The following is a 113,211-nucleotide window of genomic DNA, read 5'->3' as shown; positions in this document are numbered from 1 at the left end:
AGACATTGCAGATTACCTGGGTCTGAATACGGAAACGATCAGCCGCATCTTCTCGCGCCTGAAAAAGAACAGGCTGGTGCAATTTCCTTCACGAAGCGCGATCACCATTCCCGATCTCAAGGCGCTCGAACGGCGCCTGCCGGTCGACATTCCCGACTTTTCCTCAACGAGCCATGTCAGCAGTTTCCTGACAGCGGTCAGCGCGCCTTCTTTCTCGCGCGATGGAGCACACTCATGATCATTGAATTGGGACATTTCTGTCTTGTTCTGGCGCTGATCGTGGCCGTATTGCAGTCCATCGTGCCCATATGGGGGGTGAGAACCGACAACGCAGCAGCCATGCGTTTCGCCGATCACGCCGCCGAAGTCCAGTTCCTTGCAACGGCAACCGCGTTTGCGGTTCTGACTTACGCTTACGTCGTGTCCGACTTTTCGGTGCTCAACGTCGCATTGAACAGTCATTCGGCCAAACCGATGCTCTACAAGGTCACCGGAGTTTGGGCAAACCACGAAGGCTCAATGCTGCTTTGGGTGCTGATCCTCACGCTATTCAGCGTGCTGATCGCGTTCTATGGCAAGGGCATTCCGGTCAGCATGCGATCCATCGTCCTGGCGGTCCAGGCCATGATCGCCGTAGGTTTTCTTGCCTTCATCCTGCTGACGTCCAACCCGTTCGAGCGCATCTCGAACCCGCCGCTGGACGGTCAGGGCATGAACCCGCTTCTTCAGGACCCGGGCGTCGCCTTTCATCCTCCTTTGCTCTATCTCGGGTATGTCGGCTTTTCCACGGCGTTCTCCTTCGCGATTGCCGCGCTCGTGCGCGGTCAGGTCGATCCAAGCTGGGCGCGCTGGATGCGGCCCTGGGTCCTTCTCGCCTGGTCTGGCTTGACGGCCGGCATCGCTCTGGGAAGCTGGTGGGCCTATTACGAGCTCGGCTGGGGCGGTTTCTGGTTCTGGGATCCGGTCGAAAATGCATCGTTTATGCCCTGGCTGCTCGGCACCGCCCTGCTCCACTCCGCCATTGTCGTCGAAAAAAGGGCAGCGCTTTTGAACTGGACGATCCTGCTTGCGATCCTGACTTTTGCGCTCAGCCTGATCGGAACCTTCCTGGTGCGCTCAGGCATCCTGTCCTCGGTTCATGCCTTTGCCAATGACCCCGAACGCGGCGTGTTCATTCTCTTTCTTCTCGCTCTTGCGATCGGTGGCGCCTTGACGCTGTTCGCGCTTCGCGCTTCAGAAATCAGGGAGGGTGGGAGCTTTGCCACTGTTTCGCGCGAAACCGGGCTGCTTATGAACAACGTGCTCCTGAGCGCCTGCACGGTAACCGTCTTTGTCGGTACACTCTTCCCGCTGTTTCTCGATATCGCCACCGGCGACAAGATCACGGTGGGCGCGCCTTACTTCAACCGGACATTTCTGCCGATCTTCGCCGGCATCGTCCTGCTCGCGGCCATTGGGCCTTTCCTGTCATGGAAGCGGGCGAACATGCGAAAGCTGCGAAAGGACGTGCTGGTCACAAGCCTGATCGCGGCGTTTCTCGGCATCGTGCTGCTCATTCTGTTCGGAACGCCTGATCCGGTCAGCGTTTTCGGCATCGCGATCGCAATCTTTCTGGGCGTCGCCACGCTTCTGGACATTGCAAGGCGTGCCGGTGTTGGAACAGCAAGATGGGCGAGTGTTCCGCGCCGTCTCGCCGGTTTGCCGCTTTCGGCATGGGGCCTTTGCCTGGGGCATCTCGGCTTGGCCGTTGCCTCCGCCGGCGTGGAGGCAGCCTCCCTGTGGAGCATCGAGGAAATTCAGACCGTGACACCCGGCGTCCCGGTGCCCGTTGGGTCTTATGAATACACGCTGGTCGGTGTCGAGAACGGCATGGGGCCAAACTATCGGACTTCCGTGGCGACAGTGTCGGTCAGCAGAAACGGGGACGAAGTCACCACCCTGCACCCCGAGCGCCGGTGGTATCCGGTGGAGCAGAAACCGACCACTGAAGCCGGTATCGAAACACGCTGGCACGGCGATTTCTATGCCGTTCTCGGAGATCCGGCTGCCAATGGGCAGTTCGTGACGAGGTTCTACTACAACCCCGGTGTTCCGTGGATGTGGCTGGGGGCGTTCCTGATTTCCGTTTCCGGTCTCGTTTCGCTCGCCGACAGACGTTTGCGTGTCGGCGTTCCAACCCCGTCGCGTTTGGCCTCCCCTCTTCCCCAGCCTGCAGAATAGGAGATGATGATGCGCAGTTTGCTTGGTCATTATCTGATCGGACTGCTGACTGTTCTGGCCGTTGCGATCATTCTGTCCGGTGCCGCTCTGGCGGTGGATGGCGACGAGATGTTCGCCGATCCGGCCAGGGAAGCCCGCGCACGCGATGTCGGACGCCAACTCCGATGCCTCGTGTGTCAGAACCAGTCGATTTTCGATTCCAATTCGGGCCTTGCCAAGGATCTCCGCGTCCTTGTCAGGACGCGCATGAGTGAAGGCGATTCGGATACCGAAATCCTTGCCTACATTGCCGACAGGTACGGCGACTACGTGCTGTTACAGCCAAGATTTTCGATAAGAAACGCGGTTCTTTGGGCAGCGCCCCTCCTCGCACTTCTGCTCGGTCTGGCACTGATGGTGCTTTATCTGAAATCCCGCCGCTCGGGCCGCACTGATGTTGCGCTCACCGAAAGCGAGCGCGAGACCGCGCGCAAATTGCTGCAGGAAGGACGGTCATGACCTTGTTCTGGATACTCTCCACAGCCGCGCTTTGCCTATGCGCCCTCTGGCTGGCCTACCCGTTCCTTCGAAAGACGGAGATCGAACGCGACGAAACTGACGCCGCGCTTTCGATCTACAGGGATCAAGCCGATGAAATCCGGCGCGACCTGGCGACTGGTCTCATTTCAAGATCGGAATTCGATGCCGCCCAGCGCGAAATCGAGGTCCGGGCACTGAAGGCTGCACGCAACTCCGTTGGCGGTATGTCGGTCACGCGCCGCTCTCCACTGACCGCAACCGTTGTCGTCGCAGCGCTCGTTGCCGGGTCTGCCGCTGGATATGCCTGGCTCGGCACGGCAGGCGCAGAAGACCGTCCGCTGGCCGCCCGCAAAACAGAGGCGCTTGTACAGAAAGCGCAGGCAGGCGACATCGGCAGCAGGATTGAGCTCCTCGTCGAAACGGTGAAAGAACATCCGGACTCGTTCGAAGACTGGTGGCTGCTCGCCCGGAGCTATGCCGCGACAGGTGACAACGCGTCCGCTGCCGATGCTTATCGCCGGGCTGCGGAACTTTCCGAAAATGATCCGGGTGTCCTGTCCGCCTATGCGGAAGCCATGACCCTTGCCAACGGCAACAAGGTTCCGCAAGCGGCGAAAATTCTGTTCCAGCAGATCCGCGCAGAAACCGGTGATCCCCGCGCGCGCTACTACCTGGCCCTTGCAAAAGCACAGGCACAGGACTTTGACGGCGCGCTTCGGGACTGGGCGGCACTTGCCGCAGAATCCGACCCCAACGCCCCTTGGATGCCGCTCGTGCGGCGCGATATCGTGAACATGGCGCGCTTCACCGAAAGCGACGTCTCAAAGTACCTGCCTGACGCCAGCCGCGCAGAGCTCAACAAGGCAGCGGGAAAACAGGCCGATGCAGACCAGTTCGCGCTTCTTCGCCGGGCCGCTGCCCTGGACAAACAGCTGGAAGACGATCCTTCGGACTACAAGGGATGGCAGGAACTGGCCCAGATCCGGGCTGCACTTGGAGATGCGCGGAAAGCCCGGGCTGCGGTTGATGCGGCCAGAGACCGCTTTTCTGCAGCTCCTTTCATCCTCTCGAAGCTTGATGCCACAGCTGCCGACCTCGGGCTGGACCTTATTCCAGGCACTGAGGCAGTGAACGGACCGAGCCAGGAGGACATCACGGCGGTACAGAGCCTTTCGGCGGATGAACAAGCCGAGCTGATCGAGGGCATGGTGGCCGGGCTCGCGGCCAAGCTTGATGACAATCCGGACAATCCCGACGGCTGGGTTATGCTCGTGCGGTCCTACAGCCATCTTGGAGAGACCGGAAAGGCGGCAGATGCCCTTGCAAGGGCAAGTGCGCACTACTCTGACAATCCGGATGTGCTCGCCAAGATTAAGTCGAACGTGGCAGGTCTGGTCGAATAGCAATAACGCGCAGCTGGTCAAGGAAAGAAAAACTGGTCTCGGAAACGGGATCGGTTTGCCTATATATAGGTCCAACCGATGCGCGCCGCGCCTCCCACAATCCGGACTTTCGTGATGAACGCCAATCCGCCGCTCTTTCAATTCGACAATTCCTATGCCCGTGACCTTCAGGGCTTTTACGTCGCCTGGGAAGGCGCCAAGGTGCCCGAGCCGCAAGTCGTTCTGTTCAACGGGGAACTTGCCACCGAGCTCGGCCTTGATGCCGCAGCGCTTGAAACAACCTACGGAGCAAGGGTCTTTGCCGGTATCGAGAGCCCGGAAGGCGCGTCCCCTCTCGCGCAGGTTTATGCCGGTCACCAGTTTGGCGGGTTTTCTCCCCAACTCGGCGATGGTCGTGCCCTCTTGCTTGGTGAAGTCATCGACCGCAAAGGCAAACGGCGCGACATCCAGCTCAAGGGATCAGGTCCGACCCCGTTTTCGCGCGGCGGTGACGGCAAGGCGGTCGTCGGCCCCGTGCTGCGCGAATACATTATCGGCGAAGCAATGCACGCGCTCGGCATCCCGACGACCCGGGCACTTGCCGCGGTGACAACCGGAGAAACGATCTACCGGGAGGGCCCTAAACCGGGTGCGGTCCTGACGCGCGTTGCAAGCAGTCATCTTCGCGTCGGCACGTTTCAGTTCTTCGCGGCGCGCGGCGAGACCGACAAGGTCCGCCAGCTTGCGGACTATGCCATCACCCGGCACGATCCGGATCTGGCGGGAACGGACGACCGCTATCTGAAACTCTTTTCCAGCGTGATGCAGCGACAGGCCGACCTGATCGCACGTTGGGTCCTTGTCGGCTTCGTTCATGGCGTCATGAATACGGACAACACGACAATCTCCGGCGAGACAATCGACTACGGTCCCTGTGCCTTCATCGATGTCTACGATCCCGCCGCCGTGTTCAGTTCGATCGACCATGGCGGACGCTACGCTTTCGGCCGCCAGCCTGTGATTGCGCAATGGAATCTTGCGCGCCTCGCCGAGGCCCTGCTCGCCCTGATAGATCCGGACGATCTCGACAAGGCCGTTGAACGGGTCACCGAAGAACTCGGCCGTTTTCCGGACCTATACAAAACAGCCTGGTTGAACGGCATGCGCGCCAAGCTCGGCCTGCTCAACGAACACGAAGACGACCGGGATCTCGCAGACGCTCTGCTGGCGCAGATGCAGGAACACGAAGTCGACTACACCTTGCTTTTCAGGGCGCTTTCAGACGCGGCAGCGGGTGATACCGACAACGTCCAAAGCCTCTTCCCGGAACCGAACGGCATGGGGGCATGGCTGTCCCGCTGGACACAGAGACTGGAGACGGAAACAGGAAACGCTGCTGACACAAAACAGCGGATGAACAGCGTGAATCCGATCTACGTTCCCCGCAACCACAAGGTTGAAGAAGCGCTCACGGCAGCGGAAACCGGCGACTACACCCCGGTCCACAGCTTGCTGAATGTGCTTGCCGAGCCTTTTGCAGAGCGCGACGGTCTGGACAGCTATGCCGGCCCGGCGCCTGAAGAACTCGGTCCTTACCGCACGTTCTGCGGGACCTGAACAATAGACAGCCGTGGCGTGTGCTAGCGACCCGCCAGCCTTTCGACAAGAAACATCATCTCCCTGTCCAGCGCGTCTTCCGTAAGGCCCACAAAGCGATCTTCAAGACTGATCGCGACGAGACCGTGAAGGGCGGCGAAGCAGGTACGCGTGCGTGCGGCAAGTGCTTCGTCGTCAAGACCGCCCTCCAGTTGCTGCAGGGGCCTGGTGATGAAGGCCAGAAGATCAACGAGTTCCTGAACATGGATCTCAGGCGTTGGGGCGCCTTCCGCCATTTTGAGTGCAAACAGCGTTTGCCACAGGTTGCGATGCTCTTGCGCAAAAGCCAGGTAGGCGCACGCCAGCGCCTTCAGTTGATCCAACGGGTCTGATACCTCCTCCACCGCCGCTGCCATAGCCTCCTTGATCCGCGCCAGGGTGACGGTGTCGACCGCCGTGACGAGCGCATCCTGATCCTGGTAGTGCTTGTAGACTGAGCCGACCGAATACCCCGCATCGGCAGCAATTTTGCGGATCTGCAAGGCCTCCAGTCCACCTGTCTCGACGGCTTTCACCGCAGCCGCCAGAACCCGCCTCTGCGTTTCTTCGCTCTTTGCCTTTTGAATGCCCGCCATTCACCACGTCCTTTGAATAAAAGTGAACTGAGTTCATTTTTTTCTTGACCTAACCCGACTCGTATGGTTTTGTCAAATAGTGAACAATGTTCATTTTTGCCAAAACCTGCTTGAAACCGTCAAGCCGAAACTGAACTGACCCAGAAGTCCAGAGCGGGCGGCCGGATCGCCCGCCCTCACCACCGGAGAGAACGAGAAACATGCGCACGCCCCTGATCACGTCAAAACGGTTCGCCCCTCTTTTCTGGACCCAGTTCCTGTCCGCGTTCAACGACAATTTTCTGAAGAACACGATGGTGTTTCTGGTGCTGTTTCAGGTCGTCGCGACAGGCAGTGACACCGGCAACACCGGTGCCCTGATTGCATTGGCGGGAGCAGTTTTCATTGCCCCGTTCCTGTTCCTCTCCGCTCTTGGCGGCGAACTGGCCGACAAGTACGACAAGTCCATCCTGGCAAGACGAACGAAGGCCATTGAGATCGCCGGTGCGGGCATCGCGGTGATCGGCATGCTGACGGCTTCGTTGCCGATCCTTTTCACAGCCCTTTTTCTTTTCGGAGCCATGTCCGCCCTCTTCAGCCCGGTGAAATACGGATTGCTGCCGGAACACCTGGAGGCCGACGAACTGCCCCGGGCGAACGCCTGGATCGAAGCCGGAACTTTCCTGGCCATTCTGACCGGAACGATTTCCGCGGGTCTGGTGTTCGCAACTGCTGCTCCCTCGCTGATTTTTGCACCGGCCATGCTCGTCCTTGCATTTGCCTGCTATGGCATGAGCCGCAAGATCCCGCATTCGGTTGCCGCGTCTCCCGATCTGAAAGTGGATTGGAACCTGTTCACCTCCACAGGGCGCATTCTCAATGATCTGGCCAGCAACAGGCGGCTGTTCAAGGTGGCCCTGATGAATGCCTGGTTCTGGCTGGTCGGATCGATTGTGCTGGCCATGCTGCCGCTGATCGTTAAGGACGCCCTGGGTGGTGACCAAAGCGCCGTCACCTATTTCCTGACCGTTTTTGCCGTTTCCATCGGAATCGGCTCCGCGCTTGCTGCCTGGCTGTCCGCGGGACGCGTGGTGCTCCTGCCGGCCCCGGTCGGCACCTTGCTGATCGCCCTGTTCAGTGCCGACATTGCGTGGACCCTTTCGTCCCTGCCAAATGCGGCGCCTTCGACCGGCCTGCTTGAATTGCTGGGCCGTGACGGCACGCTGCGCCTGACGATCGACATGGCTGGCCTCGCAATTTCCGGCGCGCTTCTGGTGGTCCCGACATTCACTGCTCTTCAGACATGGGCCAAGCCTGAAACCCGGGCGCGCCGCATCGCTGGCTCCAACGCGCTGGGAGCAGCGTTCATGGCTCTGGGCGGCCTCGCGTTGGCCGCTGCCCAAAGAGCCGGTGTCTCCGTTTCGGCAATCATGGGAATGCTCAGCGGTTTGAATGCATTGGTCGCAGTGCTCATGCTGAAGTTTATGCCCACCAACCCGATGCGCGACGCGATTTCCATTCTCTATCGCGCCATCTTCCGCGTCGACATCAAGGGACTTGAGAACCTCGAAAAGGCGGGTGACGCGCCCATACTGGCCCTCAACCACGTCTCCTATCTGGACGCAGGTCTCGCCCTGACCCTGACGGATCGCAGCCCGACCTTTGCCATCGACTACAACATCGCTCAGCGCTGGTGGGTGCGCCCGTTCCTGACACTGGCGAATGCCCTGCCGGTCAACCCGGCCAAACCGCTCGCCACCCGGTCCCTGATCAAGGTGGTGAAGTCCGGAGAGCCCATGGTGATCTTTCCGGAAGGACGCCTGACCGTCACCGGATCGCTGATGAAGGTCTATGACGGGGCTGCCATGGTCGCAGACAAGACCGGCGCGATGATCGTGCCGATCCGCATCGACGGCCTTGAAAAGACGCCGTTTTCCTATCTCAACCCGAACCAGATCCGCAAACGCTTGTTTCCCAAAGTAAAGGTGACCATCATGGAACCCAAACGTCTGGAATTGCCGGAAGACCTGAAGGGGCGTAAACGCCGCGCCGCAGCAGGCAGCTCTCTCTATCAGATCATGTCGGAATTGATGTTTGAAACCAGCCTCGCCGAAGACAAGACCATTCTGGATCAGGTGATTGCCACCGCGAAAGAACGCGGGGCTTCGCAAACCGCCCTGGAGGATCCGCTTGCAGGTCCCCTGAGCTATGGCAAGCTGCTGACAGGTGCCTCGGTTCTCGGCCGCAAGATCATGGCACGCACGAAAGGCGAAGAGACGATCGGCATCATGCTGCCCAATGCCAACGGTTCGGCAGTCACCTTTCTGGCTGCCCTGTCGGCCGGCAAGGTGCCCGCCATGCTGAACTTCACTGCTGGCCCGGAAAACGTGCTGTCGGCGTGCCGGACGGCCGAGGTGAAGACCGTACTGACCTCGCGCACATTCGTGCGCCAGGCGAAACTCGAGGACCTCACCGACACACTGGCCCCGCACGTGAAGCTCATCTGGCTCGACGAACTGCGCAAGGAAATCGGCCTGTTCGATAAACTGCGCGGTGCGTTGACCCGCAACCGTGCCCTGGTTGAGCGTAGCAGCAGCGACACGGCGGTCATCCTGTTCACGTCCGGTTCTGAAGGAACGCCGAAGGGCGTGGTGCTGACGCACAGGAACATCTTGGCGAACGCAAATCAGGCGGCGTCACGGATCGACTTTTCCGCTTCCGACAAGGTGTTCAACGTGCTGCCGATGTTCCATTCCTTCGGCCTGACCGCGGGAACGATCCTGCCGCTCGTCTCCGGGGTGCCGACATTCCTCTATCCGTCTCCCCTGCACTACCGGATCATTCCGGAGCTGATCTACAGCTCCAACGCCACGATCCTGTTCGGAACGGACACATTCCTGAACGGCTATGCGCGCGTGGCCCATGCCTATGATTTCCGCTCCCTGCGTTATTGCTTTGCAGGCGCGGAACCGGTGAAGCAGTCCACCCGCCAGATCTACATGGACCGGTTCGGCGTCCGTGTTCTGGAAGGCTACGGCGTCACGGAAACTGCACCTGTCATTGCCCTGAATACGCCGATGTTCAGCAAGCCGGGCACCGTCGGCAAGCTCATGCCAGGCATGCAAGCGCGTCTGGAACCTGTGCCGGGTGTCGAAGACGGCGGACGCCTGCTTGTTTCCGGTCCGAATGTGATGGTCGGCTATCTGAAGGCGGACAAGCCCGGCGAAATCCAACCTCTGGCGGATGGCTGGCATGACACCGGCGACATCGTCGCCATTGACGAGGAAGGCTATCTCACCATCAAGGGCCGGGCCAAACGCTTTGCAAAAATCGGTGGCGAAATGGTCTCACTGGCAGCCGTTGAGGCAATCGCCGCCCAGGTCTGGCCGGACAACCTGTCGGCTGTTGCCGCCGTCAAGGATCAGCGCAAGGGCGAGAAGCTGGTTCTGATCACCGATTGCGCCGATGCAACAAGGGATGATTTCCTAAAGGCCGCGAAAGCGCGCGGTGCCCAGGACCTGATGATCCCGGCGGAATTCCGAACGGTCGACAGGATCCCCCTGCTCGGCACCGGCAAGATCGATTTCGCGGGTGTCACAAAACTGGTGACCGGCGAGGGTTCGGTACCGGACGCCGCCTGATGGGGGCCGGTGAGAAGCGGCATCTGCCAGGGACCCACTGAGCCCATTCGCGCAATCCGTGCGAATGGGCTGATTTGGATCATGGAGATCGAATGAAAACAATCCCAGATTGAGAAATTCCGAATTTTGATATAAATTACACGTATTGATATATTTTTTGAAAGGATTCCAGTCATGAGCAAAGTTGGTCTGCTCGCCATTCACGGCATGGGTTCACAAAAGAGAGATTTTGCCAAAGGTCTGTTCACGGAAATCAGCGACCGGCTCTCGAAACAACAAAACCGGCAATTGGTTACCGGCTCGATTTTCTATCAGGACATTTTGGAGCCCAACGAGAAGGCATACTACGACAAGACGAAGCGTAAACTGCAGTGGAGAAACCTGCGCCAATTCATCCTTTATGGCTTTTGTGACGCAGCAAGCCTGGAAAGCCAGAAAGCGGGACCCACCAGCCCCTATTTCCAAGCACAGAAAAAGATCTTCGACGCTCTCGCTCAAATGCAAAATTCACTTGAAAAGAACGCGCCGATTGTTGTTGTGGCCCAGTCCCTAGGATGCCAGGTTTTCTCAAACTATCTCTGGGACGCAACACTTTCCGTGTCCCCGTCACCAGCTCACGGTGTCTGGGCAGATCCGCCTCAAATGTCAAAAGAGCTTGAGAAAGTATGCCGCGGAAAAACCATCCAGCGACTTTATACCACCGGATGCAACATTCCCATTTTTGTCGCCGGGCGTCCCGCCGCGCAGATTAAGGCCATTCCCAAACCCAACAACAAATTCCGATGGGAAAACTACTATGACAAAGACGATGCGCTTGGTTGGCCTTTGAGCGAGTTGAGCAACAGCTACAAAAAATTGGTCAAAGACAAGCAGATAAACGCAGGACTATTCTCTGGATTTACTCCGCTCAGCCACGTAAACTATTGGAAAGATAGGGACTTCCTCAATCCGCTAGCGAAGGACCTGAAGCAACTGCTTTCTTAGGCGCTTACTGAATCATCGAAAGAGCAAGCCTGCTTCTGACCCTTGTACCGGAACCTGTTCACAGCATGAGTTCGGCAGACTTCCCGCTTTGCTTGGACCGCATATTTGAGAGCTCATCTCAATTGCACTGTCGTGACCCCTCCCAGTTAAAGGAACGCGCCGGGATTACGATTCTTTCTTGCCCCGCCAAGCAATGAAGGACTAATCTCGCGCCGCAAGTGTTCAACCGCAATTATTCGCCCTCATTCGGAACAGATGTTCATGACCATCCCCGCCTATGACGATCAGAACGTGTTTGCAAAGATCCTGCGGGGTGAGCTGCCTAGCCACAAGGTGTTCGAAGACGAGAAGACCCTCGTGATCATGGACATCATGCCGCGCGGCGACGGGCACATCCTGGTTGTTCCCAAGGCCCCTTCGCGCAACATTCTGGATATCGAGCCGGACGATCTGAATGCGGTTATGGCGACGGTCCAGAAAATGGCCCGGACGGTGATCGAAGCTTTCGGCGCGGATGGAACGACAATCCAGCAGTTTTCGGAACCTGCCGGCGGACAGGTCGTCTTCCATACCCACGTCCATGTCATCCCGCGCTTTGACGGTGTATCGCTCCGGCCCCATACCGGGGAAATGGCTGACAACGACAGTCTCGCTGCCAATGCCGAGAAGATCCGGGCAGCCCTCGCCTGAGCGTGACGCAATCGACCGGAACAGCCAGACTGTTCACCTTTCAGCGCACACCGGTTCTGGATCTTTTCAGCGCCGATGGATGCTACCGTCCCACCTGGAAAGGAACCGGCATCGCCGGCAGGCATCGCATCGCGTACGAATATGTCAGCAGATACATGTGCGAGATCGGGCTGTCGGACGGACTGACACCACCGGTCTGGACGTTTGAGGCAGAGCCGGACGAGTTGGAATTCCTCGCAGTCATGCTGCTGTCGGATCATGAACTGGCACAGTCGGACTACGTCACCCTCGAGTTGAACGTGCCCGAAAGCCTGATCCTGCGCTCGTCCTACAGCGCCCGGTGCGACATCTATTTTTCCTGCCTTGAGACGGGACGGATCGAAGACCACGGCTCGTGGCTCGACTGCAGTCTCAAGGACGAATATCCGTCACAGACCGCACAGGCCATCCTGCCTTACATACTGAAAAGATGGGTCAAAAAAGTCGTACCGCTGAGAATTGCCCGGATTGATTGATAAGTTAAATTTAAGTGGTTTATTAATGAATGTGCCGTAGCGTTAATTAGCGATCCTCAAAATCGCTCCGCAGCCTCGTGAACGTTTCTCCGTGTACCCTATCCTCGTTCACGAGGCTGCAATTCTTCTCGCAACTCGCCCATCGTAAACTGATCAACGCGCCCGGGCTGCGGCGGCGGTGTCGTGATACTCGTGAAGCTTCACAACCCGGTCATCCTTCACCGTGATGAACAGGGCCAATTCGATTTCGCGGGAGGCACCGGTATGACGGCTCGTCATCTTGACCCCGATCTGCGCTGCTGCACGGTCGCCAGAGACAATGATATCCGTCAGACGATAGTCATCAATTTTCCAGTCCGCCTGTATCCGCTCAATTGCTTTCCAGAAAGCGCCTTTACCGGCACAATCCGTGTGATATGGCCCGGTTTCCGCATCAGCATGAATGCAGGACCTGATGTCATCATGAAGGAGCGCCGAGACGGTATCGGCATCTCCCCGATTGTAGCACTCAATAGCTTTGCGGACGACGTCTTCAGTCGACATGAGAAAGCCCCCTCGGCTTCAGAAAAGGCACTATGCCATGTCCGGTTGAAAGAACGAAAGTGAAAGGAGCCAATCGGCAAGGCCCCTCAGGGCAAGCTTCCTAAGGGACGCCAGCCGCTTTGGCGGCCTCTTCCTGCTCCCTGGCGAGGTTCTGGTCTTCCTGCAGAACCTTGACCGCCGCCGGTCGCTCGAAGAAACGGGCGGTGTAATCCTTGAACTCGTCGAACTCAGGCACGATCCCGAACATCATGCCCCAGCGGAGCCCCATCGCCCACAGGACATCCAATGCGGTCAGCCTGTCACCCAGGACATAAGGTCCTTTCGACAGCTGTTCGCGCATGTTTTCCATCACCGTGTCGAAACTCCCGTAAGGCGACATCGACTGCGGCGGCTCCTCCCTCTTCAGGGCCCGATCCACAAGCGCCGGCTCGAAGCAGGAGGCCATATAGACGAACCAGCGCAGGTACGGGCCGCGAAGCGGATCGTCGACCGCGGGCGTCAGTCCTTTTTCCGGAAAAAGATCCGCAAGATAAAGGTAGATCGCAACCTGCTCGGTCACCACGGTATCACCGAACCGCACCGCCGGAACCTTTCCGGCCGGATTGATTGCCAGGAAGCCGGATTTCCTGTTTTCGCCCAGCTTGAAATTCAGGACATTGAGGATGTATGGCGCACCCAGTTCTTCAAGCAGCACACGCACACCCGTCGCACGGGTCTGCGGGGCATAAAACAGTTCCACCTGCTGTGACATTTCGCGCTCCTGATCGCTGCGCTCTTCTTGAATCCTAGCCTAGCTGATCCACGAGCCACCAACCACCTATCAGGAACGCCTCGGCGGCCAGAACGCCGACAATGACCTTCTGCCGGGACAAAAAGAAGGCGGCAAAGCCGGCGCTGGATGCTGCGATACGCAGCCACATCGGTGTTTCGCTCAAGACACCCTGGGGGAACAGGATAAGCTTTGAAATCAAACCAGCGACCAAAGCCGTGGCAACGCAACGCACCCAGATCAGCAACTCGCTGTCTTCCCGGAGCCGGCCGCTGGCGAAGACACCGATCCAGCGCCAGACATCCGTCGCCAGCCATCCGGCCACGAGGATCATCACATAAGGCCACCACCACGTGTCGTGGATCAGGGTTTCACTCATGAGAAGCCTTTCCGGAAGATCTTCATGCCGAAAAAGGTCGCAGTGCCCCCGACGAGCCCGGTCCACAACAGGTCGAGGCCCGGCAGGTAGAGATAAACAATCGGCCCTAGCACAAGCCCGACAACCATCGCGGCCTTGTCCACGTTGAGGCGCGCAGCCCCCCAGAGCGAGCAGAGGAAATAAACCGGTGTCAGCAGAACCAGGGCACCGGCGACAACATCCGGCAACCGTTCCACGGCCATGTAGGCAATGCCGGTCATGCAGAAAACGAAGGAAGTGACACCGGAGCCGAAACCGGAAAAATACGGCAGACGCGCCTCGCGCGGCAGGTCCGGCAACGTGCGCATGGCAAACACCCAGGCGGTGACGGCAACAAAATGCGAAGCGATCAAAAGGTGCCAGTTTTTGGTCTTGCCCGGAACCTTGACCATCGGCATCAGCGCCATCGTCATCGGCATCAGACGAACGGACGCCAGTGCAACGGCAATGGCCGCCGGAAGCAGCCCCATGCCTGACGAGAGTGCGCCGGTGAGAACCACGATGGACGGCAAGGCCCAGATGAGGCTGGTCATGGCCAGCGTTTCAGGAAGTGACAGGCCTGTCTCGCGTGCCAGTCCGGCAAATCCGACAAACGCTGCCGTCAGAATCAAGGCCGGTATCGAAATCGAGGCGCGCATACCCAGGAAAAACCATTCTCTTCCGGTTCGCGCCGGAAGATCAGGCGGGTTCGTCTGCACAGTTCCTTCAGGAACGGTCATTGGAGGTTCACTCGAGACTCAAAATAATAAGGAAGCCTTACATTTTAGGAGGCGCCTTGTCCAGTTAACCTGACCTAGGGTACGGACTCATAAATGAAGTCGATTTGGTTTGGACTGCTTTGACCAACTGCGAAAAGCGAAAGCGCAGGAAACATAATTCATTTGCAAGCCTTTCGCGACGTGGCAGATGGCCAAACGGCCTCATTCATGGGCCCGTACCCTAGACCGACCGTGTGAGACCGCCATCAATACGGATATTCTGACCCGTGATGTAAGCAGCTTCGTCGCTGGCGAGGTAGGAAATCAGACCGGAAACCTCGTCGGAACGGCCGTAGCGGCCCATCGGAATACGCTCGCGCCGGTCGTCCTTTTCCGGAAGACTGTAAATGAAGCCGGGAAGAATGTTGTTCATCCGCACATTCTGCCCGGCGAACCTGTCGGCAAAGAGCTTGGTGAAGCTGGCAAGTCCCGCCCGGAACACTCCGGACGTCGGAAACATCGGGTCGGGTTCGAACACCGCAAACGTCGAAATATTGAGGATCGTCCCACCACCCTGTTTCGCCATGATCGGGGCAACGAGCCGGCTCGGGCGGATGACGTTCATCAGGTAGTAGTCCATTCCCTTGTGCCACTCATCGTCGGAAATCTCCAGGATATCCCCCTTCGGACCGTGGCCTGCGGAGTTCACCAGTACATCAATCCGGCCATATTTTTCGACAGACTTTTCAACAAACGACTTCAAGTCCCCGGCTACAAGATTGGATCCCGTAAACCCGAAACCGCCGAGTTGCTCTGCAAGAGCTTCTCCCTTGCCGGACGAGGATAGAATCGCGACCTTCATTCCGTCGGCGGCAAAACGACGAGCGGCGTCAGCGCCCATTCCGGACCCGCCTGCAGTGATCAGGGCAACTTTTGGCTCAGACATGTTCAACTCCAATTCTGTGTTGCCTCAAACTTAGGAACGGAACGGCAAACAAATATGCAGAAGGCATTCAACGAAGATCTTGAATGGCTCGCGGAAAAATAAAAACCCCGGACGATGTCCGGGGTTCTTTTTCGCTCTGCGCAGCCTGTCAATCCGCCAGCGGCACCTTGGGCACGAGGCTCTTCTTGGAAGACCCTCCCTTGCCGCCGCCTGACGACTTGGACTGCTTCGCCGCCGTTGCTTTGGTGGCCGGCTTGCGGCGCCGTTTGGGCTTGGGCTTGGCTTCCGTCTTCGCTTTCGGTTTGGGCGGTGTCGCCCGCTCCTCGACGCTCTCGAGCAACAGGCCTTTGCTGTCCTCGGAGACGGAGACCTTGACCATGCCGCCCTTCTTGAGCTTGCCGAACAGAACCTCGTCGGCAAGCGGGCGCTTGATGTGCTCCTGGATAATCCGTCCGAGCGGCCTCGCGCCCATCTGGTTGTCGTAGCCTTTGGTCGCCAGCCATTTGACGGCATCGTCGGTCAGCTCGAAGGTCACGTTCCGGTCCGCGAGCTGCACCTCCAGCTGCATAACGAATTTCTCGACAACCTTGTAGACCACTTCCATCGGCAGGTTGCCGAACGGAATAATCGCATCGAGACGGTTGCGGAACTCCGGCGTGAACAGCTTGTTGATCGCCTCCGTGTCGTCGCCCTCGCGCTTTATCCGATTGAAGCCGACCGGCATCTTCGCCATGTCCGACGCACCGGCGTTGGTGGTCATGATCAGGATGACATTTCGGAAATCGACCTGCTTGCCGTTGTGATCGGTCAGCTTGCCGTGGTCCATGACCTGCAGCAGGATGTTGAAGAGATCCGGATGCGCCTTCTCGATCTCATCGAGCAGGAGCACGCAATGCGGATGCTGGTCAACCCCGTCTGTCAGCAGACCGCCCTGGTCGAAACCGACGTAGCCCGGAGGCGCACCGATCAGGCGGGAAACCGTATGCCGCTCCATGTACTCGGACATGTCGAAGCGGATCAGTTCCACGCCGAGCGAAGAAGCGAGCTGGCGTGCCACTTCCGTCTTGCCAACGCCCGTGGGACCGGAGAACAGGTAGCTGCCGATCGGCTTGTCGGGTTCGCGCAAACCCGCACGCGCCAGCTTGATCGCCGAGGCGAGCGTTTCGATGGCCGAATCCTGACCGTAAACGACGCGCTTGAGATCCTTGCCGAGATTCTCCAGCACTTCCGCGTCGTCCTTGGAAACGGATTTCGGCGGAATGCGCGCCATCGTGGCAATCGTGTTCTCGATCTCCTTGACGCCGATGGTCTTGCGGCGGCGCGCTTCGGGCACCAGCATCTGAGACGCACCCGTCTCGTCGAGCACATCGATCGCCTTGTCCGGCAATTTGCGGTCGGAGATGTATTTCGCCGACAATTCGACCGCCGTCTTGATCGCGTCATTCGTATAACGGACCTTGTGGAAGTCCTCGAAATAGGGCTTCAGGCCTTTCAGGATATCGATCGCATCCGGGATCGTCGGCTCGTTCACATCGATCTTCTGGAACCGGCGAACCAGCGCCCGGTCCTTTTCGAAGAATTGCCTGTATTCCTTGTAGGTGGTCGACCCGATGCATCGGATCGCGCCGGACGCAAGCGCCGGCTTCAGCAGGTTCGAGGCGTCCATTGCACCGCCGGACGTCGCCCCCGCTCCGATCACTGTGTGGATCTCGTCGATGAACATCACAGCGCCGGGGAAGTCCTCGATTTCCTTGACGACCTGTTTCAGGCGCTCCTCGAAATCGCCGCGGTAACGCGTGCCGGCCAGCAGTGCGCCCATGTCGAGCGAAAAGATGGTTGCGTCGAGGAGAACATCGGGAACGTCCTCATTGACAATCCGGTGCGCGAGGCCTTCGGCAATCGCGGTCTTGCCCACGCCGGGGTCGCCGACAAACAGGGGATTGTTTTTCGAACGGCGGCACAGGATCTGAATGGTGCGCTGGATCTCGCTGTCCCGCCCGATCAGCGGATCGATTTTGCCGCTCGTGGCCTTGTCGTTCAGGTTGACGCAGTAAGCTTCGAGCGCATCGGTCTTCTGGCTGGCTTTCTTCTCGCCTTCGGAGCCCGGCAGGATGTCCTCTTCCTCAGCCCCCTCAACCGGGCGCGCCTCCGACATGCCCGGTCGCTTCGCAATACCGTGGGAAATGTAGTTGACCGCATCGTAGCGGGTCATGTCCTGGTCCTGCAGGAAATAGGCCGCATGGCTTTCGCGTTCGGCAAAGATCGCGACAAGCACATTGGCACCCGTCACCTCTTCGCGTCCGGAAGACTGAACGTGGATGACAGCACGCTGGATAACTCTCTGGAACCCGGCCGTCGGCTTGGAATCCTCGTCACTGTCGGTAACAAGGTTGTCCAGTTCCGTCTCTATGTATTCGAGCAGGTTCCGGCGGATCGTGTCCAGGTCGACATTGCAGGCGCGCATGACGGCTGCCGCATCCTGGTCATCAAGCAATGCCAGAAGCAGGTGCTCCAGCGTCGCGTACTCCTGCTGCCGCTCATTGGCGAAGGCAAGAGCCTGATGAAGGGCTTTTTCAAGACTGCGTGAGAAAGAAGGCACGTAGATTAGTCCTCACTTTTTTTCCATGACGCATTGCAAGGGATGCTGATGCTTGCGCGCAAAATCCATCACCTGTGTGACTTTGGTCTCGGCGACTTCATACGAGAACACGCCGCACTCTCCGACACCGTGGTGATGAACATGCAGCATGATACGCGTGGCTTCCTCCCGGTTCTTCTGGAAGAAACTCTCCACGACATGAATGACAAACTCCATTGGAGTATAGTCGTCATTCAAAAGCAGCACGCGATAGAGATTGGGCCGCTTCGTAACAGTTTTCGTCCGGGTAACGACAACCGTACCGGTGTCGCCACCGTCGTTGTCATGATCGGAGCCCGCTGACATTGCCGTATCTATCGCCTCACTCATTCCGGCAGTTACCAGTATTCCTATCTCGTGACAGACGCCAAACGGCAACCTGTCCGGCTACGGGAACCCGCGGCATATCTCCGGGGCCTTTGGATCTTCACTGATAATCCTGCCGCGCAAGCGGCGCTTGCGCAATGGTCGATTTCATCAAGATTTAGGTAAACGCCTCTTTTGGGACAGGAGCGTCCCCGTCAATCAGCAATGTAGGTGCCTGAAAACCGAATAAAAGATGCCGATGGCACACAATTCGGTGTCAAAGGAATTTCAACCGGGAACAGAAATCGAAAAATGGGTAAATCTGTGTATATAAAACAAAAACCCGGCTGCCTTCAGCCGGGTTCTCACATTACTCCGTCAAAATACGGAATGTCGGTCTCTTACTTAGCCACCTTGCCGAGCACACCTTCGTAAGGCTTGTAGGCGTCTTTGGACATGTCGGTGACCATTTCACCGATCTTCGTCATTTCGCCAACAAAACCTTCGTAAGCGGTCTTGACGTAGTCAGCCTGGGCTTCGAAAGCCTTATCCAGAGACTTGGAAGCAACCAGCTTTTCGACAGCAGCCGTACCTTCTTCGAAGGATTTCTTCTGGTAGTCGGCAACTTCAGCCGCAATCGCCTGGAAACCTTTGCTCATGGAGCCGAAGGATTCCATTGCCATGTCCATGTTGTCTTTGCTCAACTTCTGCAAGTCATCAAAGTTGTTCATCATCTCACTGACCTCATCCAGCGGACCGGATCCAGAAGCCTTTTGACGTGGCTTGATAAGACGTCCGGTGCGCGTATCGCGTTACCTATAAGAAAGGGTTCGTAATGCACTGCACAAAACCTGTCAAGATTATTTTGCATTGCAGCAACAACCATTACGAGAATTTAATTCCACCTATCCCAAAAGCTGCACCACACAGTTCACGCTCAATTGCCGATTGCGGGTCGGCCCGAAAAACAGAATTCATGACCTGAAGTCTTTCGCACAATGAGTTTGAATAACGGGCGACGAAATGCTAATTGTCATCGCTGGATCATTCGGAGTTTAATAATTAATTTTCTAATTTTACGTTCCAGATGAAAGATAAAACAAATCGAATCGAGCATTAATTTGAAATTAACAAATAAAATTTGATTTAAGAAACAATTAACTCTAATAAAAAACTACCTTGTACCGTGGTTTTTCTGCAATTCATTTACACATTCGTAACCGTGATTCCATCAAATAAACCGGACATCGCGGAGCATCGCGCTGGATCGCAGGGAGGAAGATTCAGCCAGCAATTCTCCAGACTGAAATATGTGACCCGGATTGGGATTGTAACAGTGTTTGGTATGCGTTCTTTTCGCATTGTTCGGTCGATGGCTCGGATCGGCAAAATTCTCGCTCTCAGCACGTTGGTGCTCGCATTCCCGGCAACGGCAAATGCAAACCCCAAGTATGCGGGAATTGTCGTTGACGCCAAAACGGGTAAGACCCTTTACGCGTCGTCAGCGGACGCGTACCGCTACCCCGCCTCTCTCACCAAAATCATGACCCTCTACGTCGTTTTCGAAGAGCTCGAAGCAGGGCGGCTGTCCCTGAGCTCCAGGCTCAAGGTTTCGAAATACGCAGCAGGCCGCCCGCCCTCGAAGATTGGCCTGAAGCCCGGCAAGACCATCAAGGTGAAGGACGCCATCCTGGCACTCGTGACCAAGTCGGCCAACGATGTTGCAACCGTGGTTGCAGAGAACATCGGCGGCTCGGAGAAGAAATTCGCGGAACGCATGACGCGCACGGCGCGCGCGCTCGGAATGAAGAAGACCACATTCCGCAACCCGCATGGTCTTCCGAACTCCGGACAACGCACGACAGCGCGTGACATGGCAACCCTGGGACGCGCGATTCAGGAGCACTTCCCGCAGTATTACGGGTACTTCAAGACACGGTCCTACAAGTATGGCGGCCGCACATACGGCAACCACAACAAGCTGCTCGGCAGCGTCAAGGGCGTGGACGGGATCAAGACGGGCTACATCCGGGCCTCGGGTTTCAATCTTGTCACATCGGTCAACCGCAACGGACGCCAGATTGTCGCCGTTGTCATGGGTGGCCGCTCGGGCGCGTCCAGAAACGCTCAGATGACCAAGCTGATCAACCGCTATCTCTCCAAGGCAAGCCGCGGCAAGAAGACCGTCCCGGCGATCGCCAAAGGCGGCGCAGCTCCGATCTTTGTGGCATCTGCTCTCAAGTCGCCGCCGCTGCCAAAGGCCAAGCCGGGCAGCAAACAAGCACCTGCGACGGGTGCGCCGATGGTTCTGGCTTTCAATTCCGGCACGCAGAAACCCGCTGTTCCGGTTCCCTCCCCGTCTGGCGCTCCGGCAGTCACGACGGCAGTTGCGGACACGCCTCCCAAGACCATCCCGGGCTTTGGCGAGGCTGTCCCGGTCCCGCCGAAGCTGGTCAAGCAGCGCTTCGACGAAACCTTTGCAGTTGCGACCGCATTGCCACCCATTCCGCGCGAAAGCCCCGGCCTGGGCCTGACGACGAATTCGACCGGCAACAAGGCCCTCACGGATGCGGCGAGAGATGCAGCAGCAAAGACGGCTGGCAGCGCGCCGTCTCACAACAACAGCCCGGTCCCTGCCAAAACGATCACAGTTGAAACCGTAAAGATCGAAACCGTCCCGGCACCGGAGGCCGTCGAAGCGCCAGCGGCAATTGCCATCGCCTCAACGTCCGCGGCTCCCCGGGCCGAACCGGAAACGCGCGGTGACAGTGTCACGGTCGCCACAAGCGACAGGCCGGACATCAAGCCGGGTTGGCAGGTTCAGATCGCGGCGTCGGAAACCGAGAACCAGGCCGTCGCCCTTTTGAAGAGAGCCAAGGCCAGAACCGGATCGGCCCTTCGCGGGCGGTCTCCCTACACGGAACCCGTTGATGCCAACGGAACAACGCTCTACCGGGCGCGATTCGTCGGTTTCGAAAACAAGACCTCGGCACGAAGGGCTTGCAGAACCCTCAAAAAGGCAAAATTCGCCTGCTTCGCCATCTATCAGTAACAGCGTAACGGATGTCCTCAATGTCTTCTGAGAAGCGTGTCTTTAGCCTCGTTGATTTTCGCCGCGAGGAAACCGGATCCTCCCTTGTCGGGATGAACGCGCAACATAAGCCGGCGGTGCGCGGCTCGAATTTCCGCGTCCCCGGCATCGGGAGAAAGCCCCAGGATCTCGTAGGCCTCCTCATCTGTCATGGGGCCAGAGCTCGCCGGGCTTCCCTGCCCCTCTGTTCCATCCGACTGGAAGTGTTCACGCCATCCGGAAAACCGGCGGTCGAGATAAGCTTCGACTAGTTTCAGGCTTTGGTCATCCTGCTGACATTCCTGCCAAAACGCATGAAGCTGCTCTTCCGTTAAGTCGTCCAGCTTGCTGCCTTGGAATGTTCCCGTCAGGATCACGCCCGTCATCTCGCCGGTATCGTGATCCAGCTCCATCTCGATCATCGCTGTCCTGACGCGGGAACGCTGTCCCGAAGATTTGTCTGGCTTGTAGGTGCCCGTCAGCCCGCCAAGACCGGCAAGTCCAAGAAGCGACAATCCAAATCCGATCGTGGGAATGGCGAACATGAAACGCCCCGTCACGAGAAACACCGCCCCCAGCAGCAACAACGCGACACCGCCAAGGGTCCGTACCTTGCGCGCAAGGTCGGCCGGGTTCGCCTGCACAAAGCCTCGCGCACCGAAAACCACGGCTGCGAGCAAAATCAATCCAAAAAGAAAATAGATCATCAGCCAGGCTTGATTTGCTGTAACAGCAGACGGGCGCCCTGCCCGCCTTTCTTTTCAAGCGCTTGAAGAGCGCTGTGACCACCAGTCGCAAAAACCGCGACCGCTTTCAAGAGCTCGGCAAGTTGCTGCGCAGAACCGGCATCGAATGGGCAGTATGCACCTTTCGTCAGGCGCGCCATCTCGCGAAAGGCTTGTTTAGCCACGGCATCGCGTCCTTCCTGGAAGAGAAACATCGGCACGCCAAGCAGGCCCAACTGCCCGGCCTTGTCGCAAAGCATGTCGACATCTTCCTCCATGCAGTCTCCGACATAAACGACCGCTGCGATTTTCTCATCCGATGCGGATTGGAGTGCCGCCGACAGAACCTTTCCGATCTGTGTGCGCCCGCCCTGAACCGAGATCCGGCTCATCGCCTTGGCAAGCTCGTCACTCCGCTCGAACCATCTTGAGGCCCGGCATTCACCAAACCCGCGAAAATAGACGAGCTTTATTTTCAGTCCGCCGATCTTGCCCGCTTCCTGGAACATCTCTGCCTGAATGTGACAGGCCCGGTCCCAGGTCGGCTGGCGGCTCATCGTGGCATCCAGGGCAAATATCAGCCGCCCGGCGCTTCCGGACTGCGGCTTGATTGTCTTTGCTTTTTCCAGGAACGCGGACACATCGTCTACGGTCGACGGGCTTTTTGCGTCCTGCCTGAGTGGTGTTCCAACCATACCGTCTCTGGATTTTGCCATCCTGCCTGTTCCCTGCCGCGCTTACTTATCAAGAAAGTGGGCACGTGAGCTCTTTTTGGCAAGTTCGCTCCGGCTTTCTGGGGTCAGGACCCAATCATTCGGATGGGTTGGGTCCATCACCTAGTCACCTGAATCTGAAGTTCGACTCATTTTGCAGCGGTCTTCGAACGAACTTCAGATTCAAGAAGGTGACGAGCAAGTCTATGTTTCGAGTGCGGTTTACGAATTTGAAGTTCGCTTCGGAGTTTGCTGAAACAGTGATGCGAACTTCAAATTCACCGCACTAGAGCAGACAAAGCTCAACGAGGTCACGCCGCATGGCGTCCGGAATGGTATGCGCATCGCCTGAGGCCCGCATGTCTTCAGGAGCGTCTTCCGGTTTCAGGTACCGCCAGCCCTGGAAAGGCCTCTTTGGCTGATAGCGGGTCAGGATCAAGCGCGGTTCAAGCACAAGATCGCACCGCTTGATGCCGCCTTCGTCGGTGAACGGGCGAATGTCAATGAGGTGCTGACGCACCTGGATCTTGCCCTTGATGACCCAATAGAGCGATCCGCCGTCCAGCAGTTCGTCCTTGCGGGTCGGAACCATCCGTGTCGTGTGTGTGGTGACTTCCTCCCGCCCTGCCAGCCTGGCTTGTTCGACCCGGTAGTCAACCCACGCCTGCAGAGATTCCGCGCTGTCTGCGCCCACACATAATTTCAACAGATTTAACGTCATCCTTCTGAACTAGCAGGCCTGTACCCGACGTCAAGCTGACACGCCGAATCGCGGTGGATTGTGCACAGGCACGCACAGCAAATCCTTGCACCCCACGCCGAACAGGGGTCTCTTTATGACTATGGATGTGTTTGTAACCGGCGGCACCGGGACAATCGGCGCGGCTGTCGTGAAAAACCTGATCTCGAAAGGAAGCCGCGTCATCGCGCTCGCGCGGTCGGAAGCGTCCGCCGACAGGCTGCGCGCACTCGGTGCAAGCGCATTTCCGGGGGACCTGCAGACCCCGGAAAGCTGGGTCGAAAGGGCTGCCTCTTGTGATGCCGTCGTTCACGCTGGAGCAACATTCACCGATGACATGGGACGGGTCGACCGTCTGTCCATGCTTTCACTCAAACAAGCCGCTAAACACAAAAAACAGCCGCTAAAACTCGTCTATACCGGCGGTATCTGGCTGTTTCCTCAAACGGCCGGCCCAGACGCGATTACGGAAAAAACGCCCTTCGCTCCAATACCGGCCTTTCGCTTCATGGCGGAAACGATCCGAACGCTCTCTCATGGCACTGATCTGAACCTTGTGGTCATCCATCCGGCTTTGGTCTGCAGCCTGACCGACGGACCGATCGCCCGGATGACGAAAGCACTGAGGGACGGTGTCCCTTTCAGGACCAGCGCAAGCCCGGAAACCATGTGGCCTCTCGTCGAGGCAAACGACCTGGCGTCGCTCTATGGCCTCGCGCTGCAGCAGGCAAGGTTCCGGATGACGCTGCTTGCGAGCTCCGTTCCCGGCATCTCAGTCGGGCACCTGGCTTCGCACATTTCCGCGCGGCACGGGTTGCCGCTGGACATCGAGACGACAGACGTCCTGGCGTCTCCCGGGTCCCATACGGACTTCGGCGCGGGCTACGCGCTGTCGCAGCGGGTCGACATCGCACACACGCGGCGCACGGTGGGCTGGGAACCCGAATACGCGACAATCGAGGATCTTGTCGTCTCTCTCTCCCGTTAGCCGCGCAAGGCTGGCAGGCAGCGAGTAAGGAAAAGTCTTTTTCAACCTCTCGCTCCTATGATGCGGACCTTCGACCAACGGAACGTGACATGACAAGGCTTGCAACTGTTCTTCTGGCTCTGACGCTCAGCGTCGCGGCGTCTCTGGCCCGCGCTGATTTCGCTGAAGGCTCGTTTTCAATGGTCAATACGGCAGCGTTCTCTGAAGAGAACGGCCAAAGGACCCCTCTTCAGCTGGAGTTGGAATCTGCCGAGGTAACAATCGCCTTTCAGCCGGACGACAGGCTGAGCCTGACCGTAGGCGCAACCGAAATCACGCTTCACCCGGTTAGCTCGGGTCTGGACGGGCTGCGCTGGGACCCTCAGGGCATCGGCTTGCTGCACGAGAATGATGTCAAGGCACTCAACCAGCCACTCAAGTCGGCCAAGGTTCCCGCTTGGGGCTCTGATCTGGTCTGGCCCGGATTGGGCGTTGCCAGGCTGGTGCTCCTTCCCCTGGGGTCAGATGCTTATGCCGGATTTCTGATCAGTCACCCGGAGGACCGGACAGTCGTGCGCCAGATGGAATTCAGAAAGGTTCCCGGCCCCAGGGACAGACCAGGCTAAGGTTCGCCGTACCGTCAGACTAGAAACAAAAAAGGCGTGGCCATTGACCACACCTTTCGTTCCATCACGCGACCGGCGTCTTACTGTGCGACGGCTACGGCGTTATTCGCGCTTTCCACATCATTGAAGAGAAGGATCATCGTCAAAGCGAGACCTACCGCAGCGACAGTCCACAGAGTGACGCTCCAACAGGATTTCTGCACGTTTTCGTCCATTCAAGCCCTACACTTTTTTGCGGTGCCAAACCCCTGCGTTTTCAAATGTGGCACCATTTGGGCGACGAAGTAAACGAACATTTACCAATTCGCAAGCGCAAAAAAGGTGCAGCTGCCAATCGATTTTTGCAGAGCAGAATTCCTTTCATTTTTTCAGCCGCTTATGCTTACTAGGAAACGTTGCGCTCTACAGAAAGTTTTGCCATGCATGCTCTCTCGACCCTCGATATTGCCGCTGCCATCTGGTTTCTCGTCGCCTGGTTCGGCTTCAACCTGGTCGTCGATGTCACCTCATTGCGGCACAAGACGCTCTCGAGCGCGATGGATGACTACCGGCGTGAATGGATGCTGTCCATGTGCGAGCGAGAAGTGCGCATTATGGACACCGCCATCATGTCCGGTTTGCAGCAGGGAACGGCTTTCTTTGCATCGACCGCGCTGCTCGCGATCGGCGGCGGTTTCGCGCTGCTTGAGGCAACGGACCGTATCGTTCAAATCACCGGCGATCTTTCGATCCCGGTCGAAAGCAGCAGAGCCCTGTGGGAAATCAAGGTACTCGGCCTGATGCTCATATTCGCGTATGGATTTTTCAAGTTCGGCTGGGCCTACAGGCTGTTCAACTATGCCAGCATCGTCATGGGTGCGGTGCCGGAACATGACCGCGCCAACAAGGATGACATCCGGAAAATGGCGCGCAAGGCTGCTGATCTGAATGTCCTGGCCGGGCGGCATTTCAACCGCGGACAGAGAGCCTTGTTTTTTGCGATCGGCTTTCTTGGCTGGTTCGCGGGGCCCTTTGTCTTCGCGGCGTGCACACTGGCGGTGCTGCTGGTGCTGTTGCGTCGTCAGTTTGCCTCGCGCGCAAGAGCCGCCGTGCTCTCGGGGCAATATCCAAGCTTGCCTTCATCCGACAAGTCGGGGGAATAGACCGACACCGGATCATCGAAGCCCTTCACCCGGTATCGGCCGAAAAGCCCCGACCGGCAGCCCATGATCTCCGAAAGCGCGTCGGAAACGAGCACTTCGCGATGCAGATCCTTTGCAAGTTCGGCAATGCGCGCAGCAAGGTTGACGACCGGACCCACCACCGTGAAGTCGAGACGCGTCTCACTGCCGACATTGCCGTAAAAGACATCGCCTGCATGCAGCGCAATGCCGACGCTCAGGTCAGGCGTGACCGCGCAGGTATTGCTGGTGTTGATCGTCTCGATCCTCTTGAGTGTTTCACGTGCCGCGAGAAGCGCTCTTCTGGCGGCATCGCGCGCCTCCTCTTCGGTTTCATAAGGGAAGATTGCCATCACCTCGTCACCGATGAACTTGAGGACTTCCCCTCCATGCGCCTCCACGGCGGCCGTCATTGCGCCGAAATACTTGTTGAGGAACGACACGATCATGTCGGCTGGAAGCGTGTTCGAAAGCCGGGTAAACCCGCGGATATCGGCAAAGCTCACAACCGCCTTGATGGTCTCGCCCTGCCCGCGCCGTGTCGTGCCGTCCAGAACCTTCGAACCGGCACGACGGCCGACATAGGTATCAAGCACCGTTTCAGCGGTTCTGCGCAATGTCTTGAGTTCACACACAAGGCCCAAAGGCCTGACGATCGACTCAAAGACGCTGATATGTGTTCTGGTAAAGCCTGCCGGCGCCTTGGTGGCGAATGTCACGACCTTCACCGAGCCGTCTGAAAACGGCATCGGCAGAGCAATGTAGTCCGTGTAGCCTTCATCGCGCAGTTCAGCAGTAACCGGAAACTCTTCAGCGTGTGAAGGTGCCTCGCCAAGCTGCACGCGGACGGGTTTGACGGTATCGTGCACGCGTTTGATCGGACTGGATTGATAGTCTTCGTCGGAGCTGTTGTCCGCTGTGTAAAGCCGCAATTCCCGCGTGCCGTCGCTTGTCCAGACGGATGCTTCCGCCCGGACATTCGGGTGTACGACCCATATACCGGTGGTCGCCCTGTCCACCGGCACATGTCCGTCGCGAAGGCGCACGGCCATGTCACTGATAACTTCCAAAGTGTCGCCGAGATACGACGCGTCGCTATAAAGCCATTGCACAACGTCTGCCGCGACGAGCGGTGCTTCCAGGACCATCTGCCCAAGCCCTTTTGTTCCCTGAGATGTCCCTGATATGGTGCGTCGCAACGCAAAGTGAAAGAGGCAAAAACCGCACAGCGTTAATCTTGCTGCGTTTTCTGTATTTCCGGTCCCGGGAAGAGCACCGGAATGCGCCCGGTTATCCTGTAGACGATCAGTCCCAGCCATTCCCTGAACGCCAGATCAAATCGACGTAATCCCTTCGAGGCACCGGAGAATCCGAGTCCCCTGTCTTCGCTTCCGCGCGTTCTGTAGTCAACCGGATACGCGGTGACGCCGGTCCAGCCGGTTTCCGCGAACACGCCCATCGCCCTTGGCATGTGATAGGCGGACGTCACGAGCAGCCAGGTCTGACCCGGTTGCGGATCAACGAGCTCTTTGGTGAGCACGGCATTCTGCCAGGTGTTTCTCGATACGTCTTCGAGAATGACCCGCCCCGGCGATATCCCGAAATCCTCGAACAGTCGTGCAGCGCCCTCTGCTTCGGTCGCCTGCGACTGGACAATGACGCCTTTGCCGCCGGTGTGGATCACGAGTGCATCCGGGACCAGACCGGCAAGCCGTGCGGCGATCGTGATTCGCTCGCCGGACGTGGTGAGCGCGGTGTCTCCCCGCCCCCCGGTCACGACCGTGTCAACCGCGCCACCCAGAACGATGATGCCATCGACCGCTTCGATCTCGACGGGCCGCGGATATCTTTCTTCCAAGGGCAGGATAAGCCAGTTCGCCGCCGGTGAAAGACCACAAACGGCCAGTCCCGCAACGGCCAGCCAAACCAGAAGGATACCTGTCACCGGCCATTTACCGAGCATCTTCAGTGTCAAACCGAGCAGAGCAACCGCGATCAGGAAATTCGATGGCTGGATGAAAAAATACCCGATCTTGGAAATGTAAAAGAACACTCCGGCGTCCCATTCTCGGTTTTCTCGCGGCCAAAATTCATCCGCGAAGCGCATTCAAAAGACACTGATTCACAAAATTCGCAGATCGCGATGTGACTGTTTTCCATAACTAAATCAACAATGTGGCCGGTAATGCAACGAAGGCGTTTCAAGGTCGTTTCACAAATAGATCGAATAACGTCTTTTTGAGAAAAACAAAATAAGTCAAACACTTAAGTTCTCTACAGCAAAAACAGATCTGTAAATCAATTGTCACACTTTGCAGCGAAAGTGCGGTCGTTTTCCTGGTTTGGCTTGGGCTGGAACGAGGAAAACCGGCCGCTGTTTGTCTGTGGAGAATGATTGTCGTTTTTCACAAAGGCGATAACCGTGATCGAGGTCACAGGGGCGTGAGCTGAAGTGAGGCATGCTGTGTGTGTTGAACCAAGGCACAGTCGAGGGTAACCAAATGACACTCTATTTGAAACTCGGTGGACGCGAAGCGATGGTGAAGGCAATGCCGCGCTTGCGCGCCAGACTGGAACAGGATCCCTGTTTCGATATCTCACGGCTCCAGAAGGAATTCGAGCGTGCGGACGATTTCACGGAATTCCTGATTTTCCTGGTTGGCGGCGCTCCCTTCTATGACGGCAAGCCGATCTGCGAACTTCTGTCTCCGATCTGCACCTGCAACGAAGTCTACGAACGCTTCGTGGATCATCTGGTCATGGTGCTGTTCGCTGGAAAGAGAAGCGAGACCGATGAAACGGACCTGCGCCAGCTCATGACGACATTGCGTCCGCAGGTGCTCGATCCGCGGCCTGTTGACCCGATCATGGTCTATTCGGTCGAACAGGAACTGATCAGCGCCTGATCCCGAAAGCAAGCTTTTCAAACAAAAACGCCGGCGACACAGCACCGGCGTTTTGTTTTGCAAGTCCGAATGTTATCAGCCCAGTTCATCCACGCTGGTGACAACCTTACCCACAAGTCCGTATTCGATACCCTCTTCCGGGCTCATCCAGTAATCCCGGTCCGTGTCTTTCTCGATCCGGTCGATCGGCTGGCCGGTCGCATCCGCGAATATCTTGTTCAACCGGTCCCGCATCTTGATGATTTCCTTGGCCTGGATCTCGATGTCGGTCGCCATGCCACCCGCACCACCGGACGGTTGGTGCAGCAGGAAACGCGTGTTCGGCGTGCAGAAACGATTTTCCTTGGGCACTGACACGTAGATGAGCGCGCCTGCGCTCGCCACCCAGCCCATTCCGAGAATGCGGACTTCCGGTGCAATGAACTTGATCGTGTCGTGGATCATGTCGCCGGATTCAACATGGCCGCCGGGCGAAGACACAATCACCGTGATCGGGTCGTTGGAGACCTGTGCCAGGGCCAGCATCCGCGCGCACACGTCACGCGCCATATCCTGGGTGACTGGTCCGGTGATCAGCACCGTGCGGGCTTCGAACAGATGCTTGTCGACCTGGATCGAAGGCTGGCTCTTGGGCTTGTCGTCTTCATCGTCATCAAGACGCGCTGGCACTTTTGTCGAGTAGTTTTTCATGCGCAGGATTCAGCTCCCTTTGCTGTTGAGCCGGCTGGACCGACAGTATCTGGCAGATTCGCGGCAGTTCGTTCCGCGCCTGTTTTGACCATGTGTATGCGAACAAACGACGGCTCGCAAACCTTGAAAGCCTGAATAGACCGAAAAGAGTTATCAATCTGGGAACATCGCCGCCTTCGCGGCATCTATTTGCCACGGCGGGGGCTTTCTTCCGCTGCTGCGCTCCTGCGCCCGACAATGAAGTGCCACGCGAGCAGAAACGCGAAAGGAAGCGAGGGCCATACGAACCACAAGGTTGAAAGCCCGGACGTCAGGAGGTTCAGCACGAAGAAAAACCCGATCAGGACCACACAGGTTCGCACACGCCTCGGCTGCATCCGCAACCAGCGCCTGGCCTGCTCGAAACCATTGGCAACCGCCCGGGTGTCCTTGTCCCAGTCCGGGTGATCGGACACACGGGACTGGTCCTGCCCGGTCTCTTCAGCATCGTTCACCGGTTCTGCAGGCGCATTGCGTCCCCCGAGCCGCACCGAATAGGTCTCGACCGGTTCGCTCACATTCTTGACAACCTGCGGGCCGAGCGGCTCGAATCCGAGCGCAACCTTTGCTTTCACCTGATCGTAAACCGACTGCGACAGCATGATGCCACCGCGTGGGGCCAGTTCCTGCAGCCGCGCTGCCACGTTGACGCCGTCACCGTAAATGTCGTCTCCCTCAACCATGATGTCACCGAGATTGATACCGACGCGAAAATCCATCCGGTTCATTTCTGGAAGATCGGCATTTCTGAGCGACAGTTCGTTCTGGATTTCCACGGCACACTGAACCGCTTCGATCACCGAGGCGAACTCGATGATCACAGCGTCACCCCAGGTATTCACGATGCGCCCGTTGTGCCGCTCGGTTGTGGACGACATCACTTCGCGATAGGCACGCAGCCGGTCCAGCGTGCCGTCTTCGTCCCGCTCCATGAGCTTGGAATATTGTGCAACATCCGCGCACATGATCGCCGACAGACGCCGCTTGACCCGTTGCATGCTAGAAACCCCTGAGACCTACAGCTTAGGAATGGGAAGCCGGGGAGTAAATTGCAAGGGAAAACCGATCCGCGGCCCGATCCGCGTGCTGGCCCTACAGCCCCTTGTGCGCCAGGTTTCGCAAGGCATCCATTGCCTCCCCGGCTCTTTCCGCCGGAACAAAAACATGGTCGTGAAAATAGGCGGCGACGACATTGGCCGAAATCCCCTCCTTCGTCAGGGCTTCCGCAATGGCAGCCGTCAGTCCGACCGCCTCGAGGGAGGAATGCACGGTCAGCGTGATCCTGCGAAACCACTCGGCATCCGCGAGCCCCAGTTCTCTCGCTCTTTCGACCGGGAGGATCGCCGTGGTGCCCTCGGTTTCGGCGAAAAGACCAATGGCATCATAGTCAACCAGGTCCTGAAATGTCCGGTTCGCGAAGGTGCAGAACACATACGGCTCCGGATCGAGCATGGGACGCATCTGCGTAATCAGGGTGTTCAGGTCGGTTTCGCCGGTCATGTTTCTCATCCGTCCAACTCGGGCCATGGTCTGACCTGGAAGTTCGTATGTTAGCTGCCCCTCGCGCGAATGTCAGATCTCGACCGCCCCACACCGTTTCGATCTCAGGCCTTCGCCGCAAGGGCCATGTTGCACAGCATCTCGAACATGATCGAAACGCCGAGGAAGGCCGTGGCCCCGGCCTGATCGAACGGCGGTGAGACTTCCACGAGGTCGGCCCCCACGATGTTTACGCCCTCCAGAAGCCTGGCAACCTGCAACGACTGGAACGAATTCGGCCCGCCAACTTCGGGCGTCCCCGTACCCGGCGCGAATGCCGGATCGACAAAGTCAATGTCATAGGAGACATAGGTCTCCTGCGAGCCCGCAATCTGCCGGGCTTCGACCATGACATCTTCCGCCCCGCGCGCGTGAAACTCCTCGATCGGGACAACCCGGATTCCGACGCTATCGGCAAAATCCCTGTCTTCGCTGTCATAGGCTGTTCCACGGATGCCGATCTGAATGACCCGCTTCGGGTCCAGGAGTCCTTCTTCGACCGCGCGCCGGAAGGGCGTGCCGTGGGTATACTGCATGCCGCCGAAGTAACTTTTGAACAGATCCGTATGACTGTCGAAGTGGATCATTCCCAGGGGTTTTTCCTTCGCAAGTGCGCGCAGGATCGGCAGCGAACACAAGTGATCTCCCCCGGCAGTAAGCGGCCGTATGCCTTTTTCGCGAACGCGATCGTAAAACGCGGTCATGCGCGTGAGGCTGTCGTCGACGCTTGCCGGGTTCGGTCCGACATCCCCAAGGTCCGCACAGTTGGTGAGTTCGAATGGTCGAATTCCGGTCGCGCCGTTCTGGGCCCGGATCATCGTCGACATGTCCCGCAGCTGCCTGGGGCCATGGCGGGGCCCCGGCCGGTTGGTGGTACCGCCATCCCAGGGAGCTCCAATGAGGCCGATTTCGACCTCCGCTATCTTTTCATCATCAAGCCCCACATGCGGCAGCCGCATGAAGGTCGGGACACCGGCAAAACGTGGCAAGTCGAGCCCTGATACCGGGCGAAAATACGGATCGGTCATGTTGTCGGCCTGAGTTTGAAGATTGGAGTTCGTCGATTTCGTCGCGGGGTACCATTTCTGGCAGAATCTGACGGTTGTTCAACAAAAACCGGATTACCACGCAATCGGTTTACCGAGATGATCGAAAAAACAGCCTGTTTCCGCGGGCGAAAGGCCTTCTACAACGTTCAGCAGACGCCGCGCAGCAACATCGGGTTCCTGCACCTCAAGACCCGTCTTCGTGAATTTTTCGGTTAGCAACGTCCTCACGGTTCCCGGATGAAGTGCAACGGCGATCGCCTCGGGGTTGCGCCTGGAAAGTTCGACGGCTGCCGTTCGCAAAATCTGGTTCAGGCCCGCCTTGGCCGCCCGATAGGCATACCAGCCGCCAAGCCTGTTGTCGCCGATGGAACCAACCCGCGCCGATAACGTCGCAAACACGCATCTGCCCTCCCTCGGCAAAAGCGGCAGGAAGTGCTTCATGAGCAAGGCGGGTCCGATTGCATTGACCGCATAAGACCGGGCAAGGTGGTGCGGATCGATCTCCCGCCAGCTTTTCTCAGGCCTTGAGCCGTCCAGCGTCAGTGCGCCGCTGGCATCGAACACCAGCCGCACCTTTCCTTCGAGCAATTTCAGATGCTTCGCGCTTGCCTTGATCGTTTCCTCATCGAGGAGATCGAGCACCGGGTCAGACTGGCGGCCAAGGCCGAGAACCGTGTCATAGGTCCCGGAGGCAGTGATCGCCTCCGCGACCGCGGACCCGATCCCACCGGTGTGGCCGACAATGACTGCTATCCTGGAGGCCATGTACTATCCTGACTGTTTGTCCAGCAACACTACGCAGGAACGCAGGTCCGGGATTGCTTTCAAGCACTGAAAGGCTTGGACCTCAGACAGTCGCCGACCAGACACCCTCGACATATTCGGCTTCGTCATCACCGGGCCAGGGCGGCATGGAAATGCAGATGAATGTCAGTGGAAGGGTCTCATCGCTCCGATACTGGAATGCCGTTCCGGCAGGGATATCAATCGAAACACCCGGAACCAGATCCACCGTGTTTGCAGCGTTGCCGTCGGAGCGCCAGATCTGCCCCCTTCCCTCAAGGACAAACCAGAATTCGCTCACGCTCTTGTGCCGGGTCGCACGATTGATCTGACCGGCGGGAACGGTGGAATGGATCATGTTCCCGGTCGGGCCATCCATCAGGAAGCGGATGTCGGCACCCGCCGGCGATTTGGCATCAAAGCCATCTGACAGGATATTTTGCTTCACGGCAGTTTCGCCTTTTCATGGAGACGGCAGATGACATCACGGCCCCCATTCTTGCAATGCCGGAAAGGGCCTGTCGAGACGGCTTTTAAGCCGTCTTGCTGAAAATCTCCCGCCCGATCAGCATGCGCCTGATTTCCGATGTCCCGGCACCGATCTCGTAAAGCTTGGCGTCGCGCAAAAGGCGGCCGGTCGGATATTCATTGATGTACCCGTTTCCGCCCAGCAACTGGATCGCATCAAGGGCGATCTTCGTTGCGTTTTCAGCCGCATAGAGGATTGCGCCGGCCGCGTCTTCCCGTGTCGTTTCCCCGCGGTCACAGGCCTTTGCGACCGCGTACACATAGGACTTGGTTGCATTCATCGAGACATACATGTCAGCGACCTTGCCCTGAACCAGCTGGAAAGTTCCGATCGGCTGACCGAACTGTTCGCGCTCATGGACGTAGGGAATGACCACATCCATGGCCGCCTGCATGATACCGATGCATCCGGCAGCCAGAACGGCACGCTCATAGTCCAGCCCGGACATCAGCACATTGACGCCCTTGCCGACCTCTCCAAGCACGTTTTCTTCCGGCACTTCACAGTCCTGGAAAACGAGTTCACCTGTTTCCGAGCCACGCATGCCCAGCTTGTCCAGTTTCTGTGCGACGGAAAAACCGGGAAAGTCCTTTTCGACCAGAAATGCCGTGATGCCTTTTGGTCCTGCGTCAGGATCCGTCTTGGCGTAAATGATCATGGTGTCTGCGGACGGGCCGTTTGTGATCCACATCTTCGACCCGTTCAGAACGTAGCGATCGCCCTTTTTGTCCGCGCGCAGCTTCATGGAGACGACGTCGGATCCCGCACCCGGTTCAGACATCGCCAAGGCACCGAGATGCTCACCTGTGATCAGTTTTTCCAGATAACGATTCTTCTGATCGTCACGGCCCCAGCGACGCAACTGGTTGACGCACAGGTTCGAATGCGCGCCGTAACTCAGCCCGATGGACGCAGAAGCTCGGCTCACCTCTTCCATGGCAATACAGTGTTCGAGATAGCCGAGACCGGAACCACCCCATTCTTCCTCAACGGTAATCCCGTGGAGGCCGATTTCCCCCATTTCCGGCCAGATGTCTCGCGGAAACCAGTCTTCCCTGTCGATTTTTTCCGCAAGCGGGGCAATCCGGTCCTGACTGAAGGACCGAACCGTGTCGCGCAACATGTCGGCGGTTTCGCCCAGATCGAAATTGAACCCGGGAAAATCGTTTCGAATCATAGTCCTACCTCCCGGCGCCCCTGGCTCAGGTGCGCACGTAACGAATGGAATCGCTCAGCTCTCCGATCCGGTCGTAGAGCTGCTGAGCGCGTTTGTTGTCTCGGTCAGTGTGCCAGTACACCTTGCCGCTGGCACCCGGTTCGCGATCTGCTGCGGCGTAGACCGCCTCGATAAGTTTTCGTCCGGCTCCGGTTCCCCTGGCCTCTGGGCTCACGTAGAGATCTTCCAGGTAACACACCGCTTCCAGGGACCACGTGCTGTCGTGAAACAGGAAATGAACGAAGCCGACCATCTCGCCGTCACGTTCGGCGACAAAGGCAGAGTGTGACCCCGGCGCCAGCAGGCGTTTGAACATCCCGTCGGTGACTTCCGGCGCAAGGTCCTGCTCGTAAAATTCCAGATAGGCCACCCAGAGCTGCTCCCAAACGGGCCTGTCTCCCCGGGACAGATCGCGGATATGTATGTCAGACATGGTTCAATCCCTTACGCCCTGCACGCTGACAAGCGTGAACAGGCCGGTTGCCAAATGGACTTGCAGTCCGTCCTCGAGCCCGTAGACATCCGCCTTTGCGATGGTAAGCGTCCGGCCGGGTTTCACGACGCGCCCTCTCGCCAGGAGGACCTCCTGCCTTGCCGGATTGAGCAGGTTGATCTTGTATTCGCTCGTCAGCACACCGCAGTCTGCGGGAAAGAGGGAAAGGGCCGCATATCCTGCGGAACTGTCGGCAATGGACGACGTTGCACCGGCATGAAAAAAGCCATGCTGCTGAGTCAGGTCGTCTTGCATTTTCAGTTCGATATCCACGGCACCCGGGGCGACGTGTACCAGTTCGGCCCCGAGATGCTTCATGAAGTTCTGCAAGGCAAAACTTTTCCGGACTCGGCTGTCCCAGTCGGGATCTCTTGGACTCAGATCCATTGCTCACTCACCCGCGACACTCAATTTGCCAGCAAGTTCCGCCATGCGGGTCTTGGCGCCGGCTTCCACCTCGTCAAGTTCAAGCAGCGTCAAGTCGATATCGCGCTGCTTTTCGAGAAGTTCGTCCCGCCGCGCCGCGATTTTCTCAAGGAGAAGCTTCAACTGACCGGTCTCACCGGGCGAGGTTCCGTACATCTCGATCATTTCCCTGATTTCGTTCAGCGAAAATCCGAGCCGCTTTCCGCGCAGGATGAGCTTGATGCGTGTCCGGTCACCGGGCGTGTAGAGGCGTTGGCGGCCGCGCCTTTGTGGCGTGACCAGTCCCTGGGCCTCGTAAAAACGCAAGGTCCGCGTCGTGATGTCGAATTCCTGCGTCAGTTGGGTAATTGTGAAATAGCGTTGCATGCCCGCTCCTTGGTGCGGGCACAGTTCAGTCTTTTTACGTTAAAGTCAATACATCTATTTTTTTGTAATTTTTACAACTAGATAGCTGTCATGTTTGTAGATCGCTCATGACCGCTTTTGCGTTCAGTACATTCAGATCAACGTTGCCCGATATCCCTTTGATCGTGCCGCTGTCCTGGTACTGCCAAAGGACCCAGTCCTTCGTGTAGGACGGCGAATGCCAGATCGAACGCGTCCAAAGCCGTCTGTTGAGACCCTGTCCTTTCAGATACGCGCGATAAAACTCTTCCGGCGCATATAGGATGACCTGTTTTCCGGTTGTAAGCTCCACTTGGGCGACGAAGTTGGAAATCTCTTTCTGCACGTCCTCGACCGGTGGCCGTCTTGCGCAGTTGTTGCTGAATTCAAGATCAAGCACCGGTGCCAGCATGTTCGGATCTTTCGGCAGCACTTCGAGGAAATTCGCAGCCTGTTCTTTGCCCGGTTTGCAGAGACTGAAATAGTGGTAGGCACCCCTGGCCAGACCAACCGACCCGGCCCCCGCCCAGTTGCGGGCGAATGCGCTGTCCTTGAAGTCACCACCTTCCGTGGCTTTCATGTAAACGAAAGAGATGTCGTCATTGGAGACTTCGGTCCAGTCGATCTCGCCGAGATGATGCGAGACGTCCAGCCCACGGATCGGATACTCGTCCCTGTCGGGTTCCCAGTTCATGAAAAAAAACGCCGCTCCGCCGATCGAGATGACGCACCCGACCACCACATAGAACACTGTCCGGAATATTGCCTGCAAGAACTTCATATTGCCACCCAATTCCAAGGCGACACGAACTTGCCCCAAAATCCTTAAGATTCACGATAGAAAATTCGGCCACAGCGGTGGTGCTGCGAGTTCAAGTACGTTTCCATCGGGATCGTTGAAATAGAGACTGGTTCCCCCGGCCGGCCAAACGACCTCGCTGATGATCTCGACCGTGTTTGCCTTGAGATAATCCCGCCACGGCTGAAGCTGGTCGGTGCTGATGCGAAAGGCAAAGTGGCTGTGGCCGGATGTGTGATGTCCCGGAACCGTTCCGCCCGAAGTCTCGACATCTTCACCGGTATGACCACGGCGAAACACGAGGAGGGCCTGGCCGGGTCCGGCGTCATATGCAAACAGTCTGTCGCCTGCAACCATTCTCTTGAGACCGAGAATATGTGAGTAGAACGCATGGGCAGCGTCCATGTCGTCCACATAGACTGTGGTTTCTAGAACACCATTGATCTCAGGTCTGGACATTTCTTCGCTCTCTTGACTATGCGCCAACATATATTGCTCAAAAACAAACTGCAAAAACTGCATCAGCAAAAACAACTAAAAGATGCAGGAAATCTAAGATAATACCTAGAAAAAGTAACTAAGTTAAGCAAAACGATTTGCCAATTTAAGACATCGTGTGTGAAGATCGCTCTCCCATGAAGATTCGGGAAGCTTCATGGTGATTTGAAACGCGTACCGTCTGGGGCACAACGGAACATAATGCACAAAAAACTCGCTTCTGGCGTATACCTGCTGGCAAGCCTTTTGCTCCTCCTATCCTGGGGAAGCGCAGCAAAGGCCGAATTTATCGTTACCGTCATGGGCCCCGAGGCTCCAGCAGACAAGCGGTACGAATACGATCGGGCGGTGGTAGAGCTTGCCCTGACCAAGACCGGGGCAAAGTTCGGCAGCTTCACCGTTCGCGATACGCCCGTCGGACAGAACACGCGGCGTGCGATGATTGAGGCCTCGAACAACAGGCACACGAACTTCATTATCAAGGCGTCGATGAGCAACGACCTGCCCGAAAGCCTCGCGATCATTCCGTTCCCGGTCGATCTTGGGATCGTCGGTTACCGCGTCGCGTTCGTCTCGGAAAAAAACAAGGAAGCGCTCTCACGCGTGAAGTCGCTTGAGGATCTGAAGAAATTCGAGGTCATCCAGGGGCTTGGCTGGCTCGATACCCGTATTCTCAGGCATCACGGTTTCAATGTGCGGACGAATGCGGAATATCAGCCGATGTTTTCCATGGCTGCCCTTGGGCGTTCAGACCTGTTTTTCAGGGGCGCCAATGAACTCCTCGACGAATGGGAAGCGCAGCGAAGCATCCCTGGCCTGGCATTTGACGAGGCAATCTCGGTTTACTACCCGCTGCCAAGGTTCCTCGTGACGGCACGCGAAAACACGGAATTGATAGAGCGCGTGCATGAGGGACTGCTGCTCGCCTATGAAGATGGTTCGCTTCAGCAACTCTGGGAAGACAAGTACCGCGCGAGCATAGAGTTCGCCAATCTTGGTGCCAGAAAAGTGTTCCGCCTGGAAAACCCCTTTCTCGAAGGCCTCGACCCGTCCTGGCAGAAATATGTCTACCAGGTCGGGTCTGAGCTGACGCAATAGCCTCACGCTGCGAACGCGCGCAGCCGCCACTGCATTCAGGCGAGCGTCAATTTGACGTCAATGTTGTTGCGCGTGGCGTTGGAATAGGGGCAGACCTGATGCGCCTTTTCGACAAGGTCCTCAGCGGTGGAGCGCTCCAGCCCCGGCAAGGATATCTCCAAAGCGACCTTCAGACCAAATCCGCCTTCCGAGCGGGGTCCGATACCGACCGTCGATGTGATTGAGGTGTCGGCCGGCACAGCGATTTTTTCCTGACCACCGACGAATTTCAAGGCACCGATGAAACACGCGGCATATCCGGCCGCAAACAGTTCTTCCGGATTGTTGCCGGCTCCCCCTGCACCGCCCAGTTCCTTGGGTGTTGCAAGATCGACCTTGAACGACCCGCTCAGTGTTTCGGCAGAGCCGTCACGGCCTCCGGTTGCACGTGCCCGGGTCTCATAAAGAACTTCGACAGACATTTCTCTCTACTCCTATCCTCATGGAAAACAGACCTTTTCCAAAACGGCTTTCAAATTTATATCGTGCACGATATATTTTATGCACATAAAGCACGGCGCATCCGGCGTCAACCGGTTGCGACCATATCGCACGCGACTTATAAGGTGACGAATGACCGAAACGACAGATCAGATGTCTCTTCTGGACGCGATTGGAATGCCCGCCTCCGAAAAGACCGAAACCCGCAAGAAAAAAGCTCCGGACAGTGCAAGGACAGTGCGTACAAAGCAGGCTTCCAAGCCGGCGGAACGCAAGAAGAAGCCTGCGTCCTCTGCAAAAGCCAAAAAGGCGGCGCCGGCGGGCGATGTGCCCGGCGAGACGGACCGCACCGACGTAGAACCCGCACCTGAAGTCAAGGCAAGCGGCGCGGCAGGTTCAGACATGTCAACGCCCCTGCCGCTCGACAAATACATCTGCTTCGCTCTCTATTCGGCCAACCATGCCATGCACAGTGTCTACAAGGACCTGCTGAAAGACGTCGGACTGACCTATCCGCAATTCCTGGCTATGACCGTGTTGTGGGAAAAAAACAACGTGCCGGTCGGCACAATCACCTCAAAATTACAACTCGACACGAATACGCTCACACCACTGCTCAAGCGGCTTGAAACGATGGGATTGATCACGCGGACGCGAAACACCAAGGACGAGCGGCAGGTGATCCTCAAGCTGACCCGCAAGGGGCGCGCGCTTCAGAAAAAGACCGAGGAATTCAGCACGTGCATCCTGACCTCGACAGGCATAAGCATGGAGGAAATCATGGACTTGCAGGGCCGGATAATGAAGCTTCGCGACAATCTGCGGACGGCGGGAACGGATTAGGGTCCTGGCCCTCGTCCCCGGCTCGCGACGCCTAGAACGGCAGACCGAACCAGAGCGCAGCGATCCCGAGAAAGGCGAAAAATCCGACCACGTCGGTAACCGTCGTCACGAACACGCTCGATGCAATAGCCGGATCGACATTCATCCGGTCCAGCACGATCGGGATCAGCAGGCCTGACAGACCCGCAAACAGCATGTTGATGATGATTGCGCCCGCGATCACCACACCGAGTCCCGGACTTGCAAACCAGAGCCACGCCGTCACCCCGATCAGAACGGCGAGCGCAACACCATTCAGGGCACTCACCAGGATTTCGCGGTTCAGAACACGCAGCATGTTGCGGGCACCAAGTTCCTGTGTCGCGATACCCCGAACGGCAACAGTCATGGTCTGAGTGCCGGCATTGCCCCCCATCGAGGCAACGATCGGCATGAGCACGGCAAGGGCCACCATGGCTTCGATCGTATCCTCGAAGAGTGCGATTACCACGGATGCAAGGATTGCAGTTCCGAGATTGACAACAAGCCAGGTCAGCCGCGAGCGCGCAATCGTCACCACGCTGTCCGATATCTCTTCATCGCCGACCCCGGCGAGCGCACGCAGATCCTCTTCCGCCTCCTCCTGGATTACGTCGACGATATCGTCGACGGTCAGGACACCGACCAGACGCTCGTTTTCATCGACGACGGCGGAGGAAACGAGGTTGTAGCGCTCGAAACGCCGCGCGACCTCTTCCTGATCCTCGGTCGCGAGAACGGCCTGACGGGTTTCCTCCATGATGGAGGTGACTTTTTCCGCGCGCCTGGTCCGCAGGATCTTGTCAAGATGCACCGATCCGAGAAGCTTGAAGGCCGGGTCGACCACATAGATTTCGTAGAAGCTGTCCGGCAAGTCCCGCGCTTCGCGCATGTAGTCGATTGTCTGCCCGACGGTCCAGAAAGGCGCAACGGCGATGAATTCGCTCTGCATCCGCCGGCCGGCGCTTTCTTCGGGATAATCAAGCGCCTTCTTGAGTTGCGCCCGATCCGCGTAAGGCAGCTCTTCCAGGATCGCGGCTTGATCGTCTTCATCCAGATCTTCCAGGATGTAGACGGCATCATCCGAATCCAAATCGCCAAGCCCCTCGGCGATCACTTCATTCGGAAGGTCTTCCAGAACCTGAAGGCGAACCGCCTCATCGGTCTCTGTCAGGGCCGTGTAGTCGAACTCCTCACCCAGAAGGCGGATGAAGGAAGCGCGTTCATCCGCATTCAGCGTTTCCAGAAGATCGCCCGTGTCGGCCTCGTGGAGGTCGCCTGCGAGTGCCTTCAGCTCAAGACGGTCATCGGCCTCGATCGCCGCTTCGACTGCCGCAATGAATTCGGGGTTGAGACGGTCGTCCTCATCACGGACCTGAATGGGAAGTACGGAGGAGGTGTCGGTGTCAAGTTCAGCTGCGTCGCTCATCCCTCACCTCCCTCGTTGCGTCTGTTTCGAGACCGTTGCCCAGAACTAGCCCGTGCCACCGTAAAGTGCCACCGTAAAGTGCCGCCGCAAATGCATCGCCGGTCCACAGCTGCGCCCTGTTTTAGTCGAACGGAGTTCGGAGGTATTTTTCAACAGCGAGAGGATTTGTTCAAAATCCGGCACAGCCCTTGGATCGCGCCACGTTTCTGAGCTGATCCAGGTAAGCTCTTGTTTCCTTCGTGAGGACGCTTTCGCTGGACGAAATGCATCGCTGTGCGCGGCTGAAGGCCCGCTTGGCGCGCTCGCTCGTCAGACACACCCGGCCCTCCGCAAGTGTCTGTTGTTCGACGTACCAGAGCTGCTGGCAGGTCATGGCCCCGAAACGTGCCGGATCCGTCTTGAACACCTGCGCAGTCAGTCCCTGGGTCAATCCGGCGATCAGCACGCAAACCCAAAAAATGCGGAAGATGTTCATTGCCAGACCCTGCAAGGCTGATCTCCGTTCCTGGCCGGATCGGCCGCAATGAGCGGCTGTGTCCGGCTGCACCTGCTTCCTGAAGAAAACCGGACTAAAAACAGGCGCGAACTCAGAAGAATTCGCGCCCGTTATGATTCTTACATGGCATGCGATGAAATCGTCAAACCGGAAGTTCTGAGCGTTCAGCTCAGCCCAAATCGAAGCGTTCGGCAAATGCAAACTGGACCAGGTCCGAAAGATGACACAGATCGCCGTTTTCCCGGCTTTCGTCAGCAATGGCATCTGCTGCAATGTCCAGAAGGGCCTTGTTGGGCGTGCCTTCCACGGTGTGTTGAAGTTCGGACACGTCGATTTGCCTGTGTTCGTCTTTGCCGGACCAGAAATCGAACTCGAAGGCGGCATCAAGAAGGTCGATCAGGAAAGCCGGTACCTCCGGACACTCAGGGTCGACATATTCAATGCCCGCGTCGATGCCCTTCACCACCTCACCCCGGCCGAGGCTGATCACATCCGTCAAGCCGCGCTCAGGATCAATCACATCCGACCCGTTCGAATCCGAACTTGGCGAGACGAACGTCTTGCCGGGTGCATCGTCGGAGGCGAACTGCACCACATAGTCGCCCGCCCGCAGATCCGTGAACTCGTAGTTCCCGTCCGCGTCCGTCTTCGTCCGTGCAGCCACCTCGCCGTCGGCAAAGAGCAGCGTCACGACAGCGCCTGGAACGGCAGGATCACTCGTGTCGAGATCATCTGCATCGACATCGCAGAAGTAACGGCCCGCGATCACAGCTGTCGGCACATATTCAATGCCCGCGTCGATGCCCTTCACCACGTCACCCCGGCCGAGGCTGATCACATCCGTCAACCCGCGCTCCGGATCGATCACATCCGACCCGTTCGAATCTGAACTTGGCGGGACGAATGTCTTGCCGGGCGAATCGTCGGTGGCGAACTGCACGACGTAGTCGCCCGCCTGCAGATCCGTGAACTCGTAGTTCCCGTCCGCGTCCGTCTTCGTCCGTGCAGCAACCTCGCCGTCGGCGAATAGCAGCGTCACGACAGCACCTGCAACGGCAGGATCACTCGTGTCGAGATCATCTGCATCGACATCGCAGAAGTAGCGGCCCGCAATCACTGCGGTCGGCACATATTCAATGCCCGCGTCGATGCCCTTCACCACGTCACCCCGGCCGAGGCTGATCACATCCGTCAACCCGCGCTCCGGATCGATCACATCCGACCCGTTCGAATCTGAACTCGGCGAGACGAATGTCTTGCCGGGCGAATCGTCGGTGGCGAACTGCACGACGTAGTCGCCCGCCCGCAGATCCGTGAACTCATAGTTCCCGTCCGCGTCCGTCTTTGTACGTGCAGCCACACTGCCGTCGGCAGCAAGAAGCGTGACGACGACATCCTGAACGCCGGGATCGCCTGTATCAGCATCGTCTGCGTCAACGTCGCAGAAATAGCGGCCGGAAATCGCAGATGTCTGCGGGTCTGCGGTTTCACCGGCACCAAGCTTGTCGTATTTCAATCCAAAGAAAACGTTGGCGCACCACTTCACCTCCAGCGTGACACCTTCAGGCGGCACGGCACCCAGAAAGGTGAAGAAGTCATTGTCCGGCCCCCGGCCATGCCCGCCTTCGACCTCGATTTCGATCAGCTGATAGGTCTTGCCATCGTCTCCGCGCAACACGAGGCGCTTCTCCGCGTAGATCTGCCCCTCAAGCGGCACCCCGTCCACGCTTGCCTCCTGACCGAAGGGATCGCGCGCGTGTTCCGTGGTCTTTTTCTGCCAGCGGCCCGTTTCCTCAGACCTCGTCCAGTTCGTCGTGTGGACGTCGCCTGACAGCCACGGATCGTTGTCGCACACGGAGAATTCCGTCGTCGCGTTTGCAGGCATGATGAAACTGTCGCCCCGCCCGAGACTATTGTCCCCCGGGTTCAGAAGGTCGGCTTCGGTGAAGGCAGTGAATTCAAAAGTCCGGGAACGGAAGGCCATGATCAATCCCTTTGAAAAACAAGTGCAGAAAAAAATCGCGATGCCCCGCAATCAAAATGAGGCAAAGCTGGCAATATTACGTAAGGTAACTCAATTCGGCGTCAGGCGCCATGATGCACGTGGGAAGCGGAAAATTCGGTAAGTCAAAAACAAAAGGCGTCCCGAAAGGTGCCCGTTCAACCAGCGAGGTGTCTGGTTGCCATGGTACGACCGAGCAAACCCCGAAGAAGAATATTTCTATTATTTTACAATGACTTAAGCACTTATTCAGAAATGACTCCTTATGAGCCACAATCTGTTCGCGTCTCTTTGTATTTGTCCGCTGATGGGACAGGCTCACGACAAAGCTACTTCAGGATGAGCATGTAGATCACGTTTCCCTATAGCGGAGACGTAAACATGAGCAGCCCAACGACCATCTCATTCAAATGCTTAGCCTCTTGTCAGCTGCTTTCGGCAAGGCCCCGCTGAACATGCCGCCATCATCACAATCTCGTGAGAAAAGGCATCGTTTATGCCCTAGCGTCATTTTTATGTTTACCCAGGGTATATTGTGTGGTTGTATTTTGGCAATTGCAGTGAAAATTTCTTTTGATTCCCAGGGGCCTCCCGGGTTTTGGCCTCTGGGATTTTTATCGAGTTCGATGATCCGCCCATCACGAGTAGCATCTAATTTTGCATTGATGGTCGGGCCGTCTGCTGCACCAATCCCGATAAAATAGGCGCCAAGTAAGCATACCCGCTCTTATTTCACTTACCCTAGGTAATTTTTTTGTGTTATACTAATTGTATTGCTGCAAACATGATTTAATATCCTAGGGGGCACCCGGGGTTAAGCCCCCTGGGACTATTTTAAATTCGGTATTTCAGCTTTTTGTGAGCCACAATCAGTTTGGGAAGAGTCCACGGCACAGCTGTAGAAACGCTGTGATAAGCACGCATCGCAATCCATCTGTTTGATCGATATGCATGTGGCTGCGACTCTGGGTTTCTGCTTAACCTTTATCAAGGCAAATGCACAGTGGCCGGCGTCGCCGATGCGGCGCAAAACTCCAAGGTCTTGATCCCCGCTGCCATGGCCGGGAACCTCTTTCTCAACTATCAGTTTCTTTGATTTAACTGCTCAGGACCGGGCGTATTTTGAGCCACAAGTGCATTTGGGTTGCCGAACCGAGCTCACGCAAATTGCGCTCCTATATTGCTTCCTTCAGCAATCGAAAAGACACGTGTTTTGTCTCTTGAAAAAGGTACGAAAACTTTAAAGGCGCCCCGAAGGACGCCTTAAAGATCATTCACTTAGTAAGTGATCCTTGGTGCGGTCGAGAAGACTCGAACTTCCACGGGTTTTACCCCACAGCGACCTCAACGCTGCGCGTCTACCAATTCCGCCACGACCGCATATCAAGTTTTTCTCACGCCGTTTGGCGTCGAGGCGCTCCGTGTAGCAAAAGGACTTTGGGGGCGCAAGAGCAGAATTGGCAATAATTCACCGAGGCGGAAATTTTCTTGAGGATGCCGCTAGAGCGGCCCGTCTGTCCGCATCGGGCGGATCTCCGGCGGGCGCATGAGCACTTCGGTAATCGAGATCCCGATCCGCTCACCGAGCAGGACCACCTGCCCCCGGGCAACCAGCGTGTTGTTGGCGTAGATCTTGACGTCGTCGTCCTCGCTCACGTCAAGATCGATGACCGCGCCACGGCCCATGCGCAACAGCTGGTGAACCGGCATTTCACTCTCGCCAAGCACAACGGAAATGTCGACTTTGATTTCGTCAAAGGTGGTCATCGGACATCAAGATCCTTAAATAGGGCGAACCCGCAAGCGCTGCACCATACCACGCCACGGCCAGCCAGCTCAAAAAACAAAGAACTGTCATCCACATGTCACCTGCCGAAAGAGACACGCTTTCCCTCAGTTTTCTGCCGATCTCGGGGGCAAATCCGGTGGAATGGAAGATTTCGGATGAGCTTGTCGACTACGAGACCGCGCTTTTGGAAATGGACGAACGCGTCAAAAGAATCATTTCCGGCGAGGCTCGCGAGCTGGTCTGGCTGCTCGAACACCCCCCGCTTTACACCGCTGGAACAAGCGCCGACGACAACGATCTTGTCGCGCCCGACCGGTTCCCGGTCTACCGAACGGGACGCGGCGGACAGCACACCTATCACGGCCCCGGTCAACGGGTCGCTTATGTGATGCTGGATCTCAAGCAGCGGCAGCAGGACGTCAGGGCATTCGTCTCGGCCCTGGAAGCCTGGCTGATCAACACGCTCTGGCACTACCACATTCGCGGCGAACGCCGCGAGGACCGGGTCGGTGTCTGGGTTCGCCGCCCAGACCGTGGTCAGACAGTCGAAGACAAGATTGCTGCAATCGGCATCCGACTGCGCAAATGGGTGACCTTTCACGGCATAAGCTTCAACGTGGAACCGGATCTTGAGCACTTTTCCGGGATTGTCCCTTGCGGCGTTACCGAACATGGCGTGACCAGCCTGGTTGATCTGGGCATTCCGGTGAGCATGGCGGAAAACGACACCGTGCTGCGGGCCGAGTTTGAAAAGATTTTTGGCCCTGTCGCCTGATCAGGGCTCCCGGTCGGTTCACTCACCTCGGCAGCCCGCTTCGACGAATGCCTTCAGTTTGCCAAGCCCACCGGGCAGCCAGCCGACCTGACGAAGTTTGGACGCATCCATGACACCTGGCAACGTCGTGGCTCTTGCCGGCAATACACCCTTGATACCGCTACATTCTGAGACAAGTGTCAGAAGATCGCGCCGGTCAAGCAGGAGATCGGACACGTTGAAAACGTCAAACCCGCGCTCTGGCGTTTGAAGAACGAGCGAAACGGCAGCCGCCAGATCGTCACCATGAACCTCCGTTGCGCAGCGGGGCTCAATTTCCACGTCCGATCGGTAGTCGTCAAACAGGCTCGACCACTTGTGACGATCCATTCCGGGCGGCGTCCCGTAAACGCCGGTCACGCGCAGAGCAATGCCTGCAAACCGCGTATCACACAGCTCTTCGAGAGCTCTTTCGCCCTCAAGCTTCACCTGCCCGTAAAGGCTGTCCGGTTCCGGTGCATCTGTTTCATGCAGCGTTTCGCCGCGCCGAGCGTCGCCGTAGACCGCGCGGCTCGACAGGAAAACGGTCTTGCAGCAGCCCGCCATCTTCGCGGCTTGGAACAAGGCACGGGTACCCTCGACATTCAGTTTCCGGAACCGCTCCGGATCATCCCCTTGCCCGCCCCGGAACTTGCCGGGATCGTGATGCAGGGCGCAGTGGACAAGCGCATCTGCTTCCGGCAAACGCGGCGACATCTTGGACAAGTCGAACCGGGCAAATTCAAGGGCTGTGTCTACTGCCGGTCTTCGGCCCAACGCCGTCACATGGTTGCCCTCTCCCGCAAGGCGAGCGGCTAGAAACCGGCCGACTGTTCCGCTCGCACCCGTGATCAGTATCCGCATTCAGGACGCCTGTTGATTTGTCCACTCGTCCGGCCCGGCCAAACGCCTTGTGTCGGCGGGAACGCCATCACCAGTCGCGAAAGCCTGCCAGAGATCCATCAGCGGGCGAAGGCGCTCGCTCTTGTCATGACCGGTCTGCCAGGGCTTTTCGTACTGGAAGTGCAGAATATGGATCTGCTCCCAGTTCCACAGGCCCGGCAGGTTGAACCAGACATATTGCAGCATGTTGTAGAAGACCGGCAGCCCGTGCCAGTCCGGAAAGAAGCTCTCCAGGAACGTCTGGTCGGTCCGGCGCCAGAATACCTCCGGTCTGTCGAGTGCTTCCAGCATGCGCTGAAAGGTTGCCGTGTTCGGACGCGCCGTGAAGACACCGCTGTTCAGGCGATGAAAGTCGTCGAGGCTTTCGTAAACGTTCGGCGCCGCGCAGAATTCGGGATAGTCGAACAACCGGTCGCAATTCTGCAGAACGAGCGCGTCGGCATCAATGAAGACAACGCGGTCGTAGTCGGTGAGCTGCCACAAACGCAACTTGACGAAATTGTCGAGCGGCGTGTGAAAGGCAGGTTTCCCGCCTTTGTTGAACGGTGCAGCTTCGTGAAGCCGACCGCGTTCATGCCTCTCGTTGAAGCCGGCCGACGTCTCCAGGCGCCGACACCGCGCAAGTCGCGGGTTGAAGCCTTTCAGCATCTCCAGGTTTTCATCGTCGACGCCCGGAGTGCAAAGCACGACCAGGTCCGCTGCGGTGCCCGTTCGCCGCAAGGATCGCAGCAGCGCCGATGCCCCCAGAACATAGTCGCGGTTGCTCACCAACGTCACATAGGCAACGCTCGAACCTGCGGGTCGGTCGAAGATCGGCCATTCACTCATGACCGGCCTCAGGAAACCGATTTCAGCCGTGGGTGCTCCGGATCGTGTTCGATTTCGGAGGCGATGTCCCGTGTCCACGCGGAAACTGCCGGAACACGGCTCCGGTCGACGCGATAAGCAAATGCCTTGGCGACATCGACGACTTCTTCGAGCAGGCCGTCTTCAAGCCGGATCGGGTCGAGGCCCAGTTCCAGGAACTGCTTGTTCTCCACGACGAGGTCGTTCTCGGCCGCTTCCTTTCGTGGGTTCGGCAGATAGGCAACCTTCGCGCCGGTCAGTCTCGAGATCAGTTCGGCAAGATCGCGGACACGGTGCGTTTCCGTCATCTGGTTGAACACCTTGACCCTGTCTCCGTTCTGCGGCGCGTTTTGCAATGCCAGCTCGATACAGCGCACAGAATCCTGGATGTGGATGAAGGCACGGGTCTGGCCTCCTGTTCCGTGGACGGTTAGCGGATAGCCGATCGCTGCCTGAATGAGAAAACGGTTCAGGACGGTGCCATAGTCGCCGTCATAGTCGAAGCGGTTGATCAGCTGTTTGTGCCGCCGGGTCTGGTCCGTGTGTGTTCCCCAGACGATACCCTGGTGCAGATCCGTGATCCTCAACCCATCGTTCTTCGCGTAGAACTGGAACAGGAGCTGATCGAGACACTTGGTCATGTGATAGATCGAGCCGGGATTGGCCGGATAGAGAATCTGCTGATTTGCCGTTGTTCCGGCAAGGGTTTCGACGCCGACGTCGAGATATCCTTCCGGGATCGCGGCGCCGACGTTCGAGTACCCGTAAACGCCCATGGTTCCAAGGTGAACAAGATGCGCGTCGAGATCGAGCTCGACCATGGCGTTGAGCAGATGATGAGTCGCGTTGACGTTGTTGCTGACGGTATAATTCTTGTGCTGATCCGATTTCATCGAATAGGGCGCGGCCCGCTGCTCGGCAAAATGTATGATTGCGTCGGGGCGGTTGTCTGACAACCAGGCCTTGAAGACCTCGTAGTGCTCAGCAATGTCGATCAGGTGGAAATGGATCGTGTTGCCGGTTTCCTGCTTCCAGATACGCGTGCGCTCCTGAATAGAGCCCATTGGCGTGAGCGACTGGACACCGAGTTCCGCATCGATCCAGCGGCGGCTCAGATCGTCGATGATGTGAACGTCATGACCAAGATTGGACAGGTGCAGGGATGTGGGCCAGCCGACGAAACCGTCGCCGCCGAGTATCGCAATTTTCACAGGACGTCTCCCTTGCCTGACGACCGTGCGCCTCGCCGCCAGGTTCTGATTGTTTCATATGAGAGATCAGATCATTGCGATGATTCAGTGACATTTCAACGTTGAATTTTGCAATTGATACATAAGCACAGGTTTTCTGCGGACAGCTACGCAGTTTCCCTGATTTCGAATTCGCCCGAAAGCGGTTCGTCCGACGATGTCGGCGTCACAGCCCTCACACTGGCAAAGGTCGGGCCCCTCCAGAGGTGTTCAAGCATGTCGGAGACAGTATCGGAGGGACCGGAAAAAACGGCCTCGACCGCTCCGGTCCTGCGGTTTCTGACCCAGCCTGAAAGACCTCTCGCAACCGCCGCATTCGCACACCAGGCACGATAACCGACGCCTTGAACACGCCCCTCTACAATGACGTGAAAGGTTTCAGTGTCGGACATGCTTCGTCTCCACAGATCGAAAGCAGAATAGCGCAATGAACGAGGACGTCACATCCGGATTGTCGGCCTTTCAGGCCTGCGCGTTCAAAAACTCAGCGATATCCCGCGGCCTTTCCGCCATCATTACCGGGCGTTCAGCTTCCAGTTCTTCCCGGCTGCCGTAACCCCATAGAACACCGATCCCGGCAACGCCGTTGGCGTTCGCGCCGATAAGATCGTGCTTGCGGTCACCGATCATCAGAGTTTCTTCCGCCGAAACACCTTCCTCTTCCAGAATATGGGCGATCAGCTCGGCTTTTTGCGAACGCTCCCCACTGAGCTCGGAACCGTAGACCGTGCCGAAATGCGGCATCAGTTCAAAATGCTCGACGATCTTGCCGGCATATGCGTGCGGTTTCGATGTGCACACGTGAAGATCAAGCGAAGCAGTGCCGAGCGTCGCCAGCACATCGGGGATACCGCTGATCAGCGTATTCTCGTAAAGACCTGTCACGGTATAGCGCTCGCGGTATTGTGCCACCGCCAGGTCCAGGTCGGACCGGTCGGACGTGTTCAGGAGCACTTCGAAGCTGTCCCAGAGCGGTGGCCCGATGCACCAGTGGAGATCTTTTCCCTCAGGGACATGCGCGCCCATTTTCTGGAGTGCATGCTGGATCGAACGGGTGATTCCCTCAAACGGATCGGTCAAGGTCCCGTCGAGGTCGAACAGTACTGTCGTGAATGACATGAGGCCTCGGAGGTGTTCAATGAAAACAGCCCGGAACGGAGATGTTCCGGGCTGTCTGATTACGTTCGCAGGCGAGACCGAGTCAATCTGCGCGCTTAAGAAAACTCCATGATCACCGCGTCGACCGCAAGACTGTCGCCGGGCGCTGCCTTGATCGCGGAGACGACACAGTCGCGCTCGGCGCGCAACACGTTCTCCATCTTCATTGCCTCGACGACGGCAAGCTGCTCTCCGGCCTTGATCTCCTGGCCTTCGGAAACCGCAATGGACACCACGAGACCCGGCATCGGACACAGCAGCATCTTGGACGTGTCCGGCGGCAGTTTCTCCGGCATGAGCGCGTCCAGTTCCGCAACGCGGGGCGTCATGACCTTCGCGACAACCGAGTATCCTTGCCAGTCGAGCCGGTACCCGCCCGTAACCGGTCTTATCTGAACCGTGACGCTGTTCGAACCGACCTTGCCGGACCACAGGACATCCCCCGGGCTCCAGTCAGATTCGACATTCAGGATTGGACCGTCGCCAATGGCAACATCCAGTTCAACGGGGGTTCCGGGATATCCGGCCGCGATGCGGATCGGCACGTAGGTCTTGTCCAGCTTGACGACCCAGTCCTCCCGCATTTCTCCGGAATGCGCCCGCAGGCGTCCGGGCAGATGATCCAGACGCTCGCGCCTGAGTGCCCCCATTGAAAGTGCAACGGCGGCAAGCACCGCATAGGCTGCATCGTCCGGGACCGCCGGCGAAAAGCCATCCGGGTATTCATCCGCAATGAAACTTGTCGCCAGCTCACCGGAGCGCCAGCGCGGATGGTTCATCAAGGCCGTCAGGAACGGAACGTTGTGCTGAATGCCGTCGACATAAAACGCGTCCAGCGCCGTGCTCATCGCATCGATCGCCTGCTCCCGGCTCGGGGCATGCGTGACCAGTTTGGCGATCATCGGATCGTAGAACATGGAGATCTCGGATCCCTCGACCACGCCCGTATCGTTGCGGACCGTCACGCCGTCGCCTGCGATTTCCTCGGGCGGCTGGTAGCGCACGAGCCGCCCGATGGACGGCAGGAAATTGCGGTAAGGATCTTCCGCATAGATCCTGCTCTCGACGGACCAGCCGTTCAGCTTGACGTCGTCCTGGGCGATAGAAAGTTCTTCCCCGGCTGCAACCCGGATCATCTGCTCCACCAGATCGACGCCGGTGATGAGTTCGGTGACCGGGTGCTCGACCTGCAGGCGGGTGTTCATCTCGAGAAAGAAGAAGCTCTTGTCCTGACCGGCCACGAATTCGACAGTTCCGGCACTGTCGTAGTCGACCGCCTTTGCCAGCGCGACCGCCTGTTCACCCATCTTCCGCCGCGTTTCCTCGTCCAGCAGCGGTGAAGGTGCTTCCTCGATGACCTTCTGGTTCCGGCGCTGGATCGAGCATTCGCGCTCGCCGAGATAGATGGCATTGCCGTGCTTGTCACCGAGCACCTGGATTTCGATATGGCGCGGGTTCTCGATGAACTTCTCGACAAACACGCGGTCATCGCCGAAGGATGAGGCTGCCTCGGACTTGGACCGGTCATAGCCGTCACGCACCTCATCCGCATTCCAGGCAATGCGCATGCCTTTGCCGCCGCCGCCGGCCGACGCCTTGATCATGACGGGGTAGCCGATGTCCTGCGCGATCTCGACGGCCTGTTCCGCTGTTTCAATGACGCCGAGATACCCCGGAACGGTGCTGACCTTGGCATTATTCGCGAATTTCTTGGATTCGATCTTGTCGCCCATTGCCTCGATGGCGCGCGGATTGGGGCCGATCCAGACAATACCTTCCTTTTTCAGGGCCTCAGGAAAACTTGCGCGTTCCGAAAGGAAGCCATAGCCGGGATGGACCGCTTCCGCACCGGTCTGTTTGCAGGCAGCAATGATCTTGTCGGCGATCAGGTAGGACTCGGCTGCCGGCGCTGGACCGATATGGACGGCCTCGTCCGCCATCTCGACATGCAACGCGTCCCGGTCCGCATCCGAGTAGACCGCAACGGTCTTGATGCCCATGCGGCGGGCGGTCTTCATGACCCTGCAGGCAATTTCACCCCTGTTGGCGACGAGAATTTTCGAGAACATGCATTTCCACCCGACTGGACTGTTTCCTTGGTTTTAGGCCTGGCGCAGCGGCTGCGCAACTTAGCCAAAGGGCGAGCGGTCGGCCCCCGATGGCAACAGCTTAAAGAAAAGTTTAGGCCGCCTGCGCACGTGCCCCTGTCAACCTCACGTAAAGTTAAAGGTTTTCCTTGATAATTTGGCCAATAGTGGGGTGCAGACATGAAACGTCTCGTTGCATTTTTCTTCCTGGCCTTGTGTGTACCGATCGGTGCGCAGGCTGAAACAATCGGCAAATGGCATCGCGGCGATGTCAACGGATTCACGCGCTATTGGACCACCAACGACGTCGGGTCGAACTTCGTGGTCTGGTGCCATCCGCAAAGACAGGTCAACGGCACGCTGCTGCATGTTGAAATAGAGGGCAGGATGCCGCCCCCCAACAGCCGCGTGCGCGTGATTCTCGATTCCAGCGTTCTGGAGCTGCCCGTCAATGAACATGGCTACATCGGCACCGGGTGTCCGACCTGTTCAGACAGTTTCGGCTATGTCTGGCACAAGATCCGGTCCTCCCGCACCCTGGCCATCAAATTCCCGGACAACACCTATGCCGGCTTTTCCCTCAAGGGCGCGCCGAATGTACTCCCGGGAGATGTCTGCCCGACGGACTGGCAAAAGCGAAGAGCGAAGTCCTAGCAACATATCGCCCGATCTGCCGACCAAACCTGACGCTGGTGTGTCAAGGCGTTAAATGGCATTTTATGTGCCGACGGTCACACTGGTCTCGAGCCGCCTGACGCAAGATGCAGGTTGAACTGACCACGAGACGCCAGTCACCAACGGAGGCAGATATGAACAATCGTCGTCTTGCAATCGCGGCCGTGTTGCTGGGAAGCATTTTCTGGACGTCAGCCGCACAGGCAAGACCGGACCTGCGCCAGATGAGCTGCCGGCAGGCACAGAATATGGTCAAGCAGCATGGCTCGGTCGTCTTCACGACAGGCCGGCACACCTACTCCATGTTCGTCTCGAACCGCAGCTTCTGCGACTACAATCAGGAACTGTTCGTGCAGTACGGCCCGACCAAGGACAATCGCAAGTGTCCGGTCGCCTATGAGTGCAGGGAGCCCCTCTTCCCGCGTGGCGGGTTCAACCGCTGGGACTGAACGATGGGGTCCGTACCCTAGCGGGCCGGTCGGACCGGCCTGTTTTGTCATGATCCTGTCAAGGCGACCCCGGAAACTCGTCAGAGCGGAATGTTGTCGTGCTTCTTCCAGGGCGTCTCTTCCCGTTTCGATCTGAGGAGAGCCAGCGCCTTGGCAACGCGGCGACGTGTCGAATGGGGCCTGATAACGTCGTCGATGTAACCGCGTTCGGCAGCGACAAACGGATTTGCAAAGCGGTCTTCGTAGTCTTTTGTGCGCTTTGCGATTTTGTCCTGATCGCCCAACTCGTTCCGGTAGAGAATCTCAACCGCGCCTTTCGCCCCCATCACCGCAATCTCCGCGCTTGGCCAGGCGTAATTGATATCGCCGCCAATATGCTTCGAACTCATGACGTCGTAAGCGCCGCCATAAGCCTTGCGGGTGATCACCGTAACTTTCGGGACGGTTGCCTCCGTGTAGGCAAAAAGCAGTTTCGCGCCGTGTTTTATCAGCCCGCCGTATTCCTGCGCCGTGCCCGGCAGGAAGCCCGGCACGTCTACAAAGGTGACGATCGGGATGTTGAAGCAGTCGCAGAACCGGACAAAACGAGCAGCCTTGCGGCTTGCGTCTGAATCCAGAACCCCGGCAAGCACCATCGGCTGGTTGGCAACGATGCCGACGGACCGGCCTTCGATCCGCCCGAAGCCCGTCAGGATGTTGCCCGCGAAGCCTTTCTGGATCTCAAAGAAATCGCCCTCATCGACCGTCTTCAGGACAAGTTCACGCATGTCGTAAGGCTTGTTCGGATTGTCAGGCACAAGCGTGTCGAGGCTGGTGTCGATCCGGTCGGGATCGTCGTAGTTCGTCAGTTCCGGGAGGTTGGCCTGATTGTTCATCGGCAGAAAATCAATGAGCCGCCGCATCTCCGAGAGCGCTTCGACATCGTTGTCGAACGCCCCATCGGCAATTGATGACTTGGTCGTGTGGATCGAGGCCCCGCCCAGTTCTTCGGCCGTCACTGTCTCGTTGGTCACCGTTTTGACGACGTCGGGGCCGGTGACGAACATGTAGGACGTGTCACGCACCATGAAGATGAAATCGGTCATTGCCGGCGAATAGACATCGCCGCCGGCGCAAGGCCCCATGATCAGGGAAATCTGCGGGATCACACCCGACGCAAGCACGTTGCGCCGGAACACTTCACCATATCCGCCCAGGGCCGCCACGCCTTCCTGGATGCGCGCTCCTCCCGCATCGAAGAGACCGATGATCGGTGCCCGGTTCTGCAGGGCCATGTCCTGTAGCTTGGTGATCTTTTCCGCATGCGCTTCGGAGAGCGAACCGCCGAAAACGGTGAAATCCTTGGAGAACACGTAAATGGTCCTGCCGTTGACCGTTCCCCAACCGGTCACAACGCCATCGCCCGGGATGTGTTGCTCCTCCATGCCGAATTCGGTGCAGCGATGCTGCTTGAACATGTCGAATTCTTCAAAAGAGCCCTCGTCCAGAAGAGCCTCGATACGCTCGCGAGCGGTGAGTTTGCCCTTCGAGTGCTGAGAGTCGATCCGGCGTTGACCGCCCCCGAGGCGGGCCGTCTCGCGGCGTTGTTCCAGTTCGGCCAGCACTTCTTTCATCAGGTCCTCCCGCTACGCGATTTTTAAAAGGCCGTACCATGTTCCATGCACAAGGCAAAGTCAGCATATGGGCTTAAGGAAGGCGGCGAAGCGGGAATTTCACGCTGCCCAATCTTAGGTGATGGACCCATAAATGAGACTGAAATGGCATGCGAAATGGCGAAATCCCGTTAGGAAGGGTGTGCGGAGCGGGCTTTTTGCCCGGTCAAGCACGCTGACGCCACGGGGTGACGCCATATCCATGTCCTTCGGATTTGACCGGCTTGCTCCTCCTCGGCGTTGCGAAAGGCTTGAAAATGAGGGACATTTCCTGCGCTTCCGCGCCTTGACGAGAAGCAAGCCGCCTCAAACCAGTACTGCCTCATTTATGGGTCCATCACCTAGGGCCATTGCAGGATCGCCTTTCTAAGCATGACCGTTCAGAACGGAGAACCGCTAACCCACAGACCTCTGGCGGATATAGGTTTTCAGTGTTGCGGATCTGTTGGACGGTTCTTCGACAACGTCTTCAACACGGGGACGAAATTGCACAAACACTGGGCAACAAAGCTGAGATATTGTCCTTTGACACACTTCAGAATTTTGTCATGATTGCAAAACAAGCAAAACAGGCAAAGGGGAGGCAATGGCGGACGATCGGACTTTCTTCAATGAAATGCTCGACGATGCCGGTGGACCGCGGTCACCTTATTCCAGGCTCGCGACTTGGCTCGAAGACAAACCCGCTAATTTCCTTACAAAGAAGAGCCGGGATGCGGAGACGATTTTCCGCAGGCTCGGGATCACCTTCGCTGTCTACGGGGCAGAAGAAGCAACGGAACGACTGATCCCCTTCGATCCCATCCCCCGTATCATTTCCGCTTCCGAGTGGCGAAAACTGTCAGCAGGCATCGATCAGCGCGTACGCGCCCTCAACGCCTTCATGCACGACATCTACCATCGCCAGGAAATCCTGCGCGCCGGCATCATTCCCGCCGACCTTATCTTGCAGAACGAAGCGTTCCTGCCTGAAATGGCGGGGTTCACACCTGCGCGCAAGGTCTATGCACACATTATTGGTACGGATCTTGTCCGGGTTTCGGAGAACGAGTTCTACGTCCTGGAAGACAACACCCGCACCCCGAGCGGCGTTTCCTACATGATGGAAAACCGCGAAACGATGATGCGGCTGTTCCCGGAACTCTTCCAGACTCACGCCGTTGCACCTGTCGAGCAATATCCCGAACTCCTGCGCCGGACGCTGGAAAGCGTCGCACCTGATCCGTCCAAGTCGGCGCAGACCATCGTCGTCCTGACACCCGGCATCTATAACTCGGCCTATTTCGAACACGCCTTTCTGGCTGATTCCATGGGTGTTGAACTGGTGGAAGGCCGGGATCTTTTTGTCGATGCCGGCAAGGTTTTTATGCGCACGACGCGCGAACCGGAACAGGTCGACGTGATCTACAGGCGCATCGACGATGCGTTCCTGGATCCCCTCACCTTCAATGCGGACAGCATGCTGGGTGTGCCGGGACTGTTCGATGCCTATCGCGCGGGCAATGTCACGATCTGCAACGCTCCCGGCACCGGGATTGCCGACGACAAGGCCATCTACGCCTATGTTCCCGATATCATCGAGTTCTACACGGGCCAGAAGCCCATCCTCAACAACGTCCCGACGTGGAACTGCTCACGCCCCGACGATCTGGCCTACGTTCTCGACAATCTCGAGGACATTGTCGTCAAGGAAGTCCATGGCTCCGGCGGTTATGGCATGCTGATCGGCCCGACCGCGTCCAAGCGAGAGATTGCCGAGTTCCGAAAGGTTCTCGAGGCAACACCGTCCAACTACATCGCCCAGCCGACCCTTGCGCTCTCGGCCTGTCCGACCCATGTCGCCTCCGGCGTCGCGCCCAGGCACGTGGATTTGCGCCCCTTCGTGCTGATCGGCGATCAGGTCCGGATCACACCTGGCGGCCTGACCCGCGTTGCACTCAAAAAAGGATCGCTTGTCGTCAATTCCAGTCAGGGCGGCGGCACCAAGGATACCTGGGTACTTGAGGACTGACATCTGATGCTCGGAAGAACCGCCTCCTCGCTTTTCTGGATGTCGCGCTACCAAGAGCGGGCCCAGAATGTGGCCCGCCTCCTGGAAGTCGCCTATCGTGGAGCGATCATATCCCACCGCGGACAGGAACACGGCACACATTGGACATTCGCGTTGACCTGTTCGGGATGCGAAGCCGAATTCTCGGAAAAATACGATGAACTCGGGATCCGCAATCTCGCGTTTTTCCTTCTTTTTTCAAAGGAGAATTCCGTCAGCGTGCGCAACAGTCTCGAACTGGCCCGCAACAACGCACGCGCGGTTCGAACCGGGATCACCGCCGAACTCTGGGAAGCAATCAACACCACCTGGATCGAGTTCACCGAGGTCAACCCGCAGACCATCACCCAGGAAAGGCTACCGGACTTTCTTGCATGGGTGAACCAGCGGGCGCACCTGTTCCGTGGCGCTCTTTTGAACACGGTGCTCAGAAACGACGGCTATTTCTTCTCCCAAATGGGCAATTTCGTGGAACGCGCGGACAACACGGCGCGGATCCTCAACACGCAATACTGGTCGCTCTTGCCGGACAGCGACATTCTCGATGACGGCTCCATGGAAAAGTACCAGTGGTCGGCCATCCTCAGAGCGCTGTCGGGCCGAAGAAGCTACCGCTTTGCCTATCCCAACGCCCGGCTGAAAGCCTTTAATATCGCGGAGTTCCTTATTCTCAGGAAGGAGATGCCGCGATCACTCGCGCATTGCTACAACTGGATCGCAGACACTGCAGAAGATCTTTCGCAATTCTACAGTTCACAGGAGCCGAGCCTCGCAATGGCGAAGGAAATCGCGCAGAGCCTGTCTGAAAAGCAGATGCGTGAAATCTACCAGGACGGGCTTCACGAGTTTCTGGCCGACTTTGTCGGCAGAAACAACCAGTTCGCGTTCGAGCTGTCCAAGGACTACAACTTCTCCTGACCGAACCAAACTTCAACCGGGTGCCGCATGCAACTGACCGTCCGACATTCAACTCGTTACCGTTACGACGCGCCGCTTGCGAACGCCATGCAGCAGATCCGCCTGACGCCGGAGAACGGGCCGGCGCAACAGGTGATCGAATGGTCGATCGACGCCCCCGGCATTTCCCGTGCGACAACCTACAAGGACGCCTTCGGCAATCGGGTTCACATGGTTTCGCGCAGCGAACCCGTGGAAGATGTGGAAATTACCGCGACGGGGATAGTGGAGACAAAAGACACCAACGGGATCCTTGGCCAGGAACCAGATGCCACGGTTCCGCCGCGGATCTACACGCGCATAACTCCCCTGACACAGCCGAACCAGGCGATCAGGAGGCTGGCTGCGAACGCGGAGGACGATGACCGGATTTCCGGTTTCCATGCGCTCATGCATGCGATCAGAGACAAGGTTGATTACAAGGTCGGTGTCACGGAGACGCACGCACCGGCGGCAGCGGCTTTGGCGGCCGGCGAAGGCGTCTGTCAGGACCACGCACACATCTTCATCGCGGCTGCCCGCTCCCTCGGTGTCCCGGCGCGCTATGTTTCCGGATACCTTCTGCTTGAAGACGAACAGGCCTCCGAAGCGCACCATGCCTGGGCTGAAGTGCTGATTGAAGGTCTCGGCTGGACGGGTTTCGACGTTTCGAACGCGCAATGTCCTACCGATCGCTACATCCGGCTGACCGTCGGTCTCGATTCGCGGTCTGCCGCGCCGATCCGGGGCATCCGCTTTGGCGGATTGGAGGAAAACCTTCAGGTCCAGGTCGACGTGACACAGGCGGTTTTTCAACAACAGCAGTAATTGTGACTTTTCGGACGCCCAATCGCAGTTCAGTGTGGTAACAGATCGGTGGGCAATGTCTGAGGGGCTTTATTGAATGACATATTGTGTCGGCTTGAAACTGGACCGCGGGCTTGTGTTTGCCGCAGACACGCGCACCAATGCCGGTGTCGATAACATTGCCACCTACAAGAAGCTTCACATTTGGGAAGAGCCCGGCGAGCGGGTAATCACGTTGCTGTCGGCGGGTAATCTCGCGGTGACCCAGGCGGTCGTCTCACTCCTGAGCGAACACATCACCTCTGCGGAAAACGACCGTGCCACGCTGATGACCGCCAAGACCATGTTCCAGGTTGCGCGGCTCGTAGGCAGCGCGGTGCGGGAGGTCAAGTCGATCGACGGCGAAGCCCTTGCGACCAGCGCAGAGAATTTCTTCGTGACATTCATCATCGGTGGCCAGATCGAGGGCGAAGAGCCGCGCATGTTCCAGATATACGCGGCGGGAAATTTCATCGAAGTCGGTGAAGACACCCCGTTCCTCCAGATCGGTGAGCACAAATACGGCAAGCCGATCCTCGACCGTGTCACCAGAGCGGACATGCGCCTCGGCGAGGCCGCAAAACTGGTTCTGCTCTCCTTTGATTCCACCATCAGGTCGAACCTGTCCGTCGGCATGCCCATCGACATGCTGCTCTACAACAAGGACACCTTTTCGACCGACCGGCAGGTGCGGATCGAGCAGGACGACCCCTATTTCCAGAAACTCTCGCAAGGTTGGTCGGAAAAACTGCGCGCAGCCTTTGGCGACATTGACGAATTCGACGTTTGAACGGCGCCCCTCGCTGTCAGAAAGGCGTCACAAACCGGCTTTAGAAGCGGACCGACCGACCCGGAGTAAGTCTTCATGAGCAGCGGCACCGCAAGCGAACTCGACCCCGTCACCTGGACACGGGAAACGTCGCAGGAGCCGCTGGAGGCAAACGACAACGCCCTGAAAGCCGTCAGGGACATGATCAAGGCTGGCAAGCGCAACCAGATTGTCGAGCTTCTCAAGCGCTGGGATCCGATCGACGTCATGCAGCTGCTGACCCGGCTGCGGCTGAAGCAGGCGCGCAAGCTCTTCCAGTGGCTGCCGGCCAATCCCTCTATCAAGGTTGTTGCGGAACTCAGGCCCGAATTCCGGTCGATCCTGATGGAAGAATCAACGCTCGAACAGTTCAGGGACATTCTTGCCGGCCTGGACCCTGAAGATGCGATCGAAATTCTCAACGAGTTTCCCGATGATGTCGCCGACGAACTGATCGCCCGCCTCCCCGACGTCGAGGATATTGCCACCAGAGGCACCTATGCCGACGATACCGCCGGCAGGGTCATGGCGCGCAAATTCGTCGCCCTGCGTGAAGACTGCACGGCCGGCGAAGCCGTCGAACTGATGCGCGATGAAGCCGACCGGATACGCAGGGTCTTTACCGTCTATGTCACCGATGCGGCCGGGAAACTCACCGGGACCGTGGAAGTGGGAAAGCTGTTGCTCGCGCAGGACGATGTTCAGCTCAAAGAGATCATGAACCGGGATGTGATCGCCGTTTCCACAGATACGGACCAGGAAGAAGTTCTTCGTCTTGCCCGGAAGCGTGACATGCGCACGGTCCCGGTTGTCAGCGGCGAAGGCCACCTGATCGGGCGGATCACGCCGAAACAACTGACCCGGATCGCAGCAGACGAAGCCAACGAGGACATGCTGCTGATGAGTGGTGTCTCCGGCGAGGCGCGCTCGGACGACACGGTTTTCCGGATTGTTCGCGGGCGACTTCCTTGGCTGCTGGCGGGTCTCGTAGGGGCAAGCGTGGCAGCAACCGTGGTCGGGTCTTACGAAGACCAACTCGCCGAAGCGGCGATCCTTGCCGCCTTCATCCCCGTGACCATGTCGATGGCCGGGAATGCCGGTCTCCAGGCTTCCGCGGTTGCCGTTCAGGGGATCGCCACCGGCGCGCTCTGGTCAGGTGATATCGCCTTCCGGCTGCTGAAGGAGTCCTTCGCAGCCCTCATCAATGGCGCCGTTGCCGGGACGTTGCTCGGAATCCTGGTTCTTGCGGCGTCGCTGATCGTTCCGCTCGAAGCACCTGAACGTCTTGCCCTGGCGACGTCGCTGTCCTTGCTTTGCGTTACCACGCTTGCGGCCATGGTCGGGGCAACGGTGCCCATCGTCCTGGACAAGATCGGCATCGATCCGGCCATGGCCATCGGGGTCTTCATCACCTCGTCCAACGATGTCCTCGGTGTCCTGATCTTCTTCCTGATGGCGACCTCGTTCTACATGGCGTGAAGCTCATCCTGTCACAAGGCTGTCCGGAGGCTCAGAACGGGCCGATGACCGCTGCTACCATGGATCGGACGGCCGCGGGTCCTTCGGGACCCATCAGGAGCCTTCAGGTCGTTTGCAGGATCAGAACAGCCGCATCAAATTCGGTTCGCTTGTAGGCGCGCATCTGCGCGGCTTGCGCATCCTCTCCCCAGCGTTCGATATTGTGATCCTCTTCCACATGCGCTGCGGTCCAGGCCATATCCGCATCAACATGGCCCTCGCGCAGGCCGAGAGCGAGCAGTGCGGACCCGGTCAGGCTGGTGATCGTGTGAAGCGCGGCAAGACGCAGCGGCGTCTCGCCCGCAAGACGGTCCTTGTAGGAGGCCAGAAGCGCATCGGCTTGGGCAGCATGGATCACGCCTTCGATCAGAACGAACCGTCCCCCCAGAAGCTCGCCAGCCCAATCGACAACCGGATCCCAGAGCACGCGCTGCGTCTCGACAAGGCTTTGCGGATCATCGGCGCGATAACACAATGCGTCGTTGCCGGCGAAGCTGACGATGTCATCCAGGACTTCCTCAGCGCGCACGCTCACCGCGTCGAGCGCGGAATTGGTGATCCTGGTGAGCGGCATCGTCGCCGGGTTGATCTCCTTTTCCTGCGCCGCCCATTCTGCCGATACGGATGCCGCCAGCTTTTCGTTCGGCAGGGAAAGCGCCGCCTTTCCTGGCGTCTTCACCGGTCTTCCGTCGAGATGAATGACAAAACCGTCTTCCGTTTCGGCGTAAGCAGCCTCCTTGTAGAAACGCTTCGGAAGTTCGCGTCTGGAGAGTTCACGCGCGCGCTGCTCGGGATCTTTGGCCGCTTCTTCATGCAGCGTATCAAGAAAGTCGCGCATCAGACTGTTTCCTTGTCAAAATTCAGAATTTCGGCTAGCGCGTCATCCAGTTCATCGAAACCATGAATGATCGTGTCTGCGCCTTCGGCCGCGAGCCGTGAATGGTCATGGTATCCCCACGTAACGCCAATGGTTCTGATGCCTGCCGATTTGGCCATCGACATGTCGAACCCGGTATCGCCGATCATGACCGACCTTTCAGGACCCACACCTGTTTCAGACAGCGCCCGCTCGATCATGTCGGGATGCGGCTTGGATGGGGACGTATCGGCCGTCTGGATCGTTGCGAACTTGCCGTGAAGACCATGCGTGTCTTGCATGTGCTTTACCCCGCGCAGGGCCTTGCCGGTTGCAATGCCAAGCAGGAAGTCATCCCGTGCGTGCAGCCGCTCGATTGCCTCCCTTGCACCAGGGTACAGCGGATCAATTTCGAGACCTTCGGCCCGCCTCGCCCACTTGGCCTGCCGATATGCTTCGGCCATCGCAGGCACCTTCTCAAGATGCGCTTCTCCGACTAGATCCGAAAACGCCTCTTCGAGAGACCGGCCCACAATCGAAAGTGCCGTCTTGCGGTCAGGCATCGGCAATCCCACGGCTTCGAAACCGACCTGAAGCCCATGAAAAATGGTGTTCTGACTGTCGACCAGCGTCCCGTCGACATCGAAAATGATCAGATACATGAGGAAACCTGTGCCCGTTCAGCCAAGGCCCGCATGTGCAGTGTTTTCCGCTCCGGGTCAAGGGTCATTTGATTGCCGGGAAAGTGACAGCCTCTCGCCACTTCGTTTTGCCGATCAAGCGTGAGAAGACGAAGACCGAAGGGCCCCCATGTTCGGGCAATTTGAATCGGTCTCTGGCCGCATAACCCCTTTGAGGCAGATGTGCCCGAAATTTGCCTCTTTGTGGTGGTTTTGGAAGCCTGCACTTCCCGTAAGGTCTTGTTAACCATGTTCGTAAACCGTCCGGTTACCATACAAGCGGATACTTGTGCAGGTGGTTGGACGCAGTCGTTTGGGACAGATTGTCGCCAAATCCGAACAGTTTTGGAACGCAGTATTCTAATTGCGTCCAGTGGGATGGTGTTGCCGGAATGCAAAAGATCGAACAGAAAACACCGAACGGGGACAAGCAACCGAGACGGGCACGGACCTTTCCCCTGCGCACCTTTGGCATCGTGCTCGTTCTGGCGGTGCTCGCCCTCTCGACAGGTTTTTTTGGCCCGGCGCTCACGTCGGCAGGCAAATTCGCTTCCGAACCCGGACATGATCAAACGGTTATCGCGCTTGTCACACCGGCGGTACCTGCCGCGGCAGAGCAGCAATCGAGTGTCTCTGGTGCCCAGTCTTTTGCCAGCGTTTCGCCATCAGCCAACGCCTTGACCGCCAAGGATACCGCCGAGCCATCCGTGACTGTGCGTGTCCAGCTGTTTTCAGACACAGCGGCAGCTTTGGACGATGAACGCGTCAAGAAAATCGCCAAATTCAAGCTTGCGGCCAAACTTGCGCATCTCAGGTTTGCCCAGCATCTGGCCATCGCGCGGGCTGAGCGCGTAGAGGCAGCTGCACAGCTGGCGCTCGCCCAGCCGGCACTTGTTGCACCGGTGGCCACAGTTCGTGTGCCGGGCACCAAACCGGAAGCACCTGTTCGTTCCGTGGCGGTGCGCACAAAGCCGGATGCGGAGGTATCTCAAACCCCGGCACCCGTTCTCGCCTATGCGACACCCGGCATACCGGAGGAGCAGAACAAGAGCGGTTTCGGCGGACTGGGCAAGATCTTCAACGGTTTGAAGGGCGGCCTTCCGGGCCGTGGTAGCGGCATTGCGGTCTATGATATCAGCGCTGCGGTCGTCCACATGCCGGACGGAACGAAACTTGAAGCCCACTCGGGCATCGGCCACCGGAAAGACAACCCAAAATATGCGCATGTGAGGAACCTCGGACCGACCCCGCCCAACATCTACGATCTGAGAATGCGTGAACGGCGGTTCCACGGTGTCGAGGCCATTCGTATGACACCGAGAGATCTGGCAGCGATGAAGGGCCGCGACGGCATGCTGGCGCACAGCCCCCTGCTCCGCCGCTCCAATGGCTCTCACGGCTGTGTTGCCTTCAAGGACTACAACAAGTTCCTGAAGGCCTTCAAAGCCGGCAAGGTGAAGAAAATCATCGTGGTCCCGTCCATGGAGAAGCTGCCGAAATACATGGCCAAGCTCAATCGGGGCACCGACGCCTGAGTTTGCGCTGAACATCTTGCCCTTGGGCGGCAGATTGGCTAAAGACAGCGAAGTCCCGTCCGGAGCTTTTCCTTGACCAAGATACTGGCCGTCTTCCTCATCCTGATTGCCGCCATTCAGGTAATCAAACCACTTGGCTGGCCGGGGCTCAAGAAGCGATCCGACGCCTGGAAATTCGTTGCCGGCGTCGTCGCGGTGACGGTCGTGTCCGTCATCGTCAGCGCCCTTTTTCAGGGGCTCTAGGGTACGGAACTGCTATCCCCGAAAGCACGTTCCTCCTCACAAGGCAGGGGCAGATGGTCGAGCAAGCCACCCTTCACATGATCTGCGGAAAGATCGCCGCCGGCAAATCGACACTGGCGCGCAGCCTTGCGGAAACGCCGGGCACAATTTTGATCCGTGAAGATTTCTGGCTGTCCGAACTTTACGGCGATCAGATACAGACCCTCGCCGATTATGTGAAATTTTCAGCGAAGCTGCGAACGGCGCTCAAGCCGCATATTGTCGACCTGCTCAGATCAGGTCTCTCCGTCGTCCTCGACTTTCCCGCAAACACGATCGACTTGAGGCTGTGGATGCGCGATCTCTTCGAAACGGCGGGCTGCGAACACCAGTTGCATCTGATTGATGTCAGCGACGACGTCTGCAGGGAACGGCTCAGAAAGCGCAACGCCACCGGCGAACACGAATTTCAGGTTTCCGACGAACAATTCGAGCGCGTCAGCCGTCACTACCAGCCTCCGGTCGAAGCGGAAGGTTTCAACATCCGCATCCATCCCGCATGACGGTCCGGGTCGTCCGGGCGTTTCGGATGACTACCGCCTGATCAGCGTCTCGTCCGGATCGTCCGCTTCCGGATCATAGTCGCTTGCGTTAAAGCCGAGCAGGTTCCAGGTCTGCTGCATGTGCGGGGGAAGTGGCGCCGATACGTCGATCATGCCATGGCCCGACGGGTGCGGAATGACGATGCGGCGTGCCAGAAGGTGCAGCCGGTTCTGGATGCCTCCGGGAAGCTCCCAGTTCTCGATGTTGAAATACTTGTCGTCACCGATGATCGGGTGACCGATATGAGCGGCATGCGCCCTGAGCTGGTGGGTCCGGCCCGTGACCGGCTTCATGGTGACCCAGGACAGTTTCTGCGCCGATTGCTCGAAGACGGAATAAAGAGATACCGCGTGCTGGGCGTCATCGTCGCCCTGGCGGGTGACCCGCATCCTCTCCTCGCCTTCGCTGCGCGCCAGAAAGGTTGATATGCGGCCCTGCTTCGGCTTGGGCACACCTGCGAGCATCGTCCAATAGATCTTGCGCGTGTTCCGATGTCGGAAGGCCTTGGTCAGTTCCTGCGCCGCTTGCCGCGTCCGCGCAACCAGGATGATGCCGGATGTTTCCCGGTCGAGGCGATGCACCAGGCGCGGCTTGTTGCCCTTGCGGTCGGTGAACGCGTCCAGCATGCCGTCAAGATGCCGTTTGAGACCGGAACCGCCCTGGACCGCCAGCCCGGCCGGCTTGTTCAGCACCATGACCTGATTGTCCTCGAAGAGCAGCATCTCCTCGATGGCTTTCCTGTCATCAGCGGTCAATTTCGTGGATTTGGGCTTTGCATTCTTGCGGTCGTCCGCCGGGAGATCAACGCCAAGTGGCGGGATCCGCACCAACTGTCCCTTGGCGATACGCGTACTGGCTTCGGCGCGCTTGCCGTCGACGCGGACCTGGCCGGTGCGCAGCAGCTTTTGCAGACGGCCGAAACCGAGGCCCGGATAATGCGCCTTGAACCAACGGTCGAGGCGCATGCCCGCTTCGTCGGCGGTCACTTTTTTCTGTTCAATCGCGGACATATTGTTCTCGGAACCATTGGCGATCCGGCGGGATCGCTGTCAACCAGGGCTTTGCACTTGCCACGGCTGGAAGATCATTCCGCTGCGTATAGGCGCAATTCGGCACAATTGGAAGGGAAACTTAGGACACCACCTGACGCGCAATGGCAAGGCCGCCGAACACTGCCGCGATGGACAGCACCACCGATGCCACCACGTACACCATCGCCAGAATCGTGTCGCCACGCTCCCACAGCACAGAAGTATCGAGCGAGAAAGCAGAAAACGTCGTGAAACCGCCGAGAATGCCGGTCGCAATGAAGTATCGAACGGTCTGAATATGCTGAAAATCCGATTTCACCAGCCACCCGATCAGGAGCCCCATAGCAAGCGAACCGACAACGTTCACCGTGAGCGTTCCAACGGGAAACCCTGTCCCGAACAGCCGCAGGCTGGCGAGAGCCACAAGATGTCTTGCCCCCGCCCCGAATGCACCGCCCAGCATTACAAGAAGAAGATGTTTCAAACCGTCTCCATCTCTTTCAAACACCCGCTCCCCGATCTGTTTGAGCGTCAGGTTTTCCGTCCTGGCTCGTCAGACATGGGCAGGCAAGCGAACGATCAATTGCCTCCCGATCAAGGCATCCAAAGGCATTGCATCAACTTTGAGCCCCGCGCCCGCTTCAACACTACTCAGAGCGAAGCGAAGGACCAAGCCCCTACCTGAAAGGTTCAGGTGAACCGCATTCGTATCGCGGTCAGAAGTAGCCTTTCAGCGCAGGATTGGCCTGATAAAGCGGCGCGACAAGCCGACTTTCTGCGTCCAGAACCGCCATGTCGTGCATATGTTTCAGATCGCTATGCGGTTCTATATGATCAGGCAGTGTCCATTCCTGATCGGCGACGCGAGCCAGGACCTTAAAGAGATCTGGTGAGACAAGTAGCCGGAACCCTTCATCCGATCCACCGTTCAGCTTGCTGTTCAGATGCGGAAAGTCGGGACTTACCAGCTGATATCCGGACCCGAAATAGGGGATCAGAAAGTGCTCCGACAAGAGAGCCGGTTCTTTGTAGTAGTCCCAGAATTGCTTGGGCACCACGACGAAAACTGCATTGCTCCAGTATGAAAAGGTGGACCGGTTCGACAGGTATTCGACATAGAACTGGTTGCTCTGGCAATAAAGCGGCAGAAACTCCTGTCGCTCAGCTTCGCGGAAAACCCTGCTGTAGCCCCTGTCCTTCCAGGTCCACTCCACCTCATCAAGGAGTTGGTCGCCGAGATAGACCGGAAACATCACGTGATCAATGGTAAGCAGCATCGCAGTTTTCCTTGGTTGAAGCCGGGCCGCGGCAAGAAAATCAGTTTCTCTTGAATGCATCTTCCTCGGAGAAGGTGATTTTCCGCCCTGCCTTGAATATCTGGCCAAGCCACTTGCCACTGTATTGACGCGCAAAGACAAACATGGAGCCGTTCGAATATACATCGTACACGATATTCAACACCTTGATTTTGTTGTTGAAGATCCGATACTTGCCGGAATCGGTGCTGCGACTGCATTTTCGGTAGAGCCGCTTGACGTCTCCGTCGTTGAAAAAGGCGAAATAGAGCACGCAATTGTTGCCGCTGAGAAAAGTCGTTCTTATGGTTTTGCCCTTCAGAGCCCTGCGGATTGCATTTCCATTGAGCTGTCTCCAGCCATCCGGAACCTTGCCTGAACGCGCCGCCTCGCGAAATGTCTTCTTGTATTCCTTAAGTTCTGATCGGCTGATTTCCTGCCCGTTGTTTGCCACTTCTATTGTCAGCTTCGCTGCAATAGACGGACTTGAAAAAAGAATGCAGGAAACAGAAAATAAAGCCAAAAGCAATTTGGACATAAATTCACTCCAGTCGGATTTTTATTTTTGAATCACAGAGGAAAACGCACGGGATAATAATCAGTAATCTGGAGTTTCAAACACTATTTTGACAACAGCGACATGGAGAAATGGACGACGTTCCTCAAACTTCTTCCGCCACATGCGCAAAATCGGGATAGATCGAGCGGATCAGATCGTCCACACGTTCGATCTCCTCAGGAATCGCTGTCAGCTTTTCCCGTTCTTCTTCCAGGATCGCCAAAAAAATCTGCGCCCTTGCCTGGTTGACCTGAGGTTGAGGCAATGTTGCCGCTCCTGCCGCGGACAGGACGATGCTGACCAGCCTGTCGGCTGCGTTGAGGCGGCCCCAGAGATAGTCGTGTTCGCGCCAGCTTCTGTTGAAGAATGCACCGAAGGAATTGAGCGCTTTGCCCTTTAATTCGAAGCCTTCCGTATATAGGCTCGCGGCATCCCTCGGGCTGATGCGATCCACGAGGATTTCGGTGACCTCCGAAAAGTCGTTCCGTTGCAGCACCGGGAACGTGATCAGATCGTAAAAGCCGAAGCCGACATAAGACCTCAGCAGCGACATATGCCGGTCCTTGTCGAGAAGATCGCGCGCGGTTTCAGCGAACAGTTCATCATGAAGCCGGTCGAGATCGACAAGGCCCATCATCTTCGAAAGGTTGGAGAGAAGCGGCTCGACATGCGTTTCCAGATCACACTGACCGGACGCACTTGCCGCAAGAAACGCCTCGGACACCTCTTTGCTTCTTCCGCCGAAAAACGTTTCCGTCCAACGCCAGCCAAGGTGATCGATCTGCTCGTAAAGGAGCCCTTTCAGATGATCCAGTGCACCGGCATCCGGCGCTGGCAACGATGAAGCGGACCCGGGCTGGTAAAACCCGTTGAGTTTGCGGATGGCAAAACGAAGACGGCGGATGCGGTAGTCCACATCAAGGCCTCTGAGCAACGCGACGACGTGGGGATCGGTGCGCCCGAGACCGTCCTTGCTTTCGCTCGCAAGCCGGTTGAAGTGATTTGAGAAGACGGATAGTGCCGCCTCTTCCCGCACCCGGAGATCCACCTCGCCGGCCAGCCTGTTTGTGAGCCCTGCGAGCCGTTCGGCAAGCGCGTGCAGCTTGAGAGACTGGTAGTTCAGAAAAGCGAAACCGGCCTGCTCGAATGCCGTGTTGGTGGCGTCGCGCCGGCACTTGGACAGGACATCGGCGGTGATCGCGCGCCACGTCGGCAACAGCTTCGACACCGCCTGTTCGACAACCGGTCCGGTCGTGTCGATCAACTGGGCGAGCCAGCGGCTCCGTCTGTTGTTCTGCTCCAGTTCCTTTAGGTCATCGCCAATCGGCTCGTTCCTGGGAATATGGGCAAGAGAAGCAAGTATGACCCGGAAAAAGCCCGGTAGCTCCATCGGCTTGTCGCCACCTTCGCTCATGTCGACCGGAGCCGGATCCACGTAGATCAGCCGTCTTGCCACTTCCCGTGCCGCAGGCCGTTCCTCGATCACGTCAATGACGGGGGCGAACGGCTTGTTCATGACGACGCTCCCGTCGACAAAGCAATGTTGCGCGGTCCTGTCGGGTGTCAGGCAGAGCTCCCGGCTCAGGAACGTGTCTCTTTCCGGCCAGTCAAAGTCGTGCCTTGCCAGCGCGCGATCCATTTCCGCGACCGTTGCCGGCGGGAAAGCGCCGGGGAACGAAGAGGTGGCCCGGGCCGTGAAAACCAGTTCGGGAATGTTGTCCGCGTCGAACTGGCTGTCGACATGTCCCCTGGTGCGGTGAACCGCGTGAAACTTCAGGATACGCCTGTGATCCCACTCTTCGACAAAAGCGGGATCGTCGAGCAGGATCCGCCTCTTGATGCCGTTGTAATCGGTGATCGTGACAAACAGATCGAGAGTCTGTCCGCGTGGAATGAGGGTCCGCTCCCCGTTTTCTCCCCGTTCCATCTTGCGGCAGGCATCGAGCATCCAGCCGATGAAACGCTCACCCGAAAAGGGAGGCGAAAACCACCTCGCCTGCATGAACTGCCGCAGCTTGTCCCGCGTTTCCTCATTCTTGATCTGCTTGTCGAGCCGTGCGGATATGAGCTGGTCGAGGACGGGCGAGATGGAGAGCTTCAGATAACGCGACAAGCCCGATTGTGGCCGCGACAACCGTGTCACGTCGGCATTTTCGAGCCACATTTCGCTGTGGCTCTCCAGTGGCAGGTCATGCGCAATCGCGCGTGCAAGCATGATGCCGTTGACACCGCCCGCCGACGCGCCAGCGATCGCATCGACGACAACGCGGATATCGGCGACGCCTGAAAGCAGGTCGAGCAGGTTCTGGTAGGCACACTGGACCGGTTGCAGTTCGAGCGCACCGGTCGGTTCGGTAGAGCCACCGTTCCGGTCCAGCCGGTAGCTTGATGCGCGCACGAGATTCAGGATCTCTCGGCTCACCCCGTGCATGTAGATGGCCAGCGAAACACCGCCATAAAGCACGAGCGCAAGTCTGAGTTCGATTTCCTTCATGAAGCTACCAAGTGGATTGTTAGAGACCGTCTATCAGAAAAAAATTTCCATATTCCTTAGATGGCGATGAAACGATCTCAACAAAGCAAATCAACACTATGCGGCCATCATACCTGATCACGCTTGCGCGTGGAAAATGTGTAAAAGAGTTTTCTGCTCCAGCGCTTTCACTACCGAGATCCCGGAAAACCGGGCCGACGCACAACGCGACCGGGAGCAAACATCGCGATCCAGGATCGCATCACCAAGCAACACGTGACCGGCAGATTGGTCTAGGATACTGACCATGGATATTCAGCAAGTGCTCTCTTCATACGCCGCAGCTTGGAACGAAGCCGATCCGGTTGAGCGCCACAGGTTGCTCGAGCTCTGCTGGAGCGACGATGGGCAATACATGGATCCGGCAGGAACAGCTTATGGACGCGAGCAACTGTCAGGGTACATCGGTCAATTTCATCAACGGATGCCGGGTGCCCGCATTGAACTCATCAGCGGCGCAAGCGAACACAATTCCCGCATCTATTTCAAATGGCAGCTGATATCAGGCGACGGCATCGTGAAGATCGACGGTGTCGATTTCGGCTCAATCTCCACGGACGGTCGTCTTCAGGAAATCGTGGGTTTCTTTGGAGCACCGCCGGAACGGACAGGGTCTTGATCCGCTCTACGAACTCTGCATCCTGACGTTCACGCTCGCGTTCTCAGCTGCGCTCCCGCCGCAGTTTGCTCCAGTATTCAAGCCGCTTGCGCAGGTCTCTTTCAAAGCCGCGCTCCGGCGGATCGTAGTAGGTCTGGCGGCCGAGCTGTTCGGGAAAATAGTCCTGCCCTGAAAATCCGTCAGGCGCGTCGTGATCATACCGATACCCTGCCCCGTATCCCTCTTCCTTCATGAGCTTGGTCGGTGCGTTCAGGATGTGTTTCGGCGGAAGCAGGGAACCGCTGGACTTCGCATCGCGCATCGCCGCCTTGTAGGCGACATAGGCGCCGTTGGATTTGGGAGCGGTGGCGACGTAAATCACGGCCTGTGCAAGCGCCAACTCCCCTTCCGGTGAACCCAGCATCTGGTACGCGTCCCGCGCTGCATTGGTTTGGACAAGCGCATTCGGATCGGCCAGACCGATGTCTTCCACCGCCATGCGGATCAGCCGGCGCGCCAGGTACATCGGGTCTTCGCCGCCGTCCAGCATGCGGCAGAACCAGTAGAGCGCAGCGTCCGGGTCAGAGCCTCTGACCGACTTGTGCAATGCGGAGATGAGGTTGTAGTGACCGTCGGCGCTCTTGTCGTAGATCGGCGCGCGGCGTTGCACGATTTCCTGAAGACGCTCCGCATCGAAGACCTCGTCTTCCGCCGCGGCCCGCCACACATCTTCGGCAAGCGTCAATGCGGACCGCCCGTCACCGTCAGCCATGCGGATCAGCACCTGCCGCGCCTCGTCGTCGAGCGGAAGATTCTTGTCTTCCGTGTCCTCGGCACGCTTCAGCAGCGCCTCCAATGCTTCCAGCGAGAGCGAGTGGAACGTCATCACGTGTGAACGCGAGAGCAGCGCGGCATTGAGTTCAAAGGACGGATTTTCCGTGGTCGCACCAACGAGCGTGATCGTCCCGTCCTCCATGACCGGCAGAAAACTGTCCTGCTGGGCACGGTTGAAGCGATGGATCTCGTCGACGAAGAGCAGCGTCGAACGCCCGCCCATTCGCCTGGCCCGCGCCGCCTCGAAGACTTTCTTCAGGTCGGCAACGCCAGAGAAGATCGCCGAGATCTGTTCGAACGCAAGATCGGTCTCGTTGGCGAGCAGACGCGCAATGGTCGTCTTCCCGGTTCCCGGCGGACCCCAGAAGATCAGGGACCCGAGGGTCCGCGTTTTGAGCATCCGCGAAAGCGTGCCTTCCGCTCCCAGGAGATGGTCCTGTCCCACGACGTCGGCAAGACGCGAAGGCCGCAGGCGGTCCGCCAGCGGACGCGGACCGGATTGCGCAAGTCCGGAGGCTTCGAAGAGATCGCTCACGGGCGTCCTATCTCACTTCCAGCTTCGAAACCTTGCCGTTGCGCTCAATCTCGAGAACCCAGACACGCGGGGGCGTTTTGGTGATCACCTCCAGCATCCGTGTTGATGCAACCTTACGCTCATTGACCGCACGAATAATGTCCCCGGGGCGCATGCCCACCTGGTTGGCCGCTCCGCGGCGGTCGACCGAAGCAATTACGACACCTTCGAAAACGCCGCCATCCAGACCCAGCTCTTCGGCAACCGCCGGAGACAGGTTCATGACGGTGACACCCTCGAACGGTGAATACTCGCGCAGCTCACGCGTGTCGCGCGGAACGGTTTCCGGTGCCGGCACCAGCGGCACCGAAAGCGAGACTTCCTGCCCATCCCTGACAATCAGGAATTCGGACGTTTCACCTATCATTTTCGTGGCAAAGCGGTATCCGAAGGAATTCGGGTCAATGACTTCCTTGCCCTCGATCTCGACGACCAGATCGCTTACCTCGAGCCCCGCCTTATGGGCGGGAGAATCGTCAAAGACGGCCGTGACGAGAACGCCCTGCGGGCGGTCGAGAGAAAGCGCTTCGGCGATTTCCGCATTGACCATCTGCACCGTTGCGCCGAGCCACGGCCGGCGCACCTTGCCGCCCTGATCCGCCGCCTGGGCCACAAAGCGGGCCATGTGTGCTGGAATGGCAAAACCGATGCCGTTCGATCCGCCCGAGCGCGAGAAGATCGCCGTGTTGATGCCGACGAGGTTTCCGGACATGTCAACCAGCGCACCGCCGGAATTGCCGGGGTTGATGGCCGCGTCCGTCTGGATAAAGAACTGGAAGTCTGTCACTCCGACCTGCGTTCTCGCGAGTGCGGAGACAATCCCTTGCGTAACGGTCTGCCCGACGCCGAACGGGTTGCCGATCGCCAGGACGATGTCGCCGACCTCAAGACTGTCCGAGCTTGCAAAACTGACATGCTCGAAAGGTCCCTCTTCGCGGATCTTGAGCACGGCCAGATCCGTTCGCTCATCCATCAACACGATGTCAGCGTCAAACTCCCGGCGGTCGTTGAGCGCCACGCGAACAGCGTCCGCGCCCTTGATGACGTGATGGTTGGTGATCACGGTGCCATCGGCTGTGATGATCACGCCGGAACCGAGCGATGATTCCACGCGCTCGCGCGGGCGGCCGTTACCGGCACCGGGCTGTCCGAAAAACCGGCGGAAAAACGGGTCTTCGAAAAACGGTGAAACCCTCTGCCGCTGGACCACTTTCCGGCTGGCGTAGACATTCACGACAGCCGGCGCGACCTGCTTTGCAACGGGGGCGAAGGACAGCTTGATCTGGGCCTCGCTCTGCGGGACCAGCCTCAGGTCGGCAGGCGACGGGTCGACCGTCTGCGCGAAACTCGCCGTCGCCAGGATGCCGGTCAGGGCCGCAAGCAGAATACGGCACAAAGGTCGAAATCTGTTTGAATTGGTCAGACGCATTGACGGGCCCCTCTCTCGAATCTTCTTAGCTATCCGCGATACATGGCAGATAGGGTGCAAAAGAGGCAATTACAAAAACAATGAGCCGCCAAATCGTTGGCGGCTCATCAAATTGTCGTTCAGATGTGGATCAGGCGGATCGCACCTGATCGAGGAAGCAGCGTACTTCCGAATCCAGCTGCTCCGCTTCAGCCGCCATCTGGGCCGCTTCCTCGGAAAAGTTCTGGGCGGCCATATTGGTGTCATTTGACAGCGCAGAGACATTTCGGATGTCCTCCGTGACCTTGGAGGTGCCACCGGCGGCGCGCTGGGTGTTCTCCGCAATACCCTGTGTGGCGTAACTCTGTTCCGTCACTGCCGCGGCAACTTCGCTCACGGACTTGGTGATATCGTCGATCGTCTTCTGAATATCGCCGATCGCACCGACGGCATCATCGGTCGCACCGCGGATCGCATCGATCTGCTGCTGGATCTCACCCGTTGCCTTGCCGGTCTGCGAAGCCAGATCCTTGACCTCGGAAGCAACGACCGCAAAGCCCTTGCCCGCTTCACCTGCCCGCGCCGCCTCGATGGTGGCGTTAAGGGCCAGGAGGTTCGTCTGGTCGGCGATGTCGCTAATCAGGGTAACGACTTCCCCGATCCGGTTGGCGGCCTCAGCGAGAGACTTCACGGTCTCATTGGTGGTTTCGGCGCGCCTCGTCGCATCGGCAGCCACGTTCGATGACCGTTCAATCAGGGTGGAAATCTCCTGGATCGAGCTCGACAACTGGTCGGAGGCCGCCGCGATCGATTCGACCTCGGTAAGCGTTTCTTCCGACATTGTCGCGGCGTTGCCCGATGTTTCACCCGCCGTGTCGGTCATGTTGCGCATGTTGTTTGCCGACTCGCGCAGCGAAGCGGCCGAATGCGCAACCTTGTCGACGACACTGCCGACCGTCGCCTCGAAGTCACCGGCAAGGCTCGCCAGCATCTCCTGGCGCTGTTCCGCCTGGATTCGCGCTGCATCTGCCTCTTCCGCGGCTCGTTGTTCGTTTTCTTCTGCCGCATTCTGCCGGATCTGAAGAACGGCACGGCCGATGTCACCGATTTCATCCTTGCGCCGTGCGGCCTTGATCTCGGTTCCCAGATCGCCCGCAGCAATCGCGTTCAGGGCACCAACCAGGGTCGACAGCGGCCGCGTGATCGATTGCGAAAAGACCAGGGCGATGACGGCCGCGATCGCGATCGTGCCGAGAGACCAGAAGATCATCTGGTCGCGCATGTTGGTCACGGCGGCTAGCGTTTCGTTGACGCTCTTCTCAGCGGCAACGACCCAGGTCTGCCCGGCGAAACTCAGAGGCCGCGCCACGACCAGATCATCGACACCATCGGCCCCGGTGACAATGGCAGCGGCAGCGGCACCGCTGACGGCTGTCATCACCGGTTTTGCCGCCGTCTTTGCCACAAGCGCAGTCGGCGCATCGGCAAGTGGCTGGTCGCTCAGAAGAAGCCCGTCCTGGTCGGTGACGTATACCTGCCCCGTTTCTCCGAGGTCTTCGCGATTTGCAACAATATTGTTCAGGAACGCGGAATCGAGCCTGACGACGGCGACACCGTTGAGACTGACGGTTCCGAAGGAGTTCATAAAGACGGGCGCAGCCAGAAACATCGAGCCGTCGCCACCGGCGGCCCCATAACCGGCGAACGAACTCACAGCTACCTCACCTTCGCCAAGCGTCAGGGCAGCTTCGAATGCCATCTGAAGACCGGAACCGTCCGCTGCGCTCTCAGCGCCGAGCTGCGACAGGAACTCATCGCCTTTGGTCACGGAGTAAAGCACCAGACCTGCGGGATCGATCAGATAGATATCGGCGTAACCGCCGTTCTTCCAGACGCTGTAGAAAGCCGGATGCGCCTCGGAGTGGCGCCAGGCATACATCGTCTTCTGGTCGGCACCTGAAATCTCTGCGCGCTCTTCAGGTGTCTGCGGCGCATGGAAAAGCCCGAGAATTTCGTCTTTTTCCTTGTTGAGGTTCAAGGTTGCGTTGGCAAGATTGCTCATCGGATCTGCAACACCGGATGCCAGATTCACCACTTCTGCCTTGGCCGCACCCAGCTTGCTCTCCAGGAGAGCAGACCGCGCGCTGATAACCATACCCAACTCGGCCTCGGCGGCCTTCTGCAGCCCGTCGCGGCCCGTCATGTATCCGATCACTCCAACCGCGGTACACGCGGCGAAGGTCAGAACAATCATCAATGTCGGTATAACAAAAGAAAGTCGAAAAGAGCTGGACGCCCCCTTCGAGCCAGAGTTTTTCTTGCCAAACACAGTATTTCCCCAATCCCACTTCGTCCCACACGGGCGTGAGGAAAACCTAGGTTCAGTTCCTTAAATCATTGATAATTCAAAAAAAGATCTCACTATCTGAGACCACGTGATTTACTTCATCGTGTTTCAATAAAAAAGGCGGGCAAATGCCCGCCTCTTGAAAAGTACTCAAGATGCAACTTACGCTGCGTCTTCAGCCGCTTCCTCTGCTTCAACGCGTGCACGGTCGTCGGCGCCGCGTGCATCCAGGTCACGATCGACGAGCTCGATCACGGCCATCGGTGCATTGTCACCATAGCGAAAACCGGCTTTCAGAACGCGGGAATACCCGCCGTTCCGGTCCTTGTAGCGCTCACCAAGCGTTTCGAACAGCTTGGCAACCATGGCCGTATCGCGAATCTGCGAGATAGCCTGCCGGCGTGCGTGAAGATCACCGCGCTTGCCCAGTGTGATGAGCTTGTCGATGATCGGCTTCATTTCCTTAGCCTTCGGCAGCGTGGTCACGATCTGCTCATGCTTGATCAGCGACGCTGCCATGTTCGCGAACATCGCCTTGCGGTGGCTGGATGTCCGGTTGAGCTTGCGGCCGGATTTACCGTGGCGCATGGCCCTCTCCTTTATCTTTCAGGCAGTCTGCTTGTTACTGGTCTGCCCGGTTGAACCTTCAGGGACGCGTACGTCCCTCAATACTGATGGTCTTCGTAGCGCTTGGCGAGATCGTCGATGTTCTCCGGCGGCCAGTTGGCAACTTCCATACCGAGATGGAGCCCCATCTGGGCGAGAACTTCCTTGATTTCGTTGAGCGACTTGCGGCCGAAATTCGGTGTCCGCAGCATTTCCGCTTCGGTCTTCTGAATGAGATCGCCAATATACACGATATTGTCGTTCTTCAGGCAGTTTGCAGACCGCACAGACAGTTCCAGTTCGTCGACTTTCTTCAGAAGCGCCGGGTTGAAGGCAAGCTCGGGAACGGTGTCCTCTGCGACTTCGCGCTGCGGCTCTTCGAAGTTGACGAAGATGGAGAGCTGATCCTGCAGAATGCGAGCGGCGAAGGCCACAGCATCATCCGGCTTGACGGAACCGTCGCTTTCGACGGTCAGGGTCAGCTTGTCATAGTCAAGCACCTGGCCTTCACGGGTGTTTTCCACCTTGTAGGAGACCTTCTTGACCGGAGAGTAGAGACTGTCGACCGGAATAAGTCCGATCGGAGCATCTTCCGGACGGTTGCGATCGGAAGAATGGTAGCCCTTACCCGTGTTCACGGTGAACTCCATGCGGATCTCGGCGCCTTCATCCAGCGTGCACAGCACGAGATCCGGATTGAGCACCTCCACATCACCGACGGTCTGGATGTCACCGGCCGTCACGACACCGGGGCCCTGCTTGCGCACAACCATGCGCTTGGGACCTTCGCCTTCCATGCGGATGGCGATTTCCTTGATGTTGAGCACAATGTCGGTAACGTCTTCGCGCACGCCCGGGATGGACGAGAATTCATGAAGAACTCCGTCGATCTGAACGGCGGTCACAGCCGCACCCTGAAGCGAGCTCAGAAGAATACGGCGCAGCGCGTTGCCCAGTGTCAGGCCGTAGCCACGCTCGAGCGGTTCGGCAACAACGGTTGCCGTGAAGCGCGGGTCGTGTCCCGGCTTGATCTCGAGTTTGGTCGGCTTGATCAGTTCTTGCCAATTTTTTTGAATGGTCACGTTTTCGTCCCTTCGGCTATCCCGCCCGGTTCTTCAGGACCGGGCCATTCTTTGCCATTTGGAGAAACAGGTACCTAAAGCCTGGAGCCTTAGACGCGGCGACGCTTGCGCGGACGGCAGCCATTGTGCGGAATCGGCGTCACGTCACGGATCGACGTGATCAGGAAACCGGCGGCCTGCAGTGCACGCAGTGCAGACTCTCGGCCCGAACCCGGTCCGCGGACCTCGACTTCCAGCGTGCGCATGCCATGCTCGGCAGCTTTCTTGGCAGCGTCTTCGGCAGCAACCTGGGCGGCATACGGGGTCGACTTACGCGATCCCTTGAAGCCCAGAGCACCGGCGGACGACCAGGAAATCGCATTGCCCTGTGCGTCGGTAATCGTGATCATGGTGTTGTTGAACGTGGAGTTCACATGCGCAACGCCAGAAGAGATGTTCTTGCGCTCGCGGCGACGCACGCGCGTCGTGTCTTTAGCCATTCTTGTGTCCTTGTTTTGATCTCGTCACTGCCGTAATGCCGGCAGCTCCACCACCAATCGCTTTGTGATGATTATTTCTTCTTGCCGGCGATCGGTTTTGCCGGACCCTTGCGGGTACGTGCATTCGTATGTGTCCGCTGACCACGAACCGGAAGTCCGCGGCGGTGACGCAGACCGCGGTAGCAGCCAAGGTCCATAAGACGCTTGATGTTCATGGCGGTGTCGCGGCGAAGGTCGCCTTCAACCATGTAGTCGCGGTCGATTGTTTCGCGAATCGAGAGGACTTCGGAATCCGAAAGCTCGTTCACGCGGCGGGACGCATCGATGTTGTTCTTTTCGATGATTTCCTGCGCGAATTTCGCACCAATGCCATGAATATACTGAAGCGCGATAACGACGCGCTTGTTCGTAGGAATGTTAACGCCAGCAATACGTGCCACGTTTGTCTCCATGTGTTAGCGGCAACCAAGTCGGTTCTCCGCAGTGGGTAATGCCCGCGTCCGGTGGAGCCCGGCCCTTGCGGGGTACGAAATGCCGGGATGCTCCCGGCACAGAGAAGGCCGGTCCCACTTACGTGAAACCGGCTAAACTGTCTGGTAGAGCGCGTCGTTTACCGCTCTTAAACCTTCTCGTCAAGACCTTGAAGGACGGATTCTATGGAAGCCGAAACTTCGTCGATGGATTGCATTCCATCGACCACCGAAAGCAGCCCTGATTTCTCGTAGTAAGGCACCACCACCGCTGTATCCCGGTTGTAGGCTTCCAGGCGCTGTTTGAAGACTTCGGGGTCATCGTCCTTGCGCACGGGCTCGCCTGCCGCCTTCGCATCTTCGGCACGCTTGATGATCCGGTCGACAAGCTGCGTCTGGTCGACGCGCAGCTCAAGAACCGAATCCAGTTTCGAACCGTTCTCCTCGAGCATCTGGTCAAGCGCTTCCGCTTGGGCAAGTGTCCGCGGGAAACCGTCGAGAATGAAACCGTTCTTTGCGTCGTCCTCGGCGGTGCGGTCCCGAATGATGCCGACCACGATTTCGTCGGACACCAGGCCGCCCGCATCCATGACGGCCTTGGCCTTCAATCCGACGGGAGTCTGTGCTGCGACTGCAGCGCGAAGCATGTCTCCGGTGGACAGCTGAGGGATACCGTACTTTTCAACCAGGCGGGTCGCCTGTGTCCCCTTGCCCGCCCCCGGCGGTCCTACCAGAATTAGCCTCATCGACGTTTCCCCCTCAGTTTTGCTTTTTTCACCAGGCCCTCATACTGATGCGCGAGCAGGTGGCCCTGGATCTGTGACACAGTATCCATTGTCACACTCACGACAATCAGCAACGAGGTTCCCCCGAAATAGAACGGAACGCCAGTCGCCGAAATGAGGAATTCGGGTAATAGACAAACGATGGTGATGTAAATCGCACCTACCACGGTGATGCGAGTGAGGACGTAGTCGATGTATTGCGCGGTCCGTTCACCGGGACGGATACCCGGGATGAAACCGCCGTGTTTCTTGAGGTTGTCGGCCGTATCGCTCGGATTGAACACGATCGCCGTATAGAAGAAACAGAAGAAAATGATCATGGCGGCATAGAACACCATGAACAGGGGCTGCCCGTGACCAAGCGCCGCAGTGATGTAGGTCAGCCATTCGTTTCCACCGCCCTGGTTGAACCCGGCGAATGTCGCCGGAACAAGCAGAAGCGAGGACGCGAAGATCGGCGGAATGACACCTGCGGTGTTCAGCTTGAGCGGCAGGAACGAGGTATTCCCCTCGAACATGCGGTTGCCCATCTGGCGCTTCGGATACTGGATCAGAAGACGCCTTTGTGCGCGCTCCATGAAGACGATAAAGCCGATCACTACGATGGCAAGGAGAATCACGCCGAGGATGAGCCACGTCGCAAGCGATCCCTGGCGGCCGAGTTCCAGCGTCTGAACGACGGCGGATGGCAGCCCGGCGACAATGCCGGCAAAGATGATCAGGGAGATACCGTTGCCGATGCCGCGCGAGGTGATCTGCTCACCGAGCCACATCAGGAACATGGTTCCGCCGACCAGCGTGATCACCGTGGAGGCACGGAAGAACCAGCCCGGATCCGTCACCACGTTCTGGGCCTCGAGACCGACGGAAATACCGTAGGCCTGGAAAGCGGCCAGAACGACCGTGCCGTAGCGCGTGTACTGGTTGATGACCTTGCGGCCCTGTTCGCCTTCCTTCTTCAGCTGCTCGAGGGTCGGAACGACCGTCGTCATGAGCTGCATGATAATGGAGGCGGAAATATAGGGCATGATGCCAAGTGCGAAGATCGCCATGCGCTCGATCGCACCGCCGGTGAACATGTTCACCATGCCGATGATGCCGGTCTGAGCCTGGCTGAAGATCTGCGCGAAGGCGACCGGGTCGATGCCGGGCATCGGAATATAAGTGCCCAGTCGATAAACCAAAAGCGCCCCCAGCGTGAACCAGATGCGCTTTTTGAGCTCTTCAGCCTTGGCGAAAGCTGAGAAATTAAGATTTGAAGCCAGTTGCTCGGCGGCCGATGCCATGCCCTACTCCGGTCTTATGCTTACCCACAAACGGGAAAAGCCCAGGCTGTTAAGCCTGAGCTCCCAGAACGGCAACCTTGCCGCCCGCTTTTTCGATTGCTGCGACAGCGCCCTTGGAGGCACCGGCAACTTTAAAGGTCACGGCGGCAGTCAGCTCGCCGTTGGCCACGATGCGGACACCGTCGCGGACCCTTTTGACAACGCCGGCAGCTTTGAGCGTTTCGACCGTAACGGTCTCAGACGCGCTGAGCTTGCCTGCATCAATAGCCTTCTGAACACGGCCGACGGACACGGTGTTGTAGTCCTTGGCGAAAATGTTCGTAAATCCACGCTTCGGAAGACGGCGGTGAAGCGGCATCTGACCGCCTTCAAAACCCTTGATCGCAACGCCGGAACGGGACTTCTGACCCTTGACACCACGACCACCGGTCTTGCCCTTGCCGGAACCGATGCCGCGTCCAACGCGGGTGCGCTCTTTTACGGCACCTTCGTTGTCACGAAGTTCGTTGAGCTTCATTGTTCTTCTCCTCACCCCGTCCTTATGCGTCTTCGACGACGCGAACGAGATGCTGGACCTTGTTGATCATTCCGCGCACTTCAGGAGTGTCCTTCAGCGTGGAACGGCGATGCATCTTGTTCAGGCCAAGACCGATGAGCGTCGCGCGCTGGTCCTTCGGACGGCGCAGCGGGCTACCGATCTGTTCGACCGTAACAGTCTTTTCGGTGTTCGCCATGGAACCTACCCTCTTTCAGCTGGGGTCCGGAGCTGTCGAGGTCAAGCCTCGGCAGCAGCCGGAGTAGCCTCTTCGTTGTTGTCACGGCGACGGGACTGCAGCACGGAGACCTTCAGGCCACGGCGCGCAGCGACCGAACGCGGGCTGTCTTCCTTCGTCAGGGCGGCAAACGTTGCGCGAACCATGTTGTAAGGGTTCGAAGTCCCGAGAGACTTGGCAACAACGTCCTGAACACCGAGCGTTTCGAAAACGGCACGCATCGGACCACCTGCGATGATACCGGTACCGGCCGGAGCCGCACGCAGCAGCACTTTGCCGGCGCCGTGACGGCCTTCCACATCGTGGTGGAGGGTCCGGCCTTCACGCAGAGGCACGCGGATCATCGTGCGTTTCGCAGCTTCCGTAGCTTTGCGGATGGCTTCCGGCACTTCACGCGCCTTGCCATGACCGAAGCCGACACGGCCCTTCTGGTCACCAACCACGACAAGCGCGGCGAAGCCGAAGCGACGGCCACCCTTGACCACTTTCGCAACGCGGTTGATGTGTACGAGCTTGTCGACGAATTCGCTGTCTCGCTCGTCGCGATCGCGATTTTCCTGTCTCGCCATATTATTTGTCTTCCGTTCTTAAGAGCGCCAACGGGCGCTGGTCAGAATTCAAGTCCACCTTCGCGGGCCGCATCGGCGAGCGCCTTGACGCGCCCATGATACATGTACCCGCCCCGGTCGAACACGACCTGCTTGACGCCAGCGGCAACTGCGCGCTCCGCGACAAGCTTGCCGACGGCAGCGGCTGCTGCGACATCGGCGCCCGTTTTCAGGCTGCCCTTGAGATCTGTTTCGATCGTAGAAGCAGAGGCAATCGTGTGCCCCTTCGCATCGTCAATGATCTGGGCGTAGATCTGCTTCGACGAGCGGAAGATGGAAAGGCGCGGACGTCCGCCGCCGGCTTTCCTGATCGAACGACGCACGCGATCGCGGCGGCGCTCGAAAGCTTGTTTGCTGTTCGCCATGATCTAAGGTCCGTTACTTCTTCTTGCCTTCTTTGCGGACGATGAACTCGTCTGCATAACGTACGCCTTTGCCCTTGTAGGGCTCCGGCGGGCGGAATTCGCGGATCTCAGCTGCAACCTGACCGACACGCTGTTTGTCGGTACCGGTGATGCTGATTTCCGTCGGCTTCGGGCACTTGATGTCAATGCCTTCCGGGATTGCATAGACGACATCGTGCGAGAAACCGAGCGCCAGCTGAAGTTTCTGACCCTGGACCTGTGCACGGTAACCGACACCGGTGATCGCGAGGTCTTTCTTGAAACCGTCGGTAACACCGGTAATCAGGTTCGACACCATGGTGCGGCTCATGCCCCACATGGAGCGAGCCGGCTTGGTATTGTTGCGCGGATCGATTTTGATCCCGTCATCCGTCATTTCGGCCAGAACAAGATCATTGAGCACGAAAGACTTTTCGCCTTTCGGGCCCTTGATCGTAACCGTCTGACCGTCGATCGATGCCGTTACCCCGCTTGGCACGGGGACTGGCTTTTTGCCAATACGAGACATTTGACCAACCTTGTCGTTGTTTCAAAAGCGAAGGTGCCGCATCAGAAGACGCGGCAGAGAACCTCGCCACCTACATTTTCTTCCCGCGCCTGATGGTCGCTCATGACGCCGCGCGGAGTCGAAATGATCGACACGCCCAGGCCATTCGAGACATGCGGGATATTTTTCACCGACGAGTACACGCGACGTCCCGGCTTGGACACACGCTCAATCGTGCGGATAACCGGCTCGCCGTCGAAATACTTCAGTTCGATTTCCAACTCGGACTTACCGCCCTCGTAGTCAACCGTGGTGTAGCCACGGATGTATCCCTCTTTTGCCAGCACATCAAGTACGTGTGCACGCAATTTGGAATTAGGTGAGTTGACCTTGTTCTTGCGACGCATCTGAGCGTTGCGAATCCGGGTCAGCATATCCCCCAACGGATCAGAAATTGCCATCGGAGTTTCTCCTTACCAGCTCGACTTGACCAGGCCCGGGATTTTGCCCAGGGAGCCCAGTTCACGAAGCGCAATACGCGACATTTTCAGCTTGCGGTAAAACCCGCGCGGACGGCCGGACACTTCGCAACGGTTGCGAACGCGGTTCGGCGCGGAATTCCGCGGCAGTTTTGCCAGCTTCAGTCGTGCGTTGTAACGCTCTTCGAGGGAAAGGTTCTCGTCCTTCGCCATCGCTTTCAGAGCGGCGCGCTTTTCAGCGTATTTCTTGACAAGCTTCTCGCGGCGCTTGTTTTTCTCGATTGCGCTTTTCTTCGCCATCGTCGTTCCCTTCCTTGCCCGTTACTTCGTGAACGGGAAGTTGAACGCGCGCAGAAGCTCGCGCGCCTCGTCATCCGTCGGCGCCGTGGTGCAAACGATCACGTCCATGCCCCAGATCTGGTCGACCTTGTCGTACTCGATCTCCGGAAACACGATGTGCTCTTTGATACCCATGGCGTAATTGCCACGACCGTCGAAGCTCTTCGGGTTCAGGCCGCGGAAGTCACGAACGCGCGGCAGCGCAATCGTGATCAGACGGTCCATGAATTCGAACATCTGCTGGCGGCGCAGGGTGACCTTGACACCAAGCGGCATGCCCTCGCGGACCTTGAACGTCGCAATGGACTTCTTGGCCTTGGTGATGACCGGCTTCTGGCCGGCGATCGCCGCAAGGTCTTCAGCAGCGGTACGCGCTTTCTTGGAGTCGCCGACCGCTTCACCAACACCAATGTTGAGGACGATCTTTTCCAGCTGCGGAACCTGCATGACGTTCTTATACTGGAACTGCTCCAGAAGCTGCTTGCGCACAACTTCGTTGTAATGCGTCTTCAGACGCGGCTCATAAGCTGTATCAGCCATCGATCAGGTCTCCCGAACGTCTGGCCACACGAACCTTGGTGCCATCGTCCTGCACTTTGAAACCGACGCGGGTCGGCTTGCCGTCCTTCGGATCGGCCAGCGCGACGTTGGACAGGTGGATCGGCGCCTCTTTGGACACGATCCCGGCTTCCTGCGTCTGGGTCTGTTTCTGGTGGCGGCGGACCATGTTGATCCCGCGAACCAGGGCCTTGTTGTCAGTTGGCAAGATCTGGATGACTTCCCCGGACTTGCCCTTGTCGCGACCGGTCAGAACAACCACCGTGTCGCCTTTTTTGATTTTCGCAGCCATCAGAGCACCTCCGGCGCGAGCGAAATGATCTTCATGTGGTTCTTGGCGCGAAGTTCGCGCGGCACCGGGCCGAAAATACGGGTGCCGACCGGCTCTTTGTTGTTGTTGACCAGCACGGCCGCATTGCGGTCGAACCGGATCACGCTGCCATCGGGACGGCGGATATCCTTAGCCGTGCGCACGACGACAGCCTTCATCACGTCGCCCTTTTTGACGCGGCCCCGCGGAATAGCCTCTTTGACGGAAACAACGATGATGTCACCGACCTGGGCGTATTTGCGCTTGGAGCCGCCGAGCACTTTGATGCACATGACACGACGGGCACCGGAATTATCGGCGACGTCGAGGTTTGTTTGCATCTGAATCATGACTGGCTGCCTTGTTCTTCTAGCGGCGCACGGATCACCGGCGCCTGATGCTCACTCATGGAGCGCGGTCACTAAGCGACCACGGTCCAACGCTTGTTTTTCGAGATCGGCGCGCACTCTTCGATTTGAACAGAGTCGCCAACCTTGTACTGGTTGCTTTCGTCGTGCGCACGGTACTTCTTCGTCCGGCGCACGGTCTTTTTCAGCAGCGGGTGCGTGAAGCGGCGCTCCACGTTGACCGTCACCGTCTTGTCATTCGCGTCGCTGACAACGGTGCCCTGCAGGATACGCTTCGGCATTGCCGTCTCCTTACGCGTTAGCCGACACGCGCTTTTCGCGCATGATCGTCTGGATACGCGCGATGTCACGGCGGATCTGCCGCACACGCGCAGTGTTTTCAAGCTGACCCGTAGCCTTCTGGAAGCGCAGGTTGAACTGCTCTTTCTTCAGGCCCTCAAGCTCACCGCGGAGCTCGTCGAGGGTCTTTGCCCGTACATCGGTCGCCTTCATGGCTTAACTCCTCGCCTGCCTTAGTCGCCGATACGTTGAACGAAACGGCACTTGATCGGCAGCTTGGCGGCGGCAAGACGCATCGCTTCACGCGCGATATCTTCCGGAACACCATCGATTTCAAACATGATCCGGCCCGGCTTGACACGGCAAGCCCAGTAATCCGGAGAACCCTTACCCTTACCCATGCGGACTTCGGCGGGCTTCGAGGAAACCGGCACGTCCGGGAAGATTCGGATCCAAACACGACCCGCACGTTTCATGTGACGGGTCATAGCACGACGGGCCGCTTCGATCTGGCGTGCAGTTACACGCTCCGGCTCCAAGGCCTTCAGACCGAATGCGCCGAAGTTGAGGTCGGTGCCTCCCTTCGACAAGCCGTGGATGCGGCCCTTGTGCTGCTTGCGGAACTTTGTGCGCTTCGGTTGCAGCATCGTTCTTCTCTCGTCTTTCTTGTCTTACGAGCGGCAGGCAGCTTAACTTAAGCTGCGCGCTCGCGGCCCCGATCCCGGCGTCCGCCGCGATCACCCTGGTTACCTTCGGAAGCAGCGGTCGCGCGGCGTTCGGACGCCATCGGGTCGTGCTCCAGAATTTCACCCTTGAAGATCCAGACCTTCACACCGCACACGCCATAAGCCGTGTGGGCGCTTGCAACACCGTAGTCGATGTCGGCACGCAGCGTGTGAAGCGGCACACGGCCTTCGCGGTACCATTCGATACGCGCGATTTCCGCTCCGCCGAGACGGCCACCGCAGTTGATCCGGATGCCCTGGGCGCCGAGACGCATGGCGGACTGAACAGCCCGTTTCATGGCGCGGCGGAAAGCAACACGGCGTTCCAGCTGCTGTGCAATCGAGGCGGCAACGAGGGTCGCATCGATTTCCGGCTTGCGCACTTCAACGATGTTGAGATGCACTTCCGAATTGGTGATGTCGGCGATTTTCTTGCGCAGACGCTCGATGTCAGCACCCTTCTTGCCGATCACCACACCCGGACGGCCGGAGTGGATGGAAACGCGGCATTTCTTGTGCGGACGCTCGATCACGACCTTGGAAACGGCTGCCTGCTTGAGTTCCTTCAGGAGGTACTCGCGGATCCGGAAATCTTCGTGAAGAAGATCACCGTATTCGTTCTTGTTCGCATACCAGCGGGAGTCCCATGTGCGGTTGATCCCGAGGCGCATGCCGATCGGATTTACTTTATGTCCCATCAGGCGGTCTCCTCAACTTCGCGCACGACGATGGTCAGGTTCGAGAAGGGTTTCTCGATCCGGCCGACCCGGCCGCGGGCGCGGGCCTGGAACCGCTTGATGACAAAAGCCTTGCCAACATGGGCTTCGGCAACCACCAGGTTGTCGATGTCCAGGTCATGATTGTTTTCCGCATTCGCAACGGCGGACATCAAGGTCTTCTTGACATCCTGTGCAATGCGCTTGCGGGAGAACGTCAGGTCCGCGATCGCGGAGCCGACTTTTTTGCCACGGATCGAAGCCGCAACGAGGTTCAGCTTGCGCGGGGAAACGCGCAGCATGCGGGTCATTGCCCTTGCCTCGTTGTCAGCGAGCGTCCGCTCACGCTTCGGCTTGCCCATCGTTACTTCCTCTTCGCCTTCTTGTCGGCGCCATGTCCGTAATAGGTCCGCGTCGGCGAGAATTCACCGAACTTGTGACCGATCATTTCCTCAGACACCAGCACCGGAACGTGCTTTTGTCCGTTGTAGACGCCGAAGGTCAAACCGACGAACTGCGGGAGGATCGTTGAGCGGCGGCTCCAGGTCTTGATGACCTCGTTCCGGCCGGACTCACGGACCTTGTCCGCTTTCTTCAGCAGATACCCGTCGACAAACGGACCTTTCCAGATCGAACGTGCCACGATCCTTGTCCTTTACTTCTTACGCGCGTGGCGGCTGCGGACGATATACTTATCAGTCTGCTTGTTGCTCCGCGTACGCTTGCCTTTGGTCGGTTTACCCCAGGGAGTAACCGGATGACGACCGCCGGAGGTCCGTCCTTCACCACCACCGTGCGGGTGGTCGATCGGGTTCATGGCGACACCGCGCGTATGCGGGCGAATGCCAAGCCAGCGGGAACGGCCTGCCTTGCCGAGGTTGATGTTGCCGTGATCCGGGTTGGACACGGCGCCAATGGTTGCCATGCAGGTGCCGAGAACACGCCGCTGCTCGCCAGACATCAGGCGCAGCGTCGTGTAGCCCTGGTCACGGCCCACGATCTGAACGAAAGCACCGGCAGAACGAGCGATCTGGGCGCCTTTGCCCGGCTTCAGCTCGATGTTGTGCACGATCGTTCCAACAGGGATGCTGGCCAGCGGCGCGGCATTACCCGGTTTGACATCGACGTTGTTGCCGGCGACGACGGTGTCGCCAGCGGCCAGGCGCTGTGGCGCCAGGATGTAGCTCAACTCGCCATCTTCATAGCGGATCAGAGCAATGAACGCGGTCCGGTTCGGATCGTATTCAAGGCGTTCGACCGTTGCCGGCACATCCCACTTGCGCCGCTTGAAGTCAACAAGACGGTAGGACCGCTTGTGACCGCCACCGCGGTTCGGGGATGTGAGACGACCGGTGTTGTTGCGTCCGCCCTTCTTGGACAGGCCTTCGGTCAGCGTCTTGACCGGCTTGCCCTTGTGGAGGCCGGAGCGGTCAACCTGAACAAGCTGACGGCGGCCCGGGGACGTTGGATTGAATGTCTTAAGTGCCATTTTTCTTAAGTCCCCGTCTTAGAGCCCGGTGGTCACGTCGATGCCGTGACCTTCCTGCAGCGTTACGACGGCCTTCTTGAAGTCAGACTGGCGGCCAAGACGACCACGGAAGCGCTTCACCTTGCCCTTGCGGACCAGGGTGTTCACGGCCGTGACCTTGACGCCAAACAGTGCCTCGACGGCCGCCTTAATTTCAGGCTTGGTTGCGTCGTTGGCGACTTTGAAGACAACCTTGTTCTCTTCCGATGCCATCGTCGACTTCTCGGTGATGACCGGGCCAACGATCTTGTCGTAGTGAGGAAGTTTGCTCATTTGAAGCGCTCCTCAAGTGCGGACACCGCCGCCTTGGTCAACACCAGAGTGTTGGCACGCAGGATATCGTAGACATTGATGCCCTGGATCGGCAGCACATCCAAATGCGGGATGTTGCGCGACGCCAGTGCGAAGTTGTTGTCGACGTCAGCGCCGTCGATCACCAGGGCACTGGTCAGGCCGAGCTTCTGAAGCTGTCCCTTGAGCGCCTTGGTCTTTGCTTCGGCTGCCTTTGCATCTTCAACAACAACGATGCCGTCTGCTTTCGCCTTGGCGGACAGAGCATGCTTCAGGCCGAGGGTGCGAACCTTCTTGGGCAGGTCATGACCGTGGTCGCGAACGACCGGGCCGAATGCCTTGCCACCGCCGCGGAACTGCGGAGCCTTCTTGTTGCCGTGACGTGCGCCGCCCGAACCCTTCTGGCGGACGAATTTCTTCGTCGAACCGGAGATCTCGGAACGCTTCAGCGTCTTGTGGGTGCCCGCCTGGCGCTTGGCCAGCTGCCAGCGCACAACGCGGTGGATCAAATCGGTGCGCGGTTCGAGACCGAAGATCTCGTCAGACACCGTGATCGAACCGGCCGCCCCACCATCGAGGGTCTTGACCTGGAGTTCCATCACTCACTCTCCTTCCCGGCAGCCTCAGCCGCATCGGACGCCTTGAAAGCACCCGGTACCGGAACGTTTTCCGGCAGCGCCTTTTTGATCGCGTCGCGGACCAGTATCCAGCCGCCCTTGGCGCCCGGAACGGAACCCTCGACCATGATCAGGCCACGCTCAACATCAGTGCGCACAACCTTGAGGTTCTGCGTGGTCACGCGGGCATCACCCATGTGACCGGCCATTTTCTTGCCCTTGAACACGCGGCCCGGATCCTGACACTGACCCGTGGAACCGTGTGAGCGGTGCGAGATTGAGTTACCGTGGGATGCACGGCCACCACCGAAGTTGTGACGCTTCATCGCACCGGCAAAACCTTTACCGATCGACGTACCGGTCACGTCCACGAACTGGCCTTCGACATAGTGGTCGGCGGTCATTTCCGAGCCGACGTCGATCATGTTGTCCGCGGAAACGCGGAACTCGGCCACCGTCCGCTTCGGCTCGACCTTTGCAACAGCAAAGTGACCGCGCAGTGCCTTCGGCGTATTCTTCACTTTACGGGTACCCGCGCCAAGCTGCAGCGCAGTGTATCCATTCTTTTCGTCAGTCCGGTGGGCAACCACCTGGCAATTTTCCAGCCGCAAAACAGTGACCGGAACATGCTCGCCTGCATCATTGTAGATGCGGGTCATGCCCACTTTCTGAGCGATCACTCCAGAACGCATGATGTGTCCCCTTGACCCCGCCTTAGAGCTTGATCTCGACGTCGACACCAGCGGCCAGGTCGAGCTTCATGAGCGCGTCCACCGTCTGGGGCGTCGGATCAACGATGTCGAGAAGACGCTTGTGCGTACGCATCTCGAACTGATCGCGGCTTTTCTTATCGATGTGCGGTCCGCGAAGCACCGTGTACTTCTCGATCCGCGTCGGCAGCGGCACGGGACCCCGTACCTGAGCACCGGTCCGCTTGGCCGTATTGACGATCTCCTTCGTGGAGGCGTCGAGAATACGGTGGTCAAACGCCTTGAGGCGGATCCGGATATTCTGACCGTTCATTGTTGTTGTTCCCAATAAGACTGCGGGCCTGCCCGCGTTACCTTTAGTTTCGCCGACAGGCCCGGCTGTCGATTATTCGATGATGGATGCGACGACGCCGGCGCCGACGGTGCGGCCACCTTCGCGGATCGCGAAGCGCAGGCCTTCTTCCATGGCGATCGGCACGATCAGCTCAACGTCAACCGACACGTTGTCGCCAGGCATCACCATTTCCGTGCCTTCCGGCAGGGAGACAACACCCGTCACGTCCGTCGTACGGAAGTAGAACTGAGGACGGTAGTTGGTGAAGAACGGCGTATGACGGCCACCTTCTTCCTTCGTCAGGATGTAGGCTTCCGCCTTGAACTTCGTGTGCGGGGTAACAGAACCCGGCTTGCAAAGAACCTGGCCGCGCTCAACTTCCTCACGGCCAACGCCGCGGATCAGAGCACCGATGTTGTCGCCTGCTTCGCCGCTGTCCAGCAGCTTGCGGAACATTTCAACACCCGTAACCGTCGTCTTCGTGGTGTCCTTGATGCCGACGATCTCGACTTCTTCACCCACCTTGACAATACCGCGCTCAACACGACCCGTCACAACCGTACCACGGCCGGAGATCGAGAAAACGTCTTCGATCGGCATCAGGAACGGCTGATCCTTCGGACGCTCGGGCGTCGGGATGTATTCGTCAACCTGACCCATCAGCTCACGGATCGCGTCACGGCCGATTTCAGCGTCGCGGTTCTCAACAGCTGCAAGAGCCGAACCCTTCACGATCGGAATGTCATCGCCCGGGAACTCGTACGAAGACAGAAGCTCACGGATCTCCATTTCGACGAGCTCAAGAAGCTCTTCGTCGTCGACCTGGTCAACCTTGTTCATGAAGACAACCAGCGCCGGAACGCCAACCTGACGCGCAAGCAGGATGTGCTCGCGGGTCTGAGGCATCGGGCCGTCAGCCGAAGACACGACCAGGATCGCGCCGTCCATCTGAGCCGCACCCGTGATCATGTTCTTCACGTAGTCGGCGTGGCCAGGGCAGTCAACGTGAGCGTAGTGACGGTTCTCCGTCTCGTACTCAACGTGCGCCGTGGAGATGGTGATGCCGCGTGCCTTTTCTTCAGGCGCACCGTCAATCTCGTCGTAGGCTTTTGCTTCTGCGCCGCCGGCCTCGGCAAGCGTCATCGTAATTGCAGCGGTCAGCGTCGTCTTGCCATGGTCAACGTGGCCAATCGTGCCAATGTTAACGTGCGGCTTGTTGCGCTCAAATTTTTCCTTCGCCATCGGATTACTCCGTTTCTCTATTTCTTTTTGACATCAAGAGGTTCGGGTCAGGCGTACTTCGCCTGAACCTCTTCGGCGACAGCCTGCGGCACCTGCTCGTAGTGATCGAACACCATTGAGTACTGGGCGCGGCCTTGAGACATGGAACGCAGATTGTTCACGTAGCCAAACATGTTGGCCAGCGGAACCATTGCGGTGATGACGGTCACGATGCCCCGGTTCTCCGTGCCCGCGATCTGGCCGCGGCGAGAGTTCAGGTCACCAATCACGTCACCCATGTAGTCTTCAGGGGTGACAACCTCGACCTTCATGATCGGCTCGAGCAGTTTCGGGCCGGCCTTCTGGATTGCTTCGCGGAAACCGGCACGTCCGGCGATCTCGAAGGCCAGAACGGACGAGTCAACGTCGTGGTAGGCACCATCGGTCAGTGTTGCCTTGATATCGAGCATCGGGAAGCCGGCCAGCGGACCGGAAGACATGACGCTTTCGATACCCTTGGTAACGCCCGGAATGTATTCCTTGGGAACGTTACCGCCGACAACCTTGCTCTCGAAGACGTAACCTTCGTTCGGCTCGGCCGGCTCGATTGTGAGCTTGATGCGAGCGAACTGACCGGAACCGCCGGACTGCTTCTTGTGGGTGTAATCCACGTCGGCAACCTTGGTGATGGTTTCGCGGTAGGCAACCTGCGGCGCACCGATGTTCGCCTCGACCTTGAACTCACGCTTCATGCGGTCGACGATGATGTCGAGGTGCAATTCACCCATGCCCGCGATGATCGTCTGGCCGGATTCTTCGTCCGTCTTGACACGGAACGAGGGATCTTCAGCAGCCAGGCGGTTGAGGGCAAGACCCATCTTCTCCTGGTCGCCTTTGGTTTTCGGCTCAACGGCGATCTCGATGACCGGCTCGGGGAATTCCATGCGCTCCAGGATCACCGGCTTCAGGGCATCACACAGGGTGTCGCCCGTCGTGGTGTCTTTCAGACCTGCAATGGCAACGATGTCGCCGGCATAGGCTACATCGATGTCTTCACGGGAGTTGGAGTGCATCTGCATCATGCGGCCAACGCGCTCGCGCTTGTCCTTGACCGTGTTCAGAAGGGACACGCCCTTGTTCAGAACACCGGAATAGATGCGGCAGAACGTCAGGGAACCGACGAACGGGTCGTTGGCAATCTTGAAGGCCAGCAGGCTGAGCGGCTCGTCGTCGGAGGACTTGCGCTCGGCTTCTTCTTCAGTCTTCGGATCGACGCCCTTGATGGCCGGAACTTCGACCGGGCTCGGCAGGAAGTCGACAACAGCGTCGAGAAGCGGCTGAACGCCTTTGTTCTTGAACGCGGAGCCGCAGAAGATCGGCACGAAGTCACCGCTGATGGTGCCTTTGCGGATCAGCTCTTTCAGCTTCTCCGTGGAGGGCTCTTCGCCTTCAAGGTAAGCTTCCATTGCTTCTTCGTCGACTTCGACAGCTGTCTCGATCAGGGCGTCGTGCATTTCCTGCGCGCGATCTGCAAGATCGGCCGGAATGTCGGTTTCGTCCCAGGCAGCGCCGAGGTTTTCAGCCTGCCAGATCAGCGCCTTCATCTTCAGAAGGTCAACGCAGCCTGCGAATTCGCTTTCAGCGCCAACCGGCAGCTGCATGACAAGCGGAGTCGCGCCGAGGCGCTCCTTGATCATGGTGACGCACCGATCGAAATCAGCGCCCAGCTTGTCCATCTTGTTGACGAAGATCATCCGCGGAACGTTGTACTTGTCGGCCTGGCGCCAGACAGTCTCGGTCTGCGGTTCAACACCGGCGTTTGCGTCCAGGAGAGCAACCGCACCATCAAGAACACGCAGGGAACGCTCGACTTCAATGGTGAAGTCAACGTGGCCCGGGGTGTCGATGATGTTCAGGCGCTTGTCGTTCCAGAACGCGGTCGTTGCAGCAGAGGTGATCGTCATGCCACGCTCCTGCTCCTGCTCCATCCAGTCCATGGTGGCTGCGCCGTCATGAACTTCGCCGATCTTGTGGCTCTTACCCGTATAGTAGAGGATACGTTCCGTGGTCGTGGTCTTGCCGGCATCGATGTGAGCCATGATGCCGAAGTTACGGTAGTCCTCGATTTTATGCGTGCGCGACATAGCGTCAGCCCTTCGAAGTCAAATTACCAGCGATAGTGCGAGAACGCGCGGTTGGCGTCGGCCATCCGGTGCGTGTCTTCGCGCTTCTTAACTGCGGTACCACGGTTGTTTGCTGCATCAAGCAGTTCGCCGGAGAGACGATCAACCATCGTGGTTTCGTTGCGGTTGCGCGCAGCGGTGATCAGCCAGCGGATCGCGAGCGCCTGGCGGCGATCGGTGCGAACTTCGACCGGGACCTGGTAGGTTGCACCACCAACACGGCGGGAGCGCACTTCCACTTGCGGCATAACGTTTTCAAGAGCCGCGTGGAAAACCTCGATAGGGTTCTCGCGAGTCTTGTTCTCGACAACGTCGAAAGCACCGTAGACGATGCGTTCGGCTGTGGATTTCTTGCCGTCATACATGATGGAGTTCATGAACTTCGTGACGACAATATCCCCGAACTTGGGATCGGGGTTGATTTCGCGTTTTTCAGCGCGGTGACGACGGGACATCTGATGTGCTCCTTACTTCGGCCGCTTGGCGCCGTATTTCGAACGGCGCTGCTTACGATCCTTGACGCCCTGGGTGTCGAGCACACCACGGATGATGTGGTAGCGCACACCCGGCAAGTCCTTCACGCGGCCGCCGCGGATCATCACCACCGAGTGTTCCTGAAGGTTGTGACCTTCACCCGGGATGTAACCGATGACTTCGAAGCCGTTGGTCAGGCGGATCTTGGCCACCTTACGCAGAGCCGAGTTCGGCTTCTTCGGCGTCGTCGTGTAAACGCGGGTGCAAACACCACGCTTCTGGGGGCAGGCCTCCATGGCCGGCACCTTGTTCCGCTTCGGCGGATCTTTCCGCGGCTTGCGGATCAACTGGTTGATGGTCGGCATTCTTTGCCCTTTACCTTGTCCATCCAAAAATTCGTATGCAACTGCAGTCCCCCGCTGACCCTGCAAATCCGTCAAGACATGCAGAATCGCGCCCGCGCGCTCTGAAAGAGCGGCCGGCGCTGCGAAAAACCAGAGGACCACGAGTTGCCCCGCGGTCTTGCAATCGACGCGTATTCGCCTATGTAACCCGGCAGCGTTTAAGAGGATTGGGTCCTGCGCCTTTGATCAGCGCTGGACGGTTCACTCTTACCGCCTGCCCTTGGGATGCGCGGAACCTACTCATATGCACCCTTTGCGTCAAGTGCTTTATCGAAAAAACCGCAAGCGGTATCACCTGCACCGAGAAACACGAATTTTCGATATGAAAACAGTGCTCTATTGATTTTCCGACACTGTAAATATCACGATTTGGGTAATTTTATTGCGCACGCCGGTTTTCCCCGTTGGAAGTTCGGCAATTCCAAGTGCCGCAGGCCCATCGGTTTGCGCCAAAAAACGTCCCGGCTCGAGAATCGGCACACCTGATTCACCGATTTTTCAATCATGTATGCGCAGGTGCAGCGGAACCTGGGCTGTTTCGCCCGCGACCGCATACCCGCCATGCAGTATCGCCTGGGTTCCAAGCCGGTAAATGTCTCGATGCGGTAATGCTCACGCAGTGAACGTCACGATAGCGACATTGCCGGCAAGCGCATCCTGGTAAGCACCTTCGTGGACCGGATCATCAGGTTCCCCGTCCATGACACCGATCTGGTCCAGCTCGGCTTCGGCATACCCCTGCCCCTGCAACGCTTCGAGCGTCTTGCGCACTGCATCGTCGTCGTCAGGCGCCGTCAGCAGGGCATGGATCGTGATCGCATCCTCCGGAAGTGCCTCTTCATTTTGCCAGACACGGCCGATGACGATGTACACCACAGGTTCCATCTCGACTTCATTGTCATTCATTTCAGGTCTCTTTCACTCTGCATCAAACAGGAAAGGCCGCCCGGAGGCGGCCTTTCGGATTTCAGCGGGCGCAAGATTTATTCCGCTGCGCCGGTCATGTCTTCCAGCAGGCCTTCCGCCGCACTTTCCGAAGACTGCTGACGCTGCGCTTCCTGGATCAGGTCGTCGCGATGCGATGCAATCTGGCGGATGCGCTTCATCACGCCGCCGGTACCGGCCGGGATCAGGCGGCCGACAATGACGTTTTCCTTGAGGCCGACCAGCGGGTCGGTCTTGCCGTTGACTGCGGCATCGGTAAGCACCCGGGTGGTTTCCTGGAAGGAAGCCGCCGAGAAGAAGGACCGCGTCTGCAGCGAGGCCTTGGTGATGCCGAGCAGGACAGGTACGCCCTTGGCCGGATCCCTCGCATTGTCGATGGCCTTTTCGTTTGCCTCTTCGAAGTCGATCTTGTCGATCTGCTCGCCCGAGAAGAACTCGGTGTCGCCCGGATCGGTGATTTCGACTTTCTGAAGCATCTGGCGGACAATCACCTCGATGTGCTTGTCGTTGATGGTCACGCCCTGCAGACGGTAGACCTCCTGGATCTCGTTGACGAGATAGGCTGCGAGTGCCTCCACGCCCTTGACTGCCAGAATGTCGTGCGGTGCCGGGTTGCCGTCGAGAATGTACTCACCCTTTTCAATGGCGTCGCCTTCCTGGAGATGGAAGTGCTTGCCCTTTGGGATGAGGTACTCGACGGGGTCGACCCCCTCCTCTGCCGGATCAATGATGATGCGGCGCTTGTTCTTGTAGTCACGGCCGAACCGGATCGTTCCATCGATTTCCGCGATGATCGCGTGATCCTTCGGACGGCGTGCCTCGAACAGTTCGGCAACACGCGGCAGACCACCGGTGATGTCCTTGGTCTTGGCGCTTTCCAGAGGAATACGCGCCAGAACGTCACCAGCCTTGACCGTTGATCCGGGCTGAACCGAAAGAACGGCGTCCACCGAAAGCATCAGGCGGGCATCGGAACCGCGGGCGTTCTTGGAAATTGTACCCTTGTCGTCCTTGATGACGATCGCCGGCTTGAGATCCGCTCCACGCTGCGACGAACGCCAGTCGATAACGATACGCTTGGTGATCCCGGTCGCCTCGTCGGCGGTTTCCTGAACCGACGCGCCGTCGACCAGATCCTCGAAGTCAACGGTGCCGTCAACTTCCGCAAGCATCGGACGGGTATAGGGATCCCACTCCGCGATCCGCTGACCGCGCTTGACCGCATCGCCCTCGTCCACATGCAGCTTGGAGCCGTAGGCAACACGGTGCACGGCACGCTCGTTGCCATCGCTGTCGATGACGACGATGGACATGTTGCGGACCATGGCGACGAGATTGCCTTCGGAATCGCGCTGAACGGAGCGGTTCCGGATCTTCACGGTGCCGTCGACGTTGGACTCGATGAACGAGCTGTCGACAACCTGCGCCGTGCCGCCGATGTGGAACGTCCGCATCGTCAGCTGGGTGCCCGGTTCACCGATCGACTGCGCCGCGATGACACCGACGGCTTCACCGAGGTTGACCGGAGTACCGCGTGCCAGGTCACGGCCGTAGCAGGTCGCGCACACACCGGTTTCGGTTTCACAGGTCAGAACCGAACGGATCTTGATCTGCTGTACCTTGGCGGCCTCGATCGCCTCGACATCCTTCTCGTCGATGAGCCTGCCTCTTGGGACAAGAACCTCGCCGGTCTGGTTGTTGACGACGTCTTCGGCTGTTGTCCGTCCGAGAACGCGCATGCCGAGGGAGGCAATGACGTTACCGGCATCAACGATCGGCGCAACGGTGATGCCGCGCTCGGATCCGCAATCCTGCTCCAGGATGATGCTGTCCTGCGCAACGTCCACCAGACGGCGCGTGAGGTAACCGGAGTTCGCAGTCTTCAGGGCGGTATCCGCCAGACCCTTACGGGCACCGTGCGTGGAGTTGAAGTACTCCAGAACCGACAGGCCTTCCTTGAAGTTCGAAATGATCGGGTTCTCGATGATGGACCCGTCCGGCTTGGCCATCAGACCACGCATACCCGCCAGCTGTTTCATCTGCTGGGGCGAGCCACGGGCACCGGAGTGAGACATCATGTAGACCGAGTTCATCGGTTTCTGACGTCCGGTCTCGTCGTCGATCTGGACCGCCTTGATGCGGGCCATCATTTCGTCGGCGATCTTGTCCGTGCATTTCGCCCAGGCGTCGACAACCTTGTTGTACTTCTCGCCCTGGGTGATCAGACCGTCATTGTACTGCTGCTCGTATTCGGTCGCGAGCGACGCGGTTTCGGCAACCAGGTTCTGCTTGGTGTCCGGGATGACCATGTCGTCCATGCCGAACGAGATACCTGCGTTACAGGCATTCTTGAAGCCGAGTTCCATGATCCGGTCACAGAAGATGACCGTCTCCTTCTGACCGCAGGCACGGTAGACCGTGTCGATCATCTTGGAGATTTCCTTCTTGGTCATCAGCTTGTTGCAGACCTCGAACGGCACCTCGAAATGCTTCGGCAGCAACTCGGCGACCAGCATGCGGCCCGGCGTCGTCTCAATGATTTCGGACGTCGGGTTGCCCTCTGCATCAACGGACTTGTAGCGGCCCTTGATCTTGGTGTGCAGCGTGATGACCTTGTTGGCCAGGGCGTGATGGATTTCGCCGATATCGCCGAATGCCATGCCCTCGCCCGGCTCACCTTCCGCAAGGATCGACAGGTAGTAGAGACCGAGAACGATATCCTGAGACGGAACAATGATCGGGCCACCGTTGGCCGGGTGCAGGATGTTGTTCGTGGACATCATCAGCGTCCGCGCTTCCAGCTGGGCTTCCAGCGACAGCGGAACGTGAACAGCCATCTGGTCACCATCGAAGTCGGCGTTGAACGCCGAACAGACGAGCGGGTGCAGCTGAATGGCCTTGCCTTCGATCAGGGTCGGCTCGAACGCCTGGATGCCGAGACGGTGAAGCGTCGGTGCACGGTTCAGGAGAACCGGGTGCTCGCGGATCACTTCGTCAAGGATATCCCAGACTTCCGGACGCTCCTTTTCCACCAGCTTCTTCGCCTGCTTGACAGTCGACGAGAAGCCCTTCGCGTCAAGCCGCGAATAGATGAAGGGCTTGAACAGCTCAAGCGCCATTTTCTTCGGCAGGCCGCACTGGTGCAGCTTCAGTTCCGGACCCACGGTGATGACCGAACGGCCGGAATAGTCGACGCGCTTGCCGAGAAGGTTCTGACGGAAGCGGCCCTGCTTGCCTTTCAGCATGTCGGACAGTGACTTCAGCGGACGCTTGTTGGCACCCGTGATGACGCGGCCGCGGCGGCCGTTGTCGAACAGCGCATCGACGGATTCCTGAAGCATGCGCTTCTCGTTCCGGATGATGATGTCCGGAGCACGCAGTTCCATCAGACGGCGCAGACGGTTGTTCCGGTTGATCACGCGGCGGTAAAGATCGTTCAGATCCGAGGTCGCGAACCGGCCGCCATCAAGCGGGACCAGCGGGCGCAGATCCGGCGGGATAACCGGAACGACCGTCATGATCATCCATTCCGGACGGTTGCCCGACTCCATGAACGCTTCGATGACCTTCAGGCGCTTTGCCAGTTTCTTCGGCTTCAGCTCCGTCGTCGCTTCGGCAATTTCCTGGCGCAGCTTTTCGCTTTCCCGCTCAAGATCCATGCTCATCAGGATCTCGCGGATCGCCTCGGCGCCGATCATAGCGGTGAACGCGTCTTCGCCATATTCGTCCTGCGCGGCAACATAGTCTTCCTCGGAGAGGAGCTGATGCTGCTTGAGCGGGGTCAGGCCCGGCTCGAGAACAACGTAGTTCTCGAAGTACAGAACACGTTCCAGATCCTTCAGCGTCATGTCGAGCAAAAGGCCGATCCGGCTCGGCAGCGACTTCAGGAACCAGATATGGGCAACCGGAGCAGCCAGCTCGATATGGCCCATGCGTTCGCGGCGAACGCGCGAAAGCGTGACTTCAACGCCGCACTTCTCGCAGATAACGCCTTTGTATTTCATGCGCTTGTACTTGCCGCAAAGACATTCATAGTCCTTGATCGGGCCGAAGATACGCGCGCAGAACAAACCGTCGCGTTCAGGCTTGAACGTGCGGTAGTTGATGGTTTCCGGCTTTTTGATCTCGCCGAAAGACCAGGACAAGATCTTTTCCGGGCTCGCAAGCGAAATCCGGATATTGTCGAAGGTCTGTGTGGGAGCCTGCTGGTTAAACAGGTTCATGACCTCATGATTCATGATCCATCTCCTTCGATGCGCGGCCGGGGATCGGGTTTTGTTCACCGTCCCCGTAACCGGCATGCCAAGTCATTTGTGGTCCGTTGCCGGGGTTACTCTGCTGCGTCCGCAGTCTCTTCCTCGGCAATCGCGGGCACATCGGTACGCTGAAGTTCAACGTTGAGACCCAGGGACCGCATTTCCTTCACAAGCACGTTGAAGCTTTCCGGGATACCCGCCTCGAACGTGTCGTCTCCGCGGACAATGGCCTCGTAGACCTTCGTACGGCCGGCAACGTCGTCCGACTTCACAGTCAGCATTTCCTGCAGCGTGTAGGCGGCACCATAGGCTTCCAGCGCCCAGACCTCCATTTCCCCGAAGCGCTGGCCACCGAACTGCGCCTTGCCACCCAGCGGCTGCTGCGTGACGAGCGAGTACGGGCCGATCGAACGGGCATGGATCTTGTCGTCGACAAGGTGGTGCAGCTTCAGCATGTAGATGTAGCCCACCGTGACCTTGCGATCGAACTCCTCACCGGTCCGGCCGTCATAAAGCACCGACTGGCCGCTCGGATCGTAGCCGGCGATATTCAGGGCCTCGACAACATCCGGTTCACGCGCACCGTCAAAGACCGGCGTTGCAATCGAAACGCCCTTCTTCAGCTGGTCAGCGAGCCGGACGATACCATCGTCGTCATAGGACTTGACGTCGTCGCCCTTCATGTTGTCGCCGTAGATCTCCACGATCTTGCCGCGAAGCTCCTCGATCTGACCCGAACGCTTGTACTCTTCGTACATCTCACCGATCCGGTTGCCCATGCCCCGGCAAGCCCAGCCAAGGTGGGTTTCCAGGATCTGGCCAACGTTCATGCGCGACGGCACGCCGAGCGGGTTGAGCACGATGTCGACATGGGTCCCGTCTTCCAGGAACGGCATGTCTTCGCACGGGTTGATCTTGGACACGACGCCCTTGTTGCCGTGACGGCCGGCCATCTTGTCGCCCGGCTGAAGCTTGCGCTTCACGGCAACGAAGACCTTGACCATCTTCATGACGCCCGGGGGAAGTTCATCGCCGCGCTGCAGTTTCTCGACCTTGTCGATGAAACGCTGCTCGAGACGCTTCCGGCTGTCGTCATACTGACCGCGCAGAGCCTCGATCTCAGACATGAACTTCTCGTCCTCGGTCGCGAACTGCCACCACTGGGACCGCGGGAAGTCATTCAGAACGTCGCCGGTCAGGACACCCTCCTTGCTGAACCCTTTCGGGCCTGCAACGGCGGTCTTGTCCATCAGCATCTCGGCCAGACGGCCATAGACATTCCGGTCGAGGATCGCCTGTTCGTCGTCGCGGTCTTTCGCGAGACGTTCAATTTCCTCGCGCTCGATGGCCATCGCACGCTCGTCTTTCTCAACGCCGTGGCGATTGAAGACGCGAACCTCGACAACGGTACCGCTGACACCCGGCGGCAGGCGCAGGGACGTGTCGCGGACGTCGGACGCTTTCTCGCCGAAGATGGCGCGCAGAAGCTTTTCTTCAGGCGTCATCGGGCTCTCGCCCTTCGGCGTGATCTTGCCGACCAGGATATCGCCCGGGTTGAGTTCGGCACCAATATAGACGATGCCGGCCTCGTCGAGATTCTTCAGCGCTTCTTCTGAAACGTTCGGAATGTCGCGGGTGATTTCTTCCGGGCCGAGCTTGGTATCACGCGCCATCACCTCGAATTCCTCAAGGTGGATCGACGTAAAGACGTCATCGGACACGATCCGCTCGGAAAGCAGGATGGAATCCTCGAAGTTGTAGCCGTTCCAGGGCATGAACGCGACGAGCACGTTCCGGCCGAGCGCCAGATCGCCGAGATCCGTGGACGGACCGTCTGCGATGATGTCGCCCTTGTGGACCCGGTCACCGACACGCACCAGCGGACGCTGGTTGATGCAGGTGTTCTGGTTGGAACGCTGAAACTTCTGCAGGCGGTAGATATCAACGCCGGACTTGCTCGGATCAAGATCTTCCGTTGCGCGGATGACGATACGCGTTGCGTCGACCTGATCGACGACGCCTGCGCGCCGCGCACCGATGGCGGCGCCGGAATCACGCGCAACGATCGGCTCCATGCCGGTTCCGACGAACGGCGCTTCGGCGCGCACCAGAGGCACGGCCTGACGCTGCATGTTCGAACCCATGAGCGCACGGTTGGCGTCATCGTTTTCCAGGAACGGAATGAGCGCTGCGGCGACAGACACGAGCTGCTTCGGCGAAACGTCCATGAGGTCGACCTTGTCGGACGGAACCATCATGTTTTCGCCTGCGTGGCGGCAAGTGATCAGTTCGGTGGTGAACCGGCCATCTGCGTCATACTCGGCGTTGGACTGCGCGACGTAGTGCTTGGCTTCTTCCATCGCCGACAGGTAGACGACCTCGTTGCTGACAACGCCGTCATTGACCTTCCGGTAAGGGCTTTCGATGAAGCCGTACTTGTTGACACGCGCGAACGTGGCAAGCGAGTTGATCAGACCGATGTTCGGACCTTCCGGCGTTTCGATCGGGCAGATACGGCCGTAATGCGTCGGGTGCACGTCGCGCACCTCGAAGCCGGCGCGCTCGCGGGTCAGACCACCCGGGCCAAGAGCCGAAAGACGGCGCTTGTGCGTGACTTCGGAAAGCGGGTTGGTCTGGTCCATGAACTGCGACAGCTGCGAAGAACCGAAGAATTCGCGAACCGCAGCGGCCGCTGGCTTCGCGTTGATCAGGTCCTGCGGCATGACCGTGTCGATCTCGACGGAACTCATCCGTTCCTTGATCGCGCGTTCCATGCGCAGGAGGCCGACGCGGTACTGGTTTTCCATCAATTCGCCGACGGACCGCACACGGCGGTTGCCGAGATTGTCGATGTCGTCGATTTCGCCCTTGCCGTCGCGCAGCTCAAGAAGGACGCGGATGACTTCCAGGATGTCTTCCTTGCGCAGGGTCCGGACGGTGTCCTCGCACTGCAGGTCAAGGCGCATGTTCATCTTCACGCGGCCAACGGCGGAAAGGTCGTAGCGCTCGTCGTCGAAGAACAGCGACCCGAACATCGCTTCCGCGGTGTCGATCGTGGGCGGTTCACCTGGACGCATCACGCGGTAGATATCGAAAAGCGCGTCCTCGCGGGACTCGTTCTTGTCGACAGAAAGCGTGTTGCGGATGTAGGGACCGGTGTTGACATGGTCGATGTCAAGCATCGGCAGTTCGTGATAGCCGCGCTCCACGAGCTCTTCGAGCAGCTTGCCGGTGATTTCGTCTCCGGCTTCTGCAAAGATTTCGCCGTTTTTCCCGTCGACGATGTCTTCGGCAAGGTACTGGCCGTGAAGATCCTCATCGGTGATCTTGAGTGCCGTGATGCCCTTTTCACCGAGCTGACGGATCGTACGCGCGGTGATCTTGCGGCCACCTTCCACGACAACTTCACCGCTGTCGGCATCGATCAGGTCGTAGGACGCCTTGGTTCCCTTGAGACGCTCACCGTCAAACGGCATGCGCCAGGACCCGTCTTTCTGACGCGTATAATCGATCCGGTTGTAGAACGTGTTGAGGATTTCCTCGCCGTCCAGGCCGAGCGCCATCAGCAGAGACGTCACAGGGATCTTGCGCCGACGGTCGATGCGCGCATGCACGATATCCTTGGCGTCGAATTCGATATCGAGCCAGGAGCCACGATAGGGAATGACACGCGCGGCAAACAGCAGCTTGCCCGAGGAATGGGTTTTGCCCTTGTCATGGTCAAAGAACACGCCCGGCGAGCGGTGCATCTGGGAGACGATGACGCGCTCGGTACCGTTGACGATAAAGGTGCCGTTGTCTGTCATGAACGGCATGTCACCCATGTAGACATCCTGCTCCTTGATGTCCTTGACCGACTTGGCACCGGTATCTTCGTCGACATCAAACACGATCAGCCGCAAGGTGACTTTGAGCGGCGCTGCGAACGTCATGTCGCGCTGGCGGCACTCGTCGACATCGTATTTGGGAGCTTCAAATTCGTAAGAGACAAATTCCAGCAGGGATGTCCCTGCGAAATCGGAGATGGGGAACACGGACTGGAAGACCGCTTCTAGGCCTTCAATTTTGCGGCCGCCGCCCGGCATCTCGTCGACCTGGAGAAACTGGTCGTAGGATGCTTTCTGCACCTCGATGAGATTGGGCATTGCCGCGACATCGCGGATCGATCCGAAGTATTTACGGACCTTTTTGCGACCGTTGAACGTTTGGGTCATTGTCGCTCCTCGTATCGGCCGGGTAACGGCTTCCCGAAACGCCCCTTTTCCAATCGGGCTGCCCGCCCGGGCGCTTCGGAAAACCGTCCCCCAAATTCAATCAGCTTCCACCTGGAAGAAAAGCTGACCGGGTTATGGGGCCCGGGACATGCGCGGCACAGCAGACAAACGCGACATACCCCAGTGGTGCGTTTGCCCCGGAAACGGGTCGGACCCGCCGGGGCAACAAACGGTCCCGGTTGCCCGGGACCGCGAAAAGGCAAACGCCTTTGTTACTTCAGCTCGACAGAAGCGCCAGCTTCTTCCAGCTTCTTCTTCAGTTCTTCAGCTTCGTCCTTGGCAACGCCTTCCTTGACGGCTTTCGGAGCGGACTCAACGAGTTCCTTAGCTTCCTTCAGGCCAAGACCGGTGATTGCACGGACTTCCTTGATGACGTTGATTTTCTTGTCGCCGGCGGCAGACAGAACAACGTCAAATTCGGTTTTCTCTTCAGCAGCAGCAGCTTCGCCGCCGGCAGCACCACCAGCAGCAGCAACTGCAACCGGAGCAGCGGCGGAAACGCCCCACTTCTCTTCGAGGAGCTTGCTGAGTTCAGCAGCTTCCATGACGGTCAGCGAGGACAGTTCTTCAACGAGCTTTTCAAGATCAGCCATTTTATTCAGTACCTTAAGTTCGAACCAGTTCGGTTACGTTAGACAGTGTGTTTGGACGCCTTACGCGGCCTCGTCCTTCGTGGCATACGCATTGAAGACGCGGGCGAGCTGCCCGGCCGGTGCGTTGACAACCTGAGCAATCCGGGAAGCCGGGGTCTGGATCATGCCAACCAGTTTCGCACGCAGCTCATCGAGCGACGGCATGGTTGCCAGAGACTTGACGCCTTCCGGGTTCAGATTGGTCGTTCCAAGAGCACCGCCAAGGATTTCCAACTTTTCGTTGGCCTTGGCGAAATCGACAGCTGCTTTTGGTGCTGCTACCGGATCGTCTGAGTAGACGAGAACGGTAGGGCCCTGAAACAGGTCGGAGATATGCTCAAGGTCGGTGCCTTTAAGGGCGAGTTTCACAAGGCGGTTTTTTGCGACTTTTACAGAGCCGCCGGCTTCACGCACAGATGCCCGCAATGCAGTCATCTGGGCAACCGAAAGACCTGCATAGTGCGCGACGACAACGACGCCGGTATTGCCCAGCTCTTCGTTGAGAGACGTCACGAACTCGTGCTTTTCCGCTCTTTCCACTTGCCTTCTCCATTTGATGGCGTTGCCACCATCGGTTTACCTTTGCCACCCGCTTCGGTTCCGAACCCGGAACCGCGTTTAAGGCGGCGCTCAGGGTCCTGTCCCCTCACCTTCACGCGGAACGCGCGGCAAGGTCTGGTTCGAACCTGGTTGTCCGCTTGACGCGGAAATTCGGTTCTCACCCATCTATGCAGGCCATATTGCTTAAGCCGGTTTCCCGGCACCTGCAGTCTCGGACAGGGCAACCCGGCGGAAACCGCCGGGTCTATTCGGCCACAGGGCCGAAATCTCAATTCGATCCGGTTGCCCGGATCACTCGCCGGCGACGCTGGCGAGGTCGATCTTCACCCCCGGGCCCATCGTGGACGACACCGCGATGCGCTTCAGGTAGGAGCCTTTGGCACCGGACGGCTTTGCCTTCTGGACCGCATCGACGAGCGCCTTGACGTTCTGCAGGATGGCCTCTTCGGAGAAGGACACCTTGCCGACGCCGGCATGAACGATACCCGCCTTTTCAACGCGGAACTGAACAGCACCACCCTTGGCGTCGTTGACCGCAGCGGTCACGTCCGGGGTAACCGTTCCGACCTTCGGGTTCGGCATCAGGCCGCGCGGGCCGAGCACCTTGCCGAGACGGCCGACCAGCGGCATCATGTCGGGAGTTGCAATGCAGCGATCGAAGTCGATCTTGCCGCCCTGCACTTCCTGGACCAGTTCTTCGGCGCCAACGATATCGGCACCGGCTGCCTTGGCCTCATCCGCCTTGTCGCCACGTGCGAACACGGCAACGCGAACGTTCTTGCCGGTTCCGTTTGGCAGAACGCAGACACCACGGACCATCTGGTCTGCGTGACGCGGGTCAACACCGAGATTGATCGCAACTTCAACAGTCTCGTCGAACTTGGTCTTGGCGCGGCCCTTTACCAGACCGATCGCCTCGTCAAGAGAGTACAGCTTGTTGCGGTCGATGCCTTCACGGGCAGCGGCAGTACGTTTTCCAACCTTCGCCATGATCTTACCCCTTCACCTCGAGGCCCATGGAACGGGCAGAGCCTTCGACCATCAGCATCGCTGCATCGACGTCGTTGGCGTTCAGGTCCTTCATCTTGGCTTCAGCGATTTCCTTCACCTGGTCCCGCGTGACCGATCCAACCGTTCCACGGCCAGGGGTCTGCGAACCCTTCTGCAGCTTTGCAGCCTTTTTCAGGAAGAAGGACACCGGCGCCGTCTTCACTTCGAATGTGAAGGACTTGTCGGAGTAATATGTAATCACGGTCGGGCACGGTGCGCCCTTTTCAACGTCCTGGGTCTGCGCATTGAATGCCTTGCAGAATTCCATGATGTTCAGACCACGCTGACCAAGTGCCGGCCCGATGGGCGGCGACGGGGTCGCGGAACCTGCGGGCACCTGAAGCTTCAGGAAACCTTCAATTTTCTTCGCCATACCTGTCTCCAATCATACGCAGCTGAACGGCGATCCAGCTGGCTGGGAGCTGGTGGTCCGGCCCTTTGCCGACATCCGGCGATGAATGTCAGGACCTTCCACCGATTTTCCCGATGCTCAGGCATGGGCCTGAGACCGGGCACTCGAACCGCCCCTTCGGACGGCAACGGTCAAAGCTTGTCGACTTGACCGAATTCCAATTCAACCGGCGTCGCACGGCCGAAGATGGACACCGCCACCTTGAGACGCGCGCGCTCGTCGTCGACTTCCTCGACAAGGCCGGAAAACGAGGCAAACGGACCATCGGACACGCGCACCTGCTCGCCAACCTCGAAGGTGATCGACGGCTTCGGCCGGTCAACGCCTTCCTGCACCTGATTCATGATGCGCAGGGCTTCTTTTTCCGGGATCGGCATCGGCTTCTGGTCCGCGCCCAGGAACCCCGTCACTTTCGGCGTATCCTTGATGAGGTGAAATGCCTCATTGGTCATGTCCATCTTCACCAGGACATAGCCCGGAAAGAACTTGCGTTCGGTATCGACCTTGCGGCCACGGCGCACTTCAACGACCTTTTCCATCGGAACGAGGATTTCCTCAAACAGATCGGTAAGCCCTTTCTGCTCAGCCTTCTCGCGGATGGAATCGGCGACCTTCTTCTCAAAATTGGAATAGGCGTGCACAATGTACCAGCGCTTGGCCATGGATCTTCGTTCCGTTTCTTGTTCTTGTCTGCAAACCGGACGGTCGGTCTTACTCAGCCGCCGACACCCAAAAGCAAACCTATGCCCCAACTCATCAGCTGATCGGCGATCAGAAAGAAGATCGACGCGATCATCACCATCACGAACACCATGGCGGTGGTCACGGCGGTTTCCTTGCGCGTCGGCCACGTCACCTTGGACGTTTCGGAGCGCACTTCCTGGATGAATTTAAAGGGATTGGTCTTCGCCATTCCGGTTCCGGTCCGTTAAATACGAGTGGGCGCGCGGAAAACTCCGCGCGCCTCACTCGAGGAAACTCTTTAAGCCCTCGAGGCAATTAAATCAAGAGCAATCTGGCAGGGGCAGCAGGGTTCGAACCCGCGACCTACGGTTTTGGAGACCGTCGCTCTACCAACTGAGCTATACCCCTATAGGCGACCGCCTTGCGATCCCGCTCCTGATACCTTCTCAAGCCGCGCGTAGCAAGACTTAAGAAGAGGAGTCGCCGGGCACAAGACCCGGCAACCCGAATTCATCTTATTCGATGATGGATGCGACGACGCCGGCGCCGACGGTGCGGCCACCTTCGCGGATCGCGAAGCGCAGGCCTTCTTCCATGGCGATCGGCACGATCAGCTCAACGTCAACCGACACGTTGTCGCCAGGCATCACCATTTCCGTGCCTTCCGGCAGGGAGACAACACCCGTCACGTCCGTCGTACGGAAGTAGAACTGAGGACGGTAGTTGGTGAAGAACGGCGTATGACGGCCACCTTCTTCCTTCGTCAGGATGTAGGCTTCCGCCTTGAACTTCGTGTGCGGGGTAACAGAACCCGGCTTGCAAAGAACCTGGCCGCGCTCAACTTCCTCACGGCCAACGCCGCGGATCAGAGCACCGATGTTGTCGCCTGCTTCGCCGCTGTCCAGCAGCTTGCGGAACATTTCAACACCCGTAACCGTCGTCTTCGTGGTGTCCTTGATGCCGACGATCTCGACTTCTTCACCCACCTTGACAATACCGCGCTCAACACGACCCGTCACAACCGTACCACGGCCGGAGATCGAGAAAACGTCTTCGATCGGCATCAGGAACGGCTGATCCTTCGGACGCTCGGGCGTCGGGATGTATTCGTCAACCTGACCCATCAGCTCACGGATCGCGTCACGGCCGATTTCAGCGTCGCGGTTCTCAACAGCTGCAAGAGCCGAACCCTTCACGATCGGAATGTCATCGCCCGGGAACTCGTACGAAGACAGAAGCTCACGGATCTCCATTTCGACGAGCTCAAGAAGCTCTTCGTCGTCGACCTGGTCAACCTTGTTCATGAAGACAACCAGCGCCGGAACGCCAACCTGACGCGCAAGCAGGATGTGCTCGCGGGTCTGAGGCATCGGGCCGTCAGCCGAAGACACGACCAGGATCGCGCCGTCCATCTGAGCCGCACCCGTGATCATGTTCTTCACGTAGTCGGCGTGGCCAGGGCAGTCAACGTGAGCGTAGTGACGGTTCTCCGTCTCGTACTCAACGTGCGCCGTGGAGATGGTGATGCCGCGTGCCTTTTCTTCAGGCGCACCGTCAATCTCGTCGTAGGCTTTTGCTTCTGCGCCGCCGGCCTCGGCAAGCGTCATCGTAATTGCAGCGGTCAGCGTCGTCTTGCCATGGTCAACGTGGCCAATCGTGCCAATGTTAACGTGCGGCTTGTTGCGCTCAAATTTTTCCTTCGCCATCGGCGTCGCTCTCTGTCCAATACTCGGTTCGGTCGATACAGGCTCGAGGCGGGACGCCCTCCAGCGCCTTGGACAGATCCGCGAGCGTCGAATTGCTTCCCGTAGAACTTATGTCAGGATTTCCGGGCGAAAGAGCCTTCCGTTCCGGACACTCCGGTATGCCCCATGATGGAGCGGGTGAAGGGAATCGAACCCTCGTCGTCAGCTTGGAAGGCTGCTGCTCTACCATTGAGCTACACCCGCACAACGAGAGAAACAGGGTCGATGGTGGAGGAGGTTGGATTCGAACCAACGTAGGCATAGCCAACGGATTTACAGTCCGTCCCCTTTAGCCACTCGGGCACTCCTCCATCTCGTCCTGCTTCACGCCGAAGCGATCAGGATGGCTTACCGGAGAACCCGCCCGAAAGGGGCGAGCAATCCCGTGGCGCGTGTTATGCAGATGCGGACCTGCCCTGTCAACGCTGATTTTGCAAAGAAATGCACAAAATCGGGAAGACGCTCGAAACAGCTGCTTCGAACGCTGGAGATCACTCCGGTTACCGTCTTTCCAACAGTGCCTGCTCTGGCGCCGGATGTCACCATTTCCATATGGATTCCCTGAATCTGGAGCGAGAATCGTCCCTGCCTGTGGACAACTTGCCTGGGCAATCCGGCCCGTGAATTTCCGGGCTGCACACCGCGCCAAGTTGCTTACGGGAGCCGTCTCCCGCGCTTTCGGGTTGAGCGACTTCAGTTTTTGTTGTACCTACAACAAATGAGATCTGACCTGAACGACATCGACTTTACCGAAATGGGCAGAACCTGCTTCGGCCACGCGGCCCGGCGCACGGCGAACCTGCTGACGCGGCATTACAACCGCGCCATGGCCGGACTCGGCCTGGAACTGACCCAGGCACAGCTTCTCGCCGTCATAGCCGACGGCACCGCGCCCTCCGCCTCAGCCATCGCCCGCTATCTCGGCATCGACCGCTCGACGCTCGCGCGCAACCTGCGCCCGCTCGAAGTCGCAGGGTTGATCCGCCGGCGCGAAACCCCGGGTCGCACCGTCCTGCCCGTTCTGACACCGGCAGGTGAAGAGAAGGTCATCGAAATTCACCGGGCGTGGCAGCGCGCTCAGACGGAACTGACGGAGATGCTCGGGCCGGAAGGCGCTGAAGCCGTGCGCGCCCACATGTCCGCGCTGCGCAAGGCCGTTCACATTCTGGAAAAGAACGACGCCAACACCCCTGCCAACGTCGACAGGACAACCTGACGCCTCTTATTGAAGGACATCCGATGAGCAACACGGACACGATCACCGAAAACGGCAGGACCCATGAGATCGGCGCTCTGCCGAAAACGGCCTTTTCGGACATGACCGGGCTCGACATTTTCAGGCTCATGATGGCGGGCGACCTGCCCGCTCCACCCATGATGATCCACTCCAATATAAGAATGAAGGAATTCGAGGAGGGCCGCGCCGTCTTTACCGGTCTTCCGGCGAAGGAGTTTCTCAACCCGCTCGGAACCGTTCACGGCGGCTGGATATCCACGCTGATCGATACGGCGCTCAGCTGCGCGGTCCACACCACCTTGAAACCCGGCGAGTTCTATACGACCACGTCGCTCAACGTGAATATGGTCCGCCCGCTTCAGGCAACGAGCGGCGAGGTCATCTGCGAAGGCCGGATTGTCCATCGCGGCTCCCGCCTTGCGACATCGGAGGGCGATCTCAGGAATGCGGACGGCAAGCTGATCGCCCACGGCACGGTAAGCTGCATGATCCTGAAGCCGTCTTGAAGACGGACCGGAAGGCTGAATTGCGCTGGATCTTTCTCTCCCGTCTCAACGCTCGGAGCGCGCTTGAAGTGAGATTCACGCCCCTCTGATCGCTGCCGCCCCGGACCTGATCAGGGGCCGAACGCAGCGGCCGCACGGGTCCCGGCTCAGGACCGGGACGGCGGGATTGTGATTCACGCGATACGCATCAGGAACGGCACATACACCCTTCCCCTTCGCCAGATTTGCCGCTACAGCAATCGCCATGACGGATAACCCCAAATCAGGACGTCCCGGACAGCGCCCGGGCCAGAAGCCTTTCTACAAAAAGAAAACGGCCGGAAAACCCGCCCCGCGCCGCCCTGGGCTCCCTCCGGACGGCCCTGTCCTTTTATATGGCCTGCACACGGTCGAAGCGGCCTTTGCCAACAAGGACCGCAAGCGGCTGAAACTCTTTGCCACCGAAAACGCGCAGAACCGCCTGGCCGAGCGCGGCGTCAAGATCGACGTGCCCGTGGAAACGACAATGCCGCGTGCGCTCGACCGAATGGTGACAAAGGACGCGGTCCACCAGGGCATGATCCTGGAAGCCGACCCCCTGCCCGCCTATGGCGCGGAACACCTTGAAGGTGCGCGGCTGGTGCTTGCGCTCGATCAGGTCACCGACCCGCACAATGTCGGCGCGATCCTCAGATCCGCGGTTGCGCTTGACGCTGATGCCGTCGTCACCACGGAGCGCCATGCCCCGGAAGAAGGCCCCGTGCTTGCAAAGTCGGCCTCCGGTGCTCTCGACATGATCAAGCATGTGCGCGTCAAGAACATGGCAAGGTTCGTCGGCGAAATGAAGGACAAGGGCTTCGGCTGCATCGCACTCGACAGCGACGGTCCCGCCAGTCTCGAGGACACGGCCTTTACCGACAAGACAGTGCTCGTGCTTGGCTCGGAAGGAAAAGGCGTCCGCCAGGGTGTCCGCGAGGCTTGCGGCCTTCTTGCCCGGCTCGACATGCCCGGCGAGATCCGTTCTCTCAATGTCTCCAACGCCGCCGTCCTCTCGCTCTACGTCGCCCGCATGAAAATGGGTCTTTAACCAGGGACCTGGGTCCTGGTCAGCGCGCTGGAGGCACGGGAGACCACCGGACAGCCCGGCCCGGGCAGCCTTTTGCAACAGCAGCCAGAGGCCTCCGGCTTCTGCGACACCGCGCAATTATCCACAGCGTGCAGGCGATTCCGACAGACTTTAGAAAGGCTTGGCGGGAATTTTCAGCTCTCGTGCCGATTTTTTCGTTTCAACCATGGACAAGCGCGTCCAATCTGTTAGAAGCCATCCCCGGCGCCGGTATAGCTCAGTTGGTAGAGCACGTGATTTGTAATCTCGGGGTCGCG

Annotated in this window: 120 protein-coding genes and 5 tRNA genes (2 of these 125 running past the window's edge); 32 read left to right on the top strand and 93 right to left on the bottom strand. The window is 58.3% G+C overall.

Going from position 1 to position 113,211, the window contains the following annotated elements:
* The 5 genes from RDA78_RS20400 to RDA78_RS20380 all read left to right on the top strand — a co-directional run.
* Positions 1-238, top strand: the final stretch of a protein-coding gene (locus RDA78_RS20400) for a Crp/Fnr family transcriptional regulator (RefSeq protein ID WP_434051625.1). The gene continues 569 nt to the left of window position 1, outside the view; only the last 238 of its 807 coding nucleotides appear in the window; its start codon lies off the left edge, out of view; its stop codon occupies positions 236-238.
* A complete protein-coding gene (locus RDA78_RS20395) occupies positions 235-2,220 on the top strand; it encodes a heme lyase CcmF/NrfE family subunit (protein ID WP_434051624.1) in 1,986 nt (661 codons plus the stop codon). The genes RDA78_RS20400 and RDA78_RS20395 overlap by 4 nt, the downstream gene beginning before the upstream one ends.
* Positions 2,221-2,229: 9 nt before the next feature.
* Positions 2,230-2,718 (top strand): cytochrome c-type biogenesis protein, encoded by a 489-nt coding sequence (locus RDA78_RS20390; RefSeq protein ID WP_434051623.1) that lies wholly within the window; start codon positions 2,230-2,232, stop codon positions 2,716-2,718.
* Positions 2,715-4,142 (top strand): c-type cytochrome biogenesis protein CcmI, encoded by a 1,428-nt coding sequence (gene ccmI / locus RDA78_RS20385; protein ID WP_434051622.1) that lies wholly within the window; start codon positions 2,715-2,717, stop codon positions 4,140-4,142. Before RDA78_RS20390 ends, ccmI begins: the two co-directional genes overlap by 4 nt.
* A gap of 114 nt (positions 4,143-4,256) precedes the next feature.
* On the top strand, positions 4,257-5,738 hold the full coding sequence (locus tag RDA78_RS20380; RefSeq protein ID WP_434051621.1) for a protein adenylyltransferase SelO: 1,482 nt from the start codon (positions 4,257-4,259) through the stop codon (positions 5,736-5,738).
* A 23-nt stretch (positions 5,739-5,761) separates the two neighbouring features.
* Here the strand turns inward: RDA78_RS20380 and RDA78_RS20375 are convergent, their stop codons facing one another.
* Positions 5,762-6,352 (bottom strand): TetR/AcrR family transcriptional regulator, encoded by a 591-nt coding sequence (locus tag RDA78_RS20375; RefSeq protein WP_434051620.1) that lies wholly within the window; start codon positions 6,350-6,352, stop codon positions 5,762-5,764.
* 200 nt (positions 6,353-6,552) lie between these two features.
* Between RDA78_RS20375 and RDA78_RS20370 the strand changes: the two genes are divergently transcribed.
* From RDA78_RS20370 to RDA78_RS20355, 4 genes are all read left to right on the top strand, one after another.
* Positions 6,553-9,972: an acyl-[ACP]--phospholipid O-acyltransferase gene (locus RDA78_RS20370; protein ID WP_434051619.1), complete on the top strand. Its 3,420-nt coding sequence runs from the start codon at positions 6,553-6,555 to the stop codon at positions 9,970-9,972.
* Between the two features lie 174 nt (positions 9,973-10,146).
* Complete coding sequence (locus RDA78_RS20365; protein WP_434051618.1) at positions 10,147-10,956, top strand: hypothetical protein; 810 nt, start codon at positions 10,147-10,149, stop codon at positions 10,954-10,956.
* Between the two features lie 261 nt (positions 10,957-11,217).
* The gene (locus tag RDA78_RS20360) at positions 11,218-11,646 is read left to right on the top strand and encodes an HIT family protein (RefSeq protein ID WP_434051617.1); all 429 of its coding nucleotides are present in this window, start codon (positions 11,218-11,220) and stop codon (positions 11,644-11,646) included.
* Positions 11,647-11,648: 2 nt separating this feature from the next.
* A complete protein-coding gene (locus tag RDA78_RS20355; protein WP_434051616.1) occupies positions 11,649-12,161 on the top strand; it encodes a hypothetical protein in 513 nt (170 codons plus the stop codon).
* 153 nt (positions 12,162-12,314) lie between these two features.
* Here the strand turns inward: RDA78_RS20355 and RDA78_RS20350 are convergent, their stop codons facing one another.
* From RDA78_RS20350 to RDA78_RS20315, 8 genes are all read right to left on the bottom strand, one after another.
* The gene (locus RDA78_RS20350; protein WP_434051615.1) at positions 12,315-12,704 is read right to left on the bottom strand and encodes a nuclear transport factor 2 family protein; all 390 of its coding nucleotides are present in this window, start codon (positions 12,702-12,704) and stop codon (positions 12,315-12,317) included.
* Positions 12,705-12,804: 100 nt separating this feature from the next.
* Positions 12,805-13,455, bottom strand: a complete 651-nt coding sequence (locus tag RDA78_RS20345) for a glutathione S-transferase family protein (RefSeq protein ID WP_434051614.1) — start codon at positions 13,453-13,455, stop codon at positions 12,805-12,807.
* A 34-nt stretch (positions 13,456-13,489) separates the two neighbouring features.
* A complete protein-coding gene (locus RDA78_RS20340; RefSeq protein ID WP_434051613.1) occupies positions 13,490-13,852 on the bottom strand; it encodes an AzlD domain-containing protein in 363 nt (120 codons plus the stop codon).
* A complete protein-coding gene (locus tag RDA78_RS20335) occupies positions 13,849-14,610 on the bottom strand; it encodes an AzlC family ABC transporter permease (RefSeq protein ID WP_434051612.1) in 762 nt (253 codons plus the stop codon). The genes RDA78_RS20340 and RDA78_RS20335 overlap by 4 nt, the downstream gene beginning before the upstream one ends.
* A gap of 220 nt (positions 14,611-14,830) precedes the next feature.
* On the bottom strand, positions 14,831-15,535 hold the full coding sequence (locus RDA78_RS20330) for an SDR family oxidoreductase (RefSeq protein ID WP_434051611.1): 705 nt from the start codon (positions 15,533-15,535) through the stop codon (positions 14,831-14,833).
* 148 nt (positions 15,536-15,683) lie between these two features.
* On the bottom strand, positions 15,684-18,134 hold the full coding sequence (clpA, locus tag RDA78_RS20325; RefSeq protein WP_434051610.1) for an ATP-dependent Clp protease ATP-binding subunit ClpA: 2,451 nt from the start codon (positions 18,132-18,134) through the stop codon (positions 15,684-15,686).
* 12 nt (positions 18,135-18,146) lie between these two features.
* Positions 18,147-18,479 carry an ATP-dependent Clp protease adapter ClpS gene (clpS, locus tag RDA78_RS20320; RefSeq protein ID WP_306143918.1) on the bottom strand — a complete coding sequence of 111 codons (333 nt, stop codon included), beginning with the start codon at positions 18,477-18,479 and terminating at the stop codon, positions 18,147-18,149.
* 401 nt (positions 18,480-18,880) lie between these two features.
* A complete protein-coding gene (locus RDA78_RS20315) occupies positions 18,881-19,213 on the bottom strand; it encodes a phasin family protein (RefSeq protein ID WP_434051609.1) in 333 nt (110 codons plus the stop codon).
* Positions 19,214-19,851: 638 nt separating this feature from the next.
* Here RDA78_RS20315 and RDA78_RS20310 point away from each other — a divergent pair.
* Positions 19,852-21,531, top strand: coding sequence for a serine hydrolase (locus tag RDA78_RS20310; protein ID WP_434051608.1), 1,680 nt, complete (start codon positions 19,852-19,854; stop codon positions 21,529-21,531).
* 17 nt (positions 21,532-21,548) lie between these two features.
* Here RDA78_RS20310 and RDA78_RS20305 read toward each other — a convergent pair whose 3' ends face one another.
* The 3 genes from RDA78_RS20305 to RDA78_RS20295 all read right to left on the bottom strand — a co-directional run bounded on the left by RDA78_RS20305 (position 21,549) and on the right by RDA78_RS20295 (position 23,708).
* Entirely contained in the window at positions 21,549-22,256 is a 708-nt protein-coding gene (locus RDA78_RS20305; RefSeq protein ID WP_434051607.1) for a DnaJ domain-containing protein, read from the bottom strand.
* Entirely contained in the window at positions 22,256-22,990 is a 735-nt protein-coding gene (locus RDA78_RS20300) for a VWA domain-containing protein (protein ID WP_434051606.1), read from the bottom strand. The genes RDA78_RS20305 and RDA78_RS20300 overlap by 1 nt, the downstream gene beginning before the upstream one ends.
* A gap of 283 nt (positions 22,991-23,273) precedes the next feature.
* Positions 23,274-23,708, bottom strand: a complete 435-nt coding sequence (locus tag RDA78_RS20295) for a DUF1489 family protein (protein ID WP_434051605.1) — start codon at positions 23,706-23,708, stop codon at positions 23,274-23,276.
* 115 nt (positions 23,709-23,823) lie between these two features.
* Here RDA78_RS20295 and RDA78_RS20290 point away from each other — a divergent pair, with 115 nt between their 5' ends.
* The 3 genes from RDA78_RS20290 to RDA78_RS20280 all read left to right on the top strand — a co-directional run bounded on the left by RDA78_RS20290 (position 23,824) and on the right by RDA78_RS20280 (position 26,461).
* A complete protein-coding gene (locus RDA78_RS20290) occupies positions 23,824-24,714 on the top strand; it encodes an SDR family NAD(P)-dependent oxidoreductase (protein ID WP_434051604.1) in 891 nt (296 codons plus the stop codon).
* 89 nt (positions 24,715-24,803) lie between these two features.
* Positions 24,804-25,319, top strand: coding sequence for a hypothetical protein (locus RDA78_RS20285; protein ID WP_434051603.1), 516 nt, complete (start codon positions 24,804-24,806; stop codon positions 25,317-25,319).
* A gap of 419 nt (positions 25,320-25,738) precedes the next feature.
* Positions 25,739-26,461, top strand: a complete 723-nt coding sequence (locus RDA78_RS20280; RefSeq protein ID WP_434051602.1) for a DUF599 domain-containing protein — start codon at positions 25,739-25,741, stop codon at positions 26,459-26,461.
* On the opposite strand, the gene RDA78_RS20275 is transcribed toward RDA78_RS20280, so the two are convergent.
* Together RDA78_RS20275 and RDA78_RS20270 are read right to left on the bottom strand one after the other, a co-directional pair.
* A complete protein-coding gene (locus RDA78_RS20275) occupies positions 26,380-27,627 on the bottom strand; it encodes an adenylate/guanylate cyclase domain-containing protein (protein WP_434051601.1) in 1,248 nt (415 codons plus the stop codon). The two genes, RDA78_RS20280 and RDA78_RS20275, sit on opposite strands and share 82 nt — an antisense overlap.
* Before the next feature lie 83 nt (positions 27,628-27,710).
* On the bottom strand, positions 27,711-28,532 hold the full coding sequence (locus tag RDA78_RS20270; RefSeq protein ID WP_434051600.1) for a YdcF family protein: 822 nt from the start codon (positions 28,530-28,532) through the stop codon (positions 27,711-27,713).
* A 448-nt stretch (positions 28,533-28,980) separates the two neighbouring features.
* Here RDA78_RS20270 and RDA78_RS20265 point away from each other — a divergent pair, with 448 nt between their 5' ends.
* A complete protein-coding gene (locus RDA78_RS20265; protein ID WP_434051599.1) occupies positions 28,981-29,385 on the top strand; it encodes a Clp protease ClpP in 405 nt (134 codons plus the stop codon).
* A 75-nt stretch (positions 29,386-29,460) separates the two neighbouring features.
* Here the strand turns inward: RDA78_RS20265 and RDA78_RS20260 are convergent, their stop codons facing one another.
* From RDA78_RS20260 to RDA78_RS20205, 12 genes are all read right to left on the bottom strand, one after another.
* Complete coding sequence (locus RDA78_RS20260) at positions 29,461-30,075, bottom strand: ATP-dependent Clp protease proteolytic subunit (protein WP_434051598.1); 615 nt, start codon at positions 30,073-30,075, stop codon at positions 29,461-29,463.
* A gap of 185 nt (positions 30,076-30,260) precedes the next feature.
* A complete protein-coding gene (locus tag RDA78_RS20255; protein WP_434051597.1) occupies positions 30,261-31,112 on the bottom strand; it encodes an adenylate/guanylate cyclase domain-containing protein in 852 nt (283 codons plus the stop codon).
* A 94-nt stretch (positions 31,113-31,206) separates the two neighbouring features.
* Positions 31,207-31,614: an ACT domain-containing protein gene (locus tag RDA78_RS20250; protein WP_434051596.1), complete on the bottom strand. Its 408-nt coding sequence runs from the start codon at positions 31,612-31,614 to the stop codon at positions 31,207-31,209.
* Positions 31,615-31,718: 104 nt separating this feature from the next.
* A complete protein-coding gene (locus RDA78_RS20245; RefSeq protein ID WP_434051595.1) occupies positions 31,719-32,681 on the bottom strand; it encodes an agmatinase in 963 nt (320 codons plus the stop codon).
* Positions 32,682-32,774: 93 nt separating this feature from the next.
* Complete coding sequence (locus RDA78_RS20240; protein WP_434051594.1) at positions 32,775-33,467, bottom strand: SDR family NAD(P)-dependent oxidoreductase; 693 nt, start codon at positions 33,465-33,467, stop codon at positions 32,775-32,777.
* Between the two features lie 82 nt (positions 33,468-33,549).
* Positions 33,550-33,933, bottom strand: coding sequence for a cupin domain-containing protein (locus RDA78_RS20235; RefSeq protein WP_434051593.1), 384 nt, complete (start codon positions 33,931-33,933; stop codon positions 33,550-33,552).
* Positions 33,934-34,018: 85 nt separating this feature from the next.
* Positions 34,019-35,191, bottom strand: coding sequence for an isovaleryl-CoA dehydrogenase (locus tag RDA78_RS20230; protein WP_434051592.1), 1,173 nt, complete (start codon positions 35,189-35,191; stop codon positions 34,019-34,021).
* 25 nt (positions 35,192-35,216) lie between these two features.
* A complete protein-coding gene (locus RDA78_RS20225) occupies positions 35,217-35,663 on the bottom strand; it encodes an N-acetyltransferase family protein (RefSeq protein ID WP_434051591.1) in 447 nt (148 codons plus the stop codon).
* Between the two features lie 3 nt (positions 35,664-35,666).
* Positions 35,667-36,110 (bottom strand): PaaI family thioesterase, encoded by a 444-nt coding sequence (locus RDA78_RS20220; RefSeq protein ID WP_434051590.1) that lies wholly within the window; start codon positions 36,108-36,110, stop codon positions 35,667-35,669.
* Positions 36,111-36,113: 3 nt separating this feature from the next.
* Positions 36,114-36,515 (bottom strand): MerR family transcriptional regulator, encoded by a 402-nt coding sequence (locus tag RDA78_RS20215; protein WP_434051589.1) that lies wholly within the window; start codon positions 36,513-36,515, stop codon positions 36,114-36,116.
* An 88-nt stretch (positions 36,516-36,603) separates the two neighbouring features.
* Entirely contained in the window at positions 36,604-37,314 is a 711-nt protein-coding gene (locus RDA78_RS20210; protein ID WP_434051588.1) for a glycoside hydrolase family 25 protein, read from the bottom strand.
* Positions 37,315-37,365: 51 nt separating this feature from the next.
* The gene (locus tag RDA78_RS20205; protein ID WP_434051587.1) at positions 37,366-37,791 is read right to left on the bottom strand and encodes a VOC family protein; all 426 of its coding nucleotides are present in this window, start codon (positions 37,789-37,791) and stop codon (positions 37,366-37,368) included.
* A 240-nt stretch (positions 37,792-38,031) separates the two neighbouring features.
* On the opposite strand from RDA78_RS20205, the gene RDA78_RS20200 reads away from it, so the two are divergent.
* Complete coding sequence (locus tag RDA78_RS20200; protein WP_434051586.1) at positions 38,032-38,928, top strand: hypothetical protein; 897 nt, start codon at positions 38,032-38,034, stop codon at positions 38,926-38,928.
* Between the two features lie 35 nt (positions 38,929-38,963).
* Here RDA78_RS20200 and RDA78_RS20195 read toward each other — a convergent pair whose 3' ends face one another.
* The gene (locus RDA78_RS20195; protein WP_434051585.1) at positions 38,964-39,389 is read right to left on the bottom strand and encodes an organic hydroperoxide resistance protein; all 426 of its coding nucleotides are present in this window, start codon (positions 39,387-39,389) and stop codon (positions 38,964-38,966) included.
* Between the two features lie 151 nt (positions 39,390-39,540).
* Between RDA78_RS20195 and RDA78_RS20190 the strand changes: the two genes are divergently transcribed.
* A complete protein-coding gene (locus RDA78_RS20190; protein WP_434051584.1) occupies positions 39,541-40,251 on the top strand; it encodes a MarR family winged helix-turn-helix transcriptional regulator in 711 nt (236 codons plus the stop codon).
* A gap of 31 nt (positions 40,252-40,282) precedes the next feature.
* Here RDA78_RS20190 and mgtE (RDA78_RS20185) read toward each other — a convergent pair whose 3' ends face one another.
* From mgtE (RDA78_RS20185) to RDA78_RS20165, 5 genes are all read right to left on the bottom strand, one after another.
* Positions 40,283-41,698 carry a magnesium transporter gene (gene mgtE, locus RDA78_RS20185; protein WP_434051583.1) on the bottom strand — a complete coding sequence of 472 codons (1,416 nt, stop codon included), beginning with the start codon at positions 41,696-41,698 and terminating at the stop codon, positions 40,283-40,285.
* Between the two features lie 169 nt (positions 41,699-41,867).
* Positions 41,868-42,188, bottom strand: a complete 321-nt coding sequence (locus RDA78_RS20180; protein ID WP_434051582.1) for a hypothetical protein — start codon at positions 42,186-42,188, stop codon at positions 41,868-41,870.
* 175 nt (positions 42,189-42,363) lie between these two features.
* Positions 42,364-44,178, bottom strand: a complete 1,815-nt coding sequence (locus RDA78_RS20175) for an SdrD B-like domain-containing protein (RefSeq protein WP_434051581.1) — start codon at positions 44,176-44,178, stop codon at positions 42,364-42,366.
* Between the two features lie 1,311 nt (positions 44,179-45,489).
* Positions 45,490-45,576: transfer RNA gene (locus tag RDA78_RS20170), tRNA-Leu, on the bottom strand.
* 120 nt (positions 45,577-45,696) lie between these two features.
* Entirely contained in the window at positions 45,697-45,963 is a 267-nt protein-coding gene (locus RDA78_RS20165) for a FliM/FliN family flagellar motor switch protein (RefSeq protein ID WP_306143867.1), read from the bottom strand.
* Positions 45,964-46,058: 95 nt separating this feature from the next.
* Between RDA78_RS20165 and lipB the strand changes: the two genes are divergently transcribed.
* On the top strand, positions 46,059-46,760 hold the full coding sequence (lipB, locus tag RDA78_RS20160; RefSeq protein ID WP_434051580.1) for a lipoyl(octanoyl) transferase LipB: 702 nt from the start codon (positions 46,059-46,061) through the stop codon (positions 46,758-46,760).
* Positions 46,761-46,778: 18 nt separating this feature from the next.
* Here lipB and RDA78_RS20155 read toward each other — a convergent pair whose 3' ends face one another.
* The 6 genes from RDA78_RS20155 to RDA78_RS20130 form a co-directional block, all read right to left on the bottom strand.
* Entirely contained in the window at positions 46,779-47,642 is an 864-nt protein-coding gene (locus tag RDA78_RS20155; protein WP_434051579.1) for an NAD-dependent epimerase/dehydratase family protein, read from the bottom strand.
* Entirely contained in the window at positions 47,643-48,509 is an 867-nt protein-coding gene (locus RDA78_RS20150; protein WP_434051578.1) for a glycosyltransferase, read from the bottom strand.
* 8 nt (positions 48,510-48,517) lie between these two features.
* The gene (locus RDA78_RS20145) at positions 48,518-49,738 is read right to left on the bottom strand and encodes an NAD-dependent epimerase/dehydratase family protein (protein WP_434051577.1); all 1,221 of its coding nucleotides are present in this window, start codon (positions 49,736-49,738) and stop codon (positions 48,518-48,520) included.
* Between the two features lie 146 nt (positions 49,739-49,884).
* A complete protein-coding gene (locus RDA78_RS20140) occupies positions 49,885-50,169 on the bottom strand; it encodes an acylphosphatase (RefSeq protein ID WP_434051576.1) in 285 nt (94 codons plus the stop codon).
* A 70-nt stretch (positions 50,170-50,239) separates the two neighbouring features.
* The gene (locus RDA78_RS20135; protein ID WP_434051575.1) at positions 50,240-50,896 is read right to left on the bottom strand and encodes an HAD hydrolase-like protein; all 657 of its coding nucleotides are present in this window, start codon (positions 50,894-50,896) and stop codon (positions 50,240-50,242) included.
* A 95-nt stretch (positions 50,897-50,991) separates the two neighbouring features.
* The gene (locus RDA78_RS20130; protein ID WP_434051574.1) at positions 50,992-53,004 is read right to left on the bottom strand and encodes an acetyl-CoA carboxylase biotin carboxylase subunit; all 2,013 of its coding nucleotides are present in this window, start codon (positions 53,002-53,004) and stop codon (positions 50,992-50,994) included.
* Positions 53,005-53,202: 198 nt separating this feature from the next.
* On the opposite strand from RDA78_RS20130, the gene RDA78_RS20125 reads away from it, so the two are divergent.
* Together RDA78_RS20125 and RDA78_RS20120 are read left to right on the top strand one after the other, a co-directional pair.
* Positions 53,203-53,676 (top strand): hypothetical protein, encoded by a 474-nt coding sequence (locus RDA78_RS20125; protein WP_434051573.1) that lies wholly within the window; start codon positions 53,203-53,205, stop codon positions 53,674-53,676.
* Positions 53,677-53,831: 155 nt separating this feature from the next.
* Positions 53,832-54,146: a hypothetical protein gene (locus tag RDA78_RS20120; RefSeq protein WP_434051572.1), complete on the top strand. Its 315-nt coding sequence runs from the start codon at positions 53,832-53,834 to the stop codon at positions 54,144-54,146.
* Positions 54,147-54,226: 80 nt separating this feature from the next.
* On the opposite strand, the gene RDA78_RS20115 is transcribed toward RDA78_RS20120, so the two are convergent.
* Positions 54,227-55,759, bottom strand: coding sequence for an acyl-CoA carboxylase subunit beta (locus RDA78_RS20115; RefSeq protein ID WP_434051571.1), 1,533 nt, complete (start codon positions 55,757-55,759; stop codon positions 54,227-54,229).
* Positions 55,760-56,384: 625 nt separating this feature from the next.
* On the opposite strand from RDA78_RS20115, the gene RDA78_RS20110 reads away from it, so the two are divergent.
* From RDA78_RS20110 to mgtE (RDA78_RS20090), 5 genes are all read left to right on the top strand, one after another.
* Positions 56,385-57,809 carry a circularly permuted type 2 ATP-grasp protein gene (locus RDA78_RS20110; protein WP_434051570.1) on the top strand — a complete coding sequence of 475 codons (1,425 nt, stop codon included), beginning with the start codon at positions 56,385-56,387 and terminating at the stop codon, positions 57,807-57,809.
* A gap of 6 nt (positions 57,810-57,815) precedes the next feature.
* The gene (locus RDA78_RS20105) at positions 57,816-58,766 is read left to right on the top strand and encodes an alpha-E domain-containing protein (protein WP_434051569.1); all 951 of its coding nucleotides are present in this window, start codon (positions 57,816-57,818) and stop codon (positions 58,764-58,766) included.
* Positions 58,767-58,793: 27 nt separating this feature from the next.
* Positions 58,794-59,612 (top strand): transglutaminase family protein, encoded by an 819-nt coding sequence (locus tag RDA78_RS20100; protein WP_434051568.1) that lies wholly within the window; start codon positions 58,794-58,796, stop codon positions 59,610-59,612.
* 76 nt (positions 59,613-59,688) lie between these two features.
* The gene (locus tag RDA78_RS20095; RefSeq protein WP_434051567.1) at positions 59,689-60,420 is read left to right on the top strand and encodes a peptidase; all 732 of its coding nucleotides are present in this window, start codon (positions 59,689-59,691) and stop codon (positions 60,418-60,420) included.
* A gap of 75 nt (positions 60,421-60,495) precedes the next feature.
* Positions 60,496-61,917, top strand: a complete 1,422-nt coding sequence (gene mgtE / locus RDA78_RS20090; protein ID WP_434051566.1) for a magnesium transporter — start codon at positions 60,496-60,498, stop codon at positions 61,915-61,917.
* A 103-nt stretch (positions 61,918-62,020) separates the two neighbouring features.
* Here mgtE (RDA78_RS20090) and RDA78_RS20085 read toward each other — a convergent pair whose 3' ends face one another.
* Complete coding sequence (locus RDA78_RS20085; protein WP_434051565.1) at positions 62,021-62,794, bottom strand: ATP12 family chaperone protein; 774 nt, start codon at positions 62,792-62,794, stop codon at positions 62,021-62,023.
* A complete protein-coding gene (locus RDA78_RS20080) occupies positions 62,794-63,474 on the bottom strand; it encodes an HAD-IA family hydrolase (protein ID WP_434051564.1) in 681 nt (226 codons plus the stop codon). The genes RDA78_RS20085 and RDA78_RS20080 overlap by 1 nt, the downstream gene beginning before the upstream one ends.
* 410 nt (positions 63,475-63,884) lie before the next feature.
* Here RDA78_RS20080 and RDA78_RS20075 point away from each other — a divergent pair, with 410 nt between their 5' ends.
* The 3 genes from RDA78_RS20075 (at position 63,885) to RDA78_RS20065 (ending at position 65,812) form a co-directional block, all read left to right on the top strand.
* A complete protein-coding gene (locus tag RDA78_RS20075; protein WP_434051563.1) occupies positions 63,885-65,027 on the top strand; it encodes a DUF2778 domain-containing protein in 1,143 nt (380 codons plus the stop codon).
* Between the two features lie 72 nt (positions 65,028-65,099).
* Positions 65,100-65,270 (top strand): hypothetical protein, encoded by a 171-nt coding sequence (locus RDA78_RS20070; protein WP_319382481.1) that lies wholly within the window; start codon positions 65,100-65,102, stop codon positions 65,268-65,270.
* Positions 65,271-65,323: 53 nt separating this feature from the next.
* The gene (locus RDA78_RS20065; protein ID WP_434051562.1) at positions 65,324-65,812 is read left to right on the top strand and encodes an AAA family ATPase; all 489 of its coding nucleotides are present in this window, start codon (positions 65,324-65,326) and stop codon (positions 65,810-65,812) included.
* A gap of 30 nt (positions 65,813-65,842) precedes the next feature.
* Here RDA78_RS20065 and RDA78_RS20060 read toward each other — a convergent pair whose 3' ends face one another.
* The 5 genes from RDA78_RS20060 to RDA78_RS20040 form a co-directional block, all read right to left on the bottom strand.
* Positions 65,843-66,862 (bottom strand): RluA family pseudouridine synthase, encoded by a 1,020-nt coding sequence (locus RDA78_RS20060; RefSeq protein ID WP_434051561.1) that lies wholly within the window; start codon positions 66,860-66,862, stop codon positions 65,843-65,845.
* Between the two features lie 121 nt (positions 66,863-66,983).
* Complete coding sequence (crcB, locus tag RDA78_RS20055; protein ID WP_434051560.1) at positions 66,984-67,367, bottom strand: fluoride efflux transporter CrcB; 384 nt, start codon at positions 67,365-67,367, stop codon at positions 66,984-66,986.
* Between the two features lie 232 nt (positions 67,368-67,599).
* The gene (locus tag RDA78_RS20050) at positions 67,600-68,160 is read right to left on the bottom strand and encodes a hypothetical protein (protein WP_434051559.1); all 561 of its coding nucleotides are present in this window, start codon (positions 68,158-68,160) and stop codon (positions 67,600-67,602) included.
* 40 nt (positions 68,161-68,200) lie between these two features.
* On the bottom strand, positions 68,201-68,716 hold the full coding sequence (locus RDA78_RS20045; protein ID WP_434051558.1) for a hypothetical protein: 516 nt from the start codon (positions 68,714-68,716) through the stop codon (positions 68,201-68,203).
* A 124-nt stretch (positions 68,717-68,840) separates the two neighbouring features.
* Positions 68,841-71,231 (bottom strand): patatin-like protein, encoded by a 2,391-nt coding sequence (locus RDA78_RS20040; protein WP_434051557.1) that lies wholly within the window; start codon positions 71,229-71,231, stop codon positions 68,841-68,843.
* Between the two features lie 286 nt (positions 71,232-71,517).
* Here RDA78_RS20040 and RDA78_RS20035 point away from each other — a divergent pair, with 286 nt between their 5' ends.
* Positions 71,518-71,889, top strand: a complete 372-nt coding sequence (locus RDA78_RS20035; RefSeq protein WP_434051556.1) for a nuclear transport factor 2 family protein — start codon at positions 71,518-71,520, stop codon at positions 71,887-71,889.
* A 43-nt stretch (positions 71,890-71,932) separates the two neighbouring features.
* On the opposite strand, the gene RDA78_RS20030 is transcribed toward RDA78_RS20035, so the two are convergent.
* From RDA78_RS20030 to RDA78_RS19800, 47 genes are all read right to left on the bottom strand, one after another.
* Entirely contained in the window at positions 71,933-73,237 is a 1,305-nt protein-coding gene (locus tag RDA78_RS20030) for a replication-associated recombination protein A (RefSeq protein WP_434051555.1), read from the bottom strand.
* A 7-nt stretch (positions 73,238-73,244) separates the two neighbouring features.
* Complete coding sequence (locus RDA78_RS20025; RefSeq protein WP_434051554.1) at positions 73,245-74,705, bottom strand: DegQ family serine endoprotease; 1,461 nt, start codon at positions 74,703-74,705, stop codon at positions 73,245-73,247.
* A 130-nt stretch (positions 74,706-74,835) separates the two neighbouring features.
* Positions 74,836-76,887, bottom strand: a complete 2,052-nt coding sequence (locus RDA78_RS20020) for a methyl-accepting chemotaxis protein (RefSeq protein ID WP_434051553.1) — start codon at positions 76,885-76,887, stop codon at positions 74,836-74,838.
* Positions 76,888-77,193: 306 nt separating this feature from the next.
* Positions 77,194-77,619 (bottom strand): 50S ribosomal protein L17, encoded by a 426-nt coding sequence (gene rplQ / locus RDA78_RS20015; RefSeq protein ID WP_434051552.1) that lies wholly within the window; start codon positions 77,617-77,619, stop codon positions 77,194-77,196.
* Between the two features lie 77 nt (positions 77,620-77,696).
* Positions 77,697-78,719, bottom strand: a complete 1,023-nt coding sequence (locus RDA78_RS20010) for a DNA-directed RNA polymerase subunit alpha (protein WP_434051551.1) — start codon at positions 78,717-78,719, stop codon at positions 77,697-77,699.
* An 89-nt stretch (positions 78,720-78,808) separates the two neighbouring features.
* A complete protein-coding gene (gene rpsK / locus RDA78_RS20005; protein ID WP_006936427.1) occupies positions 78,809-79,198 on the bottom strand; it encodes a 30S ribosomal protein S11 in 390 nt (129 codons plus the stop codon).
* A gap of 71 nt (positions 79,199-79,269) precedes the next feature.
* Positions 79,270-79,638 (bottom strand): 30S ribosomal protein S13, encoded by a 369-nt coding sequence (gene rpsM / locus RDA78_RS20000; protein ID WP_305988658.1) that lies wholly within the window; start codon positions 79,636-79,638, stop codon positions 79,270-79,272.
* A gap of 179 nt (positions 79,639-79,817) precedes the next feature.
* Positions 79,818-80,414, bottom strand: coding sequence for an adenylate kinase (locus RDA78_RS19995; protein ID WP_434051550.1), 597 nt, complete (start codon positions 80,412-80,414; stop codon positions 79,818-79,820).
* Positions 80,411-81,739 (bottom strand): preprotein translocase subunit SecY, encoded by a 1,329-nt coding sequence (gene secY / locus RDA78_RS19990; protein WP_434051549.1) that lies wholly within the window; start codon positions 81,737-81,739, stop codon positions 80,411-80,413. The genes RDA78_RS19995 and secY overlap by 4 nt, the downstream gene beginning before the upstream one ends.
* 49 nt (positions 81,740-81,788) lie before the next feature.
* Positions 81,789-82,256 carry a 50S ribosomal protein L15 gene (rplO, locus tag RDA78_RS19985; protein WP_434051548.1) on the bottom strand — a complete coding sequence of 156 codons (468 nt, stop codon included), beginning with the start codon at positions 82,254-82,256 and terminating at the stop codon, positions 81,789-81,791.
* A gap of 22 nt (positions 82,257-82,278) precedes the next feature.
* Complete coding sequence (rpmD, locus tag RDA78_RS19980) at positions 82,279-82,473, bottom strand: 50S ribosomal protein L30 (protein WP_155139666.1); 195 nt, start codon at positions 82,471-82,473, stop codon at positions 82,279-82,281.
* A 41-nt stretch (positions 82,474-82,514) separates the two neighbouring features.
* A complete protein-coding gene (gene rpsE, locus RDA78_RS19975; protein ID WP_434051547.1) occupies positions 82,515-83,081 on the bottom strand; it encodes a 30S ribosomal protein S5 in 567 nt (188 codons plus the stop codon).
* A gap of 41 nt (positions 83,082-83,122) precedes the next feature.
* On the bottom strand, positions 83,123-83,485 hold the full coding sequence (gene rplR / locus RDA78_RS19970) for a 50S ribosomal protein L18 (RefSeq protein WP_434051546.1): 363 nt from the start codon (positions 83,483-83,485) through the stop codon (positions 83,123-83,125).
* A 13-nt stretch (positions 83,486-83,498) separates the two neighbouring features.
* Entirely contained in the window at positions 83,499-84,032 is a 534-nt protein-coding gene (gene rplF, locus RDA78_RS19965; RefSeq protein WP_434051545.1) for a 50S ribosomal protein L6, read from the bottom strand.
* Between the two features lie 41 nt (positions 84,033-84,073).
* On the bottom strand, positions 84,074-84,472 hold the full coding sequence (gene rpsH, locus RDA78_RS19960; RefSeq protein WP_306143904.1) for a 30S ribosomal protein S8: 399 nt from the start codon (positions 84,470-84,472) through the stop codon (positions 84,074-84,076).
* Between the two features lie 12 nt (positions 84,473-84,484).
* The gene (gene rpsN / locus RDA78_RS19955; RefSeq protein WP_319382495.1) at positions 84,485-84,790 is read right to left on the bottom strand and encodes a 30S ribosomal protein S14; all 306 of its coding nucleotides are present in this window, start codon (positions 84,788-84,790) and stop codon (positions 84,485-84,487) included.
* Between the two features lie 21 nt (positions 84,791-84,811).
* Positions 84,812-85,369, bottom strand: a complete 558-nt coding sequence (gene rplE / locus RDA78_RS19950) for a 50S ribosomal protein L5 (protein WP_434051544.1) — start codon at positions 85,367-85,369, stop codon at positions 84,812-84,814.
* Complete coding sequence (gene rplX / locus RDA78_RS19945) at positions 85,362-85,679, bottom strand: 50S ribosomal protein L24 (protein ID WP_434051543.1); 318 nt, start codon at positions 85,677-85,679, stop codon at positions 85,362-85,364. The genes rplE and rplX overlap by 8 nt, the downstream gene beginning before the upstream one ends.
* Positions 85,679-86,047 carry a 50S ribosomal protein L14 gene (rplN, locus tag RDA78_RS19940; RefSeq protein WP_008191626.1) on the bottom strand — a complete coding sequence of 123 codons (369 nt, stop codon included), beginning with the start codon at positions 86,045-86,047 and terminating at the stop codon, positions 85,679-85,681. Before rplN ends, rplX begins: the two co-directional genes overlap by 1 nt.
* Before the next feature lie 71 nt (positions 86,048-86,118).
* On the bottom strand, positions 86,119-86,346 hold the full coding sequence (gene rpsQ / locus RDA78_RS19935) for a 30S ribosomal protein S17 (RefSeq protein WP_434051542.1): 228 nt from the start codon (positions 86,344-86,346) through the stop codon (positions 86,119-86,121).
* Between the two features lie 10 nt (positions 86,347-86,356).
* Positions 86,357-86,557 (bottom strand): 50S ribosomal protein L29, encoded by a 201-nt coding sequence (gene rpmC, locus RDA78_RS19930; RefSeq protein WP_319382499.1) that lies wholly within the window; start codon positions 86,555-86,557, stop codon positions 86,357-86,359.
* A 20-nt stretch (positions 86,558-86,577) separates the two neighbouring features.
* Positions 86,578-86,991 carry a 50S ribosomal protein L16 gene (gene rplP, locus RDA78_RS19925; protein WP_299481556.1) on the bottom strand — a complete coding sequence of 138 codons (414 nt, stop codon included), beginning with the start codon at positions 86,989-86,991 and terminating at the stop codon, positions 86,578-86,580.
* 47 nt (positions 86,992-87,038) lie between these two features.
* Entirely contained in the window at positions 87,039-87,767 is a 729-nt protein-coding gene (rpsC, locus tag RDA78_RS19920; RefSeq protein WP_306143907.1) for a 30S ribosomal protein S3, read from the bottom strand.
* Positions 87,767-88,147, bottom strand: a complete 381-nt coding sequence (rplV, locus tag RDA78_RS19915) for a 50S ribosomal protein L22 (RefSeq protein WP_319382501.1) — start codon at positions 88,145-88,147, stop codon at positions 87,767-87,769. Before rplV ends, rpsC begins: the two co-directional genes overlap by 1 nt.
* A gap of 2 nt (positions 88,148-88,149) precedes the next feature.
* Positions 88,150-88,428 carry a 30S ribosomal protein S19 gene (rpsS, locus tag RDA78_RS19910; protein ID WP_148632529.1) on the bottom strand — a complete coding sequence of 93 codons (279 nt, stop codon included), beginning with the start codon at positions 88,426-88,428 and terminating at the stop codon, positions 88,150-88,152.
* Positions 88,429-88,440: 12 nt separating this feature from the next.
* The gene (rplB, locus tag RDA78_RS19905; protein ID WP_434051541.1) at positions 88,441-89,274 is read right to left on the bottom strand and encodes a 50S ribosomal protein L2; all 834 of its coding nucleotides are present in this window, start codon (positions 89,272-89,274) and stop codon (positions 88,441-88,443) included.
* An 18-nt stretch (positions 89,275-89,292) separates the two neighbouring features.
* The gene (locus tag RDA78_RS19900) at positions 89,293-89,586 is read right to left on the bottom strand and encodes a 50S ribosomal protein L23 (protein ID WP_029061773.1); all 294 of its coding nucleotides are present in this window, start codon (positions 89,584-89,586) and stop codon (positions 89,293-89,295) included.
* The gene (gene rplD, locus RDA78_RS19895) at positions 89,583-90,203 is read right to left on the bottom strand and encodes a 50S ribosomal protein L4 (RefSeq protein ID WP_434051540.1); all 621 of its coding nucleotides are present in this window, start codon (positions 90,201-90,203) and stop codon (positions 89,583-89,585) included. The genes RDA78_RS19900 and rplD overlap by 4 nt, the downstream gene beginning before the upstream one ends.
* Positions 90,203-90,913 carry a 50S ribosomal protein L3 gene (gene rplC, locus RDA78_RS19890; RefSeq protein ID WP_306143911.1) on the bottom strand — a complete coding sequence of 237 codons (711 nt, stop codon included), beginning with the start codon at positions 90,911-90,913 and terminating at the stop codon, positions 90,203-90,205. Before rplC ends, rplD begins: the two co-directional genes overlap by 1 nt.
* 22 nt (positions 90,914-90,935) lie before the next feature.
* Complete coding sequence (gene rpsJ, locus RDA78_RS19885; RefSeq protein ID WP_006936455.1) at positions 90,936-91,244, bottom strand: 30S ribosomal protein S10; 309 nt, start codon at positions 91,242-91,244, stop codon at positions 90,936-90,938.
* Positions 91,245-91,316: 72 nt separating this feature from the next.
* On the bottom strand, positions 91,317-92,507 hold the full coding sequence (gene tuf, locus RDA78_RS19880) for an elongation factor Tu (RefSeq protein ID WP_434051532.1): 1,191 nt from the start codon (positions 92,505-92,507) through the stop codon (positions 91,317-91,319).
* A 47-nt stretch (positions 92,508-92,554) separates the two neighbouring features.
* Entirely contained in the window at positions 92,555-94,630 is a 2,076-nt protein-coding gene (gene fusA / locus RDA78_RS19875; protein WP_434051539.1) for an elongation factor G, read from the bottom strand.
* Between the two features lie 23 nt (positions 94,631-94,653).
* On the bottom strand, positions 94,654-95,124 hold the full coding sequence (gene rpsG / locus RDA78_RS19870) for a 30S ribosomal protein S7 (protein ID WP_023001588.1): 471 nt from the start codon (positions 95,122-95,124) through the stop codon (positions 94,654-94,656).
* Positions 95,125-95,136: 12 nt separating this feature from the next.
* Positions 95,137-95,508 (bottom strand): 30S ribosomal protein S12, encoded by a 372-nt coding sequence (gene rpsL, locus RDA78_RS19865; protein ID WP_006936459.1) that lies wholly within the window; start codon positions 95,506-95,508, stop codon positions 95,137-95,139.
* 651 nt (positions 95,509-96,159) lie between these two features.
* Positions 96,160-96,453: a regulator gene (locus tag RDA78_RS19860; protein WP_434051538.1), complete on the bottom strand. Its 294-nt coding sequence runs from the start codon at positions 96,451-96,453 to the stop codon at positions 96,160-96,162.
* A 77-nt stretch (positions 96,454-96,530) separates the two neighbouring features.
* Entirely contained in the window at positions 96,531-100,730 is a 4,200-nt protein-coding gene (gene rpoC / locus RDA78_RS19855) for a DNA-directed RNA polymerase subunit beta' (RefSeq protein WP_434051537.1), read from the bottom strand.
* 92 nt (positions 100,731-100,822) lie between these two features.
* Complete coding sequence (gene rpoB / locus RDA78_RS19850) at positions 100,823-104,962, bottom strand: DNA-directed RNA polymerase subunit beta (RefSeq protein ID WP_434051536.1); 4,140 nt, start codon at positions 104,960-104,962, stop codon at positions 100,823-100,825.
* Between the two features lie 272 nt (positions 104,963-105,234).
* Entirely contained in the window at positions 105,235-105,615 is a 381-nt protein-coding gene (gene rplL, locus RDA78_RS19845) for a 50S ribosomal protein L7/L12 (RefSeq protein WP_305989743.1), read from the bottom strand.
* A gap of 60 nt (positions 105,616-105,675) precedes the next feature.
* A complete protein-coding gene (rplJ, locus tag RDA78_RS19840) occupies positions 105,676-106,194 on the bottom strand; it encodes a 50S ribosomal protein L10 (protein WP_306146311.1) in 519 nt (172 codons plus the stop codon).
* A gap of 312 nt (positions 106,195-106,506) precedes the next feature.
* Positions 106,507-107,205 carry a 50S ribosomal protein L1 gene (gene rplA, locus RDA78_RS19835; RefSeq protein ID WP_434051535.1) on the bottom strand — a complete coding sequence of 233 codons (699 nt, stop codon included), beginning with the start codon at positions 107,203-107,205 and terminating at the stop codon, positions 106,507-106,509.
* Positions 107,206-107,209: 4 nt separating this feature from the next.
* Positions 107,210-107,638, bottom strand: a complete 429-nt coding sequence (rplK, locus tag RDA78_RS19830) for a 50S ribosomal protein L11 (RefSeq protein WP_094071112.1) — start codon at positions 107,636-107,638, stop codon at positions 107,210-107,212.
* A gap of 170 nt (positions 107,639-107,808) precedes the next feature.
* On the bottom strand, positions 107,809-108,339 hold the full coding sequence (gene nusG, locus RDA78_RS19825; protein ID WP_434051534.1) for a transcription termination/antitermination protein NusG: 531 nt from the start codon (positions 108,337-108,339) through the stop codon (positions 107,809-107,811).
* Positions 108,340-108,392: 53 nt separating this feature from the next.
* Positions 108,393-108,590, bottom strand: a complete 198-nt coding sequence (gene secE, locus RDA78_RS19820) for a preprotein translocase subunit SecE (protein ID WP_434051533.1) — start codon at positions 108,588-108,590, stop codon at positions 108,393-108,395.
* A gap of 103 nt (positions 108,591-108,693) precedes the next feature.
* Positions 108,694-108,769, bottom strand: a tRNA-Trp gene (locus RDA78_RS19815).
* Positions 108,770-108,876: 107 nt separating this feature from the next.
* A complete protein-coding gene (gene tuf, locus RDA78_RS19810) occupies positions 108,877-110,067 on the bottom strand; it encodes an elongation factor Tu (RefSeq protein ID WP_434051532.1) in 1,191 nt (396 codons plus the stop codon).
* Positions 110,068-110,236: 169 nt separating this feature from the next.
* Positions 110,237-110,310 (bottom strand) — tRNA-Gly (locus tag RDA78_RS19805).
* 22 nt (positions 110,311-110,332) lie between these two features.
* Positions 110,333-110,417, bottom strand: a tRNA-Tyr gene (locus RDA78_RS19800).
* A 407-nt stretch (positions 110,418-110,824) separates the two neighbouring features.
* Here RDA78_RS19800 and RDA78_RS19795 point away from each other — a divergent pair.
* The 4 genes from RDA78_RS19795 to RDA78_RS19780 form a co-directional block, all read left to right on the top strand.
* Positions 110,825-111,322, top strand: a complete 498-nt coding sequence (locus tag RDA78_RS19795; protein ID WP_434051531.1) for a MarR family winged helix-turn-helix transcriptional regulator — start codon at positions 110,825-110,827, stop codon at positions 111,320-111,322.
* A gap of 23 nt (positions 111,323-111,345) precedes the next feature.
* Positions 111,346-111,849 (top strand): PaaI family thioesterase, encoded by a 504-nt coding sequence (locus tag RDA78_RS19790; protein WP_434051530.1) that lies wholly within the window; start codon positions 111,346-111,348, stop codon positions 111,847-111,849.
* A gap of 244 nt (positions 111,850-112,093) precedes the next feature.
* Positions 112,094-112,915 (top strand): TrmH family RNA methyltransferase, encoded by an 822-nt coding sequence (locus tag RDA78_RS19785; RefSeq protein ID WP_434051529.1) that lies wholly within the window; start codon positions 112,094-112,096, stop codon positions 112,913-112,915.
* Between the two features lie 245 nt (positions 112,916-113,160).
* Positions 113,161-113,211: transfer RNA gene (locus tag RDA78_RS19780), tRNA-Thr, on the top strand; it runs 25 nt beyond the window's last position.

It is taken from the genome of Roseibium sp. (assembly GCF_051016195.1).
Lineage (GTDB): Bacteria > Pseudomonadota > Alphaproteobacteria > Rhizobiales > Stappiaceae > Roseibium.
This window is presented reverse-complemented; position numbering and strand designations above follow the sequence as displayed.

Coding starts and splice junctions, on each gene's coding strand:
- RDA78_RS20210 (WP_434051588.1), bottom strand. CDS start 37,314: ATGAAGTTCTTGCAGGCAATATTCCGGACAGTGTTCTATGTGGTGGTC.
- RDA78_RS20360 (WP_434051617.1), top strand. CDS start 11,218: ATGACCATCCCCGCCTATGACGATCAGAACGTGTTTGCAAAGATCCTG.
- RDA78_RS20135 (WP_434051575.1), bottom strand. CDS start 50,896: ATGTCATTCACGACAGTACTGTTCGACCTCGACGGGACCTTGACCGAT.
- rpsG (WP_023001588.1), bottom strand. CDS start 95,124: ATGTCCCGTCGTCACCGCGCTGAAAAACGCGAAATCAACCCCGATCCC.
- rpsN (WP_319382495.1), bottom strand. CDS start 84,790: ATGGCGAAGAAAAGCGCAATCGAGAAAAACAAGCGCCGCGAGAAGCTT.
- rpsC (WP_306143907.1), bottom strand. CDS start 87,767: ATGGGACATAAAGTAAATCCGATCGGCATGCGCCTCGGGATCAACCGC.
- RDA78_RS20040 (WP_434051557.1), bottom strand. CDS start 71,231: ATGAAGGAAATCGAACTCAGACTTGCGCTCGTGCTTTATGGCGGTGTT.
- RDA78_RS20175 (WP_434051581.1), bottom strand. CDS start 44,178: ATGGCCTTCCGTTCCCGGACTTTTGAATTCACTGCCTTCACCGAAGCC.
- RDA78_RS20295 (WP_434051605.1), bottom strand. CDS start 23,708: ATGACGTTAAATCTGTTGAAATTATGTGTGGGCGCAGACAGCGCGGAA.
- fusA (WP_434051539.1), bottom strand. CDS start 94,630: ATGTCGCGCACGCATAAAATCGAGGACTACCGTAACTTCGGCATCATG.
- RDA78_RS20230 (WP_434051592.1), bottom strand. CDS start 35,191: ATGATTCGAAACGATTTTCCCGGGTTCAATTTCGATCTGGGCGAAACC.
- RDA78_RS20050 (WP_434051559.1), bottom strand. CDS start 68,160: ATGCTGCTTACCATTGATCACGTGATGTTTCCGGTCTATCTCGGCGAC.
- rpsJ (WP_006936455.1), bottom strand. CDS start 91,244: ATGAACGGTCAGAATATCCGGATCCGCCTCAAGGCGTTTGACCACCGT.
- RDA78_RS20100 (WP_434051568.1), top strand. CDS start 58,794: ATGCAACTGACCGTCCGACATTCAACTCGTTACCGTTACGACGCGCCG.
- RDA78_RS20190 (WP_434051584.1), top strand. CDS start 39,541: ATGACCGAAACGACAGATCAGATGTCTCTTCTGGACGCGATTGGAATG.
- RDA78_RS20265 (WP_434051599.1), top strand. CDS start 28,981: ATGACACTCTATTTGAAACTCGGTGGACGCGAAGCGATGGTGAAGGCA.
- RDA78_RS20275 (WP_434051601.1), bottom strand. CDS start 27,627: ATGGTCCTGGAAGCACCGCTCGTCGCGGCAGACGTTGTGCAATGGCTT.
- RDA78_RS20105 (WP_434051569.1), top strand. CDS start 57,816: ATGCTCGGAAGAACCGCCTCCTCGCTTTTCTGGATGTCGCGCTACCAA.
- rplO (WP_434051548.1), bottom strand. CDS start 82,256: ATGAAGCTCAACGAACTTCGTGACAACGAAGGTGCCGTAAAAGAGCGC.
- RDA78_RS20280 (WP_434051602.1), top strand. CDS start 25,739: ATGCATGCTCTCTCGACCCTCGATATTGCCGCTGCCATCTGGTTTCTC.
- RDA78_RS20110 (WP_434051570.1), top strand. CDS start 56,385: ATGGCGGACGATCGGACTTTCTTCAATGAAATGCTCGACGATGCCGGT.
- RDA78_RS20080 (WP_434051564.1), bottom strand. CDS start 63,474: ATGTATCTGATCATTTTCGATGTCGACGGGACGCTGGTCGACAGTCAG.
- RDA78_RS20150 (WP_434051578.1), bottom strand. CDS start 48,509: ATGAGTGAATGGCCGATCTTCGACCGACCCGCAGGTTCGAGCGTTGCC.
- RDA78_RS20305 (WP_434051607.1), bottom strand. CDS start 22,256: ATGATCTATTTTCTTTTTGGATTGATTTTGCTCGCAGCCGTGGTTTTC.
- RDA78_RS20225 (WP_434051591.1), bottom strand. CDS start 35,663: ATGTCTGACATACATATCCGCGATCTGTCCCGGGGAGACAGGCCCGTT.
- rplP (WP_299481556.1), bottom strand. CDS start 86,991: ATGCTGCAACCGAAGCGCACAAAGTTCCGCAAGCAGCACAAGGGCCGC.
- RDA78_RS20125 (WP_434051573.1), top strand. CDS start 53,203: ATGAAACGTCTCGTTGCATTTTTCTTCCTGGCCTTGTGTGTACCGATC.
- rplK (WP_094071112.1), bottom strand. CDS start 107,638: ATGGCGAAGAAAATTGAAGGTTTCCTGAAGCTTCAGGTGCCCGCAGGT.
- RDA78_RS20365 (WP_434051618.1), top strand. CDS start 10,147: ATGAGCAAAGTTGGTCTGCTCGCCATTCACGGCATGGGTTCACAAAAG.
- rplN (WP_008191626.1), bottom strand. CDS start 86,047: ATGATTCAGATGCAAACAAACCTCGACGTCGCCGATAATTCCGGTGCC.
- lipB (WP_434051580.1), top strand. CDS start 46,059: ATGTCACCTGCCGAAAGAGACACGCTTTCCCTCAGTTTTCTGCCGATC.
- RDA78_RS20250 (WP_434051596.1), bottom strand. CDS start 31,614: ATGACCGGCGAAACCGACCTGAACACCCTGATTACGCAGATGCGTCCC.
- RDA78_RS20390 (WP_434051623.1), top strand. CDS start 2,230: ATGCGCAGTTTGCTTGGTCATTATCTGATCGGACTGCTGACTGTTCTG.
- clpS (WP_306143918.1), bottom strand. CDS start 18,479: ATGTCAGCGGGCTCCGATCATGACAACGACGGTGGCGACACCGGTACG.
- RDA78_RS20345 (WP_434051614.1), bottom strand. CDS start 13,455: ATGTCACAGCAGGTGGAACTGTTTTATGCCCCGCAGACCCGTGCGACG.
- RDA78_RS20300 (WP_434051606.1), bottom strand. CDS start 22,990: ATGGCAAAATCCAGAGACGGTATGGTTGGAACACCACTCAGGCAGGAC.
- RDA78_RS20255 (WP_434051597.1), bottom strand. CDS start 31,112: ATGCAACGGGTCAAGCGGCGTCTGTCGGCGATCATGTGCGCGGATGTT.
- rpmD (WP_155139666.1), bottom strand. CDS start 82,473: ATGGCGAACACCGAAAAGACTGTTACGGTCGAACAGATCGGTAGCCCG.
- secE (WP_434051533.1), bottom strand. CDS start 108,590: ATGGCGAAGACCAATCCCTTTAAATTCATCCAGGAAGTGCGCTCCGAA.
- rplV (WP_319382501.1), bottom strand. CDS start 88,147: ATGGGCAAGCCGAAGCGTGAGCGGACGCTCGCTGACAACGAGGCAAGG.
- rpsE (WP_434051547.1), bottom strand. CDS start 83,081: ATGGCGAGACAGGAAAATCGCGATCGCGACGAGCGAGACAGCGAATTC.
- mgtE (WP_434051566.1), top strand. CDS start 60,496: ATGAGCAGCGGCACCGCAAGCGAACTCGACCCCGTCACCTGGACACGG.
- RDA78_RS20140 (WP_434051576.1), bottom strand. CDS start 50,169: ATGTCCGACACTGAAACCTTTCACGTCATTGTAGAGGGGCGTGTTCAA.
- RDA78_RS20060 (WP_434051561.1), bottom strand. CDS start 66,862: ATGTCCGCGATTGAACAGAAAAAAGTGACCGCCGACGAAGCGGGCATG.
- secY (WP_434051549.1), bottom strand. CDS start 81,739: ATGGCATCGGCCGCCGAGCAACTGGCTTCAAATCTTAATTTCTCAGCT.
- RDA78_RS19790 (WP_434051530.1), top strand. CDS start 111,346: ATGAGCAACACGGACACGATCACCGAAAACGGCAGGACCCATGAGATC.
- RDA78_RS19795 (WP_434051531.1), top strand. CDS start 110,825: ATGAGATCTGACCTGAACGACATCGACTTTACCGAAATGGGCAGAACC.
- RDA78_RS20215 (WP_434051589.1), bottom strand. CDS start 36,515: ATGCAACGCTATTTCACAATTACCCAACTGACGCAGGAATTCGACATC.
- rplR (WP_434051546.1), bottom strand. CDS start 83,485: ATGGCGAACAGCAAACAAGCTTTCGAGCGCCGCCGCGATCGCGTGCGT.
- nusG (WP_434051534.1), bottom strand. CDS start 108,339: ATGGCCAAGCGCTGGTACATTGTGCACGCCTATTCCAATTTTGAGAAG.
- RDA78_RS20290 (WP_434051604.1), top strand. CDS start 23,824: ATGACTATGGATGTGTTTGTAACCGGCGGCACCGGGACAATCGGCGCG.
- RDA78_RS20120 (WP_434051572.1), top strand. CDS start 53,832: ATGAACAATCGTCGTCTTGCAATCGCGGCCGTGTTGCTGGGAAGCATT.
- RDA78_RS20260 (WP_434051598.1), bottom strand. CDS start 30,075: ATGAAAAACTACTCGACAAAAGTGCCAGCGCGTCTTGATGACGATGAA.
- RDA78_RS20045 (WP_434051558.1), bottom strand. CDS start 68,716: ATGTCCAAATTGCTTTTGGCTTTATTTTCTGTTTCCTGCATTCTTTTT.
- rplF (WP_434051545.1), bottom strand. CDS start 84,032: ATGTCTCGTATTGGCAAAAAGCCAGTCCCCGTGCCAAGCGGGGTAACG.
- RDA78_RS20025 (WP_434051554.1), bottom strand. CDS start 74,705: ATGCGTCTGACCAATTCAAACAGATTTCGACCTTTGTGCCGTATTCTG.
- RDA78_RS20350 (WP_434051615.1), bottom strand. CDS start 12,704: ATGTCGACTGAAGACGTCGTCCGCAAAGCTATTGAGTGCTACAATCGG.
- mgtE (WP_434051583.1), bottom strand. CDS start 41,698: ATGAGCGACGCAGCTGAACTTGACACCGACACCTCCTCCGTACTTCCC.
- RDA78_RS19860 (WP_434051538.1), bottom strand. CDS start 96,453: ATGAATGACAATGAAGTCGAGATGGAACCTGTGGTGTACATCGTCATC.
- RDA78_RS20330 (WP_434051611.1), bottom strand. CDS start 15,535: ATGTCTGAGCCAAAAGTTGCCCTGATCACTGCAGGCGGGTCCGGAATG.
- rplB (WP_434051541.1), bottom strand. CDS start 89,274: ATGGCACTTAAGACATTCAATCCAACGTCCCCGGGCCGCCGTCAGCTT.
- RDA78_RS20205 (WP_434051587.1), bottom strand. CDS start 37,791: ATGTCCAGACCTGAGATCAATGGTGTTCTAGAAACCACAGTCTATGTG.
- RDA78_RS20200 (WP_434051586.1), top strand. CDS start 38,032: ATGCACAAAAAACTCGCTTCTGGCGTATACCTGCTGGCAAGCCTTTTG.
- RDA78_RS19785 (WP_434051529.1), top strand. CDS start 112,094: ATGACGGATAACCCCAAATCAGGACGTCCCGGACAGCGCCCGGGCCAG.
- rpmC (WP_319382499.1), bottom strand. CDS start 86,557: ATGAAGGCGACCGATGTACGGGCAAAGACCCTCGACGAGCTCCGCGGT.
- rplD (WP_434051540.1), bottom strand. CDS start 90,203: ATGGAACTCCAGGTCAAGACCCTCGATGGTGGGGCGGCCGGTTCGATC.
- ccmI (WP_434051622.1), top strand. CDS start 2,715: ATGACCTTGTTCTGGATACTCTCCACAGCCGCGCTTTGCCTATGCGCC.
- tuf (WP_434051532.1), bottom strand. CDS start 92,507: ATGGCGAAGGAAAAATTTGAGCGCAACAAGCCGCACGTTAACATTGGC.
- RDA78_RS19900 (WP_029061773.1), bottom strand. CDS start 89,586: ATGAGCAAACTTCCTCACTACGACAAGATCGTTGGCCCGGTCATCACC.
- rplQ (WP_434051552.1), bottom strand. CDS start 77,619: ATGCGCCACGGTAAATCCGGCCGCAAGCTCAACCGGACATCCAGCCAC.
- RDA78_RS20375 (WP_434051620.1), bottom strand. CDS start 6,352: ATGGCGGGCATTCAAAAGGCAAAGAGCGAAGAAACGCAGAGGCGGGTT.
- rplX (WP_434051543.1), bottom strand. CDS start 85,679: ATGGCTGCGAAAATCAAAAAAGGCGACACGGTGGTTGTTCTGACCGGT.
- RDA78_RS20370 (WP_434051619.1), top strand. CDS start 6,553: ATGCGCACGCCCCTGATCACGTCAAAACGGTTCGCCCCTCTTTTCTGG.
- rpoC (WP_434051537.1), bottom strand. CDS start 100,730: ATGAATCATGAGGTCATGAACCTGTTTAACCAGCAGGCTCCCACACAG.
- rpoB (WP_434051536.1), bottom strand. CDS start 104,962: ATGACCCAAACGTTCAACGGTCGCAAAAAGGTCCGTAAATACTTCGGA.
- RDA78_RS20115 (WP_434051571.1), bottom strand. CDS start 55,759: ATGAAAGAAGTGCTGGCCGAACTGGAACAACGCCGCGAGACGGCCCGC.
- RDA78_RS20130 (WP_434051574.1), bottom strand. CDS start 53,004: ATGTTCTCGAAAATTCTCGTCGCCAACAGGGGTGAAATTGCCTGCAGG.
- rpsK (WP_006936427.1), bottom strand. CDS start 79,198: ATGGCTAAAGACACGACGCGCGTGCGTCGCCGCGAGCGCAAGAACATC.
- RDA78_RS20165 (WP_306143867.1), bottom strand. CDS start 45,963: ATGACCACCTTTGACGAAATCAAAGTCGACATTTCCGTTGTGCTTGGC.
- rplE (WP_434051544.1), bottom strand. CDS start 85,369: ATGGCTGATACAGCTTATGAGCCGCGTCTGAAGACGCATTACAACGAA.
- rpsL (WP_006936459.1), bottom strand. CDS start 95,508: ATGCCGACCATCAACCAGTTGATCCGCAAGCCGCGGAAAGATCCGCCG.
- RDA78_RS20155 (WP_434051579.1), bottom strand. CDS start 47,642: ATGCGGATACTGATCACGGGTGCGAGCGGAACAGTCGGCCGGTTTCTA.
- rplC (WP_306143911.1), bottom strand. CDS start 90,913: ATGCGTTCTGGAGTGATCGCTCAGAAAGTGGGCATGACCCGCATCTAC.
- RDA78_RS20315 (WP_434051609.1), bottom strand. CDS start 19,213: ATGATGAACAACTTTGATGACTTGCAGAAGTTGAGCAAAGACAACATG.
- RDA78_RS20310 (WP_434051608.1), top strand. CDS start 19,852: ATGGCTCGGATCGGCAAAATTCTCGCTCTCAGCACGTTGGTGCTCGCA.
- rpsH (WP_306143904.1), bottom strand. CDS start 84,472: ATGGCAATTTCTGATCCGTTGGGGGATATGCTGACCCGGATTCGCAAC.
- RDA78_RS20245 (WP_434051595.1), bottom strand. CDS start 32,681: ATGACCGATCCGTATTTTCGCCCGGTATCAGGGCTCGACTTGCCACGT.
- RDA78_RS20020 (WP_434051553.1), bottom strand. CDS start 76,887: ATGACGGGCCGCGACGGGCTGCAGAAGGCCGCCGAGGCCGAGTTGGGT.
- RDA78_RS20380 (WP_434051621.1), top strand. CDS start 4,257: ATGAACGCCAATCCGCCGCTCTTTCAATTCGACAATTCCTATGCCCGT.
- RDA78_RS20035 (WP_434051556.1), top strand. CDS start 71,518: ATGGATATTCAGCAAGTGCTCTCTTCATACGCCGCAGCTTGGAACGAA.
- RDA78_RS20335 (WP_434051612.1), bottom strand. CDS start 14,610: ATGACCGTTCCTGAAGGAACTGTGCAGACGAACCCGCCTGATCTTCCG.
- tuf (WP_434051532.1), bottom strand. CDS start 110,067: ATGGCGAAGGAAAAATTTGAGCGCAACAAGCCGCACGTTAACATTGGC.
- RDA78_RS20195 (WP_434051585.1), bottom strand. CDS start 39,389: ATGTCTGTCGAAGTTCTTTATGAGACCCGGGCACGTGCAACCGGAGGC.
- RDA78_RS20095 (WP_434051567.1), top strand. CDS start 59,689: ATGACATATTGTGTCGGCTTGAAACTGGACCGCGGGCTTGTGTTTGCC.
- RDA78_RS19995 (WP_434051550.1), bottom strand. CDS start 80,414: ATGAGGCTAATTCTGGTAGGACCGCCGGGGGCGGGCAAGGGGACACAG.
- RDA78_RS20220 (WP_434051590.1), bottom strand. CDS start 36,110: ATGGATCTGAGTCCAAGAGATCCCGACTGGGACAGCCGAGTCCGGAAA.
- RDA78_RS20075 (WP_434051563.1), top strand. CDS start 63,885: ATGCAAAAGATCGAACAGAAAACACCGAACGGGGACAAGCAACCGAGA.
- RDA78_RS20065 (WP_434051562.1), top strand. CDS start 65,324: ATGGTCGAGCAAGCCACCCTTCACATGATCTGCGGAAAGATCGCCGCC.
- RDA78_RS20395 (WP_434051624.1), top strand. CDS start 235: ATGATCATTGAATTGGGACATTTCTGTCTTGTTCTGGCGCTGATCGTG.
- rpsQ (WP_434051542.1), bottom strand. CDS start 86,346: ATGCCGAAGCGTATCCTGCAGGGCACCGTTGTCAGCGACGCGAATGAC.
- rplL (WP_305989743.1), bottom strand. CDS start 105,615: ATGGCTGATCTTGAAAAGCTCGTTGAAGAACTGTCCTCGCTGACCGTC.
- rplA (WP_434051535.1), bottom strand. CDS start 107,205: ATGGCGAAGGTTGGAAAACGTACTGCCGCTGCCCGTGAAGGCATCGAC.
- RDA78_RS20085 (WP_434051565.1), bottom strand. CDS start 62,794: ATGCGCGACTTTCTTGATACGCTGCATGAAGAAGCGGCCAAAGATCCC.
- RDA78_RS20240 (WP_434051594.1), bottom strand. CDS start 33,467: ATGGCCTCCAGGATAGCAGTCATTGTCGGCCACACCGGTGGGATCGGG.
- RDA78_RS20340 (WP_434051613.1), bottom strand. CDS start 13,852: ATGAGTGAAACCCTGATCCACGACACGTGGTGGTGGCCTTATGTGATG.
- RDA78_RS20285 (WP_434051603.1), top strand. CDS start 24,804: ATGACAAGGCTTGCAACTGTTCTTCTGGCTCTGACGCTCAGCGTCGCG.